The 114132-nt window shown below is 65.4% G+C and carries 106 protein-coding genes and 1 other RNA gene (2 of these 107 running past the window's edge); 70 read left to right on the top strand and 37 right to left on the bottom strand.

What is annotated here, in order from left to right; genetic code table 11:
- The 5 genes from VQ065_RS25750 to psdR form a co-directional block, all read right to left on the bottom strand.
- A protein-coding gene (locus tag VQ065_RS25750) for an ABC transporter permease subunit (protein ID WP_003094446.1) crosses the window boundary here: on the bottom strand, window positions 1-312 show its beginning. Its footprint begins 699 nt before the window's first position; the window shows 312 of its 1011 coding nt (coding positions 1-312); it begins with the start codon at window positions 310-312; its stop codon lies off the left edge, out of view.
- A gap of 67 nt (window positions 313-379) precedes the next feature.
- On the bottom strand, window positions 380-1975 hold the full coding sequence (locus tag VQ065_RS25745) for an ABC transporter substrate-binding protein (RefSeq protein ID WP_003094445.1): 1596 nt from the start codon (window positions 1973-1975) through the stop codon (window positions 380-382).
- A 49-nt stretch (window positions 1976-2024) separates the two neighbouring features.
- The gene (locus tag VQ065_RS25740) at window positions 2025-3479 is read right to left on the bottom strand and encodes an OprD family outer membrane porin (protein WP_073660276.1); all 1455 of its coding nucleotides are present in this window, start codon (window positions 3477-3479) and stop codon (window positions 2025-2027) included.
- Between the two features lie 224 nt (window positions 3480-3703).
- Complete coding sequence (locus VQ065_RS25735; RefSeq protein WP_003094437.1) at window positions 3704-5305, bottom strand: ABC transporter substrate-binding protein; 1602 nt, start codon at window positions 5303-5305, stop codon at window positions 3704-3706.
- A gap of 265 nt (window positions 5306-5570) precedes the next feature.
- The gene (psdR, locus tag VQ065_RS25730; RefSeq protein WP_003094433.1) at window positions 5571-6134 is read right to left on the bottom strand and encodes a transcriptional regulator PsdR; all 564 of its coding nucleotides are present in this window, start codon (window positions 6132-6134) and stop codon (window positions 5571-5573) included.
- A gap of 168 nt (window positions 6135-6302) precedes the next feature.
- On the opposite strand from psdR, the gene mdpA reads away from it, so the two are divergent.
- Complete coding sequence (gene mdpA, locus VQ065_RS25725) at window positions 6303-7520, top strand: metallopeptidase MdpA (protein WP_003094429.1); 1218 nt, start codon at window positions 6303-6305, stop codon at window positions 7518-7520.
- Between the two features lie 67 nt (window positions 7521-7587).
- Here mdpA and VQ065_RS25720 read toward each other — a convergent pair whose 3' ends face one another.
- The 3 genes from VQ065_RS25720 to VQ065_RS25710 all read right to left on the bottom strand — a co-directional run bounded on the left by VQ065_RS25720 (window position 7588) and on the right by VQ065_RS25710 (window position 11856).
- Window positions 7588-9186, bottom strand: coding sequence for an ABC transporter substrate-binding protein (locus VQ065_RS25720; protein ID WP_003094427.1), 1599 nt, complete (start codon window positions 9184-9186; stop codon window positions 7588-7590).
- Between the two features lie 93 nt (window positions 9187-9279).
- A complete protein-coding gene (locus VQ065_RS25715; protein ID WP_003094425.1) occupies window positions 9280-10893 on the bottom strand; it encodes an ABC transporter substrate-binding protein in 1614 nt (537 codons plus the stop codon).
- 252 nt (window positions 10894-11145) lie between these two features.
- Window positions 11146-11856 (bottom strand): SIMPL domain-containing protein, encoded by a 711-nt coding sequence (locus VQ065_RS25710; RefSeq protein ID WP_003094423.1) that lies wholly within the window; start codon window positions 11854-11856, stop codon window positions 11146-11148.
- A gap of 276 nt (window positions 11857-12132) precedes the next feature.
- Between VQ065_RS25710 and VQ065_RS25705 the strand changes: the two genes are divergently transcribed.
- The 8 genes from VQ065_RS25705 to VQ065_RS25670 all read left to right on the top strand — a co-directional run bounded on the left by VQ065_RS25705 (window position 12133) and on the right by VQ065_RS25670 (window position 24421).
- Window positions 12133-13401, top strand: coding sequence for an ATP-binding protein (locus VQ065_RS25705; RefSeq protein ID WP_003094421.1), 1269 nt, complete (start codon window positions 12133-12135; stop codon window positions 13399-13401).
- Window positions 13402-13426: 25 nt separating this feature from the next.
- Entirely contained in the window at window positions 13427-13987 is a 561-nt protein-coding gene (locus VQ065_RS25700; protein ID WP_003094419.1) for a response regulator transcription factor, read from the top strand.
- Between the two features lie 162 nt (window positions 13988-14149).
- Window positions 14150-14959 (top strand): YfaP family protein, encoded by an 810-nt coding sequence (locus tag VQ065_RS25695; RefSeq protein ID WP_003094417.1) that lies wholly within the window; start codon window positions 14150-14152, stop codon window positions 14957-14959.
- A gap of 38 nt (window positions 14960-14997) precedes the next feature.
- Complete coding sequence (locus VQ065_RS25690; protein WP_003094416.1) at window positions 14998-16767, top strand: DUF2138 domain-containing protein; 1770 nt, start codon at window positions 14998-15000, stop codon at window positions 16765-16767.
- On the top strand, window positions 16764-17402 hold the full coding sequence (locus VQ065_RS25685) for a DUF1175 domain-containing protein (protein ID WP_340080486.1): 639 nt from the start codon (window positions 16764-16766) through the stop codon (window positions 17400-17402). Before VQ065_RS25690 ends, VQ065_RS25685 begins: the two co-directional genes overlap by 4 nt.
- A 26-nt stretch (window positions 17403-17428) precedes the next feature.
- Window positions 17429-21979, top strand: a complete 4551-nt coding sequence (gene magD / locus VQ065_RS25680; RefSeq protein ID WP_003134831.1) for an alpha-2-macroglobulin MagD — start codon at window positions 17429-17431, stop codon at window positions 21977-21979.
- Entirely contained in the window at window positions 21976-23625 is a 1650-nt protein-coding gene (locus tag VQ065_RS25675; RefSeq protein WP_014603568.1) for a YfaQ family protein, read from the top strand. The genes magD and VQ065_RS25675 overlap by 4 nt, the downstream gene beginning before the upstream one ends.
- Window positions 23626-23629: 4 nt before the next feature.
- Window positions 23630-24421: a YfaP family protein gene (locus tag VQ065_RS25670; protein ID WP_003094407.1), complete on the top strand. Its 792-nt coding sequence runs from the start codon at window positions 23630-23632 to the stop codon at window positions 24419-24421.
- Window positions 24422-24535: 114 nt separating this feature from the next.
- Here VQ065_RS25670 and VQ065_RS25665 read toward each other — a convergent pair whose 3' ends face one another.
- From VQ065_RS25665 to gatC, 5 genes are all read right to left on the bottom strand, one after another.
- Window positions 24536-24922: a carboxymuconolactone decarboxylase family protein gene (locus tag VQ065_RS25665; protein WP_003094405.1), complete on the bottom strand. Its 387-nt coding sequence runs from the start codon at window positions 24920-24922 to the stop codon at window positions 24536-24538.
- A gap of 31 nt (window positions 24923-24953) precedes the next feature.
- Window positions 24954-25331, bottom strand: coding sequence for a septal ring lytic transglycosylase RlpA family protein (locus VQ065_RS25660; RefSeq protein ID WP_003094403.1), 378 nt, complete (start codon window positions 25329-25331; stop codon window positions 24954-24956).
- A 59-nt stretch (window positions 25332-25390) separates the two neighbouring features.
- On the bottom strand, window positions 25391-26851 hold the full coding sequence (gene gatB, locus VQ065_RS25655) for an Asp-tRNA(Asn)/Glu-tRNA(Gln) amidotransferase subunit GatB (RefSeq protein ID WP_071536084.1): 1461 nt from the start codon (window positions 26849-26851) through the stop codon (window positions 25391-25393).
- Window positions 26852-26942: 91 nt separating this feature from the next.
- Complete coding sequence (gene gatA, locus VQ065_RS25650) at window positions 26943-28397, bottom strand: Asp-tRNA(Asn)/Glu-tRNA(Gln) amidotransferase subunit GatA (protein WP_003094399.1); 1455 nt, start codon at window positions 28395-28397, stop codon at window positions 26943-26945.
- A 15-nt stretch (window positions 28398-28412) separates the two neighbouring features.
- Entirely contained in the window at window positions 28413-28700 is a 288-nt protein-coding gene (gatC, locus tag VQ065_RS25645; protein ID WP_003094397.1) for an Asp-tRNA(Asn)/Glu-tRNA(Gln) amidotransferase subunit GatC, read from the bottom strand.
- Between the two features lie 239 nt (window positions 28701-28939).
- Here gatC and mreB point away from each other — a divergent pair, with 239 nt between their 5' ends.
- The 8 genes from mreB to tldD all read left to right on the top strand — a co-directional run bounded on the left by mreB (window position 28940) and on the right by tldD (window position 39937).
- The gene (gene mreB, locus VQ065_RS25640; RefSeq protein WP_003094393.1) at window positions 28940-29977 is read left to right on the top strand and encodes a rod shape-determining protein MreB; all 1038 of its coding nucleotides are present in this window, start codon (window positions 28940-28942) and stop codon (window positions 29975-29977) included.
- A gap of 31 nt (window positions 29978-30008) precedes the next feature.
- Window positions 30009-31049: a rod shape-determining protein MreC gene (gene mreC, locus VQ065_RS25635; RefSeq protein WP_071533941.1), complete on the top strand. Its 1041-nt coding sequence runs from the start codon at window positions 30009-30011 to the stop codon at window positions 31047-31049.
- Window positions 31049-31543 (top strand): rod shape-determining protein MreD, encoded by a 495-nt coding sequence (gene mreD, locus VQ065_RS25630; RefSeq protein WP_003094389.1) that lies wholly within the window; start codon window positions 31049-31051, stop codon window positions 31541-31543. Before mreC ends, mreD begins: the two co-directional genes overlap by 1 nt.
- Window positions 31544-31632: 89 nt before the next feature.
- Complete coding sequence (locus tag VQ065_RS25625) at window positions 31633-32238, top strand: Maf family protein (protein ID WP_003094387.1); 606 nt, start codon at window positions 31633-31635, stop codon at window positions 32236-32238.
- 33 nt (window positions 32239-32271) lie between these two features.
- A complete protein-coding gene (rng, locus tag VQ065_RS25620; RefSeq protein WP_003094386.1) occupies window positions 32272-33729 on the top strand; it encodes a ribonuclease G in 1458 nt (485 codons plus the stop codon).
- 14 nt (window positions 33730-33743) lie between these two features.
- Window positions 33744-37574 carry a YhdP family protein gene (locus tag VQ065_RS25615; RefSeq protein ID WP_003094384.1) on the top strand — a complete coding sequence of 1277 codons (3831 nt, stop codon included), beginning with the start codon at window positions 33744-33746 and terminating at the stop codon, window positions 37572-37574.
- A gap of 69 nt (window positions 37575-37643) precedes the next feature.
- On the top strand, window positions 37644-38492 hold the full coding sequence (locus tag VQ065_RS25610; protein ID WP_003094382.1) for a carbon-nitrogen hydrolase family protein: 849 nt from the start codon (window positions 37644-37646) through the stop codon (window positions 38490-38492).
- Window positions 38493-38494: 2 nt separating this feature from the next.
- Window positions 38495-39937, top strand: a complete 1443-nt coding sequence (gene tldD / locus VQ065_RS25605; RefSeq protein ID WP_003094380.1) for a metalloprotease TldD — start codon at window positions 38495-38497, stop codon at window positions 39935-39937.
- A 30-nt stretch (window positions 39938-39967) separates the two neighbouring features.
- Here the strand turns inward: tldD and yjgA are convergent, their stop codons facing one another.
- Entirely contained in the window at window positions 39968-40492 is a 525-nt protein-coding gene (gene yjgA, locus VQ065_RS25600; protein ID WP_003094378.1) for a ribosome biogenesis factor YjgA, read from the bottom strand.
- A gap of 98 nt (window positions 40493-40590) precedes the next feature.
- Between yjgA and pmbA the strand changes: the two genes are divergently transcribed.
- The 6 genes from pmbA (at window position 40591) to VQ065_RS25570 (ending at window position 45904) form a co-directional block, all read left to right on the top strand.
- Complete coding sequence (pmbA, locus tag VQ065_RS25595; RefSeq protein WP_003110024.1) at window positions 40591-41940, top strand: metalloprotease PmbA; 1350 nt, start codon at window positions 40591-40593, stop codon at window positions 41938-41940.
- Between the two features lie 147 nt (window positions 41941-42087).
- Window positions 42088-42483 (top strand): hypothetical protein, encoded by a 396-nt coding sequence (locus tag VQ065_RS25590; RefSeq protein ID WP_003094374.1) that lies wholly within the window; start codon window positions 42088-42090, stop codon window positions 42481-42483.
- Window positions 42476-43852, top strand: coding sequence for a class II fumarate hydratase FumC (gene fumC, locus VQ065_RS25585; protein ID WP_003094371.1), 1377 nt, complete (start codon window positions 42476-42478; stop codon window positions 43850-43852). The genes VQ065_RS25590 and fumC overlap by 8 nt, the downstream gene beginning before the upstream one ends.
- A gap of 27 nt (window positions 43853-43879) precedes the next feature.
- Complete coding sequence (locus VQ065_RS25580; RefSeq protein ID WP_003094369.1) at window positions 43880-44329, top strand: hypothetical protein; 450 nt, start codon at window positions 43880-43882, stop codon at window positions 44327-44329.
- A 12-nt stretch (window positions 44330-44341) separates the two neighbouring features.
- Window positions 44342-44953 carry a superoxide dismutase gene (locus VQ065_RS25575; protein WP_003094367.1) on the top strand — a complete coding sequence of 204 codons (612 nt, stop codon included), beginning with the start codon at window positions 44342-44344 and terminating at the stop codon, window positions 44951-44953.
- Between the two features lie 18 nt (window positions 44954-44971).
- Window positions 44972-45904, top strand: a complete 933-nt coding sequence (locus VQ065_RS25570; protein ID WP_340080485.1) for a ZIP family metal transporter — start codon at window positions 44972-44974, stop codon at window positions 45902-45904.
- Between the two features lie 96 nt (window positions 45905-46000).
- On the opposite strand, the gene VQ065_RS25565 is transcribed toward VQ065_RS25570, so the two are convergent.
- The 10 genes from VQ065_RS25565 to kdsD all read right to left on the bottom strand — a co-directional run bounded on the left by VQ065_RS25565 (window position 46001) and on the right by kdsD (window position 53087).
- Window positions 46001-46273 carry an HPr family phosphocarrier protein gene (locus tag VQ065_RS25565; protein WP_003094362.1) on the bottom strand — a complete coding sequence of 91 codons (273 nt, stop codon included), beginning with the start codon at window positions 46271-46273 and terminating at the stop codon, window positions 46001-46003.
- Between the two features lie 29 nt (window positions 46274-46302).
- Complete coding sequence (rapZ, locus tag VQ065_RS25560; protein ID WP_003094361.1) at window positions 46303-47163, bottom strand: RNase adapter RapZ; 861 nt, start codon at window positions 47161-47163, stop codon at window positions 46303-46305.
- A 1-nt stretch (window position 47164) separates the two neighbouring features.
- A complete protein-coding gene (ptsN, locus tag VQ065_RS25555) occupies window positions 47165-47629 on the bottom strand; it encodes a PTS IIA-like nitrogen regulatory protein PtsN (protein ID WP_003098853.1) in 465 nt (154 codons plus the stop codon).
- A 13-nt stretch (window positions 47630-47642) separates the two neighbouring features.
- The gene (gene hpf / locus VQ065_RS25550) at window positions 47643-47951 is read right to left on the bottom strand and encodes a ribosome hibernation-promoting factor, HPF/YfiA family (RefSeq protein ID WP_003094359.1); all 309 of its coding nucleotides are present in this window, start codon (window positions 47949-47951) and stop codon (window positions 47643-47645) included.
- A gap of 77 nt (window positions 47952-48028) precedes the next feature.
- The gene (locus tag VQ065_RS25545) at window positions 48029-49522 is read right to left on the bottom strand and encodes an RNA polymerase factor sigma-54 (protein WP_003094357.1); all 1494 of its coding nucleotides are present in this window, start codon (window positions 49520-49522) and stop codon (window positions 48029-48031) included.
- A gap of 225 nt (window positions 49523-49747) precedes the next feature.
- On the bottom strand, window positions 49748-50473 hold the full coding sequence (gene lptB / locus VQ065_RS25540) for an LPS export ABC transporter ATP-binding protein (RefSeq protein ID WP_003094355.1): 726 nt from the start codon (window positions 50471-50473) through the stop codon (window positions 49748-49750).
- Window positions 50473-51000: a lipopolysaccharide transport periplasmic protein LptA gene (gene lptA, locus VQ065_RS25535; protein ID WP_003120916.1), complete on the bottom strand. Its 528-nt coding sequence runs from the start codon at window positions 50998-51000 to the stop codon at window positions 50473-50475. Before lptA ends, lptB begins: the two co-directional genes overlap by 1 nt.
- Window positions 50987-51559, bottom strand: a complete 573-nt coding sequence (gene lptC / locus VQ065_RS25530; protein ID WP_003094353.1) for an LPS export ABC transporter periplasmic protein LptC — start codon at window positions 51557-51559, stop codon at window positions 50987-50989. The genes lptA and lptC overlap by 14 nt, the downstream gene beginning before the upstream one ends.
- 8 nt (window positions 51560-51567) lie before the next feature.
- Window positions 51568-52107: a KdsC family phosphatase gene (locus VQ065_RS25525; protein WP_003094350.1), complete on the bottom strand. Its 540-nt coding sequence runs from the start codon at window positions 52105-52107 to the stop codon at window positions 51568-51570.
- The gene (gene kdsD, locus VQ065_RS25520; RefSeq protein WP_003094347.1) at window positions 52107-53087 is read right to left on the bottom strand and encodes an arabinose-5-phosphate isomerase KdsD; all 981 of its coding nucleotides are present in this window, start codon (window positions 53085-53087) and stop codon (window positions 52107-52109) included. Before kdsD ends, VQ065_RS25525 begins: the two co-directional genes overlap by 1 nt.
- Before the next feature lie 412 nt (window positions 53088-53499).
- Here kdsD and VQ065_RS25515 point away from each other — a divergent pair, with 412 nt between their 5' ends.
- From VQ065_RS25515 to hisC, 10 genes are all read left to right on the top strand, one after another.
- Complete coding sequence (locus tag VQ065_RS25515) at window positions 53500-54309, top strand: ATP-binding cassette domain-containing protein (protein WP_003094343.1); 810 nt, start codon at window positions 53500-53502, stop codon at window positions 54307-54309.
- A complete protein-coding gene (mlaE, locus tag VQ065_RS25510) occupies window positions 54309-55106 on the top strand; it encodes a lipid asymmetry maintenance ABC transporter permease subunit MlaE (protein ID WP_003094341.1) in 798 nt (265 codons plus the stop codon). Before VQ065_RS25515 ends, mlaE begins: the two co-directional genes overlap by 1 nt.
- Window positions 55107-55580, top strand: coding sequence for an outer membrane lipid asymmetry maintenance protein MlaD (gene mlaD, locus VQ065_RS25505; RefSeq protein ID WP_003094339.1), 474 nt, complete (start codon window positions 55107-55109; stop codon window positions 55578-55580).
- 11 nt (window positions 55581-55591) lie between these two features.
- Window positions 55592-56239, top strand: a complete 648-nt coding sequence (locus tag VQ065_RS25500) for an MlaC/ttg2D family ABC transporter substrate-binding protein (RefSeq protein ID WP_003094337.1) — start codon at window positions 55592-55594, stop codon at window positions 56237-56239.
- Complete coding sequence (locus tag VQ065_RS25495; RefSeq protein WP_003094335.1) at window positions 56236-56544, top strand: STAS domain-containing protein; 309 nt, start codon at window positions 56236-56238, stop codon at window positions 56542-56544. Before VQ065_RS25500 ends, VQ065_RS25495 begins: the two co-directional genes overlap by 4 nt.
- A 116-nt stretch (window positions 56545-56660) precedes the next feature.
- Window positions 56661-56900 carry a BolA family protein gene (locus tag VQ065_RS25490; protein WP_003094334.1) on the top strand — a complete coding sequence of 80 codons (240 nt, stop codon included), beginning with the start codon at window positions 56661-56663 and terminating at the stop codon, window positions 56898-56900.
- A gap of 20 nt (window positions 56901-56920) precedes the next feature.
- On the top strand, window positions 56921-58186 hold the full coding sequence (gene murA, locus VQ065_RS25485; protein ID WP_003094332.1) for a UDP-N-acetylglucosamine 1-carboxyvinyltransferase: 1266 nt from the start codon (window positions 56921-56923) through the stop codon (window positions 58184-58186).
- A 17-nt stretch (window positions 58187-58203) separates the two neighbouring features.
- Window positions 58204-58839: an ATP phosphoribosyltransferase gene (gene hisG / locus VQ065_RS25480; protein ID WP_003094331.1), complete on the top strand. Its 636-nt coding sequence runs from the start codon at window positions 58204-58206 to the stop codon at window positions 58837-58839.
- 125 nt (window positions 58840-58964) lie between these two features.
- Window positions 58965-60287, top strand: a complete 1323-nt coding sequence (gene hisD, locus VQ065_RS25475) for a histidinol dehydrogenase (RefSeq protein WP_003094326.1) — start codon at window positions 58965-58967, stop codon at window positions 60285-60287.
- Between the two features lie 2 nt (window positions 60288-60289).
- Window positions 60290-61345 carry a histidinol-phosphate transaminase gene (gene hisC / locus VQ065_RS25470; RefSeq protein WP_003094322.1) on the top strand — a complete coding sequence of 352 codons (1056 nt, stop codon included), beginning with the start codon at window positions 60290-60292 and terminating at the stop codon, window positions 61343-61345.
- A gap of 42 nt (window positions 61346-61387) precedes the next feature.
- Here the strand turns inward: hisC and algW are convergent, their stop codons facing one another.
- Window positions 61388-62557, bottom strand: coding sequence for a Do family serine endopeptidase AlgW (algW, locus tag VQ065_RS25465; RefSeq protein WP_003094320.1), 1170 nt, complete (start codon window positions 62555-62557; stop codon window positions 61388-61390).
- A gap of 116 nt (window positions 62558-62673) precedes the next feature.
- On the opposite strand from algW, the gene VQ065_RS25460 reads away from it, so the two are divergent.
- Complete coding sequence (locus VQ065_RS25460; protein WP_003094318.1) at window positions 62674-63432, top strand: Nif3-like dinuclear metal center hexameric protein; 759 nt, start codon at window positions 62674-62676, stop codon at window positions 63430-63432.
- Here VQ065_RS25460 and mltB read toward each other — a convergent pair.
- Window positions 63419-64522, bottom strand: coding sequence for a lytic murein transglycosylase B (mltB, locus tag VQ065_RS25455; protein ID WP_003094315.1), 1104 nt, complete (start codon window positions 64520-64522; stop codon window positions 63419-63421). The two genes, VQ065_RS25460 and mltB, sit on opposite strands and share 14 nt — an antisense overlap.
- 344 nt (window positions 64523-64866) lie before the next feature.
- On the opposite strand from mltB, the gene cysD reads away from it, so the two are divergent.
- Window positions 64867-65784, top strand: coding sequence for a sulfate adenylyltransferase subunit CysD (gene cysD / locus VQ065_RS25450; RefSeq protein WP_003094311.1), 918 nt, complete (start codon window positions 64867-64869; stop codon window positions 65782-65784).
- An 11-nt stretch (window positions 65785-65795) separates the two neighbouring features.
- Window positions 65796-67697: a sulfate adenylyltransferase subunit CysN gene (cysN, locus tag VQ065_RS25445; protein ID WP_003094306.1), complete on the top strand. Its 1902-nt coding sequence runs from the start codon at window positions 65796-65798 to the stop codon at window positions 67695-67697.
- Window positions 67698-67770: 73 nt separating this feature from the next.
- Here cysN and VQ065_RS25440 read toward each other — a convergent pair whose 3' ends face one another.
- Entirely contained in the window at window positions 67771-68217 is a 447-nt protein-coding gene (locus tag VQ065_RS25440; protein ID WP_003094304.1) for a YhcB family protein, read from the bottom strand.
- A gap of 144 nt (window positions 68218-68361) precedes the next feature.
- On the opposite strand from VQ065_RS25440, the gene VQ065_RS25435 reads away from it, so the two are divergent.
- From VQ065_RS25435 to zapE, 3 genes are all read left to right on the top strand, one after another.
- Window positions 68362-68991, top strand: coding sequence for an alpha/beta hydrolase (locus VQ065_RS25435; protein WP_003094302.1), 630 nt, complete (start codon window positions 68362-68364; stop codon window positions 68989-68991).
- Window positions 68992-69058: 67 nt separating this feature from the next.
- Window positions 69059-70405, top strand: a complete 1347-nt coding sequence (locus VQ065_RS25430) for a tryptophan--tRNA ligase (RefSeq protein ID WP_003094300.1) — start codon at window positions 69059-69061, stop codon at window positions 70403-70405.
- A 94-nt stretch (window positions 70406-70499) separates the two neighbouring features.
- Window positions 70500-71594 carry a cell division protein ZapE gene (gene zapE / locus VQ065_RS25425; protein ID WP_003094297.1) on the top strand — a complete coding sequence of 365 codons (1095 nt, stop codon included), beginning with the start codon at window positions 70500-70502 and terminating at the stop codon, window positions 71592-71594.
- Window positions 71595-71658: 64 nt separating this feature from the next.
- Here zapE and VQ065_RS25420 read toward each other — a convergent pair whose 3' ends face one another.
- Both VQ065_RS25420 and VQ065_RS25415 read right to left on the bottom strand, forming a co-directional pair.
- Window positions 71659-72621, bottom strand: a complete 963-nt coding sequence (locus VQ065_RS25420; RefSeq protein WP_003094294.1) for a hypothetical protein — start codon at window positions 72619-72621, stop codon at window positions 71659-71661.
- Window positions 72622-72779: 158 nt separating this feature from the next.
- Entirely contained in the window at window positions 72780-73679 is a 900-nt protein-coding gene (locus VQ065_RS25415) for a GlxA family transcriptional regulator (protein ID WP_073660236.1), read from the bottom strand.
- Window positions 73680-73932: 253 nt separating this feature from the next.
- Here VQ065_RS25415 and VQ065_RS25410 point away from each other — a divergent pair, with 253 nt between their 5' ends.
- The gene (locus tag VQ065_RS25410; protein WP_003134747.1) at window positions 73933-75078 is read left to right on the top strand and encodes an acyl-CoA dehydrogenase family protein; all 1146 of its coding nucleotides are present in this window, start codon (window positions 73933-73935) and stop codon (window positions 75076-75078) included.
- An 84-nt stretch (window positions 75079-75162) separates the two neighbouring features.
- On the opposite strand, the gene VQ065_RS25405 is transcribed toward VQ065_RS25410, so the two are convergent.
- A complete protein-coding gene (locus tag VQ065_RS25405) occupies window positions 75163-76200 on the bottom strand; it encodes an NADP(H)-dependent aldo-keto reductase (protein ID WP_003094166.1) in 1038 nt (345 codons plus the stop codon).
- A 245-nt stretch (window positions 76201-76445) separates the two neighbouring features.
- Here VQ065_RS25405 and rplM point away from each other — a divergent pair, with 245 nt between their 5' ends.
- The 7 genes from rplM (at window position 76446) to VQ065_RS25370 (ending at window position 81239) form a co-directional block, all read left to right on the top strand.
- A complete protein-coding gene (gene rplM, locus VQ065_RS25400; RefSeq protein ID WP_003094164.1) occupies window positions 76446-76874 on the top strand; it encodes a 50S ribosomal protein L13 in 429 nt (142 codons plus the stop codon).
- A 14-nt stretch (window positions 76875-76888) separates the two neighbouring features.
- Entirely contained in the window at window positions 76889-77281 is a 393-nt protein-coding gene (rpsI, locus tag VQ065_RS25395) for a 30S ribosomal protein S9 (protein WP_003098810.1), read from the top strand.
- 249 nt (window positions 77282-77530) lie between these two features.
- Window positions 77531-78124 (top strand): ubiquinol-cytochrome c reductase iron-sulfur subunit, encoded by a 594-nt coding sequence (gene petA, locus VQ065_RS25390; protein ID WP_003100631.1) that lies wholly within the window; start codon window positions 77531-77533, stop codon window positions 78122-78124.
- Window positions 78124-79335: a cytochrome b gene (locus VQ065_RS25385; RefSeq protein ID WP_003094159.1), complete on the top strand. Its 1212-nt coding sequence runs from the start codon at window positions 78124-78126 to the stop codon at window positions 79333-79335. Before petA ends, VQ065_RS25385 begins: the two co-directional genes overlap by 1 nt.
- Window positions 79335-80117, top strand: a complete 783-nt coding sequence (locus VQ065_RS25380) for a cytochrome c1 (RefSeq protein WP_003094157.1) — start codon at window positions 79335-79337, stop codon at window positions 80115-80117. Before VQ065_RS25385 ends, VQ065_RS25380 begins: the two co-directional genes overlap by 1 nt.
- A gap of 85 nt (window positions 80118-80202) precedes the next feature.
- Window positions 80203-80820, top strand: coding sequence for a glutathione S-transferase N-terminal domain-containing protein (locus VQ065_RS25375; RefSeq protein ID WP_003094155.1), 618 nt, complete (start codon window positions 80203-80205; stop codon window positions 80818-80820).
- A gap of 11 nt (window positions 80821-80831) precedes the next feature.
- On the top strand, window positions 80832-81239 hold the full coding sequence (locus VQ065_RS25370; RefSeq protein WP_003094153.1) for a ClpXP protease specificity-enhancing factor: 408 nt from the start codon (window positions 80832-80834) through the stop codon (window positions 81237-81239).
- Window positions 81240-81295: 56 nt separating this feature from the next.
- Here the strand turns inward: VQ065_RS25370 and VQ065_RS25365 are convergent, their stop codons facing one another.
- From VQ065_RS25365 to VQ065_RS25350, 4 genes are read right to left on the bottom strand one after another with little or no spacing between them, the layout of a single operon-like run.
- The gene (locus VQ065_RS25365) at window positions 81296-81874 is read right to left on the bottom strand and encodes a BON domain-containing protein (RefSeq protein ID WP_003094151.1); all 579 of its coding nucleotides are present in this window, start codon (window positions 81872-81874) and stop codon (window positions 81296-81298) included.
- Complete coding sequence (locus VQ065_RS25360) at window positions 81871-82464, bottom strand: phosphoheptose isomerase (RefSeq protein ID WP_003094149.1); 594 nt, start codon at window positions 82462-82464, stop codon at window positions 81871-81873. Before VQ065_RS25360 ends, VQ065_RS25365 begins: the two co-directional genes overlap by 4 nt.
- A gap of 28 nt (window positions 82465-82492) precedes the next feature.
- On the bottom strand, window positions 82493-82870 hold the full coding sequence (locus VQ065_RS25355) for a YraN family protein (protein ID WP_003110149.1): 378 nt from the start codon (window positions 82868-82870) through the stop codon (window positions 82493-82495).
- Window positions 82867-84681, bottom strand: coding sequence for a penicillin-binding protein activator (locus tag VQ065_RS25350; RefSeq protein ID WP_003094146.1), 1815 nt, complete (start codon window positions 84679-84681; stop codon window positions 82867-82869). The genes VQ065_RS25355 and VQ065_RS25350 overlap by 4 nt, the downstream gene beginning before the upstream one ends.
- 126 nt (window positions 84682-84807) lie before the next feature.
- Between VQ065_RS25350 and rsmI the strand changes: the two genes are divergently transcribed.
- From rsmI to lpxC, 18 genes are all read left to right on the top strand, one after another.
- Window positions 84808-85656, top strand: coding sequence for a 16S rRNA (cytidine(1402)-2'-O)-methyltransferase (gene rsmI / locus VQ065_RS25345; protein WP_003134739.1), 849 nt, complete (start codon window positions 84808-84810; stop codon window positions 85654-85656).
- Between the two features lie 40 nt (window positions 85657-85696).
- An RNA gene (rnpB, locus tag VQ065_RS25340) (RNase P RNA component class A) lies at window positions 85697-86046 on the top strand.
- Window positions 86047-86360: 314 nt separating this feature from the next.
- A complete protein-coding gene (mraZ, locus tag VQ065_RS25335; RefSeq protein WP_003103101.1) occupies window positions 86361-86816 on the top strand; it encodes a division/cell wall cluster transcriptional repressor MraZ in 456 nt (151 codons plus the stop codon).
- A gap of 2 nt (window positions 86817-86818) precedes the next feature.
- Window positions 86819-87760, top strand: a complete 942-nt coding sequence (rsmH, locus tag VQ065_RS25330) for a 16S rRNA (cytosine(1402)-N(4))-methyltransferase RsmH (protein ID WP_019485797.1) — start codon at window positions 86819-86821, stop codon at window positions 87758-87760.
- Window positions 87757-88050, top strand: coding sequence for a cell division protein FtsL (ftsL, locus tag VQ065_RS25325; protein ID WP_003094142.1), 294 nt, complete (start codon window positions 87757-87759; stop codon window positions 88048-88050). Before rsmH ends, ftsL begins: the two co-directional genes overlap by 4 nt.
- A complete protein-coding gene (gene ftsI / locus VQ065_RS25320; RefSeq protein ID WP_003094139.1) occupies window positions 88047-89786 on the top strand; it encodes a peptidoglycan D,D-transpeptidase FtsI in 1740 nt (579 codons plus the stop codon). Before ftsL ends, ftsI begins: the two co-directional genes overlap by 4 nt.
- Window positions 89786-91249, top strand: coding sequence for a UDP-N-acetylmuramoyl-L-alanyl-D-glutamate--2,6-diaminopimelate ligase (locus VQ065_RS25315; RefSeq protein ID WP_003094133.1), 1464 nt, complete (start codon window positions 89786-89788; stop codon window positions 91247-91249). Before ftsI ends, VQ065_RS25315 begins: the two co-directional genes overlap by 1 nt.
- Window positions 91242-92618: a UDP-N-acetylmuramoyl-tripeptide--D-alanyl-D-alanine ligase gene (locus VQ065_RS25310; protein WP_003094130.1), complete on the top strand. Its 1377-nt coding sequence runs from the start codon at window positions 91242-91244 to the stop codon at window positions 92616-92618. Before VQ065_RS25315 ends, VQ065_RS25310 begins: the two co-directional genes overlap by 8 nt.
- Window positions 92618-93700, top strand: a complete 1083-nt coding sequence (gene mraY, locus VQ065_RS25305) for a phospho-N-acetylmuramoyl-pentapeptide-transferase (RefSeq protein WP_003094129.1) — start codon at window positions 92618-92620, stop codon at window positions 93698-93700. The genes VQ065_RS25310 and mraY overlap by 1 nt, the downstream gene beginning before the upstream one ends.
- Window positions 93701-93713: 13 nt before the next feature.
- Window positions 93714-95060, top strand: coding sequence for a UDP-N-acetylmuramoyl-L-alanine--D-glutamate ligase (gene murD / locus VQ065_RS25300; RefSeq protein ID WP_003094127.1), 1347 nt, complete (start codon window positions 93714-93716; stop codon window positions 95058-95060).
- Entirely contained in the window at window positions 95060-96259 is a 1200-nt protein-coding gene (gene ftsW / locus VQ065_RS25295) for a putative lipid II flippase FtsW (protein ID WP_003094125.1), read from the top strand. The genes murD and ftsW overlap by 1 nt, the downstream gene beginning before the upstream one ends.
- Complete coding sequence (gene murG / locus VQ065_RS25290) at window positions 96249-97322, top strand: undecaprenyldiphospho-muramoylpentapeptide beta-N-acetylglucosaminyltransferase (RefSeq protein ID WP_014603573.1); 1074 nt, start codon at window positions 96249-96251, stop codon at window positions 97320-97322. The genes ftsW and murG overlap by 11 nt, the downstream gene beginning before the upstream one ends.
- A complete protein-coding gene (murC, locus tag VQ065_RS25285; protein ID WP_003094121.1) occupies window positions 97315-98757 on the top strand; it encodes a UDP-N-acetylmuramate--L-alanine ligase in 1443 nt (480 codons plus the stop codon). The genes murG and murC overlap by 8 nt, the downstream gene beginning before the upstream one ends.
- Complete coding sequence (locus VQ065_RS25280) at window positions 98754-99713, top strand: D-alanine--D-alanine ligase (RefSeq protein WP_003094120.1); 960 nt, start codon at window positions 98754-98756, stop codon at window positions 99711-99713. Before murC ends, VQ065_RS25280 begins: the two co-directional genes overlap by 4 nt.
- Before the next feature lie 3 nt (window positions 99714-99716).
- Window positions 99717-100580, top strand: coding sequence for a cell division protein FtsQ/DivIB (locus VQ065_RS25275; RefSeq protein WP_003094118.1), 864 nt, complete (start codon window positions 99717-99719; stop codon window positions 100578-100580).
- Window positions 100581-100601: 21 nt separating this feature from the next.
- Window positions 100602-101855, top strand: coding sequence for a cell division protein FtsA (gene ftsA / locus VQ065_RS25270; RefSeq protein ID WP_003094115.1), 1254 nt, complete (start codon window positions 100602-100604; stop codon window positions 101853-101855).
- 50 nt (window positions 101856-101905) lie between these two features.
- Window positions 101906-103090, top strand: a complete 1185-nt coding sequence (gene ftsZ, locus VQ065_RS25265) for a cell division protein FtsZ (protein ID WP_003094113.1) — start codon at window positions 101906-101908, stop codon at window positions 103088-103090.
- Between the two features lie 112 nt (window positions 103091-103202).
- Window positions 103203-104114 (top strand): UDP-3-O-acyl-N-acetylglucosamine deacetylase, encoded by a 912-nt coding sequence (lpxC, locus tag VQ065_RS25260; protein WP_003094111.1) that lies wholly within the window; start codon window positions 103203-103205, stop codon window positions 104112-104114.
- Between the two features lie 60 nt (window positions 104115-104174).
- On the opposite strand, the gene VQ065_RS25255 is transcribed toward lpxC, so the two are convergent.
- Window positions 104175-104636, bottom strand: a complete 462-nt coding sequence (locus tag VQ065_RS25255) for a DciA family protein (protein ID WP_003094105.1) — start codon at window positions 104634-104636, stop codon at window positions 104175-104177.
- An 80-nt stretch (window positions 104637-104716) separates the two neighbouring features.
- Between VQ065_RS25255 and VQ065_RS25250 the strand changes: the two genes are divergently transcribed.
- From VQ065_RS25250 to VQ065_RS25230, 5 genes are all read left to right on the top strand, one after another.
- Entirely contained in the window at window positions 104717-105640 is a 924-nt protein-coding gene (locus VQ065_RS25250) for a M23 family metallopeptidase (RefSeq protein ID WP_003094103.1), read from the top strand.
- 133 nt (window positions 105641-105773) lie between these two features.
- Window positions 105774-108524 carry a preprotein translocase subunit SecA gene (gene secA / locus VQ065_RS25245; protein WP_003094098.1) on the top strand — a complete coding sequence of 917 codons (2751 nt, stop codon included), beginning with the start codon at window positions 105774-105776 and terminating at the stop codon, window positions 108522-108524.
- A 146-nt stretch (window positions 108525-108670) separates the two neighbouring features.
- Window positions 108671-109888 carry a bifunctional glutamate N-acetyltransferase/amino-acid acetyltransferase ArgJ gene (argJ, locus tag VQ065_RS25240; protein WP_003094095.1) on the top strand — a complete coding sequence of 406 codons (1218 nt, stop codon included), beginning with the start codon at window positions 108671-108673 and terminating at the stop codon, window positions 109886-109888.
- A 120-nt stretch (window positions 109889-110008) separates the two neighbouring features.
- Entirely contained in the window at window positions 110009-110644 is a 636-nt protein-coding gene (locus VQ065_RS25235; protein WP_003094092.1) for a glutathione S-transferase family protein, read from the top strand.
- A 50-nt stretch (window positions 110645-110694) separates the two neighbouring features.
- Window positions 110695-111642 carry a Nudix family hydrolase gene (locus VQ065_RS25230; protein ID WP_003094090.1) on the top strand — a complete coding sequence of 316 codons (948 nt, stop codon included), beginning with the start codon at window positions 110695-110697 and terminating at the stop codon, window positions 111640-111642.
- A gap of 70 nt (window positions 111643-111712) precedes the next feature.
- Here VQ065_RS25230 and VQ065_RS25225 read toward each other — a convergent pair whose 3' ends face one another.
- Both VQ065_RS25225 and VQ065_RS25220 read right to left on the bottom strand, forming a co-directional pair.
- A complete protein-coding gene (locus tag VQ065_RS25225; protein WP_003094089.1) occupies window positions 111713-112291 on the bottom strand; it encodes a cob(I)yrinic acid a,c-diamide adenosyltransferase in 579 nt (192 codons plus the stop codon).
- 4 nt (window positions 112292-112295) lie between these two features.
- Window positions 112296-114132, bottom strand: partial view of a sensor histidine kinase gene (locus tag VQ065_RS25220; protein ID WP_003094087.1) — the 3' portion only. It continues 260 nt past the right edge of the window; only the last 1837 of its 2097 coding nucleotides appear in the window; its start codon lies beyond the right edge, outside the window; the stop codon is at window positions 112296-112298.

Below are 114132 nucleotides of genomic sequence, written 5' to 3'. Positions count from 1 at the left end.
CAGGGACAGTTCCAGGGTCGCCGGGAACAGGGTGAGGAATTCGTGCCAGACGCCTTCGCGGGTGGTCAGCGATTCGCCGAGATTGCCCTGTGCCAGATTGCCCACGTAGTCCAGGTACTGCTGGTACAAGGGCTTGTCCAGGCCCAGGCGGTGCAGGGCCTCGGCATGCATCTGCGGATCGACGCGACGTTCGCCCATCATCACTTCCACCGGGTCGCCGGGAATCAGGCGGATCAGCGCGAAGGTGAGCAGCGTCACGCCGAAGAAGGTGGGGATCAGCAACCCCAATCGTCGTGCAATGAAACTAAGCATGTTGGCGGGTAACTCCTCATCGCGGACCGTGCGCCCCGCTGGCGGCAGGGCTGTGGTCCTTGTTCTTCTACGGCTTCACCGAGGTGGTGGCGAAGTTGTTGTTGCTCAACGGATTGATCACGTAGCCCTGCACCGTGTTCCGCCGGACGTTGAACAGCTTCGGGTAGGCCAGCGGTATCCATGGGGCCTGTTCGTGGAATACCACCTGGGCCTGCTCGTACAGTTTCGCCCGCTCGGCCGGATCGCTCACCTCGCGGGCCTTGCGCATCAGCGCCTCGAAGTCCTTGTCGCACCAGCGCGCCTGGTTTTCACCCGACTCGGCGGCGGCGCAGCTCAGGTTCGGGCTGAGGAAGTTGTCCGGGTCGCCGTTGTCGCCGGCCCAGCCAAGCAGCGACAGGTCGTGCTCGCCGGCCTTCGAACGCTTGAGCAGCTCGCCCCATTCCAGGGAACGGATGGTCAGCTGAATGCCGGCCTTGGCCAGGTCTGCCTGCAGCATCTGTGCCGCCAGGGCGGGGTTGGGGATGGTAGGCGAGGTGCCGTTGCGAATGAACAGGGTGATCCTGAGATTTTCCGCGCCGGCTTCCTTGAGCAGCGCCCTGGCGCGTTCGGGATCGTGCGGCCAGTCCTGGATCGAATGGTTGTAGCCGAGCAGGGTCGGGGGATAGGGACCGACCGCCGGACTGGCCGCGCCGGGGCCGAACACCGCGTCGAGCATGGCCTTCTTGTCCAGAGCGAGGTTGATCGCCTGGCGCACGCGCGGGTCGTCGAGCGGCTTGTGCTGGGTGTTGATGGCAATGTAGGTGGTCAGCAGGGCATCGATCTCGTCCACCGCCAGGTTCGGGTCCTGCTTCAGGCGCGGCACGTCCTCCGGTTTCGGGTACAGCGAGACCTGGCACTCGCCGGCACGGACCTTCTGCATGCGCACGTTGGGATCGAGGGTAATGGCGAACACCAGATTGTCGATCGGCGGCTTGCCGGCGTAGTAGTCCGGGTTCGCCGTGTAGCGGACCTGGGCGTCCTTGGCGTAGCGCTTGAAGACGAACGGCCCGGTGCCGATCGGCTGGTTGTTCAACTGGCCCTGCTTGCCGGCGGCGAGCAACTGGTCGCCGTACTCGGCGGAATAGATGGACGCGAAGGGCATCGCCATATCGCGCAGGAACGGCGCTTCGGGACGGTTGAGGACGAAGCGCACGGTGAGCTCGTCGACCTTTTCCACCGACTTGATCAGCTCGCCCATGCCCATCGCGTCGAAGTAGGCGTAGCCGCGCAGCGCCGAGGCATGCCAGGGATGCTTCGGATCGAGGGCGCGCTGGAAGGTCCACAGCACATCATCGGCATTCAGGCTCCGGGTCGGCTTGAAGTAGTCGGTGGTATGGAATTTCACGCCGGGGCGCAGGTGGAAGGTATAGCTCAGTCCGTCGGCGCTGACGTCCCAGCGCTCGGCCAGCCCCGGGATCACCTCGGTGGTGCCGGGGCGGAAGGCGAGCAGGCGGTTGAACACGGTTTCCGCGGAGGCGTCGGCGGTCACCGCGCCGGTGTACTGGACGATGTCGAAGCCTTCCGGGCTGGCCTCGGTGCAGACCACCAGGTTCTTCGCCTGGGCCGCGCCGGCGGCGCATAGCGCCAGGGCCAGGGGCAGGTGTCGGAGCAACGGATGGAGCATGGGGTCCTCCTCGTGGGCCCCGTCGCCGGGGCCGCCGGTTGTCGCAGGTTTACAGCAGGTTGAAGGGGAAGGTGCTGACCAGGCGCAGTTCGTTGACGCTGCCGTCGACCTGGTTCTGGCTGGCCTTGTGCATCATGTAGGTGAGCTTGAAGGTGCTGTCCTTGATCGGCCCGTTCTGCACCTTGTAGGCCGCCATCAGGCCCAGCTCGTGGTGCTTCTCGCCGTCCTGGGCGCGCACCTCGGCGTAGTTGCCGTAGGCACCGTTGCGATCGCCGTCGTAGTGGGTGCCGTCGATGTCCCAGCCCTTCACGTACCACACGCCGGTGCTCAGGCCGGGGACCCCGTAGTAGCTCCAGTCGGTCTCGTAGCGGATCTGTGCGGACTTCTCGTTGGGGCTGTTGTAGTCGGCCAGCATCGAGTTGGCCAGGAAGATCGCCGAGGTCTCGTGCACGTAGTCGAAGTATTCGTTGCCGTCGACCTGCTGGTAGGCCAGGGTCAGGGCGTGGGCGCGATGGCCGAGGGTGAAGGCCAGGCTCCAGGTGTCGTTGTCGATGTAGCCGGCCTCGCGCGCCCCGGTGTCGCCGGTGTGGTAGCCGTTGAAGGCGGTGCGCAGGGCGATGCCGTTCTCGAGGTCGCCGATGTCGTGGGTCACGCCCAGGTAGTACTGGTTCCAGACGTCCTGGAAATGCGAGCCATAGAGGGAGATCTCCAGCCCGTCGAGCGGCTTGTAGTTGCCGCCCAGGTAGTTCAGGCGGTCGCCCTTGACCTGGCGGGTGCCGTACTCGGTGGTCATGTCCTCGTCGCCGGAACCGGTTCGCGGGCTGACCTTGCGGAAGCTGCCGGCCTGCAGGCTGAGGTTGTCCAGCTCCTCGCTGGTCACGGCGAAGCCGGTGAAGCTGGAGGGCAGGGCACGGTTGTCGATATAGCTGAACACCGGAGTGTTGACCAGGAAGCGACCGGCCTTGAATTCGGTGTTCGAGGCGCGCAGGCGGATATTGGCAACGCCCAGCTTGGACCATTCGCCGATCGCCTCGCCATCGCTGTTCGCCAGGGTCCGGTTGCCGCCGCCGCCGATGCGGCCCTTGCCGCGCTCCAGGGCGATCTCGTTGAAGGCTGCGACGTCGAAGCCGAAGCCGATGCTGCCCTGGGTGTAGCCCGAGCTGTACTTGAGCACCGTGCCCTGGACCCAGGCGTTGCGCTGGTGGATGCGCTGGGAGCCGCCGCCGGCCTTGGGAATGCGGAAGGTGAAGCTGTCCTTCATGTTTTCCCGCGAGTAGAAGTTGCGGGTGGTCAGGGTCAGGCTCTGTCCCTCGAACAGCCCGCTGGCGCCGGCCTGGCCCTTGATCGGTTTCTCCACGCTGGGGATGCTCTGCACCTGGGCGGCGTAGCTGGGATTGTCCGGGGTCGGCGGGGATTCCTGCTCGTCCGCCGCCCAGCCTGGCGCGGCCGATGCCATCAAGGCCAGTCCCAGCGTCGCGCCGGTCACTCGTTGGTATCTCATCACCTGATTGCTCCCTTTATTGTTGTCATGGCACCTGTTTTACCCACCAGGTTTGCGCCGGTTTTGCCCGCGCCTGGGCGCGGCGGTCGAATACGGCGAGGCGAGCGCTCCTGGCGGAACGCGCACAGCGCCGTTCTGGAACACGGGCAGGAAAAGCAAAGAAATGAAGTACGGATCGTGCCGATCTTCTGCGCCCCGGTCGTTTCACGACCGGGGCGGCGTCGGCATCAGGGCTGGTTGGTTACGCCATAGAAGGCGTTCCGCGAGAAGGGGCTGATCTTGAAGTCATGCACCGACTTGTTCATCGGCTGGTACACGGTGGAGTGGGCGATCGGGGTGATCGGCACCTGCTCCTTGAGGATGTGTTGGGCCTGCTTGTACAGCTCGCTGCGCTTGTCCTGGTCGGAGACCCGCTTGGCAGCCTTGACCAGCTTGTCGTAGGCCGCGTCGCACCATTTCGATACGTTGTTGCCGTTGATCGAGTCGCAGCCGTAGAGGGTCGCCAGCCAGTTGTCCGGATCGCCGTTGTCGCCGGTCCAGCCGAACAGCATGGCGTCATGCTCGCCGGCATGGGCGCGCTTGATGTACTCGCCCCACTCGTAGCTGACGATCCTCGCCTTGATGCCGATCTTCGCCCAGTCGGCCTGGATCATCTCCGCCATCAGCTTGGCGTTGGGGTTGTAGGGACGCTGCACCGGCATCGCCCACAGGGTGATCTCGGTGCCCTCGGCGACGCCGGCCTTCTTCAGCAGTTCCCGGGCCTTGGCCGGATCGAACGGGGCGTCCTTGATGGTTTCGTCATAGGACCACTGGGTCGGCGGCATGCCGTTCACCGCCAGTTGCCCGGCACCCTGGTAGACGGCGTCGATGATGGCCTGCTTGTTCACCGCCATGTCCAGCGCCTGGCGTACTTCGAGCTGGTCGAACGGCTTGTGGGTGACGTTGTAGGCGATGTAGCCGAGGTTGAAGCCTGGCTGCGAGGGCACCTTCAGGTTCGCCGCTTCCTGCAGGGCCTTGAGATCGGCGGGGCGTGGGTTGAGGGTGATCTGGCACTCGCCGGCCTTGAGCTTCTGCGCGCGCACCGCGGCGTCGGTGTTGATCGAGAAGATCAGGTTGTCGATCTTCACGTCTTCGGGTTTCCAGTAGTCCTTGTTGCCCTTGAAGCGGATCTGCGCATCCTTCTGGTAGCGGCTGAGGATGAAAGGCCCGGTGCCGATCGGCTTCTGGTTGATCTGCTGTGGCTTGCCGGCCTCGAGCAACTGCCCTGCGTACTCGGCGGACTGGATCGAGGCGACGTCCATCGCCAGGTTCTGGATGAAGGCCGCGTCGACCTCGTTGAGGGTGAACTTCACCCTGTGCTCGTCGAGCTTCTCGACCCTGGCGATGTTCTTGTCCAGGCCCATGTCGGTGAAGTAGGGAAACTCGGTGGGGTAGGCCTTGCGGAACGGATGATTCTTGTCGAGCATGCGCTGGAAGGTGAACAGCACGTCGTCGGCATTGAATTCGCGGGTCGGCTTGAAGTAGTCGGTGCTGTGGAACTTCACACCCTTGCGCAGGTGGAAGGTGTAGGTCTTGCCGTCGTCGCCGATGTCCCAGCTTTCCGCCAGGGCCGGGATCGCCCGGGTGCCGCCGCGCTCGAACTGGACGAGGCGGTTGAACAGGGTGACCGAGGTCGCGTCGTAGTCGGTGCCGGTGGTGTACTGGGCGGGGTCGAAGCCGGCCGGGCTGCCCTCCGAGCAGAACACCAGGTTGCTGGCGGCGTGGGAGAACGGGGAGCCGAGGATCAGACCGGCTGCCAGCCAGGCCCGAAGGGGAAGGATCTTACGCATGCAAACCTCATTTTTTCTTTTTCTAAGGGCATCGTCTGAGGATCGGCCTTATGGGCCATGGCAACTCTCGCCTTTCCATGGATGGCGGGTGACAGCCATGGACCCTGTGCGGCGACAGCGATCGTCCGTTTGTTGTTGGTCGACGATTCGCTGATGCCGAAATTAAGTCATGCTGAAATTGTGGTCAACGAAAATTAAGCACGACTAACATTTCTCTTGCGAAAACGTTTGCCTGACAGGATGGGAAGGTGCGCTGCGGACTGGCTCAGGGCGTCGGATGGTCGTCGAACAGGCCCATGGTGGTGATGGTCAGGACTTCCGCCACATCGCTGCCGACGTTGGCCAGGCAATGGGTCTTGGTCGCGTCGAAGTGCACCGAGTCGCCGGCGCCGAGGGGGTACTGGCGCCCCTCGATGGTGTAGACGATCTGCCCGGACAGGACGTAGGAGAACTCGGCGCCCTCATGGGAGATCAGCTCCGACTGGTAGCCCACCGGCATGTTCATCTTGACCGCATTGATCAGGTTGCCGGGGAAGGAGCTGGACAGGCGTTCGTAGGCCAGCGGCTGGCCCTCGATGGTGTAGCGTACCCGCTCGCCTTCGTGGGAGTCGGGCTGGGGCTGTGCCGGTTGGTCGAACAGGGCATTGAGCGGGATATTCAGCGACTTGGCGATGTTGGCCAGGGAAGAGATCGATACACCGGTGAGGTTGCGCTCCGCCTGGGAGAGGAAGCTCGCGGTGAGACCGGATTCGCTGGCGACTTGGTGCAGGGTCTTCTTGGCGGCGCGGCGATAGCGACGCAGGCGTTCGCCGATGCGGTCTACGGTCATTGGGGAGACTCTTGTTGAAAGGCGCAGTATACCCAGCGCGGGGCGTCAATAAAGTCTGACAGATGAACTACCCGAACCCCTATTTTTTAAGTGTGACTGAAAATTTGTTTTGACCTGAATTTAAGCTCGACTTAAATTTCAGCCCGGTCCAGACGAGGAGAACAACAAATGACCGTGGGTGTTGGCGGGAGTACCCCTGCGCAGGCGCTGGAGCGTCTGCGGAACATGATGGACGGCGCGCAGCCGATCGGCCTGGCGTCTTACCGTGCGCGAATCGCCGCGGCCCAGGCGTGGATGGGCGAGCATGGCATCGCCGCGGCGTACCTGCATGCAGGCAGCAACCTGCGTTACTTCAGCGGCGTGCAATGGCACCCCAGTGAACGCCTGGTGGGTGCGCTGCTGCCCGCCGAGGGCGCCCTCGAATACCTTGCGCCGGCCTTCGAGGAAGGGACGGTGCGCGACTTCCAGGTGGTCGACGGCGCCATCCACACCTGGGAGGAACACCAGGATCCCTACCGCCTGCTGCTCGATCGCCTGGAGGCGCTCGGCGTGGGTGAGCGCAGCACGGTCGCACTGTGTCCGAGCCTGCCGTTCGGCATGTTCGAGCGCTTGCGCCAACTGGCGCCGGGCAGGAACTTCGTCAGCGCCGCGCCGCTGATCGACCAGGGGCGGATGCGCAAGTCGGCCGAGGAGCTGGCGCTGATGCAGCGGGCCAAGGACATGACCCTGGAAGTGCAGAAGGCCGCGGCGAGCATTCTCCGCGAAGGCATCAGCACCACCGAAGTCGCCGAGTTCATCCACCAGGCGCACCGCAAGGTGGGCGCGCCCGGTTCGACCTTCTGCATCGTCCTGTTCGGTGCCGCCAGTGCCTTCCCGCATGGGGTGAAGCATGCGCAGGTGTTGAAGGATGGCGACATGGTGCTGATCGATACCGGCTGCCAGGTGCACGGCTACCAGTCGGATATCACCCGTAGCTATGTGTTCGGCACGCCCAGCGCACGCCAGCGCGAATTCTGGGGGATGGAGCGCGACGCCCAACTGGCAGCCTTCGAGGCCGCGCGTCTGGGCCAGCCCTGCGAGGCGGTGGACGCCGCCGCGCGGCGTTCGCTGGAGGCCAACGGCCTGGGGCCGGACTACCGCCTGCCTGGCCTGCCGCACCGCACCGGGCATGGCATCGGCATGGATGTCCACGAAGGCCCGTACCTGGTGCGTGGCGATCGCACGCCGCTGGATGTCGGCATGTGCTTCAGCAACGAACCGATGATCTGCGTGCCCGGCGAGTTCGGCATTCGCCTGGAGGATCACTTCTACATGACGGAGGAAGGACCACGCTGGTTCACCCAACCGAGTCCGTCCATCGACGATCCCTTCGGCCTCGGCGGCTGAGCCGGCCGAACGATAACGCCGCACGCGGGAAGGCAAGGGCCAGGGCTTCCCGCGTGCGGCGCAGCGATCAGTCCAGCTTCACCCGCGAAAAGTCCCGCGCCGACATCGGGCTCATGCGGTAGCCGCTGACGTTCTTGCGTTGCGCGTCGAACATCAACGGATGCGCCAGCGGCAACCAGGGCATCTGCTCGTGGAAGATTCGCTGCGCTTCCTTGTACAACGCTACCCGTTGGCTCTCGTCGTTGCTCATGCGCGCCTTGCGGATGGCTTCGTCGAAGCCCTTGTCGCACCAGCGCGCGCGATTTTCCCCGGACTCCACCGAGGCGCAGCCGAGGTTGTGGGTGAGGAAGTTGTCCGGGTCGCCGTTATCGCCGATCCAGCTGTAGAGCATCATGTCGTGTTCGCCGGCCTTGGTACGCTTGACCATCTCGCCCCACTCGAACTGGTGGATGTTCACCCGGATGCCGATGGCGGCCAGGTCGGACTGGATCAGTTGCGCCACTCGCGCCGGGTTGCCGCCGGGGCCGCTGCCGGTGCTGATGTAGAGGTTCAGGGGCGTGTCCGGGGCGACGCCGGCTTCCTTCAGCAGGGCCTTGGCCCGTTCGGGGTCGTAGGGCCAGTCGCGGATGCTGTCGTCGTAGCCGAGCAGCATCGGCGGGTAGGGGCCGATGGCCGGGCGGGCCTGGTCGCCGAAGACGATCTTCAGGTAGGACGACTTGTTGAAGCCCATGGCGATCGCCCGGCGCACGCGCGGGTCGTCGAACGGTTCGTGCCGGGTGTTGATCGCGGCGTGTGAGGTGATCATCGCCGCTTCTTCCAGCACCGTCAGTTGCGGGTCCTGGCGCAACGCGGCGACGTCTTCCGGCTTGGGCGTCAGGGCGATCTGGCATTCGTTGCGGCGCAGGCGCTGCACGCGCACGTTGGGATCGAGGGTGATCGCCAGCACCAGGTGGTCGATGGCCGGCTTGCCCTTCCAGTAGTCGGGGTTGGCCGCGTAGCGCACCTGGGCATCCTTGCGGTAGCGGGTGAAGACGAACGGGCCGGTGCCGATCGGCTTGCTGTTGAGTTCGTCGCCCTTGCCCCTGGCGATCAGTTGGCCGGCATATTCGGCGGAGAGGATCGAGCCGAACGGCATGGCCAGGTCGGCGAGGAACGGCGCCTCCGGGTGCTTGAGGACGAAGCGCACCTGGTGCTCGTCGATCTTCTCGATGCGCTCGATGATGTCGCGCAGTTGCATGGCGTCGGCGTAGGGGTAGCCGCTGGGCGAAAGGTCGTGGGCGGGGTGCTGCGGATCGAGCATGCGCTGGAAGCTGAACAGCACGTCGTCGGCGTTGAATTCGCGGCTTGGCTTGAAGTACTCGGTGCTGTGGAATTTCACGCCCTGGCGCAGGCGGAAGGTGTAGACGAGGCCGTCAGCGGAGACGTCCCAGCTTTCCGCCAGGGCCGGGATCACCGTGGCGCTGCCCGGAGCGAACGCGGCCAGCGCGTTGTACAGCGGATGGGCTGAGGCGTCGAAGGTGTAGCCGGAGGTATAGCGGGCCGGATCGAACCCTTCCGGCGCCGCTTCGGTGCACACCGCCAGGGTCTTCGGCTGGGCCTGGATGGCGGCGCTGGCGGCGAAGGTGAGTAGCAGCAGGCTGTAGCGCAGGGCAGAGCGTGGTCGCATGGATGACTCCTCTGGAGCGGGACGGCCGGGTCGGCCGCCCTGGGGAGAGGCGCCGCCTCGCTCGTGGCGGGGCGGCGCGGCTGGCAGGCGAAGCTACTTGCCGACGCTGACCTCGTAGAACGAGTTCAGGCCGAAGGGACTGATCCTGAAGTCGTGTACCGTCTTGCGCATCGGCTGGTACACGGTGGAGTGGGCGATCGGGGTGATCGGCACTTGTTCCTTGAGGATGTGCTGGGCCTGCTTGTACAGCTCGGTGCGCTTGCCCTGGTCGGTGGTGCGCTTGGCATCCTTGACCAGCTTGTCGTAGCCGGCGTCGCACCATTTGGAGAAGTTGTTGCCGTCCACCGCGTCGCAGCCGTAGAGGGTGCCGAGCCAGTTGTCCGGGTCGCCGTTGTCGCCGCTCCAGCCGATCAGCATGGCGTCATGCTCGCCGCCCTTGGCGCGCTTGATGTATTCGCCCCATTCGTAGGTGACGATCTTCGCCTTGATACCGATCTTCGCCCAATCGTTCTGCAGCATTTCCGCCATCAGCTTGGCGTTGGGGTTGTAGGGGCGTTGTACCGGCATGGCCCACAGGGTGATCTCGGTGCCTTCGGCGACCCCGGCCTTCTTCAGCAGCTCCCTGGCCTTGGCCGGATCGTAGGGCGCGTCCTTGATGGTCTCGTCGTAGGACCACTGGGTCGGCGGCATGCCGTTGCTCGCCAACTGGCCGGCGCCCTGGTAGACGGCGTCGATGATGGCCTGCTTGTTCACCGCCATGTCCAGCGCCTGGCGTACTTCCAGCTTGTCGAACGGCTTGTGGGTGACGTTGTAGGCGATGTAGCCGAGGTTGAAGCCGGCCTGCGACGGCAGGTTCAGGTTCGGGTCCTTCTTCAGCGCGTCGAGGTCGGCGGGGCGTGGGTTGAGGGTGATCTGGCACTCGCCGGCCTTGAGCTTCTGCGCGCGCACCGAGGCGTCGGTGTTGATGGCGAAGATCAGGTTGTCGACCTTCACCTCGTCCGGCTTCCAGTAGTCCTTGTTGCCCTTGAAACGGATCTGCGCATCCTTCTGGTAGCGGCTGAATACGAACGGGCCGGTGCCGATCGGCTTCTGGTTGATGTCGCTGGCCTTGCCCTGCTTGAGCAGTTGCGCGGCGTATTCGGCGGACTGGATCGATGGGAAGGGCATCGCCAGGTTCTGGATGAAGGCCGCGTCGACCTCGTTGAGGGTGAATTTCACCGTGTGCTCGTCGAGCTTCTCGATCCTGGCGATGTTCTTGTCCAGGCCCATGTCGGTGAAGTAGGGAAACTCGGTGGGGTAGGCCTTGCGGAACGGATGATCCTTGTCGAGCATACGTTCGAAGGTGAACAGCACGTCGTCGGCATTGAATTCGCGGCTCGGCTTGAAGTAGTCGGTGCTGTGGAACTTCACGCCCTTGCGCAGGTGGAAGGTATAGGTCTTGCCGTCGTCGCTGACGTCCCAGCTTTCCGCAAGGCCGGGAAGGACCTTGGTGCCGCCGCGCTCGAACTGGGTCAGGCGGTTGAAGACGGTTTCCGCCGCGGCGTCGAAATCGGTACCGGTGGTGTACTGGGCGGGATCGAAGCCGGCCGGGCTGCCTTCCGAGCAGAAGATCAGGTTGCTGGCGAAGGCCTGGGGAACGGCGGTGACCAGCGCTGCGCCGAGCAGCGAGGGCATGATCGCGGAGCGGATGACGGCGTTTCTACGCATGGAGTGACCTCTGGTTATTTTGATTGTCTGCGAGGGACAGCCTCGTGAGCTGTCTTGCGCGAAGCTATGCAGGGCGTGTGCCGGCCGCAAGCGTCGAGGTCGCTTCAGTGTAGATGTTGTTATCCGATTGAAAGGGAATGTCGCATTTTCGAATTTGCGCAAACGCGACGCAGGCCGCGTTTGCTGCGCGAGAGACAGTGGAAACGCAAGAGGCAGCCCGGAGGCTGCCTCTTGTGGTGCGCGCCGGCCGGATCAGGGCATCTGCACCTCGATCACACCGTCGGCGTTGACCGTGACCTGGCTGGTCCCGGCCTCGATCTCCGGCGCCTGGGCGCCGCCGAAGCTGGCGTCGGCCTTCATCGCCGCCATCCGCATCACCGGGTACGGGCGCGGTGCGCCGGCGCTGTTCACGCTCAGGCTGACCAGCTTGTAGCCCTTGCCGCCGAGCGCCTCGGTGAGCAACTGGGCGCGCTCCTTGAACGCGTCCACGGCGCCTTTCATCAATTGGTCCTCGTTCTTCTTGCGGGTCGCATCGGCGATGCTGAAGTCCATGCCGCCCATTTTCAGCTTGCCCAGCAGGTCGGCGGAAAGCTGGCCGAGGGCGGCGAAGTCGGAGCTTTCCAGGCGCAGCTCGGCGCGCTCGCGCCAGCCGGTGATCTTCTGGCCCTTGTCGTCGTAGACCGGATAGCTGTTGCGACTGCCCAGGCTGATGGTCACGCCCTTGACCTTGCGCGCGTCGGCGACGGCGGCGTTGAGGACGCTGGTGGTCTCGGCGGCGAGCTTGGCCGGATCGCTGCCCTGGTTTTCGCTGTAGAGGGTGACCTGCATCAGGTCGTGGGCCACCTGCTGGCTGACTTCGGCGTGCAGCGAGACCTGGTTGTAGCGCGGCGCTTCCTCGGCGACGGCCGAGAGGCTGGCGGCGCAGAGGGTGACGGCGGCGGCCAGGCGGGAAATCGCAGACATTGGGCAACTCCTTGTACTAAGGCTGAATTCACACTGTAGAGCATCGTTCCGGCAGGCGCGGCAAACACGCCTATACGCCAGTCTTGGACCATGAGACGAAGGCTTTTCCCGGAACGGGTTAGGCGATTTCGGAAAAAACGTGAAATTTACTGATCTGAGCCCTGACAGCGCTCGGCGAAACAGGGCAGGATGGCGACCTGCGAGGTTTCTGAGTCACTTTGCCGCAGAGTTGCCGACAGCGTCTTGGCTATACTCGCGCTTATTCCGGAAGAAAACATGCGCGCACCGGTTTTCCTGCTCTCCGCCAGTCGCCAGAACCTTGGCCGTCTGCTCCTCATCCGTATTCTCGTGCTGGCCGCGCAGGCCGGCTCGGTGGGTTTTGCCTGGCTCTCCGACCTGTTGCCGCTGCCGTGGCTGGCGCTCGGCCTGACCCTTGGCCTGTCCGCCTGCCTGATCCTGTTCACCGCGCTGCGCCTGCGCGCGCCGTGGCCGGTGACCGACCAGGAGTACGCGGTACAACTGGCCTGCGACCTGATCATCCACAGCACCTTGCTGTATTACTCGGGCGGCTCGACCAACCCCTTCGTTTCCTATTACCTGGTACCGCTGACCATCGCCGCTGCGACCCTGCCCTGGATCTACTCCATGGTGCTCTCCGGCCTGGCCCTGACCGGCTACACCCTGCTGCTGATCTGGTACCACCCGCTGCACCTGCAGGCGGTTCAGCACGAGGCGATGCTGATCAACCTGCACCTGTTCGGCATGTGGCTGAACTTCGCCCTGTCGGCGGCCTTCATCACCTTCTTCGTGGTGAAGATGTCCGAGGCCCTGCGCTGGCAGGCGCACATGCAGGCCGAGCGGCGCGAGGAAAGCATGCGCGACCAGCAGTTGCTCGCGGTGGCCACCCAGGCGGCCGGTGCTGCGCACGAACTGGGTACGCCGCTGGCGACCATGAGCGTGCTGCTCAACGAGTTGCGCCAGGAGCGCCCGCAGGACCCGACCCTGCAGGAAGACCTGGCATTGCTCCAGGAACAGGTCAAGCAGTGCAAGCACACCCTCCAGCAACTGGTACGGGCGGCCGAGGCCGACCGTCGCCAGGCGATCGAGGAGCAAAGCGCCGCGGAATGGCTGGAATCGGTGCTGCGCCGCTGGCACCTGATGCGTCCGGAGGCCTCCTACCGCTACCAGTGCCTGGGCCTCGGCTCCGCGCCGCGCCTGACCCCGCCGACCGACCTCAGCCAGGCTCTGCTGAACCTGCTGAACAATGCGGCGGACGCCTGTCCCGACGACCTCGACATCCGCCTGGACTGGGACAGCAGCAGTATCTGCCTGAGTATCCGCGACCACGGCGTCGGGGTGCCCCTGGCGATCGCCGAACAGATCGGCAAACCGTTCTTCACCACCAAGGGCAAGGGCTTCGGCCTCGGCCTGTTTCTCAGTCAGGCCAGCGTGACCCGCGCTGGTGGAACGGTGAAGTTGTATAACCACGAAGATGGCGGCACTCTGACCGAACTGCGCTTGCCGCGCAGCTACGGAATGGCTTGAGTGATCCGTCTGAGAGGCCCTGCCTATGTCTGAAGAGCTGCTCTTCGAAGGGGAAGAACATCCCCACCTCCTGCTGGTGGACGACGATCCCACCTTTACCCGGGTCCTGGCCCGGGCCATGAGCCGTCGCGGCCTGCGGGTCAGCACCGCCGGCTCCGCCGAGGAAGGCCTGGCGCTGGCCCAGCAGGATACGCCGGACTACGCCGTGCTCGACCTGAAGATGGAAGGCGACTCCGGCCTGGTGCTGCTGCCGAAGCTGCTGGAGCTGCACGCGGACATGCGGGTGGTGATCCTCACCGGCTATTCCAGCATCGCCACCGCGGTGGAGGCGATCAAGCGCGGCGCCTGCAACTACCTGTGCAAGCCGGCGGATGCCGATGACGTGCTGGCCGCGCTGCTCTCCGAGCACGCCGACCTGGACACCCTGGTGCCGGAAAACCCGATGTCGGTGGATCGCCTGCAATGGGAGCACATCCAGCGCGTGCTCGCCGAGCACGAGGGCAACATCTCCGCCACCGCCCGTGCCCTGGGCATGCATCGACGGACCTTGCAGCGCAAGCTGCAGAAGCGGCCGGTACGGCGCTGAAGCGTAAATGACAACGGGGGCGCCGCATGGCGCCCCCTGTGCTTTCCGTTTTCCGTCGAATCGCGGTGGATTTCGCAGATTCCGCCGGTCGCCGGGGATATCCAGCGGACAGCGCAATCGTTAAGATGCAGCTTTCATGAATCGCACGACCAGGGATTGATCATGCGTATCTTCGGTTCGAGTGCCGGCTGCCTGTCGGTGCTGTTCGGACTGGCCTTCGGGCTGCCTGCACTAGCCGAGCCTTCGGTGGACCTGGATGGTCCGACGGCAGGCTGGCGCTATTCCGGCCTGCTCGAACAGCCCGATGCCCCGCGTGTCGCCTATCCGACTCCGCCCATCGATCGCGGCGGCCAGCGCGGCCGCAGCCTGATCGAAGGACACCTGCGCGAACTGGTCGGCACCGAGCGCGCCCAGCGCCTGGTGGTCAACGGCAATCCTCTCCCTCTCTATACCGACGGCGCCGGGCGCTTCGTCCGCCCCTATGCGTTCGGCCACGGCTCCAACGGCGTCCAGGTCGGCAGCGCCGACGGCAAGATCCTCAAGCGCGTACAGTTCTACGAGGCCAATCGCTCCCAACTGCCGCCGCGCGTGCGCGTGGTGCTGGGTTGGGACGATCCGAAGGCCGAGCTCGACCTGCATATCGTCACCCCCGATGGCCAGCACGCCTACTGGGCGCATCCGCGCCTGAGCAACAGCGGCGGCCTCGATCCGGACGGCGTCGACGGGCCCGGCCCGGAGATGTTCACCATGGGCGCGCCGCTGCACGGCACCTACCTGATCTACGTGAACTACTGGGGCAACCTCAACAACCAGGGCTACAACTTCCAGGCCGGCAGCAACGTACAGGACGTGATCACCGCGCAGGTCAACCTGGTGTTCAACGAAAACAGCGTCGACGAGAAGCACGAGACCTTCGTCGTGCCCCTGCGCACCATCGGCGACCTGGTGCTGGTCAAGACCTTTACCTACTGAAGCATCCCCTCGTACGGATGACACGGGATTAGCGAACCATGAGCGAGAACAACACCCCCAGCCCTGCCAACGGAACCCCTGCGCCCGCCGCTGCGCGCACCCGAAGCGCCCTGTGGCCGGTGCTGGGGATCGTCGCCGCGCTGGCCGCCGGCGGTGTGCTGGCCTGGCAGATGGGCTGGCTGGAGCGGCTCGGCGGAGGGCGCCCGGCCGAAGAGGACCTCGGCCAGCCGATCGGCGCCCAGGCACCCGCGGACGCCGACGCGCCGCGTGCCTACCGTGACCTGCGCAAGCCCGACGCGCTGATCGAGAGCGTGTCGCTGAGCCGCCTGCCGAAGGAAATCCTCGAGGTGCCGTTGCTGCGCGATACCCTGACCGAGGACTTCGTTTTCTATTACGAGAACAATGGCGACCGCCTTGGCCTGACCGGTACGTTGCGGCGGATCATCTACGAGCACGACCTGACCCTGAAGGACAGCCTGGTCGAGGAACTGCTCGACCAACCGGCCCAGGTCGCCCTCTGGCGCGGCGCCGACGGCCGCCTGCGCGACTTCGTGGTGGTGCTCAAGCGCGGCGGCCTGGCGCGAGTGCTCGAGCCGCTGGCCCATATCGCCGCCGACGACCAGCAGTTGCGCAAGGTCGGCGAGCTGGCGGGAACCTCGGTCTATCGCCTGCGCTACGGCAACGACAAGGCGATGCTGTTCCTGTCCAAGGGCGACCGGCTGTTGTTGCTGTCGAACCCACGGATGCTCTTCGACGATGGTGGCGAGAGCGACGACAGCCCGCTGAATGCTCCGGCCAGCGAAGACCTGGAGGCACTACTCGACGGCGACGAACTGTTCCCCGAGCGCTTCGGCCTGCCGGGCCGCGGCGAGCTGCGCCAGCGCATCACCCTCAATGCCAGCGTCCTGGCCATGGGCTACCAGCGCTTCATCCCGAGCTTCGCCGGGGTGCGCTTCGAGAAGGGCGAGCAGGGCTGGAGCAGCTACCTGGCGCTGAACGAGGTGGAACGTCAGCCGCCGCTGGACTTCGCCCCGGTCTGGCAGGCCATGCCGATGGGCGCCAGCGCCTGCGTGGCGCTGCCGGTCACCCCCGGCCTGTACGGGGTGATGCTGGAGCGCCTGGGGGCCGAGCAGAAGATGGCCCAGGCCTTCTCCGAGCATCTCAGCGGCGCCGCCGGTCTCTGCTGGTACGCCAGTTCGCGGCTGCATTCGCCGCTGCTGGTGGGCCAGTTGAGCGCGCCGGCCAGTGCCGAACTCGACGACGAGTTGGGCAAGCTGTTCGGCCGTGTGATCGGCGCGAAGGAAGCCAAGGTCGAGGGTGGCAGCTTCCCGGTGGAAGACCGGATGGATGGCCAGACCCGCCGCTGGACCCGCCAGGTCAGCTCGAACTTCGGCGCCTATCCGGCCAGCCAGGCGGACAACCCGGAGAGCATCAGCGGCCGCGCGTTCTTCCGCATCGGCATGGCGCGCCATGGCCAGACCCTGCTGTTCTCCCTCGACGACCAGTTGCTCGGCAAGGCCCTGGACACCCTCGACAAGCGCTATCCGCCGCTCGCCGAGGTGTTGCCGAAGGATGCGCTGGTACCGGCCTACCTGGCGCCGCAGCCGCTCTCCGAACTGCTGCAACGGGAAACCCTCGACAGCCTGCCGCAGGACATGGAGCCGGTATTCCGCAATGCCGCCGACACCTACCTGATGCCGCGCCTGAAAACCCTCGCCGGCAAGGGCAGCTACGCCCTCGGCCTGCCTGCCGGAAGCCAGGCCAACGCACCGTGGCAATGGCTGCCGCTGGAATGGCGGTCGCTGTGAGACGTCTGACTGCCTTCGGCCTGGCTCTGCTCCTGCTGGCCAGCGGCGGTGCCCGCGGCGAGCCCGCGGTAACGCTCGACCCGCAGCAATCGCAGGTATTCCGCGCCTGGTTCGTGCGCATCGCCCAGGAACAGTTGCGCCAAGGGCCGAGTCCGCGCTGGCACCAGCAGGACTGCGCCGGCCTGGTGCGCTTCGCCGCCAACGAGGCGCTGAAAGTCCACGATGGCAAGTGGCTGCGCGCCAACGGCCTGTCCAACCGCTACCTGCCCCCGGATCTGGCGCTCAGTCCCGAGCAACGGCGCCTGGCGCAGAACTGGCAGCAGGGTGGCGGCCAGGTCGGGCCCTACGTGAATGCGATCAAGCTGGTGCAGTTCAACAGTCGGCTGGTCGGCCGCGACCTCAACCAGGCGCGCCCCGGCGACCTGATGTTCTACGACCAGGGCGACGACCAGCACCTGATGATCTGGATGGGCCGCTCCATCGCCTATCACACCGGCAGCAGCACCCCGACCGATAACGGCATGCGCTCGGTCAGCCTGCAACAACTCATGACATGGAAGGACACCCGATGGATCCCCGACGAATCCAATCCCAACTTTATCGGCATCTATCGGCTGGCTTTCCTCTCTCAATGAATCGCGTCCCAGTGAAGACCACAGCAATGAGCAACCTGCGCCGTTTCAGCCGTAGCCTGGCGGTCGCCGCCCTGGTCCTGCTGCCGTTCGCCGCCGTCCAGGCGGAAGACACGGTGGAGCCGAGCGGCTACACGCCGATGGCCGGCGAATCCTTCTTCCTGCTCGCCGACAGCAGCTTCGCCACCGACGAGGAAGCGCGGGTCCGTCTCGAAGCGCCCGGCCGCGACTACCGGCGCTACCGCATGGAGCCCTATGGCGGGGTCGACGTGCGCCTGTACCGGATCGAACAGCCGCTGGAGTTCCTCAAGCGGCAGAAGAACCTGCACCGGGTCCTGGCCGAGGGACAGTTCAAGGGCGAAGGCCTGTCGAACACCCTGGCCTATCTCTGGGACAACTGGTATCGCAAGTCGCGCCGGGTGATGCAGCGCGCCTTCTCCTACGAGTCGCGGCAACAGGTCACCGAGGCGGTGCCTGAGCTGAAGATGGGCAACGCCATGACCGCGCCGACGCCCTACGACGCGCAGCCGCAATACGCGCCGATTCCCGGCCTGCCGCTGGTCAGCCAGTTCCGCTATCCGCTGTGGGACGCCAAGCCCATCGAGCCGCCGCAGGACGTCAAGCTGGCCGGTTCCTCCAGCGAGTTCATCAACGTCGTGCCGGGCAATGTCTACATCCCGCTGGGCAAGCTGAAGCCGGGCCTCTACCTGGTCGAGGCGCTGGTCGGCAAGTACCGCGCCACCACCGTGGTGTTCGTCTCCAACAGCGTGGCGGTGAGCAAGGTCGCCGGCGACGAGCTGCTGGTCTGGACCGCACGCAAGCACGAAGGCACCCCGGTGCCCGACACCAAGGTGCTGTGGACCGACGGCCTGGGCGTGATGAGCAGCGGCAATACCGACGCCGACGGCCTGCTGCGGCTCAAGCACGCCAGTCCGGAGCGCTCCTACGTGATCGGCGAGGACCGCGAGGGTGGGGTCTTCGTCTCCGAGAACTTCTATTACGACAGCGAGATCTACGACACCAAGATCTACGCCTTCACCGACCGCCCGCTGTACCGGCCGGGCGACTGGGTCTCGTTGAAGATGGTCGGCCGCGAGTTCAAGGACGCCCGTCAATCCCAGGCCGCCGCCAGCGCGCCGGTGCGCCTGAGCGTGATCGACGCCAGCGGCACGGTATTGCAAAGCCTGGACCTCCGCTTCGACGCGAAGAGCGGCGCCAATGGCCGCTTCCAACTGCCGGAGAACGCCGTCGCCGGCGGCTACGAGTTGCGCTTCGACTACCGCGGGCAGACCTACAGCAGCGCCTTCCGCGTCGCCGAATACATCAAGCCGCACTTCGAAGTCTCCCTCGACCTGGCCAAGCCGGACTTCAAGACCGCCGAGCCGGTGAAGGGCGAGATCGTCCTGCTCTATCCGGACGGCAAGCCGGTGGCCAACGCGCGCCTGCAACTGAGCCTGCGCGCCCAGCAGTTGTCGATGGTGGACAACGAACTGCAGTATCTCGGCCAGTTCCCGGTGGAACTGAGCAGCACCGAACTGACCACCGACGGCAAGGGCCGCGCCGCCATCGAATTGCCGCCGGCCGAGAAACCCAGTCGCTACATGCTGACCATCTTCGCCAGCGACGGCGCCGCCTACCGGGTCAAGACCAGCAAGGAGATCCTCATCGAGCGCGGTGCCGCGCGCTACCGCCTGAGCGCGCCGCAGCGCTTCAGCGCCGCCGGCGAGAAGGTCGAGTTCAGCTATGCCAGCGAACAGCCGACCCCGCTCAAGCCGAGCAGCTACCAGTGGATCCGCCTGGAGGACCGCGCCACCGACAGCGGTCCGGTCGCCGACGGCCGCTTCGCGCTGGCCTTCGAGCGTCCCGGTACCTATTCCGTGGAGCTGCGCGACGACAAGGGCCAGCTCCTTGGCGCCACCGGCCACTCGGTGAGCGGCGAGGGCGTGAAGTCGGTGCCTGGCACCGTCGAGGTGGTGTTCGACAAGCCCGAGTACCGCACCGGCGAGGAAGCCTCCGCACTGATCACCTTCCCCGAGCCGGTGGAGGATGCACTGTTGTCCCTGGAGCGCGACAAGGTCGAGGCCACCGCCCTGCTGTCCAAGGGCGCCGACTGGCTGCGCCTGGAAAAGCTCAATCCGACCCAGTACCGCGTGCGGATCCCGGTGCGCGAGGAGTTCTCGCCGAACCTGACCTTCTCGGTGCTCTACACCAAGGGCGGCGACTACAGCTTCCAGAACGCCGGGATCAAGGTCGGCATGCCCCAGGTGGAGATCGACATCGCCACCGACAAGGAGCGCTACGAACCGGGCGAGACGGTGACCGTGACCCTGGCCACGCGCTTCGCCGGCAAACCGGTTTCCAGCCACCTGACCGTCAGCGTGGTGGATGAGATGGTCTATGCCCTGCAGGCGGAGATCGCCCCCGGCATCGACCAGTTCTTCTACCATCCGCGGCGCAACAACGTGCGCACCAGCGCCAGCCTGGCCTTCATCAGCTACGACGTGGCGTTGCCCGGCAGCACCAGCGCACCCGGACGGGCGAACCGCAGCGAGCGCGGCGTCAAGGTACTGGAGCGGCCGCGCCGCGAGGATGTCGACACCGCCGCCTGGCAGCCGGAGCTGGTCACCGACGCCCAGGGCAAGGCCAGCTTCAGCTTCCGCATGCCCGACTCGCTGACCCGCTGGCGGATCACCGCACGGGCCATCGACGACAACGGCCAGGTCGGCCAGAAGAAGCAGTTCCTTCGCTCGGAGAAGCCGCTGTACCTGAAATGGAGCGGGCCGACCCGCTTCCGCCAGGGTGACCAGCCCGACCTCGGCCTGTTCGTCTTCAACCAGGGCGAACAGCCGGTCAAGGCCGAGCTGCTCAGCGGGCCGCCTGGCAGCCAGCGCAGCCAGCCCCTGGAGCTGGCCAAGGGAGTCAACTACATTCCGCTGGCGCAACAGCCGCTCAGCGATGGCGACTGGAGCGCCGAGCTGCGCCAGGACGGGCAGGTCCGCGACCGCCTGGCGGTGCGCTTCAACCTGCTGGCCGACGGCTGGCAGGTGGAGCAGGCGCAGAACCTCAGCCTGGCGGCGGCGAGCAACCCGTTGCAACTGCCGGCGGACGCCCGCGACGTACGCCTGCGCCTGGCCGATGGCCCGGCCGCGGCCTACCTGGGCAATCTCGATGATCTGCTGGAGTATCCCTACGGCGGCGTCGAGCAGACCGCCAGCCAACTGCTGCCGCTGAGCATCGCCTATCCGGCGCTGGCCGGCGGCGAGCCGCGGATTCGCGACCGCCTGCGCCTGATCATGCAGAACAGTCGCCTGCGCCTGGTGCAGATGGCTGGCCCGGACGCCTGGTTCGCCTGGTGGGGCGGCGACGTCGATGGCGACGCTTTCCTCACCGCCTACGCCTACTACGCCGATTGGTACGCCAGCCGCGCACTGGAGATCCAACTGCCGGCCGAACACTGGCAGCGCATCCTCGAGCCCTACGCCAAGCAGGCGACGCAGACCCCGCTGCTGCAGCGCGCGCTGATCCTGGCTTTCGCCCGCGACATGCAGTTGCCGGTGAACACCCTGCTCGGCGGCCTGCTCAACGATCTGGCCAACGCCGGCGAAGGGCAGGCGCGCGCGGAGCCGCTGGAGGCCGACGACGGCCTGGTGCTGGGCGACCCGGACTCGGCCGTCGGCCTGGCCGCGGCGCGAGTGCTGGCGGTGGACCTGGCACGGCAACTGCGGGTTGCGGTGCCCGCGCCGCTGGCCGCCCAGGCCGAGACGGCGACGCAGCGCCTGCGTGAGGCCGGCTTGCCGTTCACCGATGCCTTGCTGGCCTCTCGCTCGGCCGTGGATGGCCAGCAGGCCAGCGCTCTGCTGCAACGCCTGGCGCCGGCGCAATCGACCCTGGAACGCGCCCTGGCCCTGACCTGGCTGCAGGGCGCCCTGGCCCAGGCGCCGCAGGGCAAGCTGCCGCAGCCGCCGAAGGACTGGCAGGCGCAGCGCGGTGCTACCGGCGAAACCTACTGGCAATGGCGCGGCCGCGGCATTCCGAGCTGGGTCGACCTGGACGAGGCGCCGGCCCGGCCGTTGCCGGTTGCGCTCAGCTACCGCAGCGCCCAGGCGCCGAGCGGGCAACTGCCGGTGCAGATCAGCCGTCGCCTGCTGCGCCTGGTGCCCGGCGAGGGGGCGTTCGAGTTCAAGGTCGAGGAGGTCGGCGACAAGCCGCTTTCCAGCGACGAACTGTATCTCGACGAAGTGACCCTGACCGTTCCGGAAGACACCGCTCTACGCTACGGCATGCTGGAACTGCCGCTGCCGCCCGGTGCGGATGTCGAGCGCACCACCTGGGGCATCAAGATCAGCGGCCTGGCCGGCGACGAGGCGACCACCCTGGAGCGCGCGCGCAACGAACCGGGCGAGCTGTTCTACGGAGTGCCGGTGGACAGCCTGAGTGGCGAGCAGCGTTTCCGTCACCTGGTGCGTTTCTCCCAGAAAGGCAGCTTCAACCTGCCACCGGCCCGCTACCTGCGTCTCTACGCGCCGGAACAGCAGGCCCTGGAAGCCAAGCCGGCGCTGGCCAAGGTCAAGGTCGAGTGATTGCGTTGCGCGCCTGGCTGGTCCTGCTGTGCGCCGTGCCGTTGCTGCTTCGCGCAGCGGAGGCGCCGGTCCAGCTGGCCTGGCGCACGACCCAGGGCTACGAACTGGTGAGCCTGGATCGCCAGCGGGTGCTCGAGCGCCGGCCGTTGCCGGCCGATTTGCAGGCTCCGCTGGGCAGCCTGTGGAAACTGTTCGTCTTCGCCTGGCTGAGCGACACCGGCCAGGCCGAGCCGCCCTATGCCTGCCAGGGGCGCAGCCGCGAGGAGGTCTACTGCTGCGAGAATGGCCAGACGATCGGTCGTGACCGCGCCCTGGTGCGCTCCTGCGGGCTGTATTTCGAGCCGCAGCGCCTCGCCTTGCGGCCGGAGGCCTGGCGCGACTACTGGCAGGCGCGCCAGGCACCGGCCTGGTTGCTCGATCTGGAACGGCTGCAACCGCAGACGCGGGTGCCGGTTAAGGAGCTTCTGGAACAGTTGCAGCAACTGCCGGCCCAGGGCGAGGCGCGGCGGGTACTGCTCGACGTGGCGTTGCAGGCCGGCGACGGCCATGCCGTGGCCAGCCTTGGCGGCCGCCTGCGGGTGAAGACCTGGAGCTGGCTCGACGACCATGACCCGCAGGCGCGCCAGGGCGGTTTCGCCGGCTGGCTGGTCGATGGAACGCCGCTCTGGCTCGGCGGCCCGGGAACCAGCAAGGTGATCCTGGACCGCTACGCCGAGGTGCTCGGGCGCTTCCTGCCGAGTCCGTGGCCGGCCGATCCGGGCCGTTGCGTGGAAGTGAACCTGTTCAGCCGCTATCCGCTGCGCTCGGTCAGTGATCCCGCCGGCCGCCCGGCCGCCGAAGGCCTGCTGCATGGTCCGCAGCAAGTGCTGTTCGCCAACGGCAATCGCCTGGACATCGCCAGCGCCGGCGACCTCTTCCTGCAACGGGTGGATGGCGTGCCGCGCCTGGTCGCGCGGGTTTCGCGCGAAGAGTACGTGGCGCGGGTGCTGGAGCGCGAAGCCTCGGCGCAGCCGAAGGAAGCCGCTCGCGCGCTGGCGGTGACCATTCGCACCTATCTATTGCAAAACGCCGCGCCGCGCGGCGAATGCCTGGCCATCGATGACAGCAGCCAGCGCCAGCGCGTGGCGCCGCGCCCGGCCAGCGCGCCGACGCGGCGGATCGCCGCCTGGAGCGCCGACCTGGTGCTGGCCGGGGCGACCGTCAACTATCACTCCGACCAGCCTGGTCCGGCGCGCCTGTCCTGGAAGCACGCGGTGGAGCAAGCCGGGCAGGGACTGGGCTACGACAGCATCCTCGCCCAGGCTTTCCCGCGCAGCAGCCTGAGCCGCTGGGACAACCCGGTGGCCGCCTGCCAGCCGTTGCCGGCCGCCGAAGACTGGCTGCGCAAGCAGCGCCGGCAGTGGCGCGAGCGCCTCGACCGAGAGCCCGGCTACGAGGAGATTCCGAGTTTTTCCGTGTGCCGCCTAGCTTCCGGGCGGCCCTATGTCGATCGCGAGCGCGAACGCATCTTCGTCCGCGGCCTGTATTCCCTACAGGAACGCCTGGACCTCACCCATGAATACCTGCACCTGGCCTTCCGCGCCCATCCCAGCGGCCAGGACGAAAACTATGTCGAAAGCCTGGCCCGGCGCCTGCTACTGGAATGACTCCATGAACCGAATCTCCCTTGCCGCCCTGCTCAGTTGCCTTCCCCTCGTCGCCTGGGCGGACAACCCCGTGAAACTGGATACGCCGGTCTCCGGCTGGCGTGCCGGCGACGGTTCCGCCGCCAATTACCGGCAGGTGGTGAACTACCCGGCGTCCTCGGTCAACGTCGCCGCCGACCAGGCGACCACCGCGCGCATTCGCGGCGCGATCGAGAGCCAGCCCAAGGACCGCCCGGCGACGCTGGTGGTGAACGGTGTGAGCATGCCGCTGAAGGTGGACGCCGATGGCAGCTTCGACCGCCCGTTCGCCTTCCCGTCCGGCAGCAACAGCGTCGAGGTGCGCAACGCCGCCGGGCAGTCGCGACGGGTCCAGTTCTATCACGGTGGCGGCGGCGGGGAAGTGCCGGCCAAGCTGCGCGTGCTGCTGTCCTGGGACAGCGACAACACCGACCTCGACCTGCACCTGGTGACCCCGGACGGCGACCATGTCTGGTATGGCAATCGTTCGCTGGCCAACGGCGCGACCCTGGATGTCGACGTCACCACTGGCTACGGCCCGGAAATCATCGCCACGCCGACGCCGCAGAAGGGGCCCTACCTGGTCTACGTCAACTACTTCGGCGGTGGCTACGGCAGCAGCGAGGATGGCGCCGAACAGGCCGCCCAGGACCTGACCACGGCGCGCATCACCCTGGTCACCGAAGAGGGCACGCCGAACGAGAAACAGGAAACCTTCCTGGTGCCGATGCGCAAGCCTGGCGAGCTGACGCTGGTGAAGCGCTTCAGTTATCCGTAGGCGCCTGCGCTGGCGGATAACGCCTCTGGCGTTATTCGCCGTCGTTCAGGCATCGGCGTTACCAACCGCGTGGCCTGACGGCGGCGCTCATGCCGCTGCGAATGGCTCCTGGGCTCAGGCGGGCTGTTCGCCCTGCCAGGTATCGATCGCTTCCTGGGCCGCACGGAACGCATCGATCGCCGCCGGCACCCCGGCATAGACCGCGCAGTGCAGCAGTGCCTCGCGGATTTCCTCCACCGTGCAGCCGTTGTTCAGCGCGCCGCGCACGTGCCCCTTGAGTTCCTGCGGGCATTTCAGGGCGGTCAGGGCGGCCAGGGTGATCAGGCTGCGGGTCTTGCGCGGCAGCGCCTCGCGGGCCCAGACCGAGCCCCAGGCATGCTCGTTGACGAAGTCCTGCAATGGCTGGGTGAAGGCGGTGGCGTTGCCCATGGCGCGCTCGACGAAGGCGTCGCCCATGACTTCACGTCGGATCTCCAGGCCGGTCTTGCCTTGTTCGCTCATCGGAAGGTTCCTGTCGTGGGTAGAAGGTGGCTCAATCCAGCGACTCTATCCGAACCGGCGCCACGCCGCTGCGGATCATACCCAGGCCTTCGGCGGCCTTGCGCGATACATCGATGATCCGCCCGCGGCGGAACGGCCCGCGATCGTTGATCCGCACCACCACGCTGCGGCGGTTGTCGAGGTTGGTTACCCGCACGCGGGTACCGAACGGCAACGTGCGGTGGGCAGCGGTCATTGCGTTGGGGTTGTAGCGCTCGCCGCTGGCAGTACGCAGGCCTGCGTGGCGGCTGCCATAGTAGGAGGCTTCGCCGGTATCCGCGGAACCGCTGCCGGCGAGGCTGGAGCAGCCGGCGAGGAACAGGGGCAGGACGGCGAGGGCGAGGCGCGCGGCGGCGGATGGGTTGGGCATGGACAACAGGCTCCTGGCGGACAAGAAGACGCCGGGCGAACCCGGCGTCTGGCTTTGACTCACGCTTCGAGCTTTTTCTTCAGCAACTCGTTCACCTGCTGCGGGTTGGCCTTGCCTTTCGAGGCCTTCATCGCCTGGCCGACGAAGAAGCCGAACATCTTGCCGCGCTTGGCCTCGTCGGCGGCGCGGTACTGCTCGACCTGCTCGGCGTTGGCCGCCAGCACCTCGTCGAGCATCTTCTCGATGGCGCCACTGTCGGTGACCTGCTTCAGGCCCTTGGCCTCGATGATCTGGTCGGCGGAACCCTCGCCGTTGGCCATGGCTTCGAAGACCATCTTGGCGATCTTGCCGGAGATGGTGTTGTCCTTGATGCGCAGGATCATGCCGCCCAGTTGCTCGGCGGACACCGGAGACTGCTCGATCTCCAGGCCGTCCTTGTTGAGCAGGCTGCCCAGCTCGACCATCACCCAGTTGGCCGCCAGCTTGGCGTCGCCGCAGATACCCTGGACCTTCTCGAAGTAGTCGGCCATCTCGCGGCTGGCGGACAGCACGCTGGCATCGTAGGCGGACAGGCCGTACTGGCTCTCGAAGCGTTCGCGCTTCTGCACCGGCAGTTCCGGCAGTTGCTCGCGCAGCTTCGCCAGGTACTCGGGCTCGATGACCACCGGCAGCAGGTCGGGACAGGGGAAGTAACGGTAGTCGTTGGCTTCTTCCTTGCCGCGCATGGAGCGGGTCTCGTCCTTGTTCGGGTCGTACAGGCGGGTTTCCTGGACCACCTTGCCGCCGTCCTCGATCAGCTCGATCTGGCGCTGGATCTCGTGGTTGATCGCCTTCTCGATGAAGCGGAAGGAGTTGACGTTCTTGATCTCGGCGCGGGTGCCGAATTCGGCCTGGCCCTTCGGTCGCACCGAGACGTTGCAGTCGCAGCGCAGCGAGCCCTCGGCCATGTTGCCGTCGCAGATGCCCAGGTAGCGCACCAGGGCGTGGATCGCCTTGACGTAGGCCACGGCTTCCTTGGCGCTGCGGATGTCCGGCTCGGAAACGATCTCCAGCAACGGCGTGCCGGCGCGGTTCAGGTCGATGCCGCTCATGCCCTGGAAGTCTTCGTGCAGGCTCTTGCCGGCGTCCTCCTCCAGGTGCGCGCGGGTGATGCCGATGCGCTTGGTGGTGCCGTCTTCCAGGGTGATGTCGAGATGGCCCTTGCCGACGATGGGATGGTCCATCTGGCTGGTCTGGTAGCCCTTCGGCAGGTCGGGGTAGAAGTAGTTCTTGCGGGCGAACACGTTCTGCCGGTCGATCCGTGCGTCGATCGCCAGGCCGAACAGGCAGGCCATGCGTACGGCCTCCTCGTTGAGCACCGGCAGGGTGCCCGGCATGGCCAGGTCGACCAGGCTGGCCTGGGTATTCGGCGCGGCGCCGAAGGCGGTCGAGCTGCCGGAGAAGATCTTCGATTGGGTGGCGAGCTGTGCGTGGATTTCCAGCCCGATCACGGTTTCCCATTGCATGTGGTGTTCCTCAATCCTTCTGTGCCTGCGCAGTCCCGCTGCCGACCCTGCGGGTCGCCCTCTCCGCGCCGGGAGAGGGGAGGGGACTGCGTGGCGTTGCCATGGCTTAGAAGCCGGCCGGGGTGCGGGTGTGCCAGTCGCTGACCTGCTGGTACTGGTGCGCGACGTTGAGCAGGCGACCCTCCTGGAAGTAGGGCGCGAGCAACTGGACACCCACCGGCAGGCCGTCGACGAAGCCGGCGGGCATGGACAGCCCCGGCAGGCCGGCGAGGTTGGCGGTGATGGTGTAGATGTCTTCCAGGTACTGGGAAACCGGGTCGTCGTTCTTCTCGCCGATCTTCCAGGCCGGGTTCGGCGTGGTCGGGCCGAGGATCACGTCCACTTCGGCAAAGGCGCTGACGAAGTCGTTCTTGATCAGCCGGCGAATCTTCTGAGCCTGCAGGTAATAGGCATCGTAGTAGCCGGCCGACAGTGCGTAGGTGCCGACCATGATGCGGTTCTTCACTTCGCTGCCGAAGCCTTCCGCGCGCGAGCGCTTGTACAGGTCTTCCAGGTTCTGCGGGGCGTCGCAACGATAGCCATAGCGCACGCCGTCGAAGCGCGACAGGTTGGAGGACGCCTCGGCCGGCGCGATCACGTAGTAGGCCGGGATGGCGTGCTGCATGTTCGGCAGGGAAATGTCCTTCACCGTGGCGCCGAGCGTCTTCAGCTCCTCGACCACGGCCAGCACCGCGTCGGCGATGCGGCTGTCGAGGCCGGCGCCGAAGTATTCCCGCGGCAGGCCGATGCGCAGGCCGCTCAGCGGCTTCTGCAGGGCGGCCAGGTAGTCGTCCACCGGCTGTTCGACGCTGGTCGAGTCCTTCGGATCGAATCCGGCCATCACCCCCAGCATCAGCGCGCAGTCCTCGGCGGTGCGCGCCAGCGGGCCGCCCTGGTCGAGGCTGGAGGCGTAGGCGATCATGCCCCAGCGGGAAACCCGGCCGTAGGTCGGCTTGATCCCGGTGAGGTTGGTCAGCGCCGCCGGCTGGCGGATCGAGCCGCCGGTATCGGTGCCGGTGGCGGCCGGCAGCAGGCGCGCGGCGACTGCCGCGGCGGAGCCGCCGGAGGAGCCGCCAGGCACGCGGTCGAGGCTCCAGGGGTTGTTCACCGCGCCGTAGTGGCTGGACTGGTTCGACGAGCCCATGGCGAATTCGTCCATGTTCAGCTTGCCGAGGGTAACGGCGCCGGCGGCGGCGAGCTTCTCGACCACGGTGGCGTCGTAGGGCGAGACGAAGTTGTCGAGCATCTTCGAACCGCAGCTGGTGCGTACGCCCTGGGTGCAGAACAGGTCCTTGTGGGCGATCGGCGCGCCGAGCAGGGCGCCGTTCTCGCCGTTGGCGCGCCGTTCGTCGGCTGCCTTGGCCTGGGCGATGGCCAGGTCGTCGGTGATGCTGATGAAGCTGTTGAGCTGGGGATCCAGCTGCCGGATGCGACCGAGCAGGGTGCGGGTCAGCTCTTCGGCGGAAAATTGCTTGTCGGCGAGGGCGCGGGCGATCTCGGCGAGGGTCAATTGATGCAGCATGTGTCCGCGTCCTTATTACTCGATGACTTTCGGAACCAGGTACAGACCTTCTTCCACGGCGGGGGCGATGGTCTGGTAGGCGTCGCGGTGATCGGTCTCGGTGACCGCGTCCGGACGCAGGCGCTGGGTGGCTTCCAGCGGGTGGGCGAGCGGTTCGACGCCGCTGGTGTCGACCGCCTGCATCTGGTCGATCAGGCCGAGGATGTTGTTCAGGGTCTCGGTGGTGCGCGGAAGATCGGCCTCGCTCAGGCCCAGGCGGGCGAGATGGGCGATTTTTTCCACGTCGGAGCGTTCAAGCGCCATCGGGAGTCTCCAGCAAAAGCGGCCTTGGAAGGGCGGCGGGGCGCCATGCGTTATATAAGGCAGGGAACGGATGCCGCGGTCGGCGGTCTAATTCCGCCTGGACGGGCCTTGTGGGGCCGGGAAAAGCCTGCAATTTAGCATATTGCCCGCCTTGCCCAAAATCCCCGTCGTTGTTAGAGTTTGCCGCACTTTTTTACCCGCGTATTTTTCACCCACGCTTCGCCTAGGGTTTCTTTCCCATGTTCAAAAAATTGCGTGGCATGTTTTCCAGCGATCTGTCGATCGACCTGGGTACTGCCAATACCCTTATTTATGTGCGCGAGCGCGGCATCGTCCTGAACGAACCGTCCGTGGTCGCCATTCGCAGCCATGGCAGCCAGAAGAGCGTCGTCGCCGTGGGCACCGAGGCCAAGCGCATGCTCGGCCGTACCCCGGGCAACATCGCCGCCATCCGTCCGATGAAAGACGGCGTGATCGCGGATTTCAGCGTCTGCGAGAAGATGCTGCAGTACTTCATCAACAAGGTCCACGAGAACAGCTTCCTGCAGCCCAGCCCGCGCGTGCTGATCTGCGTACCATGCAAGTCCACCCAGGTTGAGCGCCGGGCCATCCGCGAATCGGCCCTGGGCGCCGGCGCCCGCGAGGTGTTCCTGATCGAAGAGCCGATGGCTGCCGCCATCGGTGCCGGCCTGCCGGTCGAGGAGGCCCGCGGCTCGATGGTCGTAGACATCGGCGGCGGCACTACCGAGATCGCCCTGATTTCCCTCAACGGCGTGGTCTACGCCGAATCCGTCCGCGTCGGCGGCGACCGCTTCGACGAAGCCATCGTCACCTACGTGCGCCGCAACTACGGCAGCCTGATCGGCGAATCCACCGCCGAGCGCATCAAGCAGGAGATCGGCACCGCCTTCCCGGGCGGCGACGTTCGCGAAGTCGACGTCCGCGGCCGTAACCTGGCCGAAGGCGTACCGCGCAGCTTCACCCTGAACTCCAACGAGGTCCTCGAGGCCCTGCAGGAGTCCCTGGCGACCATCGTCCAGGCGGTCAAGAGCGCCCTCGAGCAATCGCCGCCGGAGCTGGCCTCGGATATCGCCGAGCGCGGCCTGGTGCTGACTGGCGGTGGCGCGCTGCTGCGCGACCTGGACAAGCTGCTGGCACAGGAAACCGGCCTGCCGGTGATCGTCGCCGAGGAGCCGCTGACCTGCGTGGCTCGCGGCGGTGGCCGCGCGCTGGAGATGATGGACCGCCACTCCATGGACCTGCTCTCCACCGAGTAAGGTGGCGAGCATCGTCGCCTAGGAGCGGATCATCAAACCGCTATTCTCCAAAGGCCCGTCGCTGGGCGTTCGCCTGTTGGTGCTGGCCGTGCTGTCGGTCAGCCTGATGGTGGTGGACGCCCGGTTCGACTATCTGGAGCCCGTCCGCAGCAAGCTGGGGATGGTGCTCACGCCTTTCTACGGCCTGGCGGAAATGCCGGTGCGCGCCTGGGAAGGCGTGCGCGACCAGTTCAGCAGCCGTAGCGAGCTGATCGCCGAGAACGAACGCCTCAAGGCCGAGTCCCTGCTGATGCAGCGCCGGGTGCAGAAACTCGCCGCGCTCACCGAGCAGAACGTGCGCCTGCGCGAGCTGCTCAATTCCGCCGCGCTGGTCGACGACAAGGTACTGGTCAGCGAGCTGATCGGCGTCGATCCGAACCCCTTCACCCAACGCATCATGATCGACAAGGGCGAGAACGACGGCGTCTTCGTCGGCCAGCCGGTGCTCGATGCCAGCGGCCTGATGGGCCAGGTGGTCGAGGTGATGCCCTATACCGCGCGAGTCCTGCTGCTCACCGACACCACCCACAGTATCCCGGTGCAGGTCAATCGCAACGGCCTGCGCGCCATCGCCGTCGGCACCGGCAATCCCGAGCGCCTGGAATTGCGCTACGTCGCCGACACCGCCGACATCAAGGAAGGCGACCTACTGGTCAGCTCCGGCCTGGGGCAACGCTTCCCCGCTGGCTATCCGGTGGCCACGGTCAAGGAAGTGATCCACGATTCCGGCCAGCCGTTCGCCGTGGTGCGCGCGGTGCCGACCGCGAAGATGAACCGTAGCCGCTACGTGCTGCTGGTGTTCAGCGACAGCCGCACCCCGGAACAGCGCGCCAACGACGCCGCCGAGGCCCAGGAAGAGGCGGACAAGAAAGCCGCCGCCGGCGCCCAGGCGCCCCAGCCTGCCGCGCAACCGGCCGCCGCGCCGTCGCCGGCCACCCCGGCAGCCCAGGGCGCTGCGCAGCAGCCCGCCGCCGCGCCCGCGCCAGCTCCCACGCAGCCTGCCGCTCCGGCGGCGAACGGGGGGCGCCGCTGATGGCTCGCGCGACTCAAGGTTCGAACAATGTCTGGGTGATCTGGCTGAGCCTGCTGGTCGGGCTGGTGCTGGCCGTAGCGCCGATGCCTACCTTCACCGAGATCGGCCGCCCGCTGTGGCTGGCGATGCTGCTGACCTACTGGGTGTTGCTGCTGCCCGAGCGCGTCGGGATGGTCACCGCCTGGCTGCTCGGCCTGGCCCAGGACGTGCTCTACGGCAACCTGCTCGGGCAGAACGCGCTGATCCTCGGCCTGATCACCTTCCTCGTGCTGTCCCTGCACCAGCGCCTGCGCATGTTCCCGGCCTGGCAGCAGTGCCTGGTGCTGGTGGTGGTCTACGGCCTGGCGCAGCTGCTCCAGCTCTGGCTCAACGCCCTGACCGGCAATCGTCCGCCGACCCTGACCTTCCTGCTCCCGGCCCTGGTCAGTGCGCTGCTCTGGCCCTGGGTGTACGCCCTGCTGCAGTTCGTCCGCCTGCGTCTCAACGTGAGGTAGGTCCGCTTCGCAGCTATGCTGCGGCGGATATCGTCATTCTTCGAAACGGGTGATCGGCGCATCGCCCGACGCGTTTCCCGGGAGCCTCCATGCCGTCGCTGTATCTCGCCTCCGCCTCGCCCCGTCGCCGTGAACTGCTGACCCAGATCGGCGTGCCGCTGTCCGTGCTCGCCACCGCTATCGACGAGTCCCCCTTGCCGAACGAAGCGCCCGCCGCCTACGTCGAGCGCCTGGCGCGCGGCAAGGCGGCCGCCGGGCTGGCTATGCTGGAAGGGCGTGGCGAGGACGGTTGTGTCCTGGGCGCGGATACCTCGGTGGTGATCGACGGGCGAATTCTCGGCAAGCCCGTGGACCAGGCCGACGGGCTGGCCATGCTGGCTGCGCTGTCCGGGCGCGAACACCAGGTTCTCACCGCCGTGGCCCTGGCCGCCGCTGGTGGCGTCGAGGCGCGGGTGGTGGAGTGCCGGGTGCGCTTCCGCCAGGTCGCTCCGGAAGAAGCGCTGCGCTACTGGCAGAGCGGCGAGCCGGCGGACAAGGCAGGCGGATATGCGATCCAGGGCCTCGGGGCGATATTCGTCAGTCGCATCGAAGGCAGTTACAGTGCGGTGGTCGGGCTGCCTTTGTGTGAAACTGCGGAACTGTTGAGGGAATTCGGCATCCCTTGCTGGCAGCCCATGGGTGGCAACCCGCCGTAACGCCTAACGCGCCGAAATAAGGACAGTGGACGCATGAGCGAAGAGATCCTGATCAATATCACGCCGATGGAGTCGCGCGTGGCGGTGGTGGAAAACGGCGTCCTGCAGGAAGTGCATGTCGAACGCACCCAGCGGCGCGGCATCGTCGGCAATATCTACAAGGGGCGGGTGGTACGGGTACTGCCGGGGATGCAGGCGGCGTTCGTCGACATCGGCCTGGAACGTGCGGCGTTCATCCATGCCGCCGAGATATCCAATCGCGAAGGCAGCGCCGTGGAAAGCATCAGTGCCCTGGTCCATGAGGGGCAGGCGCTGGTGGTGCAGGTGACCAAGGATCCGATCGGCACCAAGGGCGCACGGCTGACCACCCACCTGTCGATTCCTTCGCGCTATCTGGTGTACATGCCGCGCACCAGCCATGTCGGGATATCCCTGCGGATCGAGGACGAAGTCGAGCGCGAGCGCCTGAAGAAGGTGGTGGCCGACTGCGTGGCGGCGGAAGGCATCGAGGGGCAGGGCGGCTTCATCCTGCGCACCGCTGCGGAAGGTGCGGGCGAGGACGAGATTCTCGCCGACATCCGCTACCTTCGCCGGCTATGGGACCAGATCGCCGCGCAGATCCAGACCGTCGGCGCGCCTTCGGTGATCTACGAAGACCTGTCCCTGGCGATCCGTACCCTGCGCGACCTGGTGAACCCGCGGATCGAGAAGATCCGCATCGACTCGCGAGAGAACTTCCAGAAGATCACTTCCTTCGTCGAAGAATTGATGCCGGAGATTTCCGATCGCCTCGAACATTACCCGGGCGAGCGACCGATCTTCGATCTCTACGGCGTCGAGGACGAAATCCAGAAAGCCCTGGAGCGCAAGGTACTGCTGAAGTCCGGCGGCTACCTGATCGTCGATCCGACCGAGGCGATGACCACCATCGACGTGAACACCGGCGCCTTCGTCGGCCATCGCAACCTCGAGGAAACCATCTTCAAGACCAACCTCGAGGCGGCCACCGCGATCGCCCGCCAACTGCGCCTGCGCAACCTGGGCGGGATCATCATCATCGACTTCATCGACATGGAGGACGAGGAGCATCGCCGGCAGGTCCTGCGCACCCTGGAGAAGCAACTGGAGCGCGACCACGCGAAGACCAACATCATCGGCATCACCGAGTTGGGCCTGGTGCAGATGACTCGCAAGCGCACCCGCGAAAGCCTGGTGCAGATCCTCTGCGAGCCGTGCCCCTGCTGCCAGGGACGCGGCATGCTGAAGACTGCGGAAACCACCTGCTACGAGATTTTCCGCGAGATTCTCCGCGAGGCGCGTGCCTACCAGGCCGACTCCTACCTGGTGCTGGCCAACCAGAAGGTGGTGGACCGGCTGCTCGACGAGGAGTCGGGTAACGTCGCCGATCTCGAGGCGTTCATCGGCCGCACCATCAAGTTCCAGGTCGAGGCGATGTACTCGCAGGAGCAATATGACGTGGTCCTGCTCTGAGGCGTATGGCTGAAATGGCGGATGTGGGAAGCCTCGGAACGCGACTGCTACGGATCGTCCTGGGTCTGTGCGCCCTGGTACTGGTGCTGCTGGCGCTGTACGTCAGCCTTGGCCGGCAACTGGTGCCGCTGGTGGCCGAATACCGCCAGCAGCTGGAGGGCGAAGCTGGCAAGCAACTCGGCATGCCGGTGCGGATTGCCGAGCTGACGGGCTCCTGGCGCGGCTTCGAGCCTCTGGTGGTAGCGCGCAACATCCAGGTCGGCGACGGCGAACAGAGTCTGCGCCTGGCGCGGGTGCGGCTGGCGCCGGACCTGCTCGGCAGCCTGCTGGCGCGCCAGGTGCGGATCGGCAGCCTGGAGCTGGAGGGACTCAAGCTGACCCTGCGCGAAGGCGAGGATGGCCAGTGGAGCCTGGATGGCCTGCCGCACAGCGACAAGCCCAGCGATCCCCGGAAACTCCTGCAATTCCTGCTGCAGACCCAACGCATCTCGCTGCTGGACAGCCAACTGGAGGTGGCGCCGCGGGGAAGCGCAGCGCTGTCGCTCAGCGCGGTCGGCGCGACCCTGCGCAGTTCATCGGTCGGTGGGCAGAGTCTCGATGCCCGCCTGCAACTGCCGGATGGCCAACCTCTGGCGCTGCACGCCGAAGGGCGGATCGACAGCGAGGACTGGCCGCGCAGCAGCGCCAGGTTCTATCTCAGCCTGCCGCAGAGCGACTGGGCGCAATGGTTGCCGGCCGGTCTGACCCAGGAATGGACGATCGTCCGGGCCAAGGCCGGCGGCGACTTCTGGTTCGACTGGCGCGACGGCAAGGCGCAACGGCTGGTGGCACGGCTGCTGGCGCCGCAGTTGAAGGCCTCGTATGCCGCGCGCAAGCCGGTGGAAATCAACGACCTGGGCATGAACCTGTTCTTCGATCGCGAAGCGCAGGGCTGGAAGGTTCGGGTCGGCGACCTGGCGGCGAATTTCGGCGAGCAGCGCTGGGGCGAGGTGGAGTTGCTGTTGCGTCGCGACCAGCAGAACAACGAGCCACACTGGAAGCTGCAGGCCGACCGCGTCGACCTGACGCCCCTGGTGCCGGCGATAGAAGCGCTGGCGCCGCTGCCGGACGCGGCGGCGGAGTGGGTGGCGGGCCTGAAGCCGAAGGGCATCCTGCACAACCTGAACGCCGATTTCTGGCCGCAGCGGGAGGTGCCCGAGCGGGTCAGCTACGCGACCAACCTGGAAAAGGTCGGTATCTCGGCGTTCCATGAGGTCCCGGCAGTGGAAAATGTCAGTGGCACCTTGACCGGCACCCTGGCCGGAGGCCAGCTCGACGCATCGGCGCAGGATTTCATGCTGCACCTGGCCAAGGTATTTCCCGAGCCGTGGCGCTACCGCGAGGCTCGCACGCGGATGTTCTGGAGCCTGGACGACCGCGCCTTCACCCTCGGTAGCCACCTGATGCGGGTCGAGGGCGAGGAGGGCCGCCTGGCCGGCGACATGCTGATCCGCCTGATGCGCGATCCCGGCGCTGAAGACTACATGGACCTCCAGGTCGGCCTCAGCGACGGCGACGCGCGCTTCACCGCCAAGTACCTGCCGACCCAGTTGCCGGGAATGAACAAAAGCCTGGCGAACTGGTTGAAGACGGCGATCCGCAGTGGCCATGTCGAGCAGGGCTACTTCCAGTGGCAGGGCTCGCTGAACCGCGGCGCGGCGGCCGAAGCCCACGTCATGAACCTCTACTTCAAGGTTCGCGACGGCGAGCTGGCCTACCAGCCCGGCTGGCCCGCCTTGAGCAAAACGGTTGGCGAGGTGTTCGTCGAGGATTCCGGAGTCCGCGTGCTGGCCTCCAGCGGGAATCTGCTGAATTCCCGGGTCAGCGACGTCAAGGTCGACATACCTCTCGGCCGGCCGGGACAGACGCCGCACCTGTATGTGGATGGCGCCGTCGACAGTAACCTGAAGGACGGCATCAAGCTGCTCCAGGAAGCGCCGATCCCGACCCGCAAGATCTTCGCCGGCTGGGAGGGCGACGGGCCCTTGCAGGGCCACCTGAAGCTGGATATTCCACTGGACCACGACGAGGCCGGCAAGACCGGGGTGGTCGTGGATTTCTCCACCGTGGGCGCGACCCTGAAGATGCCCAGTCCGAAGCTGGATATGAGCGAAGTGAAGGGCGACTTCCGTTTCGACCTGGCCAAGGGCCTGAGCGCCCCGGCGGTGCAGGCCCGGGTGCTGGGCAGCGAGGTACGCGGGCGGATCGTCGCCGAGGGGCGCGGCGATGCGCGCACGCGCTTGCTGCTCAACGGCCAGGTGGCGGTCAAGTCGCTGAGCGACTGGCTCGGCGCTGGCCAGCGTCCGTTACCGGTCTCGGGACGCCTGCCGTTCCAGCTCAACCTGCTGCTGGATGGCAAGGACAGCCAGTTGCAGATCGATTCGGATCTCAAGGGCGCCGTCGTCGACCTGCCGGCGCCGTTCGGCAAGACGGCCGCCCAGGCGCGGCCGACCCAATGGCGGATGACCCTGGATGGCGCCGAACGGCGTTACTGGGCGCGTTACGACGGCCTCGCCAGCCTGGCCTATGCGGCCCCGGCGGACAAGCCGCTGAACGGACGCGGCGCCCTGCGCCTGGGCGGTGACCCGGCGCTGCTGCCCTCGGCACAGGGGCTGCGGGTGCGCGGGCGTCTGGCGGAACTGGACTGGGACGCCTGGCAGGCCACCCTGAAGCGCTACGGCAATGGCGACCAGGCTGCCAGTAGCGCTGCGGGCCTGCTGCGCGGCGCCGACCTGCGCATCGACAGCTTCAAGGGCTTCGGCCAGGAGCTGAAGAACCTGACCGTCGACCTGGCCCGCCAGGAGCGGGCCTGGCAACTGGTGCTGGTCAGCGACCTCGCATCGGGGCGTCTGGTCCTGCCGGATGCCAGGGGCGCGCCGATCGTGGTCGATCTGGACCGCCTGAACCTGCCGAAGTCGACTCTTCCCGACGAGAACAAAGTGGAGGATTCGGACCCGCTGGCCGCCGTCGATCCGCGCAGCCTGCCGGCGGTAGACGTGAAGATCGGCCAGGTCGCCCTCGGCGGCCAGCCGCTGGGCGCCTGGAGCCTGAAGGTACGGCCGGGCAGCAACGGCGTGGCGTTCAACGACCTGGACCTAGACCTGCGTGGCCTGCACGTCAACGGCAGCCTGCGTTGGGACGGCAGTCCGGGCAATACCCGCAGCACCTATCAGGGCCGGATCGAGGGCAAGAACCTGGCGGATGTGCTCAAGGCCTGGAATTTCGCGCCGAGTGCCACCAGCGAACGTTTCCGCATGGATATCAACGGCCAGTGGCCGGGATCGCCGGCCTACATGGCCCTGAAGCGCTTCAGCGGCAGCATGGATGCATCGCTGCGCAAGGGGCAGTTCGTCGAGGTCGAAGGCAGCGCCCAGGCGCTGCGAGTGTTCGGCCTGCTCAATTTCAACGCGATCAACCGCCGGCTGCGCCTGGACTTCTCGGACATCCTCGGCAAGGGACTGAGCTATGACCGGGTGAAGGGGGTTCTCTCCGCCACCGACGGCGTCTACATCACCCGCGAGCCGCTGAAGCTGGAAGGGCCGTCGAGCAACCTGGAGTTGAACGGTACCCTGGATCTGGCTCACGATCGGATCGACGCCAAGCTGCTGGTGACCTTGCCATTGACCAACAACCTGACCCTGGCGGCACTGATAGTCGGCGGTCCGGCCGTCGGCGGCGCGGTCTTCGTCGTCGACAAGCTGCTCGGCGACCGGGTCTCGCGCTTCGCCAGCGTGCAATACAGCGTCAAGGGCCCCTGGCAGGATCCGAAGATCAGCTTCGACAAGCCATTCGAGAAGCCCCGCTGAGCGGCGCCCGGTGCCGCGACGCGGCGCCCGGTGCCGCGACGCGGCGCTTTCGTCCGCAAGGAGGAAACCATGTCCATTGCCGTGATCCAGATGGTCAGCCAGGACGACGTGACGGCCAACCTGGCCGCCGCCCGTCGCCTGCTGGAACAGGCCGCCGAGGGTGGGGCGCGGCTCGCCGTGCTGCCGGAAAACTTCGCCGCCATGGGCCGGCGCGACCTGGCCGAACTGGGGCGCGCCGAGGCGCGGGGGAACGGGCCGATCCTGTCGTGGTTGAATTCCGCCGCTCGCGACCTCAGGTTGTGGATAGTCGCTGGAACGCTGCCGCTGCCGCCGGAGGGGCAACCCGAGGCGAAGGCGAATGCCTGTTCGCTGCTGATCGACGAGCATGGAGAACGGGTTGCCCGCTACGACAAGCTGCACCTGTTCGATGTGGACGTAGCCGATGCGCGGGGCCGCTATCGTGAATCCGACGACTATGCTTTCGGTCAGAAGATCGTGGTGGCGGATACGCCGGTCGGTCGCCTTGGCCTGACGGTCTGCTACGACCTGCGTTTTCCGGAACTCTATACCGCGCTGCGCGAGGCCGGCGCAGAGCTGATCACAGCGCCGTCGGCGTTCACCGCGGTGACCGGCGCGGCGCACTGGCAGGTGCTGGTCCGCGCCCGCGCCATCGAGACCCAGTGCTACCTGCTGGCGGCCGGACAGGGTGGCGTCCACCCACGGGGCCGGGAGACGTTCGGCCATTCGGCCATCGTCGATCCCTGGGGCCGGGTCCTGGCCGAGCGGCCGCAGGGCGAAGCGGTGCTGCTGGCGGCGCGCGACGCCGCAGAACAGGCGGATATCCGCCGGCGCATGCCGGTGGTGGCGCACAGACGATTTTTCCCGCCGGCCGAACCGCGGCCGGCGCGTACGGAGTGAATATGAGCGAGTTGTTGTCATCCGTCAGCCAGCAGTTGCTGGCCCCCGGTGGTCTGGAGCTGGACAGCCTGCCCGGCATTCTTCATGAACTGAACGGCCCGGGCATCGATGCCGCCGACCTGTATTTCCAGAGCCAGGTCTCCGAGTCGTGGATGCTCGAGGACGGCATCGTCAAGGAAGGCAGCTTCAATCTCGACCAGGGGGTCGGGGTACGCGCGCAGTCGGGCGAGAAGACCGGCTTCGCCTATAGCAATGCGATCACCGCCGAGGCGTTGAAACAGGCCGCGGTGGCGGCCCGTTCGATTTCCCGTGCGGGACAGAACGGCAGCGTGCAGGCGTTCAAGGCCGTGGCGCCGGCTCGCCTGTACGCCGGCGAGAACCCGCTGGACGTGCTCAGCCGCGCCGAGAAGGTCGAGTTGCTGAAGCAGATCGACGCCGCTACCCGTGCGCTCGATCCCCGCATCCAGCAGGTCACGGTGAGCATGGCCGGCGTCTGGGAGCAGATCCTGGTAGCGGCCAGCGACGGTTCGCTGGCCGCCGACATTCGTCCGCTGGTGCGTTTCAACGTCAGCGTGATCGTCGAACAGAACGGCCGACGCGAACGCGGCGGCCACGGCGGCGGCGGTCGCACCGACTATCGCTATTTCCTCCAGGAGGATCGTGCCATGGGCTACGCCCGCGAGGCCCTGCGCCAGGCGCTGGTCAACCTCGAGGCGATCCCCGCGCCGGCCGGCACCCTGCCGGTGGTGATGGGAGCGGGTTGGTCCGGGGTCCTGCTCCACGAAGCGGTCGGCCACGGCCTGGAGGGCGACTTCAACCGCAAGGGCAGCTCCGCCTACAGCGGCCGGGTCGGCGAAAAGGTCGCCTCGAGCCTGTGCACCATCGTCGACGACGGCACCCTGGCCGGGCGTCGCGGCTCGCTGAGCGTGGATGACGAAGGCACGCCGAGCAACTGCAACGTGCTGATCGAGAACGGCGTGCTCAAGGGCTACATGCAGGACAAGCTCAACGCCCGCCTGATGGGCGTGGCGCGCACCGGTAACGGCCGCCGCGAGTCCTACGCGCACCTGCCGATGCCACGCATGACCAACACCTACATGCTGGCCGGCGAGAGCGATCCGCAGGAAATCATCGCCTCGGTGGAGAAGGGTATCTACTGCGCCAACCTCGGCGGTGGCCAGGTCGATATCACCAGCGGCAAGTTCGTGTTCTCCACCAGCGAGGCCTACCTGATCGAGAACGGCAGGATCACCACCCCGGTGAAAGGCGCCACCCTGATCGGCAACGGTCCGGAAGCGATGAGCCGGGTGTCCATGGTCGGCAACGACCTGGCCCTGGACAGTGGCGTGGGAACCTGCGGGAAGGACGGTCAGTCGGTGCCGGTCGGCGTCGGCCAGCCGACCCTGAAGATCGATGCGATCACCGTCGGCGGCACCGGCGCCTGAGGCATGGCCCGGGCGCCGGCGCGGCGAAACCTAGCGCAGGCCGCGCTTGGTTTCGTCCAGTTCGCGGATGTACTTGAACACTTTGCGTGCGGCGGCCGGCGGTTTGTTGTGCGCGGCCTCGTGCTGGGCGTGGCGGACCAGGCCGCGCAGGTGCTGGCGATCGCACTCGGGGAACTCCCCGACGAAGGCGTCGAGCGCTGCGTCGCCGCCGGCGATCAACTGGTCGCGCCAACGTTCGAGGGCATGGAAACGTTCGTTGTACTGGCGGGTGGAGGAGTCCACCTGGTCGATGAGGGCGACGATGGCGTCCACGTCCTGGTCGCGCATCAGTTTGCCGATGTACTGGATATGCCGTTTGCGGGCGATGTGCGCCTTGTGCTTCGGCGCCTCGAGCAGCGCCTTGCGTAGCGGGTCGGTGAGCGGCAGGCGCTCCAGCAACTGCGGTTGCAGGGTGGTCAGGCGCTCGCCGAGGTCCTGCAGGGCATGCAGCTCGCGTTTGATCTGCGACTTGCTCTTCTCTTCGAATTGCGAGTCGTCGTCGTGAAATTCAGCCATGGTGGTGGTCCAGTGAAAAACGCCGCCATGATAACGAGTCAGGGGCCGCTTGTCCGGCCCGGCCGCGTGGGCGGCCACGTCAACAGGAGAGTCAACAGATGAGTCTACATGCCGCGGCAGTCGGTCCCTCCGTGCTTCCGGACCTTCGCGAGCAGGTCGAGCAGATCATCGCCGAGGCCCGCCGCCAGGGCGCCAGTGCCTGCGAAGTGGCGGTGTCGCTGGAGCAGGGCCTGTCCACCAGCGTGCGCCAGGGCGAGGTGGAAACCGTCGAGTTCAACCGTGACCAAGGTTTCGGCATCACCCTCTACGCAGGCCAGCGCAAGGGCTCGGCGAGCACCTCGGCGACCGGCGAGGCGGCCATCCGCGAGACGGTGGCGGCGGCGCTGGCGATCGCCCGCCATACCTCCGAGGACGAATGCGCCGGTCTCGCCGATGCCGCGTTGATGGCCCGCGAGTTGCCCGAGCTGGACCTCTATCATCCATGGAGCCTGAGTCCCGAGCAGGCCGTGGAACGTGCCCTGGCTTGCGAGGCAGCGGCGTTCGCCGCCGACAAGCGGGTGACCAAGGCCGACGGCACCACCCTGAATACCCACCAGGGCTGCCGGGTATACGGTAACAGCCACGGTTTCATCGGTGGTTACGCCAGCACCCGGCACAGCCTCAGCTGCGTGATGATCGCCGAGGGCGAAGGACAGATGCAGCGTGACTATTGGTATGACGTCAACCGCCGTGGCGAGGCCTTGGCCAGCGCCGAGTCGATCGGCCGGCGCGCCGCCGAGCGCGCCGCCAGCCGACTGGGCGCGCGGCCGGTGCAGACCGCCGAAGTGCCGGTGCTGTTCGCTCCGGAAATCGCTGTTGGCCTGTTCGGCCATTTCCTCGGGGCGATCTCAGGCGGCAGCCTGTATCGCAAGTCATCCTTCCTCGAAGGCGCGCTGGGCCAGCGCCTGTTTCCCGAGTGGCTGAGCATCGACGAGCGGCCGCACCTGGTCGGCGCGCTCGGCAGCGCCAGCTTCGATAGCGACGGCCTGGCCACCTACGCCAAGCCATTCGTCGAGAACGGCGAGCTGGTGTCCTATGTCCTGGGCACCTATTCCGGGCGCAAGCTCGGCTTGCCGAGCACGGCCAACGCCGGCGGCGTGCATAACCTGTTCGTCAGCCATGGCGACGAGGACCAGGCCGCTCTCATACGCCGGATGGGGCGTGGCCTGCTGGTCACCGAGTTGATGGGGCAGGGCGTCAACCTGGTGACCGGCGATTATTCCCGCGGCGCCGCCGGCTACTGGGTCGAGAACGGCGAGATCCAGTTCCCGGTCCAGGAAGTCACCATCGCCGCCAACCTGCGCGACCTGTTCCGCCGTATCGTCGCGGTCGGCAAGGACATCGAACGGCGCGGCAACCTGCATACCGGCTCTGTACTGGTCGAGTCGATGATGGTGGCCGGGCGCTGAGGCCGGGTTTCCCTCTGTAGAACGCCAGCGCTCGTCGCTGGCGTTTTCGTTTCCGCCTGTTCGATTGTCCGCCTCTATGGGGACCATGCTTGTCTTTTGCCAAGAAGAAAACAATAATCAATCTCATTATCGTCTGGTGAGGTTGCCATGTCCTTCGAGGCGCACGACCCGCAAGCATTGGATCACTGGTACTGGCTGGGCACGCAGATCCGCTGCGCGCTCGATCCCGACGAACCGCGCCTGCTCGACCAGTACCTCGGCGAGGCGCGCTATCTCGCCGGTTGGGAAGGTGTGGCCGCCTGGCCGCTGTTCGAGAAAGCCTACAACCTCCTGCTCGATACCGGTCGCGATCCGATATTGCCCTGGCACTGGCGCAGCCTCTGCCTCGACTACGCCTACCGGCCCCTCTGCGAACTTCAGCGATTGACCACCAACGGCAGCCAGCGGCGACGGCTGCGCCAGCTCTCCGTACGAATGGCCAGGCAGGACCTGGCGCCGTCGATGAGCTTCGATCACCCGCAACAAGGAAACCAAGATGACTGACACCCGCATCGAACGCGACAGCATGGGCGAACTGGCGGTCCCGGCGACCGCCCTCTATGGCGCCCAGACCCAGCGCGCGGTGAACAACTTCCCGGTCAGCGGCCAACGCATGCCCCAGGCCTTCGTCCGCGCCCTGCTGCTGGCCAAGGCCGCGGCGGCGCGGGCGAACGTCTCCCTGCAGCAACTGGATGCACCGATGGGCGAGGCGATCGCCGAGACCTGCCTGCAACTGCTGCAGGAGGACTTCATGCAGCATTTCCCGGTGGATGTGTTCCAGACCGGCTCCGGCACCAGTTCCAACATGAACGCCAACGAAGTGGTGGCGACCCTGGCCAGTCGTCGCCTGGGCGGCAAGGTCAATCCGAACGACCATGTGAACTGCGGGCAGAGCAGCAACGACATCATCCCCTCGACCATCCACATCAGTGCCGCCCTCGAGATCAGCGAACGCCTGCTGCCGGCGCTGCGCCACCTGGAGCAGACTATCCAGAGCAAGGCCGGCGAAATGCATGCCTATGTGAAGACCGGCCGCACCCACCTGATGGATGCGATGCCGGTACGCATGAGCCAGGTGCTCGGTGGCTGGGCGCAGCAGGTGCGACAGGCCGGCGTGCACATCGAGAGCGTACTTCCTGCCTTGCAGCAGTTGGCACAGGGCGGCACCGCGGTGGGCACCGGGATCAACGCCCATCCGCGGTTCGCCGAACGTTTCAGCCAGGAGCTGAACGACCTGACCGGGTTGGCGTTCCGCCCCGGCGACGACTTCTTCGCCCTGATCGGTTCGCAGGACACGGCGGTCGCTGCGTCCGGCCAGTTGAAGACCCTGGCCGTGACCCTGATGAAGCTGGCCAACGACCTGCGCTGGATGAACTCCGGGCCGCTTGCCGGGCTCGGCGAGATCGAGCTGGAAGCGCTGCAACCAGGCTCCTCGATCATGCCCGGCAAGGTCAACCCGGTGATCCCGGAGGCCACCGCGATGGTCGCCGCCCAGGTGATCGGCAATGACGCCGCCATTGCCGTCGCCGGCCAATCGGGCAACTTCGAACTGAACGTGATGCTGCCGCTGGTGGCGGACAACCTGTTGCACAGCATCCAGTTGCTGGCCAACGTCAGCCGGCTGCTGGCGGACAAGGCCATCGCCAGCTTCAAGGTCAACCAGGGCAAGCTCAGCGAGGCGTTGGCGCGCAACCCGATCCTGGTCACTGCGCTGAACCCGATCATCGGCTACCAGAAGGCTGCGGAAATCGCCAAGCAGGCCTATCGCGAGGGACGGCCGATCATCGATGTGGCGCTGGAAAACACCGATCTGGACCGTGCGCGCCTGGAGGTGTTGCTGGATCCGGAAAAACTCACGGCTGGCGGCCTCTGAGGCCGCCCCACCACTGGAGGTACCGCCATGCGTCATTGGCAACGAACGATCGAACAGGGCAACCGCTGTTTCGTCACCGGCGCATTGATCGATGCGCGTGAGCACTACCTCCATGCCCTGGCCCTGGCCCAGGTGCTGCTGGAACGCTGGGGCGACGCCGACGAGGCGGTGATGGCGTTCGTCATTTCCCATCACAACCTGGCCGACTTGCACCTGCAACTGGAGCAACCGGAGGAAACCGCCGAATACCTCTGCGCCTGCCACGAGCGCCTGTTGCGGGTCAGCGCCGACCAGAAGCTGCCGTTGGCCCTGCGCCAGGCGGCCCAGCATCACAGCCGGCGCACCTATGTCGAACTGCTGTCGTTCATCGGCGAGCACGGTGCCTATCCGCGCACCGAGCGCCTGCTCAAGGGACCGCCGAACGCGGAGGTCCGACCCGAGTTCCTCGCTCCGCCCCCCTCACTTCGCTATCACTGACGGAGAGTTTCCATGCCCCACGCCTTGCCGCCCTTGCCCTACGCCTACGATGCCCTGGAACCGCATATCGATGCGCTGACCATGGAGATCCACCACAGCAAGCACCACCAGACCTACGTGAACAACCTGAACGCCGCGCTGGAAGGCACGCCCTATGCCGAGCAGCCGGTGGAAAGCCTGCTGCGGCAACTGGCTGGTCTGCCGGAGAAGCTGCGCACCCCGGTTGTCAACAATGGCGGTGGGCATGCCAACCACTCGCTGTTCTGGACCGTGATGTCGCCCCAGGGCGGTGGCCGTCCCGATGGCGACCTGGGGCAGGCCATCGATGAGCAGCTCGGGGGCTTCGAGGCGTTCAAGGATGCGTTCACCAAGGCTGCGCTGACCCGCTTCGGCAGCGGCTGGGCCTGGCTCAGCGTGACTCCCCAGGGCAGCTTGCTGGTGGAGAGCAGCGGTAACCAGGACAGCCCGCTGATGAACGGCAATACGCCGATCCTCGGCCTGGACGTATGGGAGCACGCCTATTACCTGAAGTACCAGAACCGCCGCCCGGAATACATCGGCGCTTTCTACAACGTGATCGACTGGCGGGAGGTCGCGCGTCGCTATGCGCAAGCCCTGGCCTAGTGTTACCCGTGATGCGAGATGGCTGGCCGGCAGCCTGGCGGTGCAGCGATGAAGGCGTTGCTCCATGGCATCGCCGAAGGTAACGGGCGGACGCTGCGCAACCTGCTGGGCCTGCTGATCTTCATCGGCGGCGGCTACCTGCTCGGCCGCCACGCCCTGTTGCTGGCCGAGCTCAACCTGCCGGCGCCCATCGTGCTGGCGTTGAAAGGCGGCCTGCTCTGCGCCTTCGGTACCGCTCTCGGGGCGATGCCGGTGCTGGTGGTGAAGACCATGCCGGCGCGCCTGTCGGATGGGCTGCTGGGCTTCGGTGCCGGCGTGATGCTCTCGGCGACGGCCTTCTCGCTGATCATGCCGGCGCTATCCGCGGCCGGCGACCTCGGCTACTCGAAGTTCGGCGCGGGGTTCCTGGTCAGTTTCGGCTTGGCGGTCGGCGTGATGGGGCTGTTCATCCTCGGCCGGCTGATGCCGGACGTCCATCCCGGTTGCGAGGGCGCGCCACTGTCCGGTGGCATTCCCCCGCGCAACCTGCTGTTCGTCACGGCCATCGTCCTGCACAACATCCCCGAAGGCATGGCGGTTGGCGTGTCGGCCGGTGCCGGCCTGGACGAGGCCAACGGCCTCGCCCTGGGCATTGCTCTGCAGGATGTGCCGGAAGGGCTGGTGGTGGCGCTGGTGCTGGCCGGAGTCGGTATGTCGCGTTTCAAGGCGATGCTGGTCGGTGCCGCGTCGGGCCTGGTCGAGCCGCTGTTCGCGGTGCTCTGCGCCTGGCTGGTCGGCCTCTCCGCGCTGCTCCTGCCCTGGGGGCTGGCCGCCGCGGCGGGAGCGATGCTCTTCGTGGTCACCCACGAGATCATTCCCGAGTCCCACCGCCAGGGACATGCCGCCGAGGCTACGCTGGGCCTGGTGTTCGGCTTCTGCCTGATGATGGTGCTGGATACCGCGCTGGGCTAGGGGACTCATCCGACCCGCGCTGAATTGACGCCGGCCGCAATCGCCGGAAAGGAAAAGCCGCCAGTTGGCGGCTTTTTCGTTGTCGCTGGGAAGAGGCTACTCGCCTTCGTCGAAACGGTTGTTGATCAGTTCGACCAGCGCGTTCAACGCCTCGTCTTCCTGTTCGCCTTCGGTATGCAGGTGCAGGTTGGTGCCCTTGCCGGCAGCCAGCATCATCACGGCCATGATGCTCTTGCCGTCGACGCAGCTTTCAGGATTGCGGCCGACCCGGACCTGGCAAGGGTAGCGCCCCGCGACGCCGACGAACTTGGCCGCCGCGCGGGCGTGCAGACCGAGCTTGTTGATGATGGTGATCTCGAGGGCGGGCATCTTGGGGAGTCTGTCCTTCTTGTTATGGGCTAGCTGCTGAGATCGCGGTGGCGAATCTGCACGTTCTTCAGGGAATCCCTGAGTGCAGCGCCAATCCGCTCGGCGAGGTAGACCGAACGATGGTGCCCGCCGGTACAGCCTATCGCAACTGTTACATATGAGCGGTTACTGGCGGCGAAGCGCGGCAGCCATTTGTTCAGGTAGCCGACGATGTCCTGGTACATTTCCTCGACGTCCGGCTGGGCGGCCAGATACTCGCGGACTTCGGGCTCCAGCCCCGAATGATCGCGCAACTCGGGCTTCCAGTAGGGGTTCGGCAGGCAGCGCACATCGAACACCAGGTCGGCGTCGACTGGCATGCCGCGCTTGAAGCCAAAGGATTCGACGAGGAACGCGGTGCCGGGTTCCGGCTTGTTCAACAGGCGCAGTTTGATGGTGTCGCGCAACTGATAGAGGTTGAGGCTGGTGGTGTCCAGCTTAAGGTCGGCGAGGTCGGCGATCGGTCCGAGCAATTGGCTCTCGTCGCCAATCGCCTCCGCCAGCGAACGGGTGTCGGTGGTCAGCGGGTGGCGCCGGCGGGTTTCCGAGAATCGTTTGAGCAGCGTCTCGTCGTCGGCGTCGAGATACAGCACATCGCAGTTGATGTGGTTGTCCCGCACTTCCTGCAACAGTTCGGGGAAGCGCTGCAACTGGCTGGGCAGGTTGCGGGCGTCGATCGACACCGCCACCTGTGGCTGCAGTAGCTCCGTGTGCAACAGGGCGCGCTGCGCCAGGTCGGGAAGCAGGCTGGCGGGAAGGTTGTCGATGCAATAGAAGCCGTTGTCTTCGAGGACGTTCAGGGCGGTGCTCTTGCCCGAGCCCGAGCGGCCGCTGACGATGATCAGGCGCATGTCATTGCCCGTTCTGTACGTCTACCACGATCTGATAAAGCGCTTCGGCAGTGGGAGCGCTGCGCAGGCGGTCGCGTACGTCGGCACGGTCGAGCATGGCGGCGATCTGCCGGAGCAGTTCGAGATGTTCTTCGGTCGCGGCCTCCGGTACCAGCAGGACGAAGAGCAGGTCGACCGGCGCGCCGTCCAGCGCGTCGAAGTCCACGGGAGCATCCAGGTGCAGCACGGCGCTGATGGGGCTCTGGCAGCCAGACAGGCGGCAGTGCGGAATGGCGATGCCATTGCCGAAGCCGGTGGAGCCGAGTTTTTCCCGGGCCACCAGGTTTTCGAAGATGGTCTGGGCGTCGAACTCCGGCAGCTCCCTGGCTACCAGGTTGGCGATTTGTTCGAGTACGCGTTTCTTGCTGCCGCCCGGCACGTTCACGAGGGAACGGCCGGGGGTCAGGATTTGCTCAAGTCGGATCATAGGGGAGGGGAGATCAGCGGGCGCCTACGCCTTGCTGCCGTTCGAGATACTTCTCTTTGTGTTTGATCAGTTGACGGTCGAGTTTGTCGATCAGTAGGTCGATGGCCGCGTACATGTCCTCATGTTCCGCATTGGCTACGATCTCGCCACCGGCGATGCGCAGGGTGGCTTCGATCTTCTGCTTCAGTTTCTCGACCTCCATGATCACCTGAACATTGGTGATCTTGTCGAAATGGCGCTCCAGACGGCTCAGTTTCTCGCCGACATAGTCGCGCAGGGCGTCGGTCACATCCAGTTGATGGCCACTGATGTTGACTTGCATACCGCGTTCTCCTTGTTGCCCGTGTGTAAGTGGCAGGTTAGCAACCTGCCTCCGGAACACCTTGGCGTGGATCAACGTCACACCAGTCGCTTGCGCTCGCTCGAAGGGGCTATGCCCAGGGATTCGCGGTATTTGGCGACGGTGCGGCGAGCCACTTGAATGCCCTGTGCCTCCAGTAAACCAGCGATCTTGCTGTCGCTCAATGGCTTTTTCGCATTTTCCGCGGCCACCAGTTTCTTGATGATCGCGCGGATCGCGGTGGACGAGCATTCCCCGCCTTCAGCGGTACTGACGTGACTTGAAAAGAAATATTTCAGCTCGAAAATGCCGCGCGGCGTATGCATGTATTTCTGCGTGGTGACCCGCGAAATGGTCGATTCGTGCATGCCCACCGCTTCGGCGATGTCATGCAGGACCAGCGGCTTCATGGCTTCTTCGCCGTAGTCGAGGAAACCGCGCTGGTGCTCGACGATCTGGGTGGCGACCTTCATCAGCGTTTCGTTGCGGCTCTGCAGGCTCTTGATGAACCAGCGGGCTTCCTGCAACTGGTTGCGCATGAAGGTATTGTCGGCGCTGCTGTCGGCGCGGCGGACCATGCCGGCGTAGGTGGCGTTGACGCGCAGGCGCGGCATCGCCTCCTGGTTCAGCTCGACCAGCCAGCGCTCGTTGTCCTTGCGCACGATGACGTCGGGGACGATGTATTCGGCTTCGCTCGATTCGATCTGCGAACCGGGCCGGGGATGCAGGCACTGGATCAGCTCGATGACCTGGCGCAGTTCGTCTTCCTTGAGCTTCATGCGCCGCATCAATTGGCTGTAGTCGCGGCCGCCGAGCAGGTCGAGGTAGTCGGATACCAGGCGCAGCGCTTCGTTCAGCCAGGGCGTGGTGGACGGCAACTGGCGCAGTTGCAGCAGCAGGCACTCGCGCAGGTTGCGAGCGCCGATCCCGGCGGGTTCCAGTTGCTGGATGCGGCGCAGCACGACTTCCACTTCGTCGAGCTCGACGTCCAGTTCCGGATCGATGGCGGCGAGGATTTCTTCGAGGGACTCTTCGAGATAGCCATCGTTGTTGATGCTATCGATGATGGTCACCGCGATCATCCGATCGGTGTCCGACATCGGTGCCAGGTTGACCTGCCAGAGCAGGTGGCTGTGCAGGCTCTCGCCGCTGCTGGTGCGCGCGGTGAAGTCCCATTCGTCATCGTCGTTGCTGGGCAGGCTGCTGGCGCTGGTCTGGTAGATGTCTTCCCAGGCGGTATCCACCGGCAACTCGCTGGGTATGCGTTCGCTCCACTGGTCGTCGTCGAGGCTTTCGACGCTGGGCGTGGCGCTTTCCTGGAGAGGGCTCTCCTGGGGCGCGCTGGCCGCCTGTTCGGCGCCATCGGCGAGAGGGTCGCTGTTGTCGAAATCGTCGCCGTCTTCCTGGCGTTCGAGCATGGGATTGGATTCCAGCGCTTCCTGGATTTCCTGCTGGAGGTCCAGGGTGGATAGCTGGAGGAGGCGTATGGCCTGTTGCAGCTGCGGCGTCATCGTCAGCTGCTGGCCCATCTTGAGGACTAGCGATGGTTTCATGGCTGAGGGCTTAGTACCTTATTCGCTGGTACCGGATGGCACCATCCACTACTACGGGTGCCGAGGTGGCGGCACCGCCAGGAAGCAAATTATATGCCTGAATTTTCGTACTTTGCCTAGGGTTGCTCTGAATAAATCATCCGCTCCAGGCGGCACTCGCGGTTGCGAAACCGCGGGCGAGCGGAACCGCTCCGGCGAGGCCGGAGGGCGCGCTAGGAGATTTCTTCAGAGGCGGAACTCGTGCCCCAGGTAGACTTCCTTGACCAGGTCGTTGGCGAGGATGCTCTCGGCATCCCCCTCCGCGATCAACTGCCCATCATTGACGATATACGCCGTTTCACAGATGTCCAGGGTCTCGCGGACGTTGTGGTCGGTGATGAGGATGCCGATACCCTTCGCCTTGAGGTGATGGATGATCTGCTTGATGTCGCCGACCGAGATCGGGTCCACGCCGGCGAAGGGCTCGTCGAGGAGGATGAATTTCGGCGCGCTGGCCAGGGCGCGGGCGATTTCCACCCGGCGTCGTTCGCCGCCGGACAGGCTCATGCCGAGGTTGTCGCGGATGTGGTGGATGTGGAATTCCTGCAGCAGGCCTTCCAGGGCTTCCTTGCGACCGTTGCGATCGAGGTCGCTGCGGGTCTCGAGGATCGCCATGATGTTGTCGGATACCGACAGCTTGCGGAAGATCGAGGCTTCCTGCGGCAGGTAGCCGATGCCGGCCCGGGCGCGCCCGTGCATCGGCAGGTGGGTGACGTTCTGCTCGTCGATGCGGACCACGCCCTGGTCGGCCTGGACCAGGCCGACGATCATGTAGAAGCAGGTGGTCTTGCCGGCACCGTTCGGACCGAGCAGGCCGACGATCTGCCCGCTATCGATGGACATGCTGACGTCGCGGACGACTTGCCGGCCTTTATAGCTTTTGGCCAGGTGCTGGGCTTTGAGCGTTGCCATTACTGGGCCTTTTTCTTCGGCTGGATGACCATGTCGATGCGCGGGCGCGGGCTGGTCACCTGGGAGCCGGTGGCACGACCCGCGTTGACGATCTGGCGCTGGGTGTCGTAGACGATCTTCTCGCCTTCGAAGGTGTTGCCTTCCTGGATCACCTTGGCCTGGTCGATCAGCACGACCCGGTTCTGCGTGACGAAGTACTGGATGGTCAGGCCATAGGCCTTGGTCACGTCCTTGTCCGGAGCGGGTTTCTGCTCGTAGTAGGCAGGCTTGCCGACCGAGGTCACGACCTCGATGTCGCCGTTCTTGTCCTGCTTCAGGGTCACGGTGTTGCCGGTCAGCTTGGTGCTGCCCTGGGTCACCACGACGTCGCCGCGGTAGACCGCGACGCCCTGCTTGTCGTCCAGTTCGGCGCTGTCGGCCTGGACGCGGATCGGTTGTTCGCGGTCCGAAGGCAGGGCCAAGGCCATGGAGCTGCCGAGGGCGGCAGTCAGACCGAAAATAAGGGGGAGGGTATTAACGAACCTCATGCTGACCTCTTACGTTGGACAGCAGGTGCATCCGGCTGTCTTTCAGATACGCTTTCATTCCAACAGCCGTCGTCACTCCATTGGCCGCGTCGATTTTAACGGCTTGCTCGGTCTGTGCATAATTCTTGTCGGGGAATACGGTCAGCCGAGTGGTGGTCAGGATGCTTGGTTGGCCCTTGGCATCGGTACGTGCGACGCGCACGTCGTCGATGAGTTCGACCTCCTTGCCTTTCGGTCCGACTTCGGCGCGGGCGCTCTGGATGTGCCAGGGTTGCACGTTGCCACGGAAGAGCAGCAGGTCGGGGGTGGTGACGAAAGTGATGTCCGTGGCTTTCTGGTGCTCCAGCTTCACCGCGGTCATCTCGTAGTCGAGGCTGCCGTCCTCCTGGTACTGGAGGCTATGGGCATTCTCGGCATAGTAGTCGATGGTGTTGTCCTGGCCGGGGCGGGTCGGCTGTTCGTTGAACAGCTCGAGCCCGACGTTCCAGTAGTAGCCCGCGACGATCAGCAACAGGGCGATCAGGGCGAGCAGCAGTTTCTGGCGTAGTGTCTTCGGCATGGTCGGCTCTACAGATAGGCGCCCTGGGCGGCTTCGAGCGTACCCTGGGCGCGCATGATCAGTTCGCAGAACTCGCGGGCGGCGCCTTCGCCGCCGCGGGCCGCGGTGACGCCATGGGCATGCTGGCGCACGAACGGGTCGGCACTGGCTACCGCCATGCCCAGGCCGACGCGGCGGATCACCGGCAGATCGGGCAGGTCGTCGCCAAGGTAGGCGACTTGCTCATAGCCTAGTCCGAGTTCGCCGAGAAGTTCGTCGAGGACGGCGAGCTTGTCTTCCCGGCCCTGATAGAGGTGCTGGATGCCCAGGTTGCGCGCGCGCCGTTCGACCACCGGAGTGTCGCGGCCGGTGATGATGGCGGTGCGCACGCCGGAGGCGATGAGCATCTTGATGCCATGTCCGTCCAGGGTATTGAAGGTCTTGAACTCGCTGCCGTCGACGAGGAAATACAGCTTGCCGTCGGTCAGCACGCCGTCGACGTCGAAGATCGCCAGGCGTATCCGGCGGGCCCGGACCGGGAGTTCCGCGGCCGAATGGGTATCGCTCATTACATCACTCCTGCGCGCAACAGGTCGTGCATGTTCAGGGCGCCGACCGGACGGTCGTCCGCGTCGACCACCACCAGTGCGCCGATCTTGTTGTCTTCCATGATCTTCAGGGCTTCCGCGGCGAGAATCTCGGCGCGGACGGTCTTGCCGTGGACGGTCATCACCTGGTCGATGGTGACCTGGCGGACGTCGATGCCCCGATCCAGGGCGCGACGCAGGTCGCCATCGGTGAAAATGCCGGCAAGCTTGCCGTGTTCGTCGAGCACTACGGTCATGCCCAGGCCCTTGCGGGTCATTTCCATCAGCGCGCCGGTCAGCGAGGTGCCGAGCAGCACCTGCGGCAGCCCTTCGCCGACGTGCATGACGTCTTCCACCTTCAGCAGCAGTCGGCGGCCCAGCGCACCGCCCGGGTGCGAGAAGGCGAAGTCTTCCGCGGTAAAGCCGCGAGCTTCGAGCAGGGCGATCGCCAGGGCGTCGCCGAGGACCAGGGTTACGGTGGTGGAGGAGGTCGGGGCCAGGTTCAGTGGACAGGCTTCCTGGCCGACACTGGCGTCCAGGTTCACTTCCGCAGCCTTGGCCAGGGGCGACTCGGGGTTGCCGGTCATGCTGATCAGGGTGATGCCCAGGCGCTTGATCAGAGGCAACAGGGTGACGATTTCGGCAGTCGAGCCGGAGTTGGACAGGGCGAGGACCACGTCGTCCTTGGTGATCATGCCCATGTCGCCGTGGCTGGCCTCGGCCGGATGCACGAAGAAGGAGGGGGTGCCGGTGCTGGCCAGGGTAGCGGCGATCTTCTTGCCGATGTGACCGGACTTGCCCATGCCGACGACGACGACCCGGCCCTTGCCGGCCAGCAGCAGCTCGCAGGCCTTGACGAAATCGTCGCCAATCCGCGCCAGCAGGCTGTCTACCGCGTCGCGCTCGAGGCCGATGGTGCGCTGGGCGGAATGGATGAAATCGAGGTTCTGGCTCATGTTCAACGAATGTGGCGCCTGGATTAAAGGCGGGATTATAACGGGAAAGCGTGTCCCGCTTACACCAGCCATGCTGTGAAGTCGGTCCGCATCCCCCGCGGCGCAATGTTGTATGGACTGCAATGCTCTGTTACGCCGCCGTTATCTGCACTCCGCGCTATGACTGCATAAATATCGATATATTCGACGTCGACGCGATTTTTTTCTGTCCGTAGTGAACCTGAAGTGTGCGATATGTCCTAAAGGGCTGAGAGAACGCTCCGAACAAGCTGAATCCAAGCTGAACGGCACGGTGCCAGGCCTTGGGCCAGAACCCGCCGCAGTGCTATAGTCCGCGCCCATTCGACCCCTCCCGGATGCGTGCCTTTGCAACGGGCAAGGCGTCCAGCATGGACGGGTCGCATCGCAAGGAGTCCTGATGAGCACCGATAGTGCCTACGCGGTCGAGTTGAAGGGCCTGACCTTCAAGCGCGGATCGCGGGCGATTTTCGACAACATCGATGTGCGTATCCCGCGCGGAAAGGTGACCGGCATCATGGGCCCGTCCGGTTGCGGCAAGACCACGTTGCTGCGGCTGATCGCCTCCCAGTTGCGTCCTTCGAAGGGGGAGGTCTGGGTCAACGGGCAGAACCTGCCGCAGCTTTCGCGCGGCGACCTGTTCGACATGCGCAAGCAGTTCGGCGTGCTGTTCCAGAGCGGGGCGCTGTTCACCGATCTCGACGTCTTCGAGAACGTCGCGTTTCCGCTGCGCGTGCATACCCAGCTGCCGGAAGAGATGATCCGCGACATCGTCCTGATGAAGCTTCAGGCCGTCGGCCTGCGCGGCGCCGTGGAACTGATGCCGGACGAGCTTTCCGGCGGCATGAAGCGCCGCGTCGCCCTGGCCCGGGCGATCGCCCTGGACCCGCAGATCCTGCTCTACGACGAGCCGTTCGTGGGGCAGGATCCGATCGCCATGGGCGTCCTGGTGCGCCTGATCCGCCTGCTCAACGATGCCCTCGGCATCACCAGCATCGTGGTTTCCCATGACCTGGCCGAGACCGCCAGCATCGCCGACTACATCTATATCGTCGGCGACGGCCGGGTACTTGGCCACGGGACGCCGGACGTCCTCAAGGAAACCGACGATCCTCGTATCCGCCAGTTCGTCAAGGGAATCCCGGATGGTCCCGTTCCGTTCCATTATCCGGCCCGCGACTACCGGGCCGACCTGCTGGGAGAGCGCTGATGCGTAGAGTCTCTCCCCTCGAACGTATCCGCCTGTTCGGCCGCGCCGGCCTGGACGTGGTCGCCGCGCTCGGCCGCTCGACCCTGTTCCTCGGCCACGCCCTGCTCGGCCGGCGCACGCCAGGCACCGGGTTGCACCTGCTGGTGAAGCAACTCTACTCGGTAGGCGTGCTGTCGCTGGCGATCATCGTCGTCTCGGGCCTGTTCATTGGCATGGTGCTGGCCCTGCAGGGCTACAACATCCTGATTTCCTATGGTTCCGAGCAGGCGGTCGGGCAGATGGTGGCCCTGACCCTGCTGCGCGAACTGGGGCCGGTGGTGACCGGCCTGCTGTTCGCCGGCCGTGCCGGCTCTGCGCTTACCGCGGAAATCGGCAACATGAAGGCCACCGAACAGCTTTCCAGCCTGGAAATGATCGGTGTCGACCCGCTCAAGTACATCGTCGCGCCGCGCCTGTGGGCCGGTTTCATCTCCATGCCGCTGCTCGCCGCGATCTTCAGCGTGGTCGGCATCTGGGGCGGGGCGATGGTCGCGGTCGACTGGCTGGGCGTATACGAGGGGTCGTTCTGGGCGAACATGCAGAACAGCGTGCAGTTCACCGAGGATGTGCTCAACGGCGTGATCAAAAGTATCGTATTCGCCTTCGTGGTGACCTGGATCGCGGTCTACCAAGGCTACGACTGCGAGCCGACCTCGGAAGGAATCAGCCGGGCGACGACTCGGACCGTGGTCTATGCCTCCCTGGCGGTGCTGGGGCTCGACTTCATTCTGACTGCTTTGATGTTTGGAGATTTCTGAATGCAAACCCGCACCCTGGAAATCGGTGTCGGCCTGTTCCTCCTGGCCGGCCTGCTGGCCCTGTTGCTGCTGGCCCTGCGGGTCAGCGGCCTGAGCGTGGGCAACGCCGGCGATACCTACAAGGTCTACGCCTACTTCGACAACATCGCCGGTGTTACCGTGCGCGGCAAGGTCACCCTGGCCGGCGTGACGATCGGCAAGGTGACGGCGGTCGACCTGGATCGCGACAGCTACACTGGTCGCGTGACCATGGAGATCAACCAGAACGTGAACAACCTGCCGGTCGACTCCACGGCGTCGATCCTGACCGCCGGCCTGCTGGGCGAGAAATACATCGGCATCAGCGTCGGCGGCGACGAGGATGTTCTGAAGGACGGCAGCACCATCCACGACACCCAGTCGGCGCTGGTGCTGGAAGATCTGATCGGCAAGTTCCTGCTGAACTCGGTTAACAAAGACGAAGCCAAAAAGTGAGGTTTTCTTCCATGCTGACTCTTCTGCGTCGCGGCCTGCTGGTGTTCCTGGCGGCTTTCCCGCTGCTTTCCATGGCGGCGCCGACCCCGCAACAGGTGGTGCAGGGCACGGTCGACGAACTGCTTTCCGACATCAAGGCCAACAAGGCCGCCTACAAGGCCGATCCGCAAAAGCTCTATGCCACTCTCGACCGTATCCTCGGGCCGGTGGTCGATGCCGAAGGCATCGCCAAGAGCGTGATGACCGTCAAGTACTCGCGCCAGGCCTCACCCGAGCAGATCAAGCGCTTCGAGGAAGTGTTCAAGAACAGCCTGATGCAGTTCTACGGCAACGCGCTGCTCGAATACGACAACCAGGACATCCGCGTGCTGCCTAGCTCGGCCAAGCCGAGCGACGATCGTGCCAGCGTCAACATGGAAATCCGTGACAGCAAGGGCACGGTCTACCCGGTCTCCTACACCATGACCAACCTGGCCGGTGGCTGGAAGGTCCGCAACGTGATCATCAACGGCATCAACATCGGCAAGCTGTTCCGCGACCAGTTCGCCGACACCATGCAGAAGAACCGCAACGACCTCGAGAAGACCATCGCCGGCTGGGGCGAGGTGGTCGCCAAGGCCAAGGAAACCGCGAAAGCGGAAGAGGCCGGGGCGAAATGAGCCAGGCCAGCCTGCGCGAAGGCGCGGCCGGCGAACTGCAGCTCGCCGGCGTGCTCGACTACAGCAGCGGGCCGGCGTTGCGCGAGCAGGGCGGTCGGCTGATCCGCGCCAGCCAGGCGGCGGAACTGGTCGTCGACTGCTCGGCGGTGGAGCGCTCCAGCAGCGTGGGCATTTCCCTGTTGCTGGCCTTCATGCGCGACGCACGCAAGGCCGGCAAGGTCCTGAGCGTCAGGGCCTTGCCGGACGACATGCGGGAGATTGCCAAGGTCAGCAGCCTTCTGGAGATCCTGCCTCTGCAGGAATGACCGGACGGCGGAACGAGCGGCCCTCCGTCTGCGCGTCCCTTCCTGGGGTTCGCAGGCGGAGGGCTTTTTTGTATGATGGCCGACCGTGCGCGTAGGGCGCCCGATTGAGGTTGAGCATGCAGGCCGAAGACGTTAAGAGCCTTCTCCAGGAAAAACTCCCCGGCACCCAGGTGGAAGTCGAGGGCGAAGGGTGCAATTTCCAACTGAATCTGATCAGCGACGAACTGGCCGGCCAGAGCCCGGTCAAGCGTCAGCAGCAGGTCTACGCCCATTTGAACGCCTGGATCGCCGATGGCAGCATCCATGCCGTCACCATGAAATTCTTCAGCCGCGCCGCCTGGGCCGAGCGTTCCTGAGCCCACGGGGGATCATTGCAATGGATAAACTGATTATTACCGGCGGTAACCGCCTCGATGGCGAAATCCGCATTTCCGGCGCGAAGAACTCGGCGTTGCCGATCCTGGCCGCGACCCTGCTGGCCGATACTCCGGTCACCGTCTGCAACCTGCCGCACCTGCACGACATTACCACCATGATCGAACTGTTCGGCCGCATGGGCGTGCAGCCGATCATCGACGAGAAGCTCAACGTCGAAGTCGACGCCAGCAGCATCAAGACCCTGGTCGCGCCGTACGAACTGGTGAAGACCATGCGTGCCTCGATCCTGGTGCTGGGTCCGATGCTGGCGCGCTTCGGCGAGGCCGAAGTGGCCCTGCCGGGCGGTTGCGCGATCGGTTCGCGTCCGGTCGACCTGCATATCCGCGGTCTCGAGGCCATGGGCGCGCAGATCGAGGTCGAAGGCGGCTACATCAAGGCCAAGGCGCCCGCCGGCGGCCTGCGTGGCGGTCACTTCTTCTTCGATACCGTCAGCGTGACCGGCACCGAGAACCTGATGATGGCCGCCGCGTTGGCCAACGGCCGCACCGTGCTGCAGAACGCCGCTCGCGAGCCGGAGGTGGTCGACCTGGCCAACTGCCTGAACGCCATGGGCGCCAACGTCCAGGGCGCTGGCTCCGATACCATCGTCATCGAAGGTGTGAAGCGCCTCGGCGGCGCTCGCTACGACGTACTGCCCGACCGTATCGAGACCGGCACCTACCTGGTGGCCGCGGCCGCGACCGGCGGCCGGGTGAAGTTGAAGGATACCGATCCGACCATCCTCGAGGCGGTCCTGCAGAAGCTGGAAGAGGCCGGTGCTCACATCAGCACCGGCAGCAACTGGATCGAGCTGGACATGAAGGGCAACCGGCCGAAGGCGGTCAACGTGCGTACCGCGCCGTACCCGGCGTTCCCCACTGACATGCAGGCCCAGTTCATCTCCATGAACGCGGTTGCCGAAGGCACCGGCGCGGTCATCGAGACGGTCTTCGAGAACCGCTTCATGCATGTTTACGAAATGAACCGCATGGGTGCGCAGATCCTCGTCGAAGGCAACACCGCCATCGTCACCGGCGTACCCAAGCTCAAGGGCGCTCCGGTCATGGCGACCGACCTGCGCGCATCCGCGAGCCTGGTGATCGCCGGCCTGGTGGCCGAGGGCGACACCCTGATCGATCGCATCTACCACATCGACCGTGGCTACGAGTGCATCGAAGAGAAACTCCAGCTGCTCGGCGCCAAGATCCGCCGCGTACCGGGCTAGCGGAGGCTGTCGCGCAAATGCTGACCATCGCCTTGTCCAAGGGCCGGATTCTCGACGATACCCTGCCGCTGCTCGCAGCGGCGGGCATCGTGCCGTCGGAGAACCCGGACAAGAGCCGCAAGCTGATCATCCCGACGTCCCTGCCCGATGTGCGCCTGCTCATCGTGCGCGCCACCGACGTGCCGACCTATGTCGAGCATGGCGCCGCCGATCTCGGCGTGGCCGGCAAGGACGTGCTGATGGAGTACGGCGGCCAGGGACTCTACGAACCGCTGGACCTGCGTATCGCCAACTGCAAGCTGATGACCGCCGGCGCCATTGGCGCGCCTGAACCCAAGGGACGCCTGCGGGTGGCCACCAAGTTCGTCAATGTCGCCAAGCGCTACTACGCTGAGCAGGGCCGCCAGGTCGACGTGATCAAGCTGTACGGCTCGATGGAGCTGGCGCCGCTGGTCGGTCTCGCCGACAAGATCATCGACGTCGTGGATACCGGCAACACCCTGCGCGCCAACGGCCTGGAGCCCCAGGAACTGATCGCCACGATCAGCTCGCGCCTGGTGGTCAACAAGGCCTCGATGAAGATGCAGCACGGTCGCATCCAGTCGCTGATCGATACCCTGCGCGACGCCGTCGAGGCGCGACACCGTCACTGATACCCGTGCGGCTCCGCGCCGCACCTGCCTATCCGTGTCATAGCCAAATTTTCTCGGGTGCCCGCACGGTGGGCTTGGTAGTCTAGCGGCGCCCGAGACAACGCCATCCATAAAAGAGGCTCGCTATGACCGCTCCCTTCGCTATCCGTCGACTCAATGCCGCTGATCCGGACTTCGGGCGTCATCTGGATCATCTGCTGAGCTGGGAAAGTGTCTCCGACGATTCGGTCAACCAGCGCGTCCTCGACATCATCGCCGCCGTACGCAGCCGTGGCGACGCCGCCGTGGTCGAGTTCACCCAGCGCTTCGACGGTCTCCAGGCCGCCTCGATGGCTGACCTGATCCTGCCGCGCGAGCGCCTGGAGCTGGCTCTCACCCGCATCACCGTAGCCCAGCGCGAAGCCCTGGAAGTCGCCGCCGAGCGCGTGCGCAGCTACCACGAGAAGCAGAAGCAGGGTTCCTGGCGCTACACCGAGGCCGACGGCACGGTGCTCGGCCAGCAGGTCACCCCGCTGGACCGCGCCGGGCTCTATGTGCCGGGCGGCAAGGCGTCCTACCCGTCCTCGGTGCTGATGAACGCGATCCCGGCCAAGGTCGCCGGGGTGTCCGAAGTGGTCATGGTCGTACCGACCCCGCGCGGCGAGATCAACGAGATCGTCCTCGCCGCCGCCTGCATCGCCGGTGTCGACCGTGTCTTCACCATCGGCGGGGCACAGGCCGTGGCCGCGTTGGCCTACGGCACCGAAAGCGTGCCGCGGGTGGACAAGATCGTCGGCCCCGGCAACATCTACGTGGCCACCGCCAAGCGTCACGTGTTCGGCCAGGTCGGCATCGACATGATCGCCGGTCCCTCGGAAATCCTCGTGGTCTGCGATGGCCAGACCGATCCCGACTGGATCGCCATGGACCTGTTCTCCCAGGCCGAACACGACGAAGACGCCCAGTCGATCCTGGTCAGTCCGGACGCGGCGTTCCTGGACCGCGTCGCGGACAGCATTGCTCGCCTGCTGCCGACCATGGAGCGCGCCGAGATCATCCGCACCTCCCTGGAGGGGCGCGGCGCGCTGATCCAGGTCGCCGACCAGGCCCAGGCCTGTGCGGTGGCCAACCGCATCGCCCCGGAACACCTGGAGCTGTCGGTGGCCGATCCGGAAAGCTGGCTGCCGGAGATCCGCCATGCCGGCGCGATCTTCATGGGCCGCTACACTGCCGAGGCCCTGGGCGACTACTGCGCCGGCCCGAACCACGTGCTGCCGACCTCCGGTACCGCGCGTTTCTCTTCGCCGCTGGGGGTATATGACTTCCAGAAGCGTTCGTCGATCATCAACTGCTCGGCCGAGGGCGCTTCGGTCCTCGGTCGCACCGCTTCGGTGCTGGCTCGCGGCGAGTCGTTGACCGCCCACGCGCGCAGCGCCGAATACCGCATCCTCGACGAGAAGGAGGCCTGAGCATGAGCAAATTCTGGAGTCCCTTCGTCAAGGACCTGGTGCCTTATGTGCCGGGCGAGCAGCCGAAGCTGTCGCGGCTGGTCAAGCTGAACACCAACGAGAATCCCTACGGTCCGTCGCCACAGGCGCTCGCCGCGATGCAGGCGGAACTCAACGACGACCTGCGCCTGTATCCCGATCCCAACGGCGAGCGGTTGAAGCAGGCGGTCGCCGCGCACTACGGCGTACAGGCCAACCAGGTGTTCGTCGGCAACGGCTCCGACGAGGTGCTCGCGCACATTTTCCATGGCCTGTTCCAACACGACCTGCCGCTGCTGTTCCCGGACGTGACCTACAGCTTCTACCCGGTCTATTGCGGCCTGTACGGGGTCGCGCACGAGAAGATCGCGTTGGATGAAAGGTTCCGCATCCGCGTCGAAGACTACGCGCGGCCCAACGGCGGAATCATCTTCCCCAATCCGAACGCGCCGACCGGCTGCCTGCTGCCGCTGGACGCCATCGAAGCGATGCTGAAGGCGTCGCCGGATTCGGTGGTGGTGGTCGACGAGGCCTATGTCGACTTCGGTGGCGAGAGCGCCATCGCTCTGGTCGATCGCTACCCGAACCTGCTGGTCACCCAGACGCTGTCCAAGTCGCGCTCCCTGGCCGGCCTGCGGGTCGGCCTGGCGGTCGGCCATGCCGATCTGGTCGAGGCGCTGGAGCGGATCAAGAACAGCTTCAATTCCTACCCGCTGGATCGCCTGGCGATCGCCGGCGCGGCGGCGGCTTTCGAGGACGACGCCTATTTCCGTCGGACCTGCCAGGCAGTGATCGATAGCCGCGAGGCGTTGAGCGCCTCTTTGCAGGCGCTGGGCTTCGAGGTACTACCGTCGGCCGCCAACTTCGTCTTCGCCCGTCATCCGCGGCACGATGCCGGGCAGATTGCCTCGACCCTGCGCGAGCAGGGAGTGATCGTCCGCCATTTCAAGCAGGCGCGGATCGACCAGTTCCTGCGTATCACCATCGGCAGTCCGGAGCAGAACCAGGCGCTACTGGACGCCCTGCACTTCCTCAAGTGATACGAAAACGGCGCCCGAGGGCGCCGTTTTCAATGGCAGGGATCACTCGCCGCCGTTCTGTTTCTGCTGTGGAGCCGGTGCCGGCGGCGGACGCAGGCCGACCTCGGCGGTCAGGTTGACCTTCTGCCCGTTGCGCAGCACCACGATGCTGATCTTCTGTCCCGGACGGGTGCGCGCCACCTGGTTCATCGAGCGGCGGCCGTCGCTGGCTTCCTGCTTGTCGATGGTCAGGATCACGTCGCCCGGCAGCAGGCCGCCGCGCGCCGCCGGACCGTCGCGATAGACGCCGGCGACGACGATCCCGGCGGTTTCGCCGAGGCCCAGCGACTCCGCCAGTTCCGGGGTCAGCGCCTTGACCTCGACGCCGAGCCAGCCGCGGATCACCTGGCCGTGCTCGATGATCGACTGCATGACCTCCAGGGCCAGCTTGGTCGGGATGGCGAAGCCGATACCCTGGGAGCCGCCGGACTTGGAGAAGATCGCCGTGTTGATGCCGATCAGGTTGCCGGCAGCGTCCACCAGCGCGCCGCCGGAGTTGCCGGGGTTGATCGCCGCGTCGGTCTGGATGAAGTCTTCGTAGGTGTTCAGGCCGAGCTGGTTGCGTCCGGTGGCGCTGATGATGCCCATGGTCACGGTCTGGCCGACGCCGAACGGGTTGCCGATGGCGAGGCAGACGTCGCCGGTGCGAATGCCGTCGGAGCGGCCGAGGGTCATCGCCGGCAGGTTCTTAAGGTCGATCTTCAGCACGGCCAGGTCGGTTTCCGGGTCGCTGCCGACCAACTGGGCGATGGTCTCGCGGCCGTCGCGCAAGGCCACGATGATCTGGTCGGCGCCAGCGGTCACGTGGTTGTTGGTCAGCAGGTAGCCTTCCGCGCTCATGATCACCGCCGAGCCGAGGCTCGATTCCATGCGCTTCTGTTGCGGCAGGTTGTCGCCGAAGAAGCGGCGGAACATCGGGTCGTCGAACAGTGGGTGGGAGGGCTTGCTGACCATCTTGGTGGTGTACAGGTTGGCCACTGCCGGAGCCGCCCGGCTCACCGCATTGGCATAGGACACCGGGCCTTCCTGCAGGCGGCTGAGCAGAGGCGCCTGCTCGACGTGCACCTCCTGGCGTGGCAGGCCGACCAGCTCGGGGTTGCGCTGGATGATCAGCAGGGCCAGCAGCACGCCGACCAGCACGGGCCAGCCGAGGAAACGCAGGGCCTTGGGCATCGGGACAATCCTTGGGGTTGCGAGGCCGAAAAGCGGCCGATAAGGTGGCGCCCATTATAGGGGGAAGCCGTCCATTAGAGGAGCGGCGCGCCCTGCCTGAATGAAGAGGAATTTGCATGGCTATCGCCCTGAGCACCCTGGTCGAAGAGGCCGACCGTTATCTGGATGCCGCGCGCATCCAGGACTACTGCCCGAACGGCCTGCAGGTCGAGGGCCGGCCGCAGGTGCGGCGGATCGTCAGCGGGGTCACTGCCAGCCAGGCGCTGCTGGATGCTGCCGTGGAGGCCGACGCCGACGTGGTGCTGGTGCATCACGGCTACTTCTGGAAGGGTGAGAATCCCTGCGTGGTCGGCATGAAGCAACGGCGCCTGAAGACCCTGCTGAACAACGATATCAGTCTGCTCGCTTACCACCTGCCGCTGGATCTGCATCCGGAGGTGGGCAACAACGTGCAGCTCGCCCGGCAGCTCGGCTTCGAAGTGGAAGGGCCGTTGGAGCCGGGCAACCCGCGTTCCATCGTCCTCCTCGGTTCGCTTGCCGAGCCGATGCAGCCTGCCGATTTCGCTCGGCATGTGCGCGATGCGCTGGGGCGCGAGCCGCTGCTGGTCGACGCCGGCCAGCCGATCCGACGCATCGCCTGGTGCACCGGCGGCGCCCAGGGTTATATCGACCAGGCGATCGCCGCCGGCGTCGATGCCTACCTGACCGGCGAGGTTTCCGAGCAGACCGTGCACAGCGCGCGGGAGAACGGCATCAGCTTCATCGCCGCCGGACACCATGCCACCGAGCGCTACGGGGTACAGGCGCTGGGCGACTACCTGGGCAAGCGCTTCGCCATCGAGCACTTGTTCATCGACTGTCCTAATCCTGCCTGACGACGGAGCGGTGACGTACCCGGTCGACCTCCTTGCCCAGTTCCCAGACAGCCATCGCGTAGTGGGTGCTGTGGTTGTAGCGGGTGATCACGTAGAAGTTCGGCAAGCCGTACCAGTACTGGTAGTTCCTGCCCATGTCCAGGCGCAGCAGGCTGGCTTGCCGGTGGCCGCCGAGCGGACCCTGCGGGCGTAGTCCGGCGGAAGCGAGCACGTCCAGCGGGTACAGCGTCTTGAAGCCATCCTCCAGCGAGGGCGCCCGGCCGCTGGCGGGAACCGCCACGCGATCGCCGTTGACCCAGCCGTGCTGCTTGAAATAGTTGGCGACGCTGCCGATCGCGTCACGCGGATTCCACAGGTCGATATGCCCATCGCCGTCGAAGTCCACTGCGTACTTGGTGAATGAAGACGGCATGAACTGGCCGTAGCCCATGGCGCCGGCATAGGAACCGCGCAGGGCCAGCGGGTCGGTGCCTTCCTTGCGCGCCTGGAGGAGGAATTGTTCCAGCTCGCCGCTGAAGAACTCCGCGCGGCGAGGGTAGGAGAAGGACAGGGTGGACAGCGCATCGATGATCCGCGTCTTGCCCATCACCCGCCCCCAGCGGGTTTCCACGCCGATGATGCCGACGATGATCTCCGGCGGCACGCCGTAGACGCGCGATGCCCGTTGCAGGTCGGTTTCGTATTGGTCCCAGAACAGCACGCCGTTCTGTACGTTGCCTGGCGTGACGAACTTCTTCCGGTAGCGCAGCCAGGCGCCGTTCGGTCCGCTGGGTGGGGTATAGGTCGGGGCTTGCCGGTCCATCAGGCGGATCACCCAGTCCAGGCGCTGGGTCTGGGCGAACAGGTCGTGCAGTTGCTGGCGGTTGAAGCCGTGCTGGCTGACCATCCTGTCGATGAAGCGCTGTGCCGCCGGATTGTTCGCGTAATCGCCGCGCAGCGGCAGTATCGGTTGCACCGACTGGCGTACGGGGCGGGGGGAAATGACGGTGCGGGCCTGGGGTTTGGCGGCGGGTTTCGGTGGTGGCGTCGGTTCGCTGCTGCATGCTGAAACCAGAAGGAACAGGGGCAGGGCGAGGGCGGTACGGCGCATCTGGGGTCTTCTTGGCGGAATGACGATGCCCGCTATGCTAGCGCAGTGCCGCTGGCGTACAAGTCGAGCCGCCGAAAGGGGGGCGGACCGTCTGCTCGCTGTCGCGGCGACGGCTTTGTCCGGTCCGGGACGATGCCGTCTCAGCTTTGTCCGCCCGGTCTGCGAAACGCCCCTGGAAAACCTCTCGACGCCAGTGTTTTCGCCGGCTGCGAGGCTGAGCGCTGATGGCTATATGGGTATATTTTTTCGGTATAAATGGCGAATCTTTTAGAGCCTTGCGCTGTGATAGAGTGCGCGTTCGTCTACGGCCCGACGGCCGTCCATAAGCAATTCCGTGAGTAGCCATGGTCGACAAACTGACGCACCTGAAACAGCTGGAGGCGGAAAGCATCCACATCATCCGCGAGGTGGCCGCCGAGTTCGATAACCCGGTGATGCTGTACTCGATCGGCAAGGATTCCGCGGTCATGCTGCACCTGGCCCGCAAGGCCTTCTTCCCCGGCAAGCTGCCCTTCCCGGTGATGCACGTGGACACCCGCTGGAAATTCCAGGAGATGTACAGGTTCCGTGATCGGATGGTCGAGGAAATGGGCCTGGACCTGATCACCCACGTCAACCCGGACGGCGTCGCCCAGGGCATCAACCCGTTCACCCACGGCAGCGCCAAGCACACCGACGTGATGAAGACCGAGGGACTCAAGCAGGCCCTGGACAAGTACGGTTTCGACGCTGCCTTCGGCGGTGCGCGCCGCGACGAGGAGAAGTCGCGGGCCAAGGAACGGGTCTATTCGTTCCGCGACAGCAAGCACCGCTGGGACCCGAAGAACCAGCGTCCCGAGCTGTGGAACATCTACAACGGCAAGGTGAAGAAGGGCGAGTCGATCCGCGTCTTCCCGCTGTCCAACTGGACCGAGCTGGACATCTGGCAATACATCTACCTGGAAGGCATCCCGATCGTCCCGCTGTACTTCGCCGCCGAGCGCGAGGTTATCGAGAAGAACGGCACGCTGATCATGATCGACGACGAGCGCATCCTCGAGCATCTCTCTGACGAAGAGAAAGCCCGCATCGAGAAGCGCATGGTGCGCTTCCGTACCCTCGGCTGCTACCCGCTCACCGGCGCGGTCGAGTCCAGCGCCACCACGCTGCCGGAAATCATCCAGGAAATGCTCCTGACGCGTACTTCCGAACGCCAGGGCCGGGTCATCGACCATGACCAGGCCGGTTCGATGGAAGAAAAGAAACGTCAGGGCTATTTCTGAGGGTACGCAGCATGTCTCATCAATCCGATCTGATCAGCGAGGACATCCTCGCCTACCTGGGGCAGCACGAACGCAAGGAACTGCTGCGCTTCCTTACCTGCGGCAACGTCGATGACGGCAAGAGCACCCTGATCGGGCGCCTGCTGCATGACTCCAAGATGATCTACGAGGATCACCTCGAGGCCATCACCCGCGACTCGAAGAAAGTCGGCACCACGGGCGACGACGTCGACCTGGCGCTGCTGGTCGACGGCCTGCAGGCCGAGCGTGAGCAGGGCATCACCATCGACGTGGCGTACCGCTACTTCAGCACCGCCAAGCGCAAGTTCATCATCGCCGACACGCCCGGTCATGAGCAGTACACCCGCAACATGGCCACCGGTGCCTCGACCTGCGACCTGGCGATCATCCTGATCGATGCCCGCTACGGCGTGCAGACCCAGACCCGCCGGCACAGTTTCATCGCGTCCCTGCTGGGCATCCGGCATATCGTGGTCGCCATCAACAAGATGGACCTGAAGGACTTCGACCAGGGTGTCTTCGAACAGATCAAGGCCGACTACCTGGCCTTTGCCGAGAAGATCGGTCTGAAGACCAGTTCGCTGCACTTCGTGCCGATGTCGGCGCTCAAGGGCGACAACGTGGTCAACAAGTCCGAGCGTTCGCCCTGGTACGCCGGCCAGTCGCTGATGGAAATCCTCGAAACCGTCGAGATCGCAGCCGACCGCAACCTCGATGACATGCGCTTCCCGGTGCAGTACGTGAACCGGCCGAACCTGAACTTCCGCGGTTTCGCCGGCACCCTGGCCAGCGGCGTGGTGCGCAAGGGCGACGAGGTGGTGGCCTTGCCGTCGGGCAAGGGCAGCAAGGTGAAATCCATCGTCACCTTCGAGGGCGAACTGGAGCAGGCCGGTCCCGGCCAGGCCGTCACCCTGACCCTGGAAGACGAGATCGACGTTTCCCGCGGCGACATGCTGGTGCATGCCGACAATCGCCCGCTGGTCACCGACGGCTTCGATGCCATGCTGGTGTGGATGGCCGAGGAGCCGATGCTTCCGGGCAAGAAGTACGATATCAAGCGCGCTACCAGCTATGTGCCGGGTTCGATTCCGAGCATCGTCCACAAGGTGGACGTGAATACCCTGGAGCGGACCCCGGGCAGCGAGCTGAAGCTGAACGAGATCGCCAGGGTCAAGGTCAGCCTGGACGCGCCCATCGCGCTCGATGGCTATGAGCAGAACCGCACCACCGGCGCCTTCATCGTCATCGATCGCCTGACCAACGGCACCGTTGGCGCCGGCATGATCGTCTCCGCTCCGCCGGCGGCCCATGGCAGCAGCGCGCATCACGGTTCGAATGCCCATGTGACGCGCGAGGAGCGTGCCGGCCGCTTCGGCCAGCAGCCGGCGACCGTACTGTTCAGCGGCCTCTCCGGCGCCGGCAAGAGCACCCTGGCCTACGCCGTGGAGCGCAAGCTGTTCGATATGGGCCGCGCGGTCTACGTGCTGGACGGGCAGAACCTGCGCCACGACCTGAACAAGGGGTTGCCGCAGGACCGCGCCGGGCGCACCGAGAACTGGCTGCGTACCGCCCATGTCGCCAAGCAGTTCAACGAGGCCGGGTTGATCAGCCTCTGCGCCTTCGTCGCGCCGAGCGCGGAAGGGCGCGAGCAGGCCAGGGCGCTGATCGGCGCCGAGCGCCTGATCACCGTCTATGTGCAGGCGTCGCCGCAGGTCTGCCGCGAACGCGATCCCCAGGGGCTGTATGCGGCGGGCGAGGACAATATCCCCGGCGAGTCCTTCCCCTACGACGTGCCGCTGGATGCCGACCTGGTGATCGATACCCAGTCGCTGAGCGTCGAGGACGGCGTGAAGCAGGTGCTCGACCTGTTGCGCGAACGCCAGGCGATCTGATCGTCTCGCAGCCATGAAAAAGCCCCGCGGATGCGGGGCTTTTTCATGGGCGTCGGCAGGTTCGCGCAGCGCGTCAGTACTTGCCTTTCAGGCCGTAGGTGGCGTCGAGGGTGCCGGGGCTGTCCGGGCTCTTCGGCGCATAGTCCTTCGGCACTTCACCGGAGGCCGGCGGAGTCAGGCGCTCGCGGCGCTCGGCCGGGTAGGCCTCGTCGGCATGCAGCGCGGCCAGCAGGCGCTGGCGGGTCTGTTCGTCCAGGGCCAGACGCTGGGCGCCGTCGGAGAGGTGCTCCTGCACGTCCTGGTAGCTCTGGGTCAGCTTCTTCACGAGGCTGGCGGTGGTGTTGAAATGGGTCACGACTTCGCGCTGATAGCTGTCGAAGCGGTCCTGCAGGTCGTCCATCTGGCGTTGCACCTTGTTCGGCGCGGCGTTGGGCAGCAGGCGGGCGATCAGAAAACCGATGGCGACCCCGGCGACCAGGGCGAGGGCCGGCAGCAGCCAGGCGGTGAGCGACTGTTCCACGCGAATCCTTCCTCTATAGACGGCTTTGCTTTACGTTAACGGCTTGAGTCCGAGCTGTATACCACGGCACGCGAGTAAGTGCCTGTGTCGCTTGGAGTAATCTGCTAGACGAGTCGACCCGAGCCGGGGTCACGGAGTTCCTGTTTGTCTACCCGCGAAATCCCTGTATCCATCGATGGCCCCTGCGGGCCGCTGGAAGCCCTGCACCTCGATCTGCCCGATGCCCGCGGCATCGCCCTGGTCTGCCATCCGCACCCGCTGTTCGCCGGCACCATGCAGAACAAGGTGGTCGCCACTCTGCAACGCAGCGCCCGCGATGCCGGCCTGGCGACCCTGCGTTTCAACTTCCGTGGCGTTGGCCAGAGCGCTGGCAGCTATGGCGAGGGGATCGGCGAGATCGACGACGCCGAGGCCGCCGCGCGCTGGTTGCTGGCACGCCATCCGGGGTTGCCGCTGACACTGATGGGCTTTTCCTTCGGCTCCTGCGTCGCCGGCAATCTGGCGGGTCGCCTGGAAGCGGAGGGCGTCGGGCTGGCGCGGCTGTTCATGATCGCGCCGCCGGTGGAACGCTTCGCGGTCAGCCTGCCTGCGCGTTGCCCGCTGACCGTGGTGCAGCCGGAGGACGACGACGTGGTCACGCCGGCCGCGGTATATGCCTGGAGCGAGTCCCTGGCACGACCGCACGAGCTGTTGCGGGTGGCGGAAAGCGGACATTTCTTCCATGGCAAGCTGATCGATCTGAAGGACCTGTTGCTGCCACGCCTGCAGGACTGACGTTGTCGCGCCGGCCCTGCTACCATCCGGCGCGCCATTCTTTTCTTTGCCTGACATCTGGTATCGCATGACTACTCGTATCCTGACCGGCATCACTCCTACCGGCACTCCGCACCTGGGCAACTACGCCGGCGCCATCCGCCCGGCGATCCTCGCCAGCCGTCGGAGCGACGTGGATTCGTTCTACTTCCTGGCGGACTACCACGCCTTGATCAAGTGCGACGATCCCGCTCGTATCCAGCGCTCGCGCCTGGAAATCGCCGCGACCTGGCTGGCCGGCGGCCTGGACGTCGAGCGTGCGACCTTCTACCGGCAGTCGGACATCCCCGAGATTCCCGAGCTGACCTGGTTGCTCACCTGCGTCAGTGCCAAGGGTCTGCTCAACCGCGCGCATGCCTACAAGGCCGCGGTGGACCGCAATGTCGAGGCCGGCGAAGACCCGGACGCCGGCGTGACCATGGGCCTCTACAGCTATCCGGTGCTGATGGCCGCGGACATCCTGATGTTCAACGCGCACAAGATCCCGGTCGGCCGCGACCAGGTGCAGCACGTGGAGATGGCCCGCGACATCGGCCAGCGTTTCAACCACCTGTTCGGCAACGGCCGCGAGTTCTTCGTCCTGCCCGAAGCGGTGATCGAGGAAAACGTCGCCACCCTGCCGGGCCTGGACGGGCGCAAGATGTCCAAGAGCTACGACAACACCATCCCGCTGTTCAGCCCTTCCAGGCAGCTCAAGGACGCCATCGCACGCATCGTCACCGACTCGCGCGCGCCGGGCGAGCCGAAGGACCCGGACAGTTCGCACCTGTTCCTTCTTTACTCGGCCTTCGCCAGCGCCGAACAGGTCGCAGCGTTCCGCCAGGAACTGCTCGACGGCCTGGCCTGGGGCGAAGCCAAGCAGCGCCTGTTCCAGTTGCTCGACAACGAACTGGGCGAGGCTCGCGAGCGTTACCAGGCGCTGATCGCCAAGCCGGACGATATCGAGGACATTCTCCTCGCCGGTGCCGCCAAGGCGCGCCGCATCGCCACCCCATTCATCGCCGAGTTGCGCGAGGCAGTCGGCCTGCGCTCCCTGCGCGAGCCGCTGAAAAGTACCGAGAGCGGCAAGAAGAAGGCCGCCAAGGCTGCGCGCCTGGTCAGCTTCCGCGACGACGACGGCAGCTTCCGCTTCCGCCTGCTGGACGCCGCCGGCGAACAGCTACTGCTGTCCCGCGCCTTCGCCGACGGCAAGGCCGCCGGTGCGGTGAGCAAGCGCCTGCTGGCTGGCGAGACTGCTGACCTGCGGGCCGAGGGCAATGCCTTTGGCCTGTGGCTGGATGGCGAGGCGGTGGCGCAGAGCCCGGCCTTCGCCGACGCCGCCGCCCGTGACGCCGCCATCGAGCGCACCCGCGAAGCGCTGGCACCGCAGGAGTAGGCAGCCCCGGTACATCCTCGACGGATGGCCGATTGCCAAGAGACGGGGTCGTCGCTAAAGTGACGGCCCCGTTTTCGTTGCATTGCTACCGATCATGACGCCCCTCGAGCGCTACCAGGCCGATCTCCAACGCCCCGATTTCTTCCACGATGCCGCACAGGCGAATGCCGTGAAGCATCTGCAACGCCTCTACGATGACCTGGTCGCCGCCGACCACGCCAAGCCCGGCCTGTTCGGCAAGCTGCTCGGCAGGAAGTCCGGCGGGCCGGTGAAGGGCCTGTATTTCTGGGGCGGCGTCGGCCGTGGCAAGACCTACCTGGTGGACACTTTCTTCGAGTCGCTGCCGTTCGAGCAGAAGGTGCGCACGCACTTCCACCGCTTCATGAAGCGGGTGCACGAAGAACTGAAGACCCTCAAGGGCGAGAAGAATCCGCTGACCATCATCGGCAAGCGCTTCGCCGACGAGGCGCGGGTGATCTGCTTCGACGAATTCTTCGTCTCCGACATCACCGATGCGATGATCCTCGCCACCCTGCTGGAAGAGCTGTTCAAGAACGGCGTGAGCCTGGTGGCGACCTCCAACATCGTGCCGGACGGCCTGTACAAGGACGGCCTGCAACGCGCCCGTTTCCTGCCGGCGATCGCCCTGCTCAAGGAGCATACCGAGATCGTCAACGTCGATAGCGGCGTCGACTATCGCCTGCGCGCGCTGGAGCAGGCCGAGCTGTTCCACTGGCCGCTCAGTGAACAGGTCGAGGAGGAGATGGCGCGCAGCTTCAAGGCCCTGACCCCGGACTGTGCCAAGGCCCAGCGCGACGAGGCGCTGATGATCGAGAACCGCGAGATCCGCGCGCGCCTGACCTGCGACGACGTGGCCTGGTTCGAATTCCGCGAGCTGTGCGACGGCCCGCGCAGCCAGAACGACTACATCGAGCTGGCGAAGATTTTCCACGCCGTGCTGATCTCCAACGTCGAGCAGATGGGCGTCACCAAGGACGACATGGCGCGGCGTTTCATCAACCTGGTGGATGAGTTCTACGACCGCAGCGTCAAGCTGATCATCTCCGCCGAGGTCGAGCTAAAGGATCTCTACAGCGGCGGCCGGCTGGAGTTCGAATTCCAGCGCACCCTCAGTCGTCTGCTGGAAATGCAGTCCCACGAATACCTGACGCGTCCGCACCGGCCCTGATCCGGGGCGGAAACGAGAAAGGGGTTGCCGATGGCAACCCCTTTTTTCATGGACGCGCGGCGTTTCAGCGCTGCGCGGTGTTCTGCTCGAAGCCGGCGAGGAGCTTCTTCGCATGGGCCACTTCGAGGGCTTCCATGGCGTTGATCGGCTTGATCGCCACGGCCTGCTTCAGTTGGGCGATGGCCTTTTCCCGCTCGTCGTCGCCGTATACGTAGGTCAGCGCGTTGGCGTACTCGTAGTGGCCGATCGGCAGGTCGTTGGCCTGGCGGAAGGAGCGGGCGAAGTACTGTTCCATCTTGTCGGCGCTGACCCCGTAGGTCATCTTGCCGACCAGCTTGCCGACCTTGCGGATCACTCCCGCCTCGTAGCCGCCGTAGAGCGCCAGGGCGAACGGCTGGTTGGGTTGCCTGGCCAGGAGGGCGTCCAGTTCCTTGGGGATTTCGCTGGTATAGCCGCGCTTGAGCACTACCGGTACCGATAGCTCCTCGGCCAGGCGCGCCTTGGCGTAGACGCTGCCGAACTGGGCGACGATATCGGCCTTGACCAGCGGGCCGGCCTGATTGGTGTAGTCGATGACCTCTTCGAGCAGGCGCTGTTTCTCCGCCTGGCCGGGAGCCAGGAACATGGCGTAGAGCACCTGGGCGAACATCGCCGGTACCTGGCCGCCGACTCCCAGGGCCAGTCCCTGCTCCTTGGCCTTGGCGTAGTCGCCGCGGAACAGCAGGCGCCAGACATTCTGCAGGCGCGCCGCATATTGCGCGGCCTCTTCCGGCTTGCCGGTGAAGCCGGTGCCGGCCTTCACGGTCTTTTCCAGGGCATCCGGATGGGCGGTCGCCATGTTCACCACCCAGTCGGCGTCCGGATAGGGATAGTCGCCGAAGCCGCGGGTCAGGCGCGGCCAGGCTTCCTTCAACTTGTCGCCTGGATAGTCATAGGCGCTCTGGTCGTAGGGGAAGGCTTTCCAGTTGTCGGCGGCCATAGCATTCATACCGAAGAGGGCCAGGAAGGCGAGCAGATAAAGGCGCATGGCAAAGGTCCGTTCTTGTCGTTGTTCGGAACGCCCGCGTCTGCGGCGGGCCTGCGGGTTCATGAGAACCCGCGAAGGCCGACCTGGCTACCTATCCTAGGTTCTGTAGGGAAAGCGCCGGCGCCGATGCCGTTCGGGCAGGCCCGGCGATGTCCGGCTCAGCTTTCCTTCTGCATGAACTGGCGACGGTAATGGTGGGGAGAGAGTTCGGTGTGCTGGCGGAACAGGCGGGCGAAGAAGCTGGCGTCGTCGTAGCCGACCTCGTAGCTGATCGTCTTGATGCTCTTGCGCGTGCTCGAGAGCATGCCCTTGGCGGTCTCGATCCGCAGTCGCTGCAGGTAGTGCAGCGGCTTGTCGCCGGTAGCGGCCTGGAAGCGCCGCATGAAGTTGCGGATGCTCATGCCGTGGTCGCGGGCGACGTCCTCGAAACGGAACTTGTCGGCGAAGTGGTCTTCCAGCCATTGCTGGATCTGCAGGATCGTCGGGTCATGGTGCAGCTTCTGTCCGCCGAAGCCGATACGCCCTGGGGTGTAGCTGCGCTGTACTTCGTAGAGGGTATCCCGGGCCACCGCCTGGGCCACCGATCCGCCGCAGAAACGCTCGATCAGATAGATGTAGAGGTCGCAGGCGGAGGTGACGCCGCTGGCGCAGAACAGGTCGTCGGCATCGGTCAGGTGCTTCTCCTGGTTGAGCAGCACGTTCGGGAAGCGTTCGGCGAATTCCCGATAGAAGCGCCAGTAGGTGGTCGCTTCCTTGCCATCCAGCAGGCCTGCCTGGGCCAGCCAGAAAACCCCGGTCGCCTCGCCGCAGAGGGCGGTTCCCTCGGCATGGCTGCGGCGCAACCAGGGAACGATTTGCGGATAGCGCCGTTCGAGCGCGTCGAAGTCGCCCCAGAAGGCGGGCAGGACCACGATATCGCAGGCGGCGAAGGGACCGTCGACGGCGATGCTGTCGCCGCTGAAGCTGCGTACCGGCTGGCCGTCGGGGCTGAGGATGCGGGTGCGGAAGGCCGGCTGGAGACCGAGGCCCTGCTGCTTGCCGTGGCGCAGGCTGGCCATGTGGAAGAAGTCCTTGGCCTGCATCAGGGTCGAGGCGAAGACGCCGTCGATGGCGACGATGCCGACATGTTTCAGCACCGGAGCGGATTGAGCGCGCATGGATTTTTATCGTTGTTGTGAGTAAGGGAAAGCGGTCAAAAGGCGGCTGGATCGTCTTATTTTTTGGCGCAACTGTCCAGTGCGTCGGTCGGGGCATTTCCCTACAGTCGAAGACCTGCCGCGTGCAGCCAACCCGATCCCAGACCGTTTCCAGGTGACCACGATGATACCGAGAACCCTGTTCAGCTCCGACCACGAACTGTTTCGCGACAGCGTGCGCAAGTTCCTCGAACAGGAAGCCGTGCCTTTCCATCACCAATGGGAAAAGGATGGGCATGTCGACCGCGCGCTCTGGAACAAGGCCGGCGAGGCCGGAATGCTCTGTTCGCACCTGCCGGAAGAGTATGGCGGGATGGGCGCGGACTTCCTCTACAGCGCCGTGGTCATCGAAGAGATCGGTCGGGCCGGCCTGACCGGGATCGGTTTCTCCCTGCATTCGGACATCGCTGCGCCCTACATCCTCCACTACGGCAGCGAGGCGCTGAAGCGCAAGTACCTGCCGAAGCTGGTATCCGGCGAGATGGTCGCGGCCATCGCCATGACCGAGCCGGGGGCCGGTTCCGACCTGCAAGGGGTGAAGACCACGGCGGTACTGGATGGCGACGAGTACGTCATCAATGGCTCGAAGACCTTCATCACCAACGGCTTCCTCGCCGACCTGGTGATCGTGGTGGCGAAGACCGATCCGAAGGCTGGCGCCAAGGGCATAAGCCTGTTCGTGGTCGAGGCGGGTACGCCGGGTTTCAGCAAGGGCAAGCGCCTGGAGAAGGTCGGGATGAAGGCCCAGGACACCTCCGAGCTGTTCTTCCAGGATGTGCGGATTCCCCGGGAGAACCTGCTCGGCAAGGACGGCCAGGGATTCATCTACCTGATGCAGGAGCTGCCGCAGGAGCGCCTGACCGTCGGTATCGGCGCGCTGGCGTCGGCCGAGGCGGCCCTGCAATGGACGCTCGACTACACTCGCGAGCGCAAGGCGTTCGGCAAGTCGGTGGCGGACTTCCAGAATACCCGCTTCAAGCTTGCCGAGATGGCTACCGAGATCCAGGTCGGCCGGGTCTTCGTCGATCGCTGCATGGAGCTGCATCTCCAGGGCAAGCTGGACGTACCCACCGCCGCCATGTGCAAGTACTGGACGACGGACCTGCAATGCAAGGTGCTCGACGAATGCGTGCAGTTGCACGGCGGCTACGGCTTCATGTGGGAATATCCGGTGGCGCGGGCCTGGGCCGATGCCCGGGTACAGCGGATCTACGCCGGTACCAACGAGATCATGAAGGAGATCATCGCGCGGGCCCTGTGAGGCGCTCCTGGCCACCGGGAGGGGCGAACGACCGCATCGCGCGGTTGTCCGCCGAACCCGCGGCAGCGCCAGGCTCCTGGAGCCTCAGGGAGCCGGGTTCGGTTGCTCCCGGTGGATCGCATCGATACCGGCGAGCACCTCCTCGTCCAGCCTGAGGTCGACGCTACCGAGATTGGTTTCCAGCTGTTCCAGCGAGGTCGCGCCGATGATGTTGCTGGTCACGAACGGCCGCGAAGTGACGTAGGCCAGTGCCATCTGCGCCGGTTCCAGTCCATGTTCGCGGGCCAGCGCCACGTAGCGCGCGCAGGCCGCTTCCGCCTGCGGGTTGGTGTAGCGGGTGAAGCGGCTGTAGAGACTGATGCGCGCGTTGGCCGGGCGGGCGCCGTCCGCGTACTTGCCGGAAAGCATGCCGAAGGCCATCGGCGAGTAGGCCAACAGGCCGCACTGCTCGCGGATGGCGATTTCCGCCAGGCCCACCTCGAAGCTGCGGTTGAGCAGGTTGTAGGGGTTCTGGATCGATACCGCGCGCGGCCAGCCGCGCTCCTCGGCGAGCCTGAGGAAGGTCATGGTGCCCCAGGGCGTCTCGTTGGACAGGCCGATGTGGCGGATCTTGCCGGCGCGCACCTGCTCGTCGAGCACTTCCAGGGTTTCCTCCAGCGGTGTGAAGCTCTCTTCCTGGTGCTGGTAGCCGAGCTGGCCGAAGAAGTTGGTCCGCCGCTCCGGCCAGTGCAACTGGTAGAGGTCCAGCCAGTCTGTCTGCAGGCGCTCCAGGCTGGCATCGAGGGCGGCGACGATGTGCTGGCGGTTGAATTTGAGGTTGCCGTCGCGCACATGGCTGATGCCGTTGCCGGGGCCGGCGATCTTGCTGGCGAGGATCCAGTCGGCGCGGTCGCCGCTGCGGCGGAACCAGTTGCCGATGATGCGCTCGGTGCTGGCGTAGGTCTCGGCGCGGGGCGGCACCGGATACATTTCGGCGGTATCCATGAAATTGATCCCGGCGGCCTTGGCCCTGGCGATCTGGGCGAAGGCGTCCTGCTCGCTGTTCTGCTCGCCCCAGGTCATGGTGCCGAGGCAGAGGGCGCTGACTTTCAGATCGGTGCGGCCGAGCGGGCGATACTCCATGCGGGTGTCCTCGTGAAATTAAGTGGTTAATGCGGTTGTAAATTCTGGCGAAATCTGCATAATTCCGCAGCCTTTCATCGGTGGGGGATGCCAAGCCTGCCGATCGATGTATCTAGTCGTTACGGACGCACACCGACCCGAGCCCCAATTCGTGTCTGTTTTCGGCTGTCCTTGACTTGTCAAGGCAACCACTGTCCAGTAAGATTCGCCGTCTTATTTTCAGGCGGCCCCTGAGGCTATAACGAATGAAAACCTATACCGCGAAACCGGAAACTGTACAGCGCGACTGGTTCGTCGTCGACGCTGCCGGCCAGACCCTGGGTCGTCTGGCGACCGAAATTGCCCGCCGCCTGCGTGGCAAGCACAAGCCTGAGTACACTCCGCACGTTGACACCGGCGACTACATCGTCGTCATCAACGCCGAGCAGGTGCGTGTGACCGGTGCCAAGACCACCGACAAGATGTACTACCACCACTCCGGCTTCCCGGGCGGCATCAAGTCGATCAACTTCGAGAAGCTGATCGCCAAGGCCCCTGAGCGCGTCATCGAGACCGCTGTAAAAGGCATGCTGCCGAAGAACCCTCTGGGTCGCGATATGTATCGCAAGCTGAAGGTGTACAAGGGTGCCAGCCACCCGCACACCGCTCAGCAGCCCCAAGAACTGAAGATTTAACGGGATAGCTCATTATGTCGGCGACTCAAAATTACGGCACTGGCCGTCGTAAGACCGCTACCGCTCGCGTCTTCCTGCGTCCGGGTACTGGCAAGATTTCCATCAACAACCGTGGTCTCGATCAGTTCTTCGGTCGTGAAACCGCTCGCATGGTCGTGCGTCAGCCGCTCGAGCTGACCGAGACCGTCGAGAAGTTCGACATCTTCGTTACCGTCGTTGGCGGTGGCGTAAGCGGTCAGGCCGGTGCGATCCGTCACGGCATCACCCGTGCCCTGATCGAGTACGACGAAACCCTGCGTAGCTCGCTGCGCAAGGCCGGCTACGTGACTCGCGATGCCCGTGAAGTCGAGCGTAAGAAAGTCGGTCTGCGTAAAGCGCGTAAGCGTCCGCAGTACTCCAAGCGTTAATTCGACGCTTGCTGAAAAACGCCCACCTCTTCGGAGCTGGGCGTTTTTTTATGTCTACGCTTTAACTCTGCGGCAAGGTGTCGCATGGCCGAAGGGCGCGCCCTACAAGGGTTTCGGGCGTTTTGTGTCAGGCTATTACCTTGTCATCAAAGGGGGTTTTCTTTACCATTTGGCGAATTTTTTGCGCGGCTCGAATTTTTACTTAAAGGCCTGATTAGAACAGGTCTGAAGCTGATGGGAGACGACTGAATGAGTAATGACGGCGTGAATGCAGGCCGGCGTCGCTTCCTCGTCGCGGCCACCTCTGTGGTTGGCGCGGCGGGAGCGGTGGGTGCTGCGGTCCCGTTCGTAGGGTCATGGTTCCCCAGTGCCAAAGCCAAGGCTGCTGGCGCGCCGGTGCAGGTGAACGTGGGCAAGATCGATCCAGGTCAGCAGATCATCGCTGAATGGCGCGGCAAGCCTGTATTCATCGTGCACCGCACGAAGGAGATGCTGGACGCCCTGCCGAGCCTCGAAGGACAACTGGCCGACCCGGACTCCAAGGCCTCGGAGCAGCCGGAGTACGTCGATCCCAAGCTTCGCTCGATCAAGCCGGAACTGGCGGTGATCGTCGGCATCTGCACCCACCTGGGCTGCTCGCCGACCTTCCGTCCCGAAGTCGCCCCCGCCGACCTCGGTCCGGACTGGAAGGGTGGCTACTTCTGCCCTTGCCACGGCTCCCACTACGACCTCGCCGGTCGTGTCTACAAAGGCCAGCCAGCGCCGCTGAACCTGCCGATTCCGCCTTATACGTTCGATGCTGACGACGTCATCACCATCGGCGTGGACCAGGAGAAAGCCTGATGAACAAGTTCATGGCTTGGGTCGATGCGCGTTTTCCCGCGACCAAGATGTGGGAAGACCATCTGAGCAAGTACTACGCACCGAAGAACTTCAACTTCTGGTATTTCTTCGGTTCCCTGGCGCTGCTGGTGCTGGTCAACCAGATCCTCACCGGCATCTGGCTGACCATGAGCTTCACGCCGTCGGCCGAAGAGGCGTTCGCTTCCGTCGAATACATCATGCGCGATGTCGACTACGGCTGGATCATTCGCTACATGCACTCCACCGGTGCATCGGCGTTCTTCATCGTGGTCTACCTGCACATGTTCCGCGGCCTGCTCTACGGCTCCTATCAGAAGCCGCGCGAGCTGGTGTGGATCTTCGGCATGCTGATCTACCTGGCGCTGATGGCCGAGGCCTTCATGGGCTACCTGCTGCCTTGGGGTCAGATGTCCTACTGGGGCGCCCAGGTGATCATTTCCCTGTTCGGCGCGATTCCGGTGGTCGGCGAAGACCTGGCCCAGTGGATCCGCGGTGACTTCCTGATCTCCGGCATCACCCTGAACCGCTTCTTCGCCCTGCATGTGATCGCCCTGCCGATCGTCCTGCTCGGCCTGGTCGTGCTGCACATCCTGGCGCTGCACGAAGTCGGTTCGAACAACCCGGACGGCGTTGACATCAAGAAGAAGAAGGACGAGAACGGCGTACCGCTGGACGGCATCGCGTTCCATCCGTACTACACCGTGAAGGATATCGTCGGTGTGGTGGTGTTCCTGTTCATCTTCTGCACCGTGATCTTCTTCTTCCCGGAAATGGGCGGCTACTTCCTCGAGAAGCCCAACTTCGAGATGGCCAACCAGTTCAAGACCCCCGAGCACATCGCTCCGGTCTGGTACTTCACCCCGTTCTACGCGATCCTCCGCGCGGTTCCGGACAAGCTGATGGGCGTGGTGGCGATGGGTGCGGCGATCGCCGTGCTGTTCGTCCTGCCGTGGCTGGATCGCAGCCCGGTTCGCTCGATCCGCTACAAGGGCTGGCTGAGCAAGCTGTGGCTGGTGATCTTCGCGGTGTCCTTCGTGATCCTCGGCTACTACGGCGCCCAGGCTCCGAGCCCGCTGGGTACTACCCTGTCGCGCGTTTGCACCGTCCTGTATTTCGCCTTCTTCATCCTGATGCCGTTCTACACCCGGATGGAGAAGACCAAACCGGTTCCGGAAAGGGTGACTGGCTGATGAAAAAGCAATTCGCTGCACTGATTCTGGCGGTACTGCCAGTCCTGGGTTTCGCCGCTGGCGGCCATGGGCCGCAACTGGATCATGTCGATATCGACCTGACCGACAAGGCGGCCATGCAGGATGGCGCGCGTACCTTCGCCAACTACTGCATGGGCTGCCATAGCGCCAAGTTCCAGCGTTACGAGCGTGTCGCCACCGACCTGGGCATTCCTGCCGATCTGATGATGGAGAAGCTGGTGTTCACCGGCGCCAAGATCGGCGACCACATGGACATCGGCATGAAGCCGGCCGACGCCAAGACCTGGTTCGGCGCCGCTCCGCCGGATCTGACCCTGGTTGCCCGCGTACGCGGCACCGACTGGCTGTACAGCTACCTGCGCTCGTTCTACGAGGATCCCAAGCGTCCGTGGGGCGTGAACAACGTGATCTTCCCCAACGTCGGCATGCCGAACGTCCTGGCGCCCCTGCAGGGACGCCAGGTGATCGGCTGCAAGCAGGTACAGGTGGTCGAGGATGGCAAGAAGCAGTTCGATCCGTTGACCGGTACCCCGCTGACTCACGAAGCTTGTGACCAGTTGACCGTGGTGCCGAAGACCGGCGAACTGAACGAAGCTCAGTTCGACGAGAAGGTCAAGAACCTGGTGACCTTCCTGGCCTATTCGGCCAACCCGAACAAGCTGGCCTCCGAGCGTATCGGTACCTACGTCCTGCTCTACCTGGCCTTCTTCTTCGTATTCGCCTATCTCCTCAAGCGCGAGTACTGGAAGGACGTGCACTAACCCGCACGTTGGTCTTCGAAGCGCGCGCCCTACGGGGCGCGCGCGTCTTTTCACCTCCCACAAGTCGACCTGCGAGGAGGGCTCCATGGCTTCAATCAACAAGCTGACCTGCTATTCCGACCCTGCCGATCATTACTGCCATCGCATCCGCCTGGTCCTGGCCGAGAAGAACGTGGCGGTAGAGGTGATCGATATCGAGGCGGGCCGCTGTCCGCCGATGCTGGCGGAGGTCAACCCCTACGGCAGCGTACCGACCCTGGTCGATCGCGACCTGGCGCTGTACGAGCCGACGGTGGTCATGGAATACCTCGACGAACGCTATCCGCATCCGCCGCTGCTGCCCGATTATCCGGTGAAGCGTGCCAACAGCCGCCTGTTGATCCATCGTATCCAGCGGGACTGGTGTTCCCTGGTGGACCGGATCCTGGATGCGCGCAGCAAGGAGGCCGAGCGGGTCCAGGCGCGCAAGGAGTTGCGCGAGAGCCTGACCGGGGTTTCCCCGCTGTTCGCCGACAAGGCATATTTCCTCAGCGAGGATTTCAGCCTGGTGGATTGCTGCCTGTTGCCGATCCTCTGGCGTCTGCCGCTGCTGGGCATCGAGTTGCCGCGGCAGGCCAAGCCGTTGCTCGACTATATGGAGCGCGGATTCGCCCGGGAAAGCTTCCGGGCCAGCCTGTCTTCCGTTGAACGAGATATGCGTTAAGGAACATGAAGATGAATTCCAGCCGTCCCTATCTGGTCCGCGCGCTCTATGAATGGATCGTCGACAACGATTGCACGCCGCATATCCTGGTGAACGCAGAGTTCGCCGGGGTAAAGGTGCCTCCGGGCTATGCCAGCGATGGGCAGATCGTGCTCAATGTCTCGCCCTCTGCCGTGCGGCATCTGCACATGGACAACGAGGCGGTCAGCTTCGAGGGGCGTTTCGGCGGCGTGGCGCAGAGCCTGTACATTCCAGCGCTGGCGGTAATGGCCATCTACGCCCGGGAAAACGGCCAGGGCATGGTCTTCGATCTGGAGCAGCCGGGTCCGGTGGACGACGAGCCGGGCGATGACGATGGTGGGCCGTCCGATGAGCCGCCGCGTCCCAGTGGCAGGCCATCCCTGAAGGTGGTCAAGTAAACGGCGAGCAATGAAAAAGGCGATCGAAGGATCGCCTTTTTTTCGTTCGCTGTTCTTCAGTTTATGTATTCGAACAGCTTGACGATCTTCTGCACCCCGTCGACGCCCTGGGCGACGCGGACAGCCTGGGCGGCTTCCTGCTGGTTGACCAGGCCCATCATGTAGACGATGCCGTTCTCGGTGACCACCTTGATCCGCGACGAGGGCACGTTGGGATCGCTGAGCATCTGGGTCTTCAGCTTGGTGGTGATCCAGGCGTCGTTGTTGCGGGCGAGCAGGGAGGAGGGCGAGGTCACCTGCAGTTCGTTATGCACGTTCTTGACCTTCTGCACCGTGCGCGCGGCCTGTTCGGCCTTGCTCTTGAGGTCAGCGCGCGGGGTCTGGCCGGCGATCAGCACGATGCCGTTGTAGCTGACCACGACGATGTGAGAGTCCTTGTCCAGGGCCGGATCGGCCTTGGCGATGTTCACCGCGGCCTTGGTCTCGATCAGCGAGTCGTCGATCTTGCTGCCGATGGTTCGGGTCCCGCGATCGTCGTCGATCGGTTTGTCCCGGGTGGCGCTGAGGAAACTGCTGCAGCCTCCCAGGGCCAGGCTCAGGGCCAGGGTGGCGGCGACGAAGGCGGTACGGCTCATTCTTCACTCCCGAACAGTTGGCGGTCGATCAGGTCGCAGAGGCAGTGGATGGCCAGCAGGTGGACTTCCTGGATGCGTGCGGTGATCTTGGAAGGAACGCGGATCTCTACGTCTTCCGGCAGCAGCAGCGAAGCCATGCCGCCACCGTCGCGGCCGGTCAGGGCGACAACCAGCATCTCGCGGTCGTGGGCAGCCTGGATGGCCTGGATCACGTTGGCCGAATTGCCGCTGGTGGAAATCGCCAGCAGGACGTCGCCCGGCTGGCCCAGGGCGCGGATCTGCTTGGAGAAGACTTCGTTGTAGCTGTAGTCGTTGGCGATCGAGGTGATGGTCGAGCTGTCGGTGGTCAGGGCCACGGCCGGCAGGCTCGGACGTTCGCGCTCGAAGCGGTTGAGCAGTTCGGAGGAGAAGTGCTGGGCATCGCCGGCCGAGCCGCCATTGCCGCAGGAGAGGATCTTGCCCTCGTTGAGCAGCGCATTGACCATCACCAGGCTGGCTTGCTCGATATAGGGAGGCAGTACTTCCAGGGCCTGCTGCTTGGTCTCGATGCTGGCCTGGAAGAGCTGGCGGATACGGTGTTGCATGTCCATCGGTAATGACCTTCGGTGGGGCGGCTGATCAGGCGTCGAATGCGTTCTGAATCCAGTCCAGTCGCGGTGGTGATTGTCCGTCGCTGGTATCGACGGTGACCACATCGAAGCGACAGGGGCGTTTGGCCCAGCGCGCCTCCTGTTGCAGAAAAAGTTCGGCGGAGAGAATCAGGCGTTGCCGCTTGCGCGCGTCGATGCTCTCCAGGGCTCCGCCCCAGGCGCGATGCCGGCGGGAGCGGACTTCGACGAATACTACTGTATCGCCGTCGAGCATGACCAGATCGAGCTCTCCGCGGCGACAGGTCCAATTCTTGCCAAGTGTGGCAAGGCCCTGTCGCCGTAGATGGGCGCAGGCCAGTTCCTCGGCCTGGCGCCCCTTGTCCCGGGAGCTTTCCCTATCGGTCAAAAGCTGGTGGTCCCCAGCGGCTGGACCTGGCCATTGCGGAATTCGGCCCATTGCAACTGGCGTTCGATGCGCTGGGTCGGATTCAGGCTCAGGGTACCGGTCAGGCCGTCGATCTGCAGGCTCGGCACGGCCTTCAGTTCAGGCAGACGCGGAGCGAGGCGGTAGGCGTCGACGCCCATGGCGTAGAGGCGGCCCATGCTGCCGTTGGCCTGGGGCCATTGGGCGGCGACCTGCTGGCGGGTCGGGTCGCTGGGGTTGAGCAGCCACGGGGTCTCGCAGAAGCGGATGCCGTTGAGGTCCTGGTCCTGGGTCGGGTTGTTGGTCCCGGTGTAGAGGTGCGAAGTGGCGTAGACCGGAAGGTCGCCGGCGTACTGGAAGGCCAGGGTCGGCTTGATCTGGCGGGCCTGCTGCGGGGTGGCGGCGAGGAACACGAAGTCGATGTCCTGGCGGCGCGACGGCTGGGTGGCGATCTGGCTGCCGAGGGCGCCCTGCAGGCGCTGGGCGCGGCCTTCGCTCTGGCGCAGTTGCAGCAGGTCGGCGATCTGTTGCGCCAGTTGTACCGGCTGGTCGACATGCTCGGCGGCGATCAGGCTGCCGCCCGCGGACTGCCAGCTCTGGCTGAAGGCGGCCAGCACGCGGTCGCCCCATTCGCCGCGCGGCACCAGCGCCACGGCCCGGCGCATGCCGTCGCCCCAGGCCCGGCTGGCCACCGCGCGCGCTTCGTCCTCGGCGGCGAGGCCGAACTGGAACAGCTGCGCCGGGCCTTCCTGGCTGTTGTCGCTGTAGTTGAGTGCGAGGGTGGTGATCGGCAGTTGCTCGCGGTTGGCGAGTTGCTTGACCAGCGGCTTCTCCAGGGGACCGACGACCAGTTCGACGCCATCGGCCTGGGCCTGGCGGTAGAAGTCATCTAGCGAGCGCACCTGGGTACTGTCGTAGAGCTTGATCGAAGGAGGGTTCTGGCCGGCCTGCTGGGCCTGGAAGTGGGCGGCGAGGAAGCCGTCCTGCAGGGCCCGGGCGACGTTGGCCAACTGCCCCTGCTGGGGCAGCAGGAGGGCGATGCGGGTCAGCGGCTGCTGGGACAGCGTCTTGAGTTTCTCCAGCGCCGCCGGCAAGTGCTTGGCCGCCGGATGCTCGGGGTTCTGCTGTTGCCAGCTATCGATGCTGGCCTGCTGTTGCTGCAGGGTCGGCGAGGTCTTGGTGATGCGTGCCAGGGCCAGCCAGCCACTGAGGTCGCCTTCGTTGGCGCTCGGTTGCAACTGGTCGACCGGCAGGCTGCTGACCAGGGTCCAGATCTTTTCCTGGTTCTCGATCACCGCCGGGCCCTCGAGCAGCGGGGCGAAGTAGATGCGCTCCTTGGCTGCGGCAAGGACCTGGCCGTCGGCGGCGAGGGCCTGGGCCTTGGCGCGCTGGGTACGAACCTGCTGGGTCACCGGCAGCTCGCTGAGATGCTGCATGCTCGGATGCTGCAATGCCTGCAGGGCGGCCTTGGGCTTGCTGCGGGCGAGGGCCAGTTCGGCGTTCAGGGTGCTGGCGAAGACCTGCTGGGCCGGCTTCAGGCTTTCCAGCGGGATCTGTCCCAGGATGGCGGTGGACCTGGCGAGGTCCTTCTGCTGGTAGGCAAGGTCCGCTGCCGAGAGGCGCAGCAGCGCCGCTTCCTCGGGCTTGCTCTGGCTGGCCTGTTGCAACAACTGCTCGATGCTGGCATTCGGCGTACGGGGAAGTTCGCCCAGTCCGGAATTGGACGAGGTCGCGCAGGCGGTCAGCAGACCGGCCAGGATCAGAGCAGAAAGCGGACGCAGGCAAGCGATCATATAGGGCTTCTCATGGCGCATTCACGAAGAGTCGCCGATTGTACCGGAGGCCCGCCTCGGGTGCGATGGCGGCACCCTGAATCGCGATACAATGCCGCCTTTTCAGATAGCTCCCGAGGTATTTTCGTGTCAGCAGGCACTCTGTTCGTAGTGGCGACCCCGATCGGCAATCTCGACGACATCACCCCGCGCGCCCTGCGGGTGCTGCGGGAGGTGGCCCTGGTGGCTGCGGAGGATACCCGCCATTCGATCCGGCTGTTCCAGCACTTCGGCATCGAGACGCCATTGGCGGCCTGCCACGAGCACAACGAACGCGAGGAGGGCGGGCGCTTCATCTCCCGGCTGCAGGGGGGGGAGGACGTCGCGCTGATCTCGGACGCCGGTACCCCGCTGATTTCCGATCCCGGCTTCCACCTGGTGCGCCAGGCACAGGCGCTGGGTATCCGGGTGGTCCCGGTGCCGGGCTCCTGCGCGCTGATCGCGGCGCTGTCGGCGGCGGGATTGCCGTCGGACCGGTTCATCTTCGAAGGTTTCCTGCCCGCCAAGGCTGCGGGACGACGCAGCCGCCTCCAGGCGGTACAGGAAGAGCCACGCACGCTGATTTTCTACGAGGCGCCCCATCGTCTGCTGGAAAGCCTGGCGGACATGCGCGACGTGTTCGGCGGGGAGCGCCGTGCGGTGCTGGCGCGGGAGCTGAGCAAGACCTTCGAGACCATTCGCAGCCTGCCGTTGGCCGAACTGCACGATTGGGTCGCGTCGGACAGCAACCAGCAGCGCGGCGAGTGCGTTGTGCTGGTGGCGGGGTGGCAGGCGCCGGAAGGCGAGGAGTCGATCGGTGCAGAGGCGCTCAGGGTGCTCGACCTGCTGCTTGCCGAGCTGCCGTTGAAGAAAGCCGCGGCGCTGGCGGCGGAAATCACCGGGGTGCGAAAAAACCTTTTGTATCAACAGGCTTTGCAGCGCCAAGGGAAGAGTTGAGCTTGTTCTTCGCGCCTGCTCCCGCTAACCTTGTCGGCGGAGAGTCGATTGGACAGTCGCTGTCGCGCAATAGCGCGGTGGAGGAAAGTCCGGGCTCCATAGGGCAGAGTGCCAGGTAACGCCTGGGAGGCGCGAGCCTACGGAAAGTGCCACAGAAAATAACCGCCTAAGCGCAACAGCGCCGGTAAGGGTGAAAAGGTGCGGTAAGAGCGCACCGCACGGCTGGCAACAGTGCGTGGCTAGGTAAACCCCACTCGGAGCAAGACCAAATAGGAATCCATTGGCGCGGCCCGCGTTGGATTCGGGTAGGTCGCTTGAGGCGTACAGTGATGTGCGTCCCAGAGGAATGGCTGTCCTCGACAGAACCCGGCTTATAGATCGACTCTCCCACTTCTTCCCACTCTCTTCGCTTTTTCCCGGTTTTATCCGTCCGTCGCAAAAGCGAAAAGCCGCAACTCTTGATAAATCACTTTAAGTTCGAAGGCTAAGACTTTGGACTTATTGTGTTTTGTCATCTCTTTTACTTCTAAAAGCGCTCCGCAACCTTCCAAAAGCACGCTAAATCTCCGTCCTGTAAGGATTTTTCACTTCTGACGCGCCTTGACGGTGGGGAGTGTGGATTTCTATAGTGTGCAGAAGTGGTATGAAGTGGGTAAAAGTGGGATCAATTGGCATGGAAAGCCAACCACAGGGGAAGCGCTGACGTGTTTCGCGGAGCTAATGCCATAAGTCTCGACGCCAAAGGGCGCCTCGCGATGCCGAGTCGGTATCGTGACGAGCTCGTTTCGCGTTGTGCCGGCCAGCTCATCGTCACTATCGACGCGGTCGACCCCTGCCTCACCGTTTACCCCTTGCCCGAATGGGAACTGATCGAAGCCAAGCTGCGCGAGCTGCCTTCTTTGCGAGAAGAAACGCGGCGCCTGCAGCGGCTGCTGATCGGTAATGCCGTCGATCTGGAACTGGACGGAAACGGGCGTTTCCTGATTCCGCCGCGCCTGCGCGAGTACGCCAAGCTGGACAAGCGGGCGATGCTGGTGGGGCAACTGAACAAGTTTCAGTTGTGGGATGAGGATGCCTGGAACGCCATGGCTGAAGCCGACCTGGCGGCAATCAAACAACCCGGTGGGCTGCCGGACGAACTACGCGATCTGATCCTTTGACTATGAATGCCACCTACCGCCATATCACCGTTCTGCTCGAGGAGGCCGTTTCCGCACTGGCCCCGCGGGAGGACGGCTGCTATCTGGACGGTACCTTCGGAAGAGGGGGCCATAGTCGAGCCTTGCTCGAGAAACTGGGCACCGGGGGACGCCTGCTCGGATTCGACAAAGATCCCCAGGCCATCCAGACAGGAAAAGCATTGGCGGCCGAAGACGGCCGCTTCGTCATTGTGCAGCGCTCGTTCGCCGAACTGGGCGATGAGGTGCGCGCACGCGGTCTCGAAGGTCGGGTCGATGGCGTCCTGCTCGACCTTGGCGTGTCGTCGCCGCAACTCGACGATCCCGAGCGCGGCTTCAGCTTCCTCAACGATGGTCCCCTGGACATGCGCATGAATCCCGGCCAGGGCATCAGCGCAGCGGAGTTCATCGCCAATGCCGCCGAAGAGGAAATCGCCCGGGTCTTCAAGGAATATGGCGAAGAGCGCTTCGCCAAGCGGATGGCCCGCGCCATCGTGCAGCGCCGCCAGGAGCGCCCGTTCGAACGGACCGCCGATCTGGCCGAAGTGATCACGGTTGCCAACCCCGCCTGGGAGAAGGGTAAGAATCCGGCGACCCGCGCATTCCAGGGCCTGCGCATCCATGTGAACAATGAATTGGGCGATCTCGAGCGCGGCCTTGACGCCGCGCTCGAATCGCTGGCCGTCGGCGGCCGCCTGGTGGTGATCAGTTTCCATTCCCTGGAAGACCGCATCGTCAAGCTGTTCATGCGCAAGCACGCCAAGGGCGAGGCGGACAACCTGCCGCGCGACCTGCCGATCCGTTCCAAGGTCTTCGAACCGCGCCTGAAGCTGCTGGGCAAGCCGCAGTACGCTTCGGAAGAAGAACTCAAGGCCAACCCGCGCTCGCGCAGCGCGGTCATGCGCGTGGCGGAGAAGCTGAGATGAGCCGTCTCTTCGTCAAGCGCCTGCCTACCGGCAGCTTCCTCATGTTGCTGCTTTATATAGGTCTGCTGCTCTCGGCGATTGCCGTGGCCTACAGCACCTACTGGAACCGGCAACTGCTCAACTCGCTGTATTCCGAGCTGAGTGTGCGCGACAAGGCGCAGGCCGAGTGGGGCCGGTTGATTCTCGAGCAGAGCACCTGGACCGCCCATAGCCGTATCGAAAGCCTGGCGGTGGAACAGTTGCGCATGCGCGTTCCCGACCCGGCCGAGGTCAGGATGGTGGCGCCATGAAACTGAATTATTTCCAGGGCGCTCTCTACCCATGGCGGTTCTGCGTGATCGTCGGCCTGCTGCTGGCGATGGTCGGCGCCATCGTCTGGCGAATCGTCGACCTGCACGTGATCGACCATGACTTCCTCAAGGGCCAGGGCGACGCGCGTAGCGTGCGGCATATCGCCATCCCTGCGCACCGGGGCCTGATCACTGACCGCAACGGCGAACCGCTGGCGGTGAGCACCCCGGTCACCACCCTGTGGGCCAACCCCAAGGAGCTGATGACCGCCAAGGAACGCTGGCCGCAACTGGCGGCGGCGCTCGGGCAGGATACCAAGCTGTTCGCCGACCGCATCGAGCAGAACGCCGAGCGCGAGTTCATCTACCTGGTCCGTGGGCTGACCCCGGAACAGGGCGAAGGTGTGATCGCCCTGAAGGTGCCGGGCGTGTACTCCATCGAGGAGTTTCGGCGTTTCTACCCGGCTGGCGAAGTGGTGGCCCATGCGGTCGGCTTCACCGATGTCGACGACCGTGGTCGCGAAGGTATCGAGCTGGCTTTCGACGAATGGCTGGCCGGCGTGCCGGGCAAGCGCCAGGTGCTCAAGGATCGCCGTGGCCGCGTAATCAAGGACGTGCAGGTCACCAAGAATGCCAAGCCGGGCAAGACCCTGGCGCTGTCCATCGACCTGCGCCTGCAGTACCTGGCTCATCGCGAACTGCGCAACGCTCTGCTGGAGAACGGCGCCAAGGCCGGCAGCCTGGTGATCATGGACGTGAAGACCGGGGAGATCCTGGCCATGACCAACCAGCCCACCTACAACCCGAACAATCGTCGTAACCTGCAGCCGGCGGCCATGCGCAACCGGGCGATGATCGACGTGTTCGAGCCGGGCTCGACGGTCAAGCCGTTCTCGATGAGCGCGGCGCTGGCCAGCGGGCGCTGGAAACCCAGCGATATCGTCGACGTCTACCCGGGCACCCTGCAGATCGGCCGCTACACCATTCGCGACGTATCGCGCAATTCGCGGCAACTCGATCTCACCGGCATCCTGATCAAGTCGAGCAACGTCGGCATCAGCAAGATCGCCTTCGACATCGGCGCCGAATCCATCTACTCGGTCATGCAACAGGTCGGCCTCGGGCAGGACACGGGGTTGGGCTTCCCCGGCGAGCGCGTCGGCAACCTGCCCAACCACCGCAAGTGGCCGAAGGCGGAAACCGCGACCCTGGCCTACGGCTACGGTCTCTCGGTAACCGCGATCCAGTTGGCGCATGCCTATGCGGCCCTGGCCAACGACGGCAAGAGCGTGCCGCTGAGCATGACCCGAGTCGACCGCGTGCCGGATGGCGTGCAGGTGATTTCGCCGGAAGTGGCTTCCACCGTGCAGGGCATGCTGCAACAAGTGGTCGAGGCCCAGGGCGGGGTGTTCCGCGCCCAGGTGCCGGGTTACCACGCCGCCGGCAAGAGCGGGACCGCGCGCAAGGTCTCGGTCGGCACCAAGGGCTACCGGGAAAACGCCTATCGCTCGCTGTTCGCCGGTTTCGCCCCGGCCACCGATCCGCGCATCGCGATGGTCGTGGTGATCGACGAGCCGAGCAAGGCGGGCTACTTCGGCGGCCTGGTGTCGGCGCCGGTGTTCAGCAAGGTCATGGCTGGCGCGCTGCGCCTGATGAACGTGCCGCCGGATAACCTGCCGACGGCCACCGAACAGCAGCAGGTCAATGCTGCGCCCGCAAAAGGAGGGCGTGGCTGATGCCTATGAGCCTGAACCAACTGTTTCCCCAGGCCGAGCGCGATCTGCTGATCCGCGAGCTGACCCTGGATAGCCGCGGCGTTCGTCCGGGCGACCTGTTCCTGGCGGTGCCGGGCGGGCGCCAGGATGGTCGCGCGCACATCGCCGATGCCCTGGCCAAGGGCGCGGCTGCCGTGGCTTACGAGGCGGAAGGCGCCGGAGAGCTGCCGCCCAGCGATGCGCCGCTGATCGCGGTGAAGGGGCTGGCCGCACAACTGTCGGCGGTCGCCGGGCGTTTCTACGGCGAGCCGAGCCGCGGGCTGGACCTGATCGGCGTCACCGGCACCAACGGCAAGACCAGCGTCAGCCAACTGGTGGCCCAGGCCCTGGATCTGCTCGGCGAGCGCTGCGGCATCGTCGGCACCCTCGGCACCGGTTTCTACGGCGCCCTGGAGAGCGGCCGGCACACCACGCCGGACCCGCTTGCGGTGCAAGCCACGCTGGCCACGCTGAAGCAGGCCGGCGCCCGCGCGGTAGCGATGGAAGTGTCTTCCCACGGCCTCGACCAGGGCCGCGTGGCGGCGCTCGGTTTCGATATCGCGGTGTTCACCAATCTGTCCCGCGACCACCTCGACTATCACGGTTCGATGGAAGCCTATGCCGCCGCCAAGGCCAAGCTGTTCGCCTGGCCGGGCCTGCGCTGCCGGGTGATCAACCTGGACGACGATTTCGGCCGTCGACTGGCCGGCGAGGAACAGGACTCGGAGCTGATCACCTACAGCCTCACCGACAGCTCGGCGTTCCTCTATTGCCGCGAAGCGCGCTTCGGCGACGCCGGCATCGAGGCGGCACTGGTCACTCCGCACGGCGAGGGCCTGCTGCGCAGCCCATTGCTCGGCCGCTTCAACCTGAGCAACCTGCTGGCGGCGGTCGGTGCGTTGCTTGGCCTGGGTTATCCCTTGGGCGATATCCTCCGCACCTTGCCGCAACTGCAGGGGCCGGTCGGCCGCATGCAGCGCCTGGGAGGCGGCGACAAGCCGCTGGTGGTGGTGGACTACGCGCATACTCCCGACGCCCTGGAAAAAGTCCTGGAGGCCCTGCGTCCGCACGCGGCCGCGCGCCTGCTGTGCCTGTTCGGCTGCGGTGGCGATCGCGATGCCGGCAAGCGTCCGTTGATGGCTGCGATCGCCGAACGCCTGGCGGATGGGGTGCTGGTCACCGACGACAACCCGCGCACCGAGGCCAGTGCGGCGATCATCGCCGATATCCGCAAAGGCTTCGCTGCCGCTGACAAGGTTACCTTCCTGCCGTCGCGCGGTGAGGCGATCGCCCATCTGATCGCTTCCGCTGCGGTGGATGACGTGGTGCTCCTGGCTGGCAAGGGTCACGAGGATTATCAGGAGATCGACGGCGTACGCCATCCGTTCTCCGACATCGAGCAGGCCGAGCGCGCCCTGGCCGCCTGGGAGGTGCCGCATGCTTGAGCCTCTTCGCCTCAGCCAGTTGACGGTCGCGCTGGACGCCCGCCTGATCGGCGAGGACGCCGTCTTTTCGGCGGTTTCTACCGACAGTCGCGCCATCGGGCCCGGCCAACTGTTCATTGCCCTGAGTGGGCCGCGTTTCGACGGCCACGACTATCTCTCCGAGGTTGCCGCCAAGGGCGCGGTGGCTGCGCTGGTGGAGCGCGAAGTCGCCGACGCGCCCCTGCCGCAATTGCTGGTGCGCGATACCCGTGCGGCCCTGGGGCGACTGGGCGCGCTGAACCGGCGCAAGTTCACCGGCCCGCTGGCGGCCATGACGGGCTCCAGCGGCAAGACCACGGTCAAGGAGATGCTCGCCAGCATCCTGCGTACCCAGGCCGGCGATGCCGAGTCGGTGCTGGCTACCCGTGGCAATCTGAACAACGACCTCGGCGTACCGCTGACCCTGCTGCAACTGGCGCCGCAGCACCGTAGCGCAGTGATCGAACTGGGCGCCTCGCGCATCGGCGAGATCGCCTACACGGTCGAGCTGACCCGCCCGCACGTGGCGATCATCACCAATGCCGGCACCGCCCATGTCGGCGAGTTCGGCGGACCGGAGAAGATCGTCGAGGCGAAGGGCGAGATACTCGAAGGGCTGGCCGCCGACGGCACCGCCGTGCTGAACCTGGACGACAAGGCCTTCGACACCTGGAAGGCCCGTGCCAGCGGCCGTCCGTTGCTGACTTTCTCCCTCGACCGGCCCCAGGCCGATTTCCGCGCCGCCGATCTGCAGCGCGATGCGCGCGGCTGCATGGGCTTCAGGCTGCAGGGCGTAGCGGGTGAAGCGCAGGTCCAGCTCAACCTGCTGGGGCGGCACAATGTCGCCAATGCCCTGGCTGCCGCCGCTGCCGCCCATGCACTGGGCGTGCCGCTGGATGGGATCGTCGCCGGGCTGCAGGCGCTGCAGCCGGTCAAGGGCCGCGCGGTAGCGCAACTGACCGCCAGCGGGCTGCGTGTGATAGACGACAGCTACAACGCCAACCCCGCGTCAATGCTGGCGGCGATTGATATACTGAGCGGCTTTTCCGGGCGCACCGTCCTGGTCCTCGGAGACATGGGCGAACTCGGTTCCTGGGCCGAGCAGGCCCACCGCGAGGTGGGCGCCTACGCCGCTGGCAAGGTGTCCGCGCTCTATGCGGTCGGACCGCTGATGGCCCACGCCGTACAGGCGTTCGGCGCCACGGGCCGGCACTTCGCCGACCAGGCCAGCCTGATCGGGGCGCTGGCCACCGAACAACCGACAACCACCATTTTGATCAAGGGTTCCCGCAGCGCGGCGATGGACAAAGTCGTCGCGGCGCTGTGCGGTTCCTCCGAGGAGAGTCACTAATGCTCCTGCTGCTGGCCGAATACCTGCAACAGTTCTACAAGGGCTTCGGCGTCTTCCAGTACCTGACCCTGCGCGGCATTCTCAGCGTGCTCACTGCGCTGTCGCTGTCGCTGTGGCTGGGGCCCTGGATGATCCGTACCTTGCAGATCCGCCAGATCGGCCAGGCCGTGCGCAACGACGGTCCGCAGTCGCACCTGTCGAAGAAGGGCACCCCGACCATGGGCGGCGCCCTGATCCTTACCGCCATCGCCATCAGCACGCTGCTGTGGGCGGATCTTTCCAACCGCTACGTGTGGGTGGTGCTGGTCGTTACCCTGCTGTTCGGTGCCATCGGCTGGGTGGACGACTACCGCAAGGTGATCGAGAAGAACTCCCGCGGCCTGCCGAGCCGCTGGAAGTACTTCTGGCAGTCGGTGTTCGGCATCGGCGCCGCCGTGTTCCTCTATATGACTGCCGAAACCCCGATCGAGACTACCCTGATCGTGCCGATGCTGAAGAGCGTCGAGATCCAGTTGGGCATCTTCTTCGTGGTCCTGACCTACTTCGTCATCGTCGGTTCGAGCAATGCGGTGAACCTCACCGACGGTCTCGACGGCCTGGCGATCATGCCGACGGTAATGGTTGCCGGCGCGCTGGGCATCTTCTGCTACCTGTCGGGCAACGTGAAGTTCGCCGAGTACCTGCTGATTCCCAACGTACCGGGCGCCGGCGAGCTGATCGTGTTCTGCGCCGCGCTGGTCGGCGCCGGCCTCGGCTTCCTCTGGTTCAACACCTATCCGGCGCAGGTCTTCATGGGCGACGTCGGCGCGCTGGCGCTGGGCGCCGCGCTGGGCACCATCGCGGTGATCGTGCGCCAGGAGATCGTGCTGTTCATCATGGGTGGGGTGTTCGTCATGGAAACCCTCTCGGTGATGATCCAGGTCGCTTCCTTCAAGCTGACCGGACGCCGCGTCTTCCGTATGGCGCCGATCCATCACCATTTCGAACTGAAAGGCTGGCCGGAGCCGCGCGTGATCGTGCGCTTCTGGATCATCACCGTGATCCTGGTGCTGATCGGCCTCGCCACCTTGAAGCTGCGTTGAGGACGAAGAGAGCATGAGCCTGATCGCCTCCGACCACTTCCGCATCGTTGTCGGCCTCGGCAAGAGCGGCATGTCCCTGGTGCGCTACCTGGCGCGCCGCGGCTTGCCTTTCGCCGTGGTCGATACCCGAGAGAACCCGCCGGAGCTGGCCACCCTGCGTGCCCAGTATCCGCAGGTGGAAGTGCGTTGCGGCGAACTCGACGCCGAGTTCCTCTGCTCCGCCCGCGAACTCTATGTCAGCCCCGGCTTGTCGCTGCGCACCCCGGCGCTGGTACAGGCCGCCGCGAAAGGCGTGCGCATCTCCGGTGACATCGATCTCTTCGCCCGCGAGGCGAAGGCCCCGATCGTCGCCATCACCGGTTCCAACGCGAAGAGCACCGTGACCACCCTGGTGGGCGAAATGGCGGTGGCCGCGGACAAGCGTGTCGCCGTCGGCGGCAACCTCGGCACCCCGGCGCTCGACCTGCTGGCCGACGACATCGAGCTGTACGTGCTGGAGCTGTCGAGCTTCCAGCTGGAAACCTGCGATCGCCTCAACGCCGAGGTGGCGACCGTGCTGAACGTCAGCGAAGACCATATGGATCGCTACGACGGCATGGCTGACTACCACCTGGCCAAGCACCGGATCTTCCGCGGTGCCCGCCAGGTCGTGGTGAATCGCGCCGATGCCCTGACCCGACCGCTGATCGCCGATACCGTGCCGTGCTGGTCGTTCGGCCTGAACAAGCCGGACTTCAAGGCTTTCGGCCTGATCGAGGAAGACGGCCAGAAGTGGCTGGCGTTCCAGTTCGACAAGCTGCTGCCGGTTGGCGAACTGAAGATCCGTGGCGCCCACAACTATTCCAACGCGCTCGCCGCGCTGGCGCTGGGCCATGCGGCCGGCCTGCCGTTCGACGCCATGCTCGGCGCGCTGAAGGCGTTTTCCGGCCTGGCTCATCGCTGCCAGTGGGTACGCGAGCGGCAGGGCGTGAGCTACTACGACGATTCCAAGGCCACCAACGTCGGCGCCGCCCTGGCGGCGATCGAGGGGCTGGGTGCCGACATCGACGGCAAGCTGGTGCTGCTCGCCGGCGGAGACGGCAAGGGCGCCGATTTCCATGACCTGCGCGAGCCGGTCGCGCGCTTCTGCCGGGCGGTGGTACTGCTTGGCCGTGACGCCGGGCTGATTGCCCAGGCACTGGGCAACGCGGTACCGCTGGTGCGCGTCGCAACGCTGGACGAAGCAGTCCGGCAGGCCGCCGAGCTGGCCCGCGAAGGCGATGCGGTGCTGTTGTCGCCGGCCTGCGCGAGCCTGGACATGTTCAAGAACTTCGAAGAACGCGGACGCCTGTTCGCCAAAGCCGTAGAGGAGCTAGCGTGATGCTGTCGGTGTTGCGCCCCTTCCCGTCGCCGCTGTTGAGCCGGCACGGCATCGACCTGGACTTCCCGCTGCTGGCGGGTTGCCTGGCGCTGCTCGGCCTCGGCCTGGTGATGGTGACTTCCGCCTCTTCCGAGGTGGCGGCGGCGCAGTCGGGCAACCCGCTGTACTTCTCCGTCCGTCACCTGATCTACCTGGTGATCGGCCTGATTTCCTGCGGCCTGACCATGATGGTCCCGATGGCCACCTGGCAGCGTTGGGGCTGGAAGCTGTTGCTGGTCGCCTTCGGCCTGCTGGTGCTGGTGATCACCCCCGGTATCGGCCGCGAGGTGAACGGCTCGATGCGCTGGATCGGCTTCGGCCTGTTCAACATCCAGCCTTCGGAGATCGCCAAGGTCTGCGTGGTGATCTTCATGGCCGGCTACCTGATCCGCCGCCAGCAGGAGGTCCGGGAAAGCTGGATGGGCTTCTTCAAGCCCTTCGTGGTGTTGCTGCCGATGGCCGGCCTGCTGCTGCGCGAGCCGGACTTCGGCGCCACCGTGGTAATGATGGGCGCTGCCGCGGCCATGCTGTTCCTCGGCGGGGTGGGGCTGTTCCGCTTCGGCCTGATGGTGCTGCTGGCGGTCGGCGCGGTGGTCCTGCTGATCCAGACCCAGCCCTACCGGATGGCGCGTCTGACCAACTTCACCGACCCCTGGGCCGATCAGTTCGGCGCCGGCTATCAGTTGAGCCAGGCGCTGATCGCCTTCGGCCGCGGCGGCTGGTTGGGCATGGGACTGGGCAACAGCATCCAGAAGCAGTTCTACCTGCCGGAGGCGCACACCGACTTCGTCTTCGCCGTGCTTGCAGAGGAGCTGGGCATCGTCGGCGCCCTGGCGACCGTCGCCCTGTTCGTGTTCGTCAGCCTGCGCGCGCTGTACATCGGCATCTGGGCCGAGCAGGCCAAGCAGTTCTTCTCCGCCTACGTGGCCTACGGCCTGGCCTTCCTCTGGATCGGCCAGTTCCTGATCAACATCGGGGTGAACGTCGGCCTGCTGCCGACCAAGGGCCTGACCCTGCCGTTCCTCAGCTACGGCGGCAGCTCGCTGGTGATCTGCTGTGCCTGCCTGGGGATGTTGCTGCGCATCGAATGGGAACGGCGAACCCACCTGGGTAGCGAGGAATATGAGTTCAACGAAGAGGACTTTGCCGATGAAAGGTAATGTCCTGATCATGGCGGGTGGCACCGGCGGACACGTGTTCCCGGCACTCGCCTGTGCGCGGGAGTTCCAGGCGCGCGGCTATGCCGTGCACTGGCTGGGGACGCCGCGCGGCATCGAGAATGACCTGGTACCCAAGGCCGGCCTGCCGTTGCACCTGATCCAGGTCAGCGGGCTGCGCGGCAAGGGCCTGAAGTCGCTGGTCAAGGCACCGCTGGAACTGCTCAAGTCGCTGTTCCAGGCGCTGCGGGTGATCCGCCAGCTGAGGCCGGTCTGCGTGCTCGGCCTGGGTGGCTATGTCACCGGCCCGGGCGGCCTGGCCGCGCGCCTCAACGGCGTGCCGCTGGTGATCCACGAGCAGAACGCCGTGGCCGGCACCGCCAACCGCAGCCTGGCGCCGATCGCCAGGCGCGTCTGCGAGGCATTCCCGGATACCTTCCCGGCCAGCGACAAGCGTCTGACCACCGGCAATCCGGTGCGCGCCGAGCTGTTCCTCGACGCGCATGCCCGCGCGCCGCTGACCGGCCGTCGGGTCAATCTGCTGGTGCTCGGCGGCAGCCTTGGCGCGGAACCGCTGAACAAGCTGTTGCCAGAGGCCCTGGCGCAGGTGCCGCTGGAAATCCGTCCGGCAATCCGCCATCAGGCCGGTCGTCAGCATGCCGAGATTACCGCCGAGCGTTATCGCACAGTGGCGGTCGAAGCGGACGTCGCGCCCTTCATCAGCGACATGGCCGCGGCCTATGCCTGGGCCGACCTGGTGATCTGTCGCGCCGGCGCGCTGACCGTCAGCGAGCTGACGGCGGCGGGTTTGCCCGCCTTCCTGGTGCCGTTGCCTCACGCGATCGACGATCACCAGACCCGCAATGCCGAATTCCTGGTACGCAGCGGCGCCGGCCGCCTGCTGCCGCAAAAGTCTACCGGCGCGGCCGAACTGGCCGCGCAGCTGTCCGAGGTCCTGATGCATCCCGAAACCCTGCGCTCCATGGCAGACCAGGCACGCAGCCTGGCGAAACCCGAGGCTACCCGGACGGTGGTCGATGCCTGCCTGGAGGTGGCCCGTGGTTAAAGAACCGAATGGCGTCACCCGGACCATGCGCCGTATCCGCCGCATCCATTTCGTCGGCATCGGCGGCGCCGGCATGTGCGGGATCGCCGAAGTGCTGCTGAATCTCGGCTACGAGGTATCCGGCTCGGACCTCAAGGCCTCGGCGGTGACCGAGCGCCTGGAGAAGTTCGGCGCGCAGATCTTCATCGGCCACCAGGCGGAAAACGCCGACGGCGCCGACGTGCTGGTGGTGTCCAGTGCCATCAACCGGGCCAACCCGGAAGTAGCCTCGGCCCTGGAACGGCGGATTCCGGTGGTGCCGCGTGCGGAGATGCTCGCCGAACTGATGCGCTACCGGCACGGCATCGCGGTAGCCGGCACCCACGGCAAGACCACCACTACCAGCCTGATCGCCTCGGTGTTCGCCGCCGGCGGCCTGGACCCGACCTTCGTCATCGGCGGCCGGCTGAACGCCGCCGGGACCAACGCCCAGCTTGGCGCCAGCCGCTACCTGGTGGCCGAGGCCGACGAGAGCGACGCCAGCTTCCTGCACCTGCAACCGATGGTCGCGGTGGTCACCAATATCGACGCCGACCATATGGCGACCTACGGCGGCGACTTCAACAAGCTGAAGAAGACCTTCGTCGAGTTCCTCCACAACCTGCCGTTCTACGGACTGGCAGTGATGTGCGTGGATGACCCGGTGGTGCGCGAGATCCTCCCGCAGATCGCCCGCCCGACCGTGACCTACGGCCTCAGCGAAGACGCCGACGTGCGCGCGATCAACATCCGCCAGGAAGGCATGCGCACCTGGTTCACCGTGTTGCGCCCGGAGCGCGAGCCGCTGGACGTCTCGGTGAACATGCCCGGCCTGCACAACGTGCTGAATTCCCTGGCGACCATCGTCATCGCTACCGACGAGGGCATCTCCGACGAAGCCATCGTCCAGGGGCTGTCCGGCTTCCAGGGCGTGGGCCGGCGCTTCCAGGTCTACGGCGAGCTGCAGGTCGAGGGTGGCAGCGTGATGCTGGTGGACGACTACGGCCACCATCCGCGCGAAGTCGCCGCGGTGATCAAGGCGATCCGTGGCGGTTGGCCGGAGCGTCGCCTGGTGATGGTCTACCAGCCGCATCGCTATACCCGTACCCGCGACCTGTACGAAGACTTCGTGCAGGTGCTGGGCGAAGCCAACGTGCTGCTGTTGATGGAGGTCTATCCGGCCGGCGAAGAGCCGATCCCGGGAGCCGACAGCCGCCAGCTGTGCCACAGCATCCGCCAGCGCGGCCAGCTCGACCCGATCTACTTCGAGCGCGACGCCGACCTGGCGCCGCTGGTCAAGCCGCTGCTGCGCGCTGGCGACATCCTGCTTTGCCAGGGCGCTGGCGATGTCGGCGGCCTGGCCCCGCAACTGATCAAGAACCCGCTGTTCGCCGGCAAGGGAGGGAAGGGCGCATGAACCTTTGCCTCGATAGCCTGCTGAACGGCACCCAGGATCCCAAGGCGTTCGGCCGTGTCGCCGTGCTGTTCGGTGGCAAGAGCGCCGAGCGCGAGGTGTCGCTGAAGTCCGGCGCGATGGTCCTGCAATCCCTGCTGGCCGCCGGGGTCGATGCCTTCGGCATCGATGTCGGCGAAGACCTGCTGCAACGCCTGGTCGAGGAGAAGATCGACCGCGCCTTCATCATTCTCCACGGTCGTGGCGGCGAGGATGGCAGCATGCAGGGCCTGCTCGAGTGCGCGGGCATTCCCTACACCGGCAGCGGCGTGCTGGCCTCGGCGCTGGCGATGGACAAGCTGCGGACCAAGCGGGTCTGGCTCAGCCTCGGCCTGCCGACCCCGGACTACGCGGTGCTGGCCAGCGAGGATGACTGCCGCGACGCGGCGCAGCGACTGGGTTTCCCGCTGATCGTCAAGCCGGCTCACGAAGGCTCGAGCATCGGCATGGCCAAGGTCGGCGGGCTCGACGAATTGATCGCGGCGTGGCGCGAAGCGGCCCGCTACGACTCGCAGGTGCTGGTCGAGCAGTGGATCAGCGGCCCGGAATTCACCGTGGCGACCTTGCGCGGGCAGGTGCTGCCGGCGATCCGCCTGGGCACGCCGCACACCTTCTACGACTACGACGCCAAGTACCTGGCCAGCGATACCCGCTACCAGGTGCCCTGCGGTCTCGACGAGGCCAAGGAACGCGAGCTGAAGGAACTCACCGCGCGCGCCTGCGACGCCCTGGGCATCCAGGGCTGGGGGCGGGCGGACGTGATGCAGGACGCCGAAGGGCGTTTCTGGCTGCTTGAAGTCAACACCGCACCAGGCATGACCGACCACAGCCTGGTGCCTATGGCCGCGCGGGCCGCCGGCCTGGATTTCCAGCAACTGGTGCTGGCGATCCTGGCCGATAGCCGCGAGGCGAGGGGATAAGCCATGAACGGCGTACTGCTCCGTCATCAGCAACCCGGTGGACTCGGCCGCGCTCCGCGCAAGCCGATGCCGCGCGGCGCCAGCCGTCTGGTGGCCAAGGAACCGCTGAGCGTGCGCCTGCCGAAAGCCGACTTCAGTTTCCTCAAGTACCTGGCCTGGCCGCTGTTGCTGGCCGTTCTCGGCTATGGCGCCTATCGCGGCGCCGAGTACATCCTGCCGTACGCCGACCGGCCTATCGCCAAGGTCAGTGTCGAGGGCGACCTCAGCTACATCAGCCAGCGCGCGGTGCAGCAGCGGATTTCCCCGTACCTGGCGGCGAGCTTCTTCACCATCGACCTGGCGGGCATGCGCGGGCAACTGGAACAGATGCCCTGGATCGCCCACGCCGAGGTGCGCCGGGTGTGGCCGGACCAGGTGGTGATCCGCCTGGACGAGCAACTGCCGATCGCCCGGTGGGGCGACGAAGCGCTGCTGAACAACCAGGGACAGGCTTTTACGCCAAAGGAGCTGGCGAATTATGAACATCTGCCCCGCTTGCATGGTCCACAGCGGGCGCAACAGCAGGTGATGCAGCAATACCAGTTGCTCAGCCAGTTGCTGCGTCCCCTCGGGTTCTCCATTGCCCGCCTGGAAATGAGCGATCGCGGCGGTTGGGCGCTGACCACGGCCCAGGGCGTCGAGATCCAGATCGGGCGCGACCACGTGGTAGACAAGATTCGCCGCTTCGTAAGCATCTACGACAAGGCACTCAAAGATCAGATTTCGAACATTGCGCGGATCGACCTGCGTTACCCCAACGGCCTCGCCGTTGCGTGGCGCGAGCCGGTCACGCCCGCGACGGTGGCCACGGCCAGCGCCGTGCAGTGAGTTGAGGAGACAGTAATAACCATGGCAAGCGTGCAGAGCGGCAAGATGATCGTCGGCCTCGACATCGGTACCTCCAAGGTGGTGGCGCTGGTGGGCGAGGTGACGGCCGATGGCCAGCTGGAGGTCGTTGGCATCGGTACTCATCCGTCCCGCGGCCTGAAGAAGGGCGTGGTGGTGAACATCGAGTCCACCGTGCAGTCGATCCAGCGCGCCATCGACGAGGCCCAGCAGATGGCCGGTTGCCGTATCCACTCGGCGTTCGTCGGCATCGCCGGCAACCACATCCGCAGCCTCAATTCCCACGGCATCGTGGCGATCCGCGATCGCGAGGTGAACCCGGCGGACATCGAACGGGTACTGGATGCCGCCCAGGCGGTGGCGATCCCGGCGGACCAGCGGGTGCTGCATACCCTGGCCCAGGATTACGTGATCGATAACCAGGAAGGCGTGCGCGAGCCGCTGGGCATGTCCGGGGTGCGCCTGGAAGCCAAGGTGCACGTGGTGACCTGCGCGGTGAATGCCTCGCAGAACATCGAGAAGTGCGTGCGCCGCTGCGGCCTCGAGGTCGACGACATCATCCTCGAGCAGTTGGCCTCGGCCTATTCGGTGCTGACCGAGGACGAGAAGGAACTGGGCGTGTGCCTGGTGGATATCGGCGGCGGCACCACCGATATCGCGATCTTCACCGAAGGCGCGATCCGCCATACCGCGGTGATCCCGATCGCCGGCGACCAGGTCACCAATGACATCGCCATGGCCCTGCGGACGCCGACCCAGTACGCGGAAGAGATCAAGATCCGCTACGCCTGCGCCCTGGCCAAGCTGGCCGGTGCCGGCGAGACCATCAAGGTGCCCAGCGTCGGCGACCGGCCGCCGCGCGAACTGTCGCGCCAGGCCCTGGCCGAAGTGGTCGAGCCTCGTTACGACGAGCTGTTCACCCTGGTCCAGGCCGAGCTGCGCCGCAGCGGCTACGAGGACCTGATCCCGGCCGGGATCGTCCTCACCGGCGGCACCTCGAAGATGGAAGGCGCGGTCGAGCTGGCCGAGGAAATCTTCCACATGCCGGTACGCCTCGGCGTGCCGTATAGCGTGAAGGGCCTCACCGACGTGGTGCGCAACCCGATCTATTCGACGGGCGTCGGCCTGCTGATGTACGGACTGCAGAAGCAGTCCGATGGCATGTCGATGTCTGTGTCAGGCAGCAGCTACAGCAGCGACGAACCCAAGGCACCTGTCCTGGAGCGGCTCAAACGCTGGGTCCAGGGCAATTTCTGATTCAACGCGGTAACAGTAGGCGACAAAACTAGAAAGGAAGGAGAGGGGAAATGTTTGAACTGGTCGATAACATCGCACAAACCGCCGTCATAAAAGTGATCGGTGTAGGTGGTGGTGGCGGCAACGCCGTCAATCACATGGCCAAGAACAACGTCGAGGGCGTCGAGTTCATCTGCGCCAACACCGACGCACAAGCGCTGAAGAACATCGCGGCGCGCACCGTTCTGCAACTCGGCCCGGGCGTCACCAAGGGGCTGGGTGCCGGCGCCAATCCGGAAGTCGGTCGTCAGGCGGCTCTGGAAGATCGCGAGCGCATTTCCGAAGTGCTGGAAGGCGCCGACATGGTCTTCATCACCACCGGCATGGGTGGCGGCACCGGTACCGGCGCCGCGCCGATCATCGCCGAAGTGGCGAAGGAAATGGGCATCCTCACCGTCGCGGTGGTGACCCGTCCGTTCCCGTTCGAAGGTCGCAAGCGCATGCAGATCGCCGACGAGGGCATCCGCGCGCTGGCCGAGAGCGTCGATTCGCTGATCACCATCCCGAACGAGAAGCTGCTGACCATCCTCGGCAAGGACGCCAGCCTGCTGGCTGCCTTCGCCAAGGCCGATGACGTGCTGGCCGGTGCCGTGCGCGGTATCTCCGACATCATCAAGCGTCCGGGCATGATCAACGTCGACTTCGCCGACGTGAAGACCGTCATGAGCGAAATGGGCATGGCGATGATGGGTACCGGCTGCGCCAGCGGTCCGAACCGTGCCCGCGAAGCCACCGAGGCGGCAATCCGCAACCCGCTGCTGGAAGACGTCAACCTGCAGGGCGCGCGCGGCATCCTGGTGAACATCACCGCGGGTCCGGACCTGTCCCTGGGCGAGTACTCCGATGTCGGCAACATCATCGAACAGTTCGCTTCCGAGCACGCCACTGTGAAGGTGGGCACCGTAATCGACGCGGACATGCGCGATGAACTGCACGTCACCGTAGTCGCCACCGGCCTGGGCGCGCGCCTGGAGAAACCGGTGAAGGTCGTCGACAACACCGTGCAGGGCAGTGCAGCCCAGGCAGCCGCACCGGCCCAGCGCGAGCAGCAGTCGGTGAACTACCGCGACCTCGACCGTCCTACCGTGATGCGCAACCAGTCTCACGGCAGCGCGGCGACCGCGGCCAAGCTGAACCCGCAGGATGACCTGGATTACCTGGATATCCCGGCGTTCCTGCGTCGTCAGGCCGATTGAAGTAATTAATCAGGAGTAGAGATGTGATTGGTGTTCAGCAAAGGCCGGTTCTGCTATCATCGCCGGCCATTGTTGAAAACAGTTCGCAGTCAGCGCTTAAGCGGCCAAAGCCATGATCAAACAACGCACCTTGAAGAACATCATCCGGGCTACTGGCGTCGGTCTGCACTCGGGGGAAAAGGTTTACCTGACCCTGAAACCGGCGCCGGTGGACACCGGTATCGTGTTCTGCCGCACCGACCTGGATCCGGTCGTGGAAATCCCGGCCCGGGCCGAGAACGTCGGCGAAACCACCATGTCGACCACCCTGGTCAAGGGTGACGTCAAAGTGGATACGGTGGAGCACCTGCTCTCGGCCATGGCCGGCCTGGGTATCGACAACGCCTACGTCGAGCTGTCCGCTTCGGAAGTGCCGATCATGGATGGCAGCGCTGGTCCGTTCGTATTCCTGATCCAGTCCGCCGGATTGCAAGAGCAGGAAGCTGCCAAGAAGTTCATCCGCATCAAGCGCGAAGTCAGCGTGGAAGAGGGCGACAAGCGCGCCGTCTTCGTTCCGTTCGACGGCTTCAAGGTCAGCTTCGAGATCGATTTCGATCATCCGGTCTTCCGTGGTCGCACCCAGCAGGCCTCGGTCGATTTCTCCAGTACTTCCTTCGTCAAGGAGGTCAGCCGCGCCCGTACCTTCGGGTTCATGCGCGACATCGAGTACCTGCGTTCGCAGAACCTGGCACTCGGCGGTAGCGTGGAGAACGCGATCGTGGTCGACGAGAACCGCGTGCTCAACGAAGACGGCCTGCGTTACGAGGACGAGTTCGTCAAGCACAAGATCCTGGATGCCATCGGCGACCTGTATCTGCTCGGCAACAGTCTTATCGGCGAGTTCCGTGGCTTCAAGTCCGGTCATGCCCTGAACAACCAGCTGCTGCGTACGTTGATCGCAGACAAGGATGCTTGGGAAGTGGTGACCTTCGAAGACGCGCGTACCGCGCCTATTTCCTATATGCGCCCGGCGGCGGCAGTGTAGGAAAACTCTCCTTTCCATATTTGGAGGCCACCTCAGGGTGGCCTCTTTTTATTTCGGGATTTATTCTTGCCGGCTTTTCTCGGCGCGGCTTGCCAGCCGCTCGAGCGCTTCCCGCAGGCGTGGATTGCCGACGATGTCGGCGGATTCGCGAAGGTTTTCCGCCGCGACGGCAGACAGGGTCAAGCTGCGACGTGCCGCACGTTGTGTGGACGTGGTGGGTTGCACCTTGAAAAGGATTTTCGCTAAGTTCGCGAATTCTTCGAAAGCCTGCAGCTGCCGCTGCAGGCGCCGCTGCTGATAGCGCAGGCGTGTGGCCCAGTGGCCATCGGTGACGATCAGCAGCAGGCAACCGCCGCGCCACGAAGCCACATGGCAGTACGGGCGCGCCGCCGGTTGCAACTGGCTTTCCAGCAGTTGCTGCAGGCGGCAGATGCGCTGGGCTTCGGCGAACAGCATCTGCAGCGGCCTGGCCTGGCGCAGCAACTGGGTCGATGCCTGGGCGGGCAAGGGACGAAAAGACATGGCGGGAAGCCTGGGGGTTACTGAGTCGGAATGGTAGCAGAAAGCGTTTCGCTACTGCCGGCCCGTAAGAAGGATAAGTCATGCACATCATTTTTCTGAGCCGGCACCATGGGGCCGCTCGCTCCGTCCATCTGCAGCCGCGGTTGCTGATGCTGGCCGGGGCCTGCGTGGTCGGTGCCAGCCTGTTGGCCGGGGGCTTCATGGGCGCCTGGCTGTTCCGCGCGCCGGCTCCGGTGGCCGGCATCGAAGTCGATGCCGCGCTGCAGGCGCAGAGCGCCGAGATCAGCAGCGCCCGCGAGGACGCGCAGCGGCAGATGGACGCACTGAGCGTGCATCTCGGCGAACTGCAGGCGCGCCTGGTTCGGCTGGATGCCCTCGGCGAACGTCTCACCGAGCTGGCCGACGTCGACCCCGACGAGTTCGACTTCTCCCTGAGCGTCGGTCAGGGTGGCGTCGACGAACCGCTGGAGGGCAGCGCCTATGCCCCGCCGTCGTTCATGGCGACGCTGGACGAACTGGCGGCACGCCTGGATACCCGCGAGCAGCAGCTCGAGGTGCTGGAGCAACTGCTCGCCGACAAGCACATCAGCCAGTCGACCTACCTGGCCGGCCAGCCGGTGCGCCAGGGCTACATCTCCTCGCCGTTCGGGCGCCGGGTCAATCCGGTGAGCGGCCGCCTGAGCATGCACAAGGGCATCGACTTCGCCGCGCCGGCCGGCAGCGACGTGGTGGCCGTGGCGGCGGGGGTGGTGACCTGGTCCGGGCGCAAGAACGGCTATGGCAACGTGGTCGAGGTCGGGCACGCCGATGGCTACACCACGTTGTATGCCCATAACCAGAAGAACCTGGTCGAGGTCGGTGACCTGGTCAAGCGCGGCCAGGTGCTGGCCAAGGTCGGCAGCACCGGACGCTCCACCGGCTACCACGTACATTTCGAAGTGATGAAGGATGGCCGGGTAATGAATCCGCAAAGCTTCATCGCACGCGCGTCTGTTTCCGAGTGAGCGATGCGCATTGATCTGCTGTACTTTTCTCATACCCGTTTCCGGGTAGAATGTTCCCTTTCATGCCGTTGATCGGCACGGGCCGCCGGATGGGTGAGCCTTCCATTCCCCACGTGTGGATGACCAAGTCGATATGTTTGCGCCTTTGTTGAAGAAACTCTTTGGAAGCAAGAACGAGCGTGATGTAAAGCGCATGGCCAAGGCTGTACAGGCCATCAATGCGCTCGAGCCCCAGATGGTGGCGCTCTCCGACGAGCAGTTGAAGGCGAAAACGGCTGAATTCCAGCAGCGCTACGCCAAGGGCGAAACGCTCGACCAATTGCTGCCCGAAGCCTTCGCCGTGGTTCGCGAGGCTGGCAAGCGGGTGATGGGCATGCGCCACTTCGACGTCCAGCTGATCGGCGGCATGACCCTGCACGACGGCAAGATCGCCGAAATGCGTACCGGCGAGGGCAAGACCCTGGTGGGCACCCTGCCGGTCTACCTCAACGCGCTGTCCGGCAAGGGCGTGCACGTGGTCACGGTGAACGACTACCTGGCGCGCCGCGACGCCAACTGGATGCGCCCGCTGTACGAGTTCCTCGGTCTCAGCGTCGGCGTGGTCACTCCCTTCCAGCCGCCGGAAGACAAGCGCGCCGCCTACGCCGCCGACATCACCTACGGCACCAACAACGAATTCGGCTTCGATTACCTGCGCGACAACATGGCCTTCAGCCTGGACGACAAGTTCCAGCGCGAGCTGAACTTCGCCGTGGTCGACGAAGTGGACTCGATCCTCATCGACGAGGCGCGTACCCCGCTGATCATCTCCGGCCAGGCCGAAGACAGCTCCGAGCTGTACATCAAGATCAACAAGCTGATCCCGCGTCTCAAGCGCCAGGTCGAAGAGGTCGAGGGCAAGCCGACCGAGGAAGGCCACTACAGCATCGACGAGAAGACCCGCCAGGTCGAACTCAACGAGCAGGGCCACCAGTTCATCGAGGACCTGCTGAGCCAGAACGGCCTGCTCGGCGAAGGCGAGAGCCTCTACTCGGCGCACAACCTGAGCCTGCTGACCCACGTCTACGCAGCGCTGCGCGCGCACACCCTGTTCCACCGCAACGTCGAGTACATCGTCCAGGGCGACCAGATCCTCCTGATCGACGAGCACACCGGCCGCACCATGCCTGGCCGTCGCCTGTCCGAGGGCCTGCACCAGGCCATCGAGGCGAAGGAGGGCCTGCCGATCCAGGCCGAGAGCCAGACCCTGGCCTCCACCACCTTCCAGAACTATTTCCGCCTGTACAACAAGCTGGCCGGCATGACCGGCACCGCCGATACCGAGGCCTTCGAGTTCCGCCAGATCTACGGTCTCGACGTGGTGGTGATCCCGACCCACCGGCCGATCGCGCGCAAGGACTTCAACGACCTGGTCTACCTGACCCAGGAAGAGAAGTACGCGGCGATCATCACCGACATCAAGCAGTGCCAGGCCCTCGGCCGGCCGATCCTGGTCGGCACCGCGTCGATCGAGAGTTCCGAGTACGTTTCCAAGCTGTTGCAAGAGGCAGGCATCGAGCACAAGGTGCTCAACGCCAAGTACCACGAGAAGGAAGCCGAGATCATCGCCCAGGCTGGCGCGCCCGGTTCGGTGACCATCGCCACCAACATGGCCGGCCGCGGTACCGACATCCTCCTCGGCGGCAACTGGGAAGTCGAAGTCGCGGCCCTGGAGAACCCCACCGAGGAGCAGATCGCCCAGATCAAGGCCGAATGGCAGAAGCGCCACCAGCAGGTGATCGAGGCGGGTGGCCTGCACGTGATCGCCTCCGAGCGCCACGAATCCCGCCGGATCGACAACCAGTTGCGCGGCCGTGCCGGTCGTCAGGGCGACCCGGGTTCCAGCCGCTTCTACCTGTCGCTGGAAGACAACCTGATGCGGATCTTCGCCTCCGACCGGGTGAAGAACTTCATGAAGGCGCTGGGCATGCAGTCCGGCGAGGCGATCGAGCACCGCATGGTGACCAACGCCATCGAGAAGGCCCAGCGCAAGGTCGAAGGGCGCAACTTCGACATCCGCAAGCAACTGCTGGAATTCGATGACGTAGCCAACGAGCAGCGCAAGGTGATCTACCACATGCGCAACACCCTGCTGTCGGCAGAGGACGTGGGCGAGACCATCAAGGAGTTCCGCGAGGAAACCCTCAGCGCCACCATCAACCAGCACATTCCGCCGCAGTCGCTGCCCGAGCAGTGGGACATCGAAGGCCTGGAGGCTGCGCTGTACAGCGACTTCGCCGTGCGCCTGCCGATCCAGCAGTGGCTGGACGAAGACGATAAGCTGTACGAGGAAACCCTGCGTAGCAAGATCCTCGAGCAGATCGTCGCCGCCTACTACGAGAAGGAAGAGCTGGCCGGCGCCGAAGCCCTGCGCGCCTTCGAGAAGCAGATGCTGCTGCGAGTGCTGGACGACCTGTGGAAGGACCACCTGTCGACCATGGACCACCTGCGGCACGGCATCCACCTGCGTGGCTACGCGCAGAAGAATCCGAAGCAGGAATACAAGCGCGAGTCCTTCACCCTGTTCCAGGAGCTGCTGGACTCGATCAAGCGCGACACCATCCGCGTGCTGTCCCACGTCCAGGTCCGTCGCGAAGACCCGGCCGAAGAGGAGGCCCGCCTGCGTCGCGAGGCCGAGGAACTGGCCAAGCGCATGCAGTTCCAGCACGCCGAGGCTCCCTCGATGGAGCAGACTGTGGCCGGCGAGGAAGAAGAGCTTCCCGAGGGCCCGGCTCCGGTCGTGCCGCTCGAGCCTGTGCGCAACGAGCAGAAGATCGGCCGCAACGAGCCTTGCCCGTGCGGTTCCGGCAAGAAATACAAGCACTGCCACGGGCAGCTGGACTAAGCTTCCCGCCTGGTTCACCAACGCCGCGACCGGTCCTGCCGCTCGCGGCGTTTGTTCGAATTGGCGCCAGACCGGCGCCGATGCGTTTTCCGTCACGCCGTCGCAGACGGCATCGAGTCCACTGTTTGGTAAAGGAGCGCGTTCCCATGGCTGTCGGTCTTGGCCCCCTGTCCACCCTGCACCCGGTCCCCGGTTTCGAACTCGGCATCGCTTCCGCCGGCATCAAGCGACCGGGGCGCAAAGACGTGGTGGTCATGCGCTGCGCCGAAGGCTCCAGCGTGGCCGGGGTGTTCACCCTGAACGCGTTCTGTGCCGCGCCGGTGACCCTGGCCAAACAGCGTTTCCTCGGTGAGGTGCGCTACCTGCTGACCAATACCGGCAACGCCAACGCCGGTACCGGCGAGGCCGGCCTCGTCGCCGCCGCGCAAACCTGCGCCAAGCTCGCCGAACTGGCCGGGGTCGCCGAGACTTCGGTGCTGCCATATTCCACCGGGGTGATCGGCGAACCCCTGCCGGTGGCCAAGATCGAGGCGGCGTTGCCTGCGGCCCTGGCCGACCTGGCCGAGGACCGCTGGGCCGAAGCTGCCGCGGGGATCATGACCACCGATACCCTGCCCAAGGGCGCCAGCCGCCAGTTCGTGCACGATGGCGTGACCGTGACCGTCACCGGGATCAGCAAGGGCGCCGGGATGATCAAGCCGAACATGGCGACCATGCTCGGTTATATCGCCACCGACGCCAAGGTCGCCCAGGGCGTGCTGCAGGATCTGTTGCGCGACGCCGCCAACAAGTCCTTCAACCGCATCACCATCGACGGCGATACCTCCACCAACGACTGCTGCATGCTGATCGCCACCGGTCGCGCGGCGCTGCCGGAAGTCACCCAGGCCAGCGGCGCGCTGTTCGCCGCGTTGAAGCAAGCGGTACTGGAGGTTTCCATGGAGCTGGCCCAGGCCATCGTTCGCGACGGCGAGGGCGCGACCAAGTTCGTCACTGTTCAGGTCAACGGCGGCGCCACCCACCAGGAGTGCCTGGATGTCGGCTATGCCGTGGCCCACTCGCCGCTGATCAAGACCGCGCTGTTCGCCTCCGACCCGAACTGGGGACGCATTCTCGCCGCGGTCGGACGTGCCGGCGTGGCCAATCTGGACGTGAGCAAGATCGACGTGTTCCTTGGCGACGTCTGTATCGCCAGCCGTGGCGGCCGGGCGGCCAGTTACACCGAGGAACAGGGCGCGGCGGTGATGGCTCAGGCCGAGATCGGCATCCGCATCGAACTGGGACGCGGCACCTGCAGCGAGACCATCTGGACCACCGACCTGTCCCACGAATACGTGAAGATCAACGCAGAGTACCGCACCTGAAGCCAGGCATTCCGATCCTTCATCGATGGATGAAAATCGGGAATTTGCCATCGGTCCGTGCGCCTCTTAAGTTCTCTGGTGCATGGCCGTCCGCGTCGGGCGGCCGAAGAGGAGAGGCGCATGGCCCTGACCATCGTGATTGGCAATCGCAATGACTCGTCCTGGTCGCTGCGGGGCTGGCTGGCCCTGCGCATGAGCGGGGCGGCGTTCGACGAGATCCTCGTCCCGCTGGGGCGGCCCGATACCCGGGAGCGGATCCTGCAATATTCGCCGACCGGCAAGGTGCCCTTGCTGAAAAGCGAGGATGGCGACATCTGGGATTCCCTGGCCATCGCCGAGTACCTCGCCGAGCGCTTCCCCGAGGCCCACCTGTGGCCGCGCGGCGAGGCGGCGCGGGTGCTGGCCCGTTCGGTTTGCGCGGAAATGCACAGCGGTTTCGCCGCGTTGCGCGGCGAGCTGCCGATGGACCTGCGGCGCCAGCAGCCATTGGTGGAATTGTCCGAGGCGACACGACAGGATATTCAACGTATCTGCGAAGCCTGGGCGGATTGCCGGCGGCGCTTCGGCCAGGACGGTCCGTTCCTGTTCGGCCACGCCAGCCTGGCGGATGCGTTCTACGCACCGGTGGCGGCGCGTTTCCGCAGTTATGCGGTGGAGTTGCCGGATATCGCCCGGACCTATGTCGAGACGATTTATCAGTGGCCTGCGTTCCGCGCCTGGTACGACGCGGCATTGCGCGAGCAGGCCGGTAGTTGATGGCCGTCCGCCGCTTGCGGTGCGTGACGGCAGTAGCGAGGAGATGATCCGTGAAACGAGTACATGTCGCCGCGGCCGTGATTCGTGGCTCCGATGGCCGGGTGCTGATCGCCCGGCGTCCGGAAGACAAGCACCAGGGCGGCCTGTGGGAGTTTCCCGGGGGCAAGGTGGAGGACGGCGAGCCGGTGCGCGCGGCGTTGGCCCGTGAGCTGGAAGAGGAACTGGGCATCCGTGTCGAGCGGGCCCGGCCGCTGATCCAGGTCCGGCACGACTATGCCGACAAGCACGTCCTGCTCGATGTCTGGGAGGTCGACGGGTTTTCCGGCGAAGCCCACGGCGCCGAGGGCCAACCGCTGGCCTGGGTGGAGCCGCGCGAGCTGGCCGACTACGAGTTCCCCGCCGCCAACGCGCCGATCGTCCAGGCCGCGCGCCTGCCGGCGCACTACCTGATCACCCCGGACGGATTGGAGCCGGGCGAGCTGATCAGCGGCGTACGCAAGGCGGTGGAGGCGGGCATCCGCCTGATCCAGTTGCGCGCGCCGAACATGTTCAGTCCCGAATACCGCGATCTCGCCATCGATATCCAGGGACTCTGCGCCGGCAAGGCGCAACTGATGCTGAAAGGCCCGCTGGAGTGGCTGGGCGACTTCCCGGCTGCCGGTTGGCACCTGACCTCCGCTCAACTGCGCAAATACGCCAGCGCCGGTCGGCCGTTCCCCGAAGGGCGCCTGCTGGCCGCCTCCTGCCACGACGCGGATGAACTGGCCCTGGCTGCCTCGATGGGAGTGGAGTTCGTCACTCTTTCGCCGGTACAGCCGACCGAGAGCCATCCCGGCGAGCCGGCGCTGGGTTGGGACAAGGCCGCCGAACTGATCGCCGGCTTCAACCAGCCGGTCTACCTGCTGGGTGGCCTCGGTCCGCAGCAAGCCGAGCAGGCTTGGGAGCATGGAGCCCAAGGCGTGGCGGGTATCCGTGCGTTCTGGCCGGGCGGCCTTTGACGGTGGAATGAAGAAAAAAGGAGGCTTCGGCCTCCTTTTTTTCGTCTCGATGCCGAGCCCTCGCTCGCCGTCAGTCCGGTTTTGCCGCCGCTTCCCAGAGAATTTCCGCCACGCCCTGGCGCCGGGCGATGGCGCGGGCGGCGACGAACAGCAGGTCGGAGAGCCGGTTCAGGTAGCGCAGGCCGACGCCCTCCAGCGTTTCCTCCTGGTCCAGCGCCTGGCAGCGCCGTTCGGCACTGCGCGCCAGGCTGCGGCAGACATGGGCCTGGGCGACCAGGCGGGAACCGCCGGGGAGGATGAAATTCTTCAGCGGGCCCAGCTCGTCGTTCCAGCGGTCGATGCAGCTTTCCAGGCGTGCCACTTCCGTCTCGTCCAGGGCCCGATACTCCGGCATCGCCAGCTCCCCGCCGAGGTCGAACAGGCGGTGTTGCACCGGCGCCAGCGCCTGGACGATCTCCTCCAGGCCGGGATGTGCGCCACGCGCTTCCAGCAGCTCGGCAAGGAGCAGGCCCAACTGGCTGTTCAATTCGTCCACCGCGCCGATCGCCTCGATGCGTGGATGGCTCTTGGGCACCCGGCGTCCGCCGGCCAGGCCGGTCTCGCCACGGTCGCCGGTACGGGTGTAGATCTTCGACAATCGATTGCCCATGGTTTCAACCTTCCTCTTCGTCGCCCCGCCGCAGGCTGCTACCGGGTTGCGGTAGAGCGGGCGGCAGGGCCTTGGCTTGTGCCGGGGCGACCGCTTCGGAGCTTTCCAGCGGCAGGCGGATGCTGAAGCAGGTGCCGCGGCCCAGTTCCGAGCGTACTTCCATCTGGCCCTTGTGATTGTTGGTGATGATGAAATACGAGACGGACAGGCCGAGACCGGTGCCCTGGCCGACTTCCTTGGTGGTGAAGAACGGCTCGAAGATACGCTTGCGCACCAGTTCGGGCATGCCGCTGCCGTTGTCTTCCACCTGGACTTCCGCCCAGGGCGGCGTCAGGCGCGTGCGCAGGACGATCCGACCCTGTTCGCCTTCCTCTTCGTCGTCGCGCTGGTGGATGGCCTGGGCGGCGTTCTTCAGCAGGTTGAGCAGGACCTGCTCGACCTCGTTGGCGATCACCGGCACCGGGCCGAGGTTGGGGTCGAACTCGTGGACGATCTGCAACGACTTGAAGTCGAAGCCTTCGGCCAGGTCGAAGTCGTTGCCGGCGATTTCCACCGCCTGTTCGAGCAGTGCGGGCAGTTCGCAAGCGGTCATCTGCCGGTGGCTGCGGCGGCTGAAGGCGAGCATGTGGGTGACGATCTTCGCTGCCCGCGAGCCGGCGTGCTGGATGCCTTCCAGCAGGCGCGGGATGTCGCGGCCGTCGAGGTAGTGATTGATGTCTTCCAGCGGTACTCCGACCTCGGCCGCCAGCTCGACGTTCTTCGCCAGCTCCGGGGACAGGCGCCGCTTGATGTTCTGCACGTTGTGCAGGATCGCGCCGAGCGGGTTGTTGATCTCGTGGGCCATGCCGGCGGCGAGGCTGCCGACCGAGAGCATCTTCTCCGATTGCACCATCACTTCTTCCAGGCTCAGCCGCTGGGTGATGTCGTCGATGCGGATCACCGCGCCGCGGCCGGTGCCGCCCATCAACGGGTAGAAGGTCAGGGCGTAGTGGCGCGGCGTGTCGATCAGCGCCCAGGTGACCCGTTCGACACGCTCCACGCTGTGCTTCTCGGCAGCCCGGGTGAGCTGCGGAAGGAACGGCTTGAGCGAGGGAAAGGCGAGGAACACCGGCTGGTTGACCGCATCGTCCAGGCTGGTGCCGGAAAGCTGGCTGGCCTCCTGGTTCCACTGCGTGACGTAGAGTTGCTCGTCCACCGCGATCAGCGCCGAAGGCATGGAGTCGATGATGCTGTTGAGGTAGTGCTGGAAACCGGTGAGCTTCTTCTCGATCTTGCTGCGCACCTGCACTTCCAGTTCCAGCTTGCGGTTCGAGCGGCGGGTTTCCTCGGCCAGGCTCTGGGCCTGCTCGACCGCTTCCTGGGCATCGTCGCGGGCGCGCTTGAGCTGCTGCTCGCGGGCCTCGATGCGGGTCAGCATGGTGTTGAACGCGTCGGCCAGGCGGCCGATCTCGTCGCCGTTGCCGCGCTGGGCGCGGAGGGCGTAGTTCTCCTCGCGGGTGACCTGCCGCGACAGTTCCTCGAGATCGCGGATCGGCCGGGTGATCAGGCGGCGTATCTGCTGCGCCACCAGCAGCCAGAGCAGCACGCTGACGCCGAGGATCGCCAGGCTGGCGGTGAGGGTTCCGGTGTAGAACGCGCTCGGCAGTTCACCGCTGGCCACCAGCAGCAGGTAGCCGGGGCGGGCGTTTTCCTGGGGCAGTTCGATCAGCGCGTTGAGGCGGTACTCGCCGCGCCTCCAGTGCTCCAGGCGGTCCAGGCGGGTCGGCAGCTTGAGGGTGTCGCCGCGTTGCAGGTCGGCCAGCATCAGCCCATTGCTGTCGTACAGGGCCGCGGCGCGCAAC

The sequence above is a fragment of the Pseudomonas sp. KBN10P06128 genome (assembly GCF_037574945.1).
GTDB classification, from domain to species: domain Bacteria; phylum Pseudomonadota; class Gammaproteobacteria; order Pseudomonadales; family Pseudomonadaceae; genus Pseudomonas; species Pseudomonas aeruginosa.
Note: the sequence above shows the minus strand (reverse complement) of the source record. Positions and strands in the feature narration are given on the sequence as shown.

Coding starts and splice junctions, on each gene's coding strand:
- ftsI (WP_003094139.1), top strand. CDS start 88,047: ATGAAACTGAATTATTTCCAGGGCGCTCTCTACCCATGGCGGTTCTGC.
- fumC (WP_003094371.1), top strand. CDS start 42,476: ATGACTGACACCCGCATCGAACGCGACAGCATGGGCGAACTGGCGGTC.
- tldD (WP_003094380.1), top strand. CDS start 38,495: ATGAGCGAGTTGTTGTCATCCGTCAGCCAGCAGTTGCTGGCCCCCGGT.
- VQ065_RS25375 (WP_003094155.1), top strand. CDS start 80,203: ATGGCTTCAATCAACAAGCTGACCTGCTATTCCGACCCTGCCGATCAT.
- VQ065_RS25350 (WP_003094146.1), bottom strand. CDS start 84,681: ATGATCGCTTGCCTGCGTCCGCTTTCTGCTCTGATCCTGGCCGGTCTG.
- pmbA (WP_003110024.1), top strand. CDS start 40,591: ATGAGTCTACATGCCGCGGCAGTCGGTCCCTCCGTGCTTCCGGACCTT.
- VQ065_RS25695 (WP_003094417.1), top strand. CDS start 14,150: ATGCGTATCTTCGGTTCGAGTGCCGGCTGCCTGTCGGTGCTGTTCGGA.
- murA (WP_003094332.1), top strand. CDS start 56,921: ATGGATAAACTGATTATTACCGGCGGTAACCGCCTCGATGGCGAAATC.
- gatA (WP_003094399.1), bottom strand. CDS start 28,397: ATGCTGCATCAATTGACCCTCGCCGAGATCGCCCGCGCCCTCGCCGAC.
- hisD (WP_003094326.1), top strand. CDS start 58,965: ATGACCGCTCCCTTCGCTATCCGTCGACTCAATGCCGCTGATCCGGAC.
- VQ065_RS25575 (WP_003094367.1), top strand. CDS start 44,342: ATGCCCCACGCCTTGCCGCCCTTGCCCTACGCCTACGATGCCCTGGAA.
- VQ065_RS25720 (WP_003094427.1), bottom strand. CDS start 9,186: ATGCGACCACGCTCTGCCCTGCGCTACAGCCTGCTGCTACTCACCTTC.
- VQ065_RS25315 (WP_003094133.1), top strand. CDS start 89,786: ATGCCTATGAGCCTGAACCAACTGTTTCCCCAGGCCGAGCGCGATCTG.
- VQ065_RS25625 (WP_003094387.1), top strand. CDS start 31,633: ATGCCGTCGCTGTATCTCGCCTCCGCCTCGCCCCGTCGCCGTGAACTG.
- VQ065_RS25490 (WP_003094334.1), top strand. CDS start 56,661: ATGCAGGCCGAAGACGTTAAGAGCCTTCTCCAGGAAAAACTCCCCGGC.
- murG (WP_014603573.1), top strand. CDS start 96,249: ATGAAAGGTAATGTCCTGATCATGGCGGGTGGCACCGGCGGACACGTG.
- ftsZ (WP_003094113.1), top strand. CDS start 101,906: ATGTTTGAACTGGTCGATAACATCGCACAAACCGCCGTCATAAAAGTG.
- mltB (WP_003094315.1), bottom strand. CDS start 64,522: ATGCGCCGTACCGCCCTCGCCCTGCCCCTGTTCCTTCTGGTTTCAGCA.
- VQ065_RS25690 (WP_003094416.1), top strand. CDS start 14,998: ATGAGCGAGAACAACACCCCCAGCCCTGCCAACGGAACCCCTGCGCCC.
- VQ065_RS25430 (WP_003094300.1), top strand. CDS start 69,059: ATGACTACTCGTATCCTGACCGGCATCACTCCTACCGGCACTCCGCAC.
- hisC (WP_003094322.1), top strand. CDS start 60,290: ATGAGCAAATTCTGGAGTCCCTTCGTCAAGGACCTGGTGCCTTATGTG.
- VQ065_RS25565 (WP_003094362.1), bottom strand. CDS start 46,273: ATGCCCGCCCTCGAGATCACCATCATCAACAAGCTCGGTCTGCACGCC.
- mlaE (WP_003094341.1), top strand. CDS start 54,309: ATGCGTAGAGTCTCTCCCCTCGAACGTATCCGCCTGTTCGGCCGCGCC.
- VQ065_RS25420 (WP_003094294.1), bottom strand. CDS start 72,621: ATGCGCCTTTATCTGCTCGCCTTCCTGGCCCTCTTCGGTATGAATGCT.
- VQ065_RS25495 (WP_003094335.1), top strand. CDS start 56,236: ATGAGCCAGGCCAGCCTGCGCGAAGGCGCGGCCGGCGAACTGCAGCTC.
- ftsA (WP_003094115.1), top strand. CDS start 100,602: ATGGCAAGCGTGCAGAGCGGCAAGATGATCGTCGGCCTCGACATCGGT.
- petA (WP_003100631.1), top strand. CDS start 77,531: ATGAGTAATGACGGCGTGAATGCAGGCCGGCGTCGCTTCCTCGTCGCG.
- magD (WP_003134831.1), top strand. CDS start 17,429: ATGAGCAACCTGCGCCGTTTCAGCCGTAGCCTGGCGGTCGCCGCCCTG.
- VQ065_RS25525 (WP_003094350.1), bottom strand. CDS start 52,107: ATGAGCGATACCCATTCGGCCGCGGAACTCCCGGTCCGGGCCCGCCGG.
- VQ065_RS25515 (WP_003094343.1), top strand. CDS start 53,500: ATGAGCACCGATAGTGCCTACGCGGTCGAGTTGAAGGGCCTGACCTTC.
- psdR (WP_003094433.1), bottom strand. CDS start 6,134: ATGACCGTAGACCGCATCGGCGAACGCCTGCGTCGCTATCGCCGCGCC.
- gatC (WP_003094397.1), bottom strand. CDS start 28,700: ATGGCGCTTGAACGCTCCGACGTGGAAAAAATCGCCCATCTCGCCCGC.
- VQ065_RS25385 (WP_003094159.1), top strand. CDS start 78,124: ATGAACAAGTTCATGGCTTGGGTCGATGCGCGTTTTCCCGCGACCAAG.
- VQ065_RS25590 (WP_003094374.1), top strand. CDS start 42,088: ATGTCCTTCGAGGCGCACGACCCGCAAGCATTGGATCACTGGTACTGG.
- VQ065_RS25670 (WP_003094407.1), top strand. CDS start 23,630: ATGAACCGAATCTCCCTTGCCGCCCTGCTCAGTTGCCTTCCCCTCGTC.
- VQ065_RS25665 (WP_003094405.1), bottom strand. CDS start 24,922: ATGAGCGAACAAGGCAAGACCGGCCTGGAGATCCGACGTGAAGTCATG.
- VQ065_RS25710 (WP_003094423.1), bottom strand. CDS start 11,856: ATGTCTGCGATTTCCCGCCTGGCCGCCGCCGTCACCCTCTGCGCCGCC.
- VQ065_RS25500 (WP_003094337.1), top strand. CDS start 55,592: ATGCTGACTCTTCTGCGTCGCGGCCTGCTGGTGTTCCTGGCGGCTTTC.
- VQ065_RS25255 (WP_003094105.1), bottom strand. CDS start 104,636: ATGTCTTTTCGTCCCTTGCCCGCCCAGGCATCGACCCAGTTGCTGCGC.
- VQ065_RS25250 (WP_003094103.1), top strand. CDS start 104,717: ATGCACATCATTTTTCTGAGCCGGCACCATGGGGCCGCTCGCTCCGTC.
- VQ065_RS25715 (WP_003094425.1), bottom strand. CDS start 10,893: ATGCGTAGAAACGCCGTCATCCGCTCCGCGATCATGCCCTCGCTGCTC.
- rpsI (WP_003098810.1), top strand. CDS start 76,889: ATGTCGGCGACTCAAAATTACGGCACTGGCCGTCGTAAGACCGCTACC.
- VQ065_RS25370 (WP_003094153.1), top strand. CDS start 80,832: ATGAATTCCAGCCGTCCCTATCTGGTCCGCGCGCTCTATGAATGGATC.
- ftsW (WP_003094125.1), top strand. CDS start 95,060: ATGCTGTCGGTGTTGCGCCCCTTCCCGTCGCCGCTGTTGAGCCGGCAC.
- ptsN (WP_003098853.1), bottom strand. CDS start 47,629: ATGATCCGACTTGAGCAAATCCTGACCCCCGGCCGTTCCCTCGTGAAC.
- yjgA (WP_003094378.1), bottom strand. CDS start 40,492: ATGGCTGAATTTCACGACGACGACTCGCAATTCGAAGAGAAGAGCAAG.
- VQ065_RS25610 (WP_003094382.1), top strand. CDS start 37,644: ATGTCCATTGCCGTGATCCAGATGGTCAGCCAGGACGACGTGACGGCC.
- VQ065_RS25580 (WP_003094369.1), top strand. CDS start 43,880: ATGCGTCATTGGCAACGAACGATCGAACAGGGCAACCGCTGTTTCGTC.
- VQ065_RS25235 (WP_003094092.1), top strand. CDS start 110,009: ATGGCCCTGACCATCGTGATTGGCAATCGCAATGACTCGTCCTGGTCG.
- lptA (WP_003120916.1), bottom strand. CDS start 51,000: ATGAGGTTCGTTAATACCCTCCCCCTTATTTTCGGTCTGACTGCCGCC.
- VQ065_RS25735 (WP_003094437.1), bottom strand. CDS start 5,305: ATGCGTAAGATCCTTCCCCTTCGGGCCTGGCTGGCAGCCGGTCTGATC.
- VQ065_RS25310 (WP_003094130.1), top strand. CDS start 91,242: ATGCTTGAGCCTCTTCGCCTCAGCCAGTTGACGGTCGCGCTGGACGCC.
- VQ065_RS25415 (WP_073660236.1), bottom strand. CDS start 73,679: ATGGCCAGCCTGCGCCACGGCAAGCAGCAGGGCCTCGGTCTCCAGCCG.
- algW (WP_003094320.1), bottom strand. CDS start 62,557: ATGCCCAAGGCCCTGCGTTTCCTCGGCTGGCCCGTGCTGGTCGGCGTG.
- VQ065_RS25570 (WP_340080485.1), top strand. CDS start 44,972: ATGGCTGGCCGGCAGCCTGGCGGTGCAGCGATGAAGGCGTTGCTCCAT.
- rapZ (WP_003094361.1), bottom strand. CDS start 47,163: ATGCGCCTGATCATCGTCAGCGGCCGCTCGGGCTCGGGCAAGAGCACC.
- mreD (WP_003094389.1), top strand. CDS start 31,049: ATGGCTCGCGCGACTCAAGGTTCGAACAATGTCTGGGTGATCTGGCTG.
- VQ065_RS25360 (WP_003094149.1), bottom strand. CDS start 82,464: ATGGACATGCAACACCGTATCCGCCAGCTCTTCCAGGCCAGCATCGAG.
- murD (WP_003094127.1), top strand. CDS start 93,714: ATGAGCCTGATCGCCTCCGACCACTTCCGCATCGTTGTCGGCCTCGGC.
- secA (WP_003094098.1), top strand. CDS start 105,774: ATGTTTGCGCCTTTGTTGAAGAAACTCTTTGGAAGCAAGAACGAGCGT.
- lpxC (WP_003094111.1), top strand. CDS start 103,203: ATGATCAAACAACGCACCTTGAAGAACATCATCCGGGCTACTGGCGTC.
- argJ (WP_003094095.1), top strand. CDS start 108,671: ATGGCTGTCGGTCTTGGCCCCCTGTCCACCCTGCACCCGGTCCCCGGT.
- rsmH (WP_019485797.1), top strand. CDS start 86,819: ATGAATGCCACCTACCGCCATATCACCGTTCTGCTCGAGGAGGCCGTT.
- cysD (WP_003094311.1), top strand. CDS start 64,867: ATGGTCGACAAACTGACGCACCTGAAACAGCTGGAGGCGGAAAGCATC.
- VQ065_RS25615 (WP_003094384.1), top strand. CDS start 33,744: ATGGCGGATGTGGGAAGCCTCGGAACGCGACTGCTACGGATCGTCCTG.
- VQ065_RS25365 (WP_003094151.1), bottom strand. CDS start 81,874: ATGAGCCGTACCGCCTTCGTCGCCGCCACCCTGGCCCTGAGCCTGGCC.
- rng (WP_003094386.1), top strand. CDS start 32,272: ATGAGCGAAGAGATCCTGATCAATATCACGCCGATGGAGTCGCGCGTG.
- zapE (WP_003094297.1), top strand. CDS start 70,500: ATGACGCCCCTCGAGCGCTACCAGGCCGATCTCCAACGCCCCGATTTC.
- ftsL (WP_003094142.1), top strand. CDS start 87,757: ATGAGCCGTCTCTTCGTCAAGCGCCTGCCTACCGGCAGCTTCCTCATG.
- VQ065_RS25700 (WP_003094419.1), top strand. CDS start 13,427: ATGTCTGAAGAGCTGCTCTTCGAAGGGGAAGAACATCCCCACCTCCTG.
- lptC (WP_003094353.1), bottom strand. CDS start 51,559: ATGCCGAAGACACTACGCCAGAAACTGCTGCTCGCCCTGATCGCCCTG.
- VQ065_RS25745 (WP_003094445.1), bottom strand. CDS start 1,975: ATGCTCCATCCGTTGCTCCGACACCTGCCCCTGGCCCTGGCGCTATGC.
- lptB (WP_003094355.1), bottom strand. CDS start 50,473: ATGGCAACGCTCAAAGCCCAGCACCTGGCCAAAAGCTATAAAGGCCGG.
- VQ065_RS25705 (WP_003094421.1), top strand. CDS start 12,133: ATGCGCGCACCGGTTTTCCTGCTCTCCGCCAGTCGCCAGAACCTTGGC.
- cysN (WP_003094306.1), top strand. CDS start 65,796: ATGTCTCATCAATCCGATCTGATCAGCGAGGACATCCTCGCCTACCTG.
- VQ065_RS25405 (WP_003094166.1), bottom strand. CDS start 76,200: ATGGAGTATCGCCCGCTCGGCCGCACCGATCTGAAAGTCAGCGCCCTC.
- hpf (WP_003094359.1), bottom strand. CDS start 47,951: ATGCAAGTCAACATCAGTGGCCATCAACTGGATGTGACCGACGCCCTG.
- VQ065_RS25380 (WP_003094157.1), top strand. CDS start 79,335: ATGAAAAAGCAATTCGCTGCACTGATTCTGGCGGTACTGCCAGTCCTG.
- hisG (WP_003094331.1), top strand. CDS start 58,204: ATGCTGACCATCGCCTTGTCCAAGGGCCGGATTCTCGACGATACCCTG.
- mdpA (WP_003094429.1), top strand. CDS start 6,303: ATGACCGTGGGTGTTGGCGGGAGTACCCCTGCGCAGGCGCTGGAGCGT.
- VQ065_RS25225 (WP_003094089.1), bottom strand. CDS start 112,291: ATGGGCAATCGATTGTCGAAGATCTACACCCGTACCGGCGACCGTGGC.
- VQ065_RS25460 (WP_003094318.1), top strand. CDS start 62,674: ATGGCTATCGCCCTGAGCACCCTGGTCGAAGAGGCCGACCGTTATCTG.
- VQ065_RS25660 (WP_003094403.1), bottom strand. CDS start 25,331: ATGCCCAACCCATCCGCCGCCGCGCGCCTCGCCCTCGCCGTCCTGCCC.
- mlaD (WP_003094339.1), top strand. CDS start 55,107: ATGCAAACCCGCACCCTGGAAATCGGTGTCGGCCTGTTCCTCCTGGCC.
- VQ065_RS25275 (WP_003094118.1), top strand. CDS start 99,717: ATGAACGGCGTACTGCTCCGTCATCAGCAACCCGGTGGACTCGGCCGC.
- mraY (WP_003094129.1), top strand. CDS start 92,618: ATGCTCCTGCTGCTGGCCGAATACCTGCAACAGTTCTACAAGGGCTTC.
- rplM (WP_003094164.1), top strand. CDS start 76,446: ATGAAAACCTATACCGCGAAACCGGAAACTGTACAGCGCGACTGGTTC.
- VQ065_RS25545 (WP_003094357.1), bottom strand. CDS start 49,522: ATGAAACCATCGCTAGTCCTCAAGATGGGCCAGCAGCTGACGATGACG.
- mreB (WP_003094393.1), top strand. CDS start 28,940: ATGTTCAAAAAATTGCGTGGCATGTTTTCCAGCGATCTGTCGATCGAC.
- VQ065_RS25280 (WP_003094120.1), top strand. CDS start 98,754: ATGAACCTTTGCCTCGATAGCCTGCTGAACGGCACCCAGGATCCCAAG.